This window comes from Lysinibacillus sp. NPDC098008 (assembly GCF_044760715.1).
GTDB lineage: Bacteria > Bacillota > Bacilli > Bacillales_A > Planococcaceae > Lysinibacillus.
Genome location: NZ_JBIWBA010000017.1, coordinates 1 through 88,279, shown reverse-complemented (window position 1 = coordinate 88,279; position 88,279 = coordinate 1). Strand labels below are relative to the sequence as shown.

At 37.5% G+C, this 88,279-nt stretch carries 82 protein-coding genes, 1 tRNA gene, 1 rRNA gene and 4 riboswitches; of the genes, 22 read left to right on the top strand and 62 right to left on the bottom strand.

Annotated elements, in window-relative coordinates:
• Nucleotides 1-529: 529 nt before the first annotated feature.
• Together ACIQVU_RS14450 and ACIQVU_RS14445 are read right to left on the bottom strand one after the other, a co-directional pair.
• Nucleotides 530-1,861 carry an NCS2 family permease gene (locus ACIQVU_RS14450; RefSeq protein WP_340807777.1) on the bottom strand — a complete coding sequence of 444 codons (1,332 nt, stop codon included), beginning with the start codon at nucleotides 1,859-1,861 and terminating at the stop codon, nucleotides 530-532.
• Between the two features lie 98 nt (nucleotides 1,862-1,959).
• Nucleotides 1,960-2,060: riboswitch (purine riboswitch) on the bottom strand.
• 176 nt (nucleotides 2,061-2,236) lie between these two features.
• Complete coding sequence (locus ACIQVU_RS14445) at nucleotides 2,237-3,184, bottom strand: DUF1963 domain-containing protein (protein WP_402896119.1); 948 nt, start codon at nucleotides 3,182-3,184, stop codon at nucleotides 2,237-2,239.
• 158 nt (nucleotides 3,185-3,342) lie between these two features.
• Between ACIQVU_RS14445 and ACIQVU_RS14440 the strand changes: the two genes are divergently transcribed.
• A complete protein-coding gene (locus tag ACIQVU_RS14440) occupies nucleotides 3,343-3,594 on the top strand; it encodes a hypothetical protein (RefSeq protein WP_340807779.1) in 252 nt (83 codons plus the stop codon).
• 5 nt (nucleotides 3,595-3,599) lie between these two features.
• A complete protein-coding gene (locus tag ACIQVU_RS14435; protein ID WP_340807781.1) occupies nucleotides 3,600-3,959 on the top strand; it encodes a hypothetical protein in 360 nt (119 codons plus the stop codon).
• 43 nt (nucleotides 3,960-4,002) lie between these two features.
• Here ACIQVU_RS14435 and ACIQVU_RS14430 read toward each other — a convergent pair whose 3' ends face one another.
• The gene (locus ACIQVU_RS14430) at nucleotides 4,003-4,410 is read right to left on the bottom strand and encodes an SMI1/KNR4 family protein (protein ID WP_402896117.1); all 408 of its coding nucleotides are present in this window, start codon (nucleotides 4,408-4,410) and stop codon (nucleotides 4,003-4,005) included.
• 113 nt (nucleotides 4,411-4,523) lie between these two features.
• Here ACIQVU_RS14430 and ACIQVU_RS14425 point away from each other — a divergent pair, with 113 nt between their 5' ends.
• Entirely contained in the window at nucleotides 4,524-5,015 is a 492-nt protein-coding gene (locus tag ACIQVU_RS14425; RefSeq protein WP_402896108.1) for an RNA polymerase sigma factor, read from the top strand.
• Nucleotides 5,005-5,634: an anti-sigma factor family protein gene (locus ACIQVU_RS14420; RefSeq protein ID WP_340807785.1), complete on the top strand. Its 630-nt coding sequence runs from the start codon at nucleotides 5,005-5,007 to the stop codon at nucleotides 5,632-5,634. The genes ACIQVU_RS14425 and ACIQVU_RS14420 overlap by 11 nt, the downstream gene beginning before the upstream one ends.
• A gap of 46 nt (nucleotides 5,635-5,680) precedes the next feature.
• On the opposite strand, the gene ACIQVU_RS14415 is transcribed toward ACIQVU_RS14420, so the two are convergent.
• From ACIQVU_RS14415 to ACIQVU_RS14370, 10 genes are all read right to left on the bottom strand, one after another.
• On the bottom strand, nucleotides 5,681-6,349 hold the full coding sequence (locus ACIQVU_RS14415; RefSeq protein WP_340807786.1) for an MOSC domain-containing protein: 669 nt from the start codon (nucleotides 6,347-6,349) through the stop codon (nucleotides 5,681-5,683).
• Nucleotides 6,350-6,667: 318 nt separating this feature from the next.
• Nucleotides 6,668-6,910, bottom strand: a complete 243-nt coding sequence (locus ACIQVU_RS14410; protein WP_402896105.1) for a tyrosine-type recombinase/integrase — start codon at nucleotides 6,908-6,910, stop codon at nucleotides 6,668-6,670.
• A gap of 114 nt (nucleotides 6,911-7,024) precedes the next feature.
• The gene (locus tag ACIQVU_RS14405; protein ID WP_340807788.1) at nucleotides 7,025-7,198 is read right to left on the bottom strand and encodes a hypothetical protein; all 174 of its coding nucleotides are present in this window, start codon (nucleotides 7,196-7,198) and stop codon (nucleotides 7,025-7,027) included.
• A 165-nt stretch (nucleotides 7,199-7,363) separates the two neighbouring features.
• A complete protein-coding gene (guaA, locus tag ACIQVU_RS14400) occupies nucleotides 7,364-8,917 on the bottom strand; it encodes a glutamine-hydrolyzing GMP synthase (protein WP_340807790.1) in 1,554 nt (517 codons plus the stop codon).
• A 211-nt stretch (nucleotides 8,918-9,128) separates the two neighbouring features.
• Nucleotides 9,129-9,230: riboswitch (purine riboswitch) on the bottom strand.
• Nucleotides 9,231-9,262: 32 nt separating this feature from the next.
• Complete coding sequence (locus tag ACIQVU_RS14395; protein WP_340807791.1) at nucleotides 9,263-11,443, bottom strand: DUF4129 domain-containing transglutaminase family protein; 2,181 nt, start codon at nucleotides 11,441-11,443, stop codon at nucleotides 9,263-9,265.
• Nucleotides 11,440-12,621 (bottom strand): DUF58 domain-containing protein, encoded by a 1,182-nt coding sequence (locus ACIQVU_RS14390; protein WP_340807792.1) that lies wholly within the window; start codon nucleotides 12,619-12,621, stop codon nucleotides 11,440-11,442. The genes ACIQVU_RS14395 and ACIQVU_RS14390 overlap by 4 nt, the downstream gene beginning before the upstream one ends.
• On the bottom strand, nucleotides 12,618-13,562 hold the full coding sequence (locus ACIQVU_RS14385) for an AAA family ATPase (RefSeq protein ID WP_402896102.1): 945 nt from the start codon (nucleotides 13,560-13,562) through the stop codon (nucleotides 12,618-12,620). Before ACIQVU_RS14385 ends, ACIQVU_RS14390 begins: the two co-directional genes overlap by 4 nt.
• Before the next feature lie 297 nt (nucleotides 13,563-13,859).
• The gene (locus ACIQVU_RS14380; protein ID WP_402896100.1) at nucleotides 13,860-14,180 is read right to left on the bottom strand and encodes an NAD synthetase; all 321 of its coding nucleotides are present in this window, start codon (nucleotides 14,178-14,180) and stop codon (nucleotides 13,860-13,862) included.
• 144 nt (nucleotides 14,181-14,324) lie between these two features.
• Nucleotides 14,325-15,149: an ammonia-dependent NAD(+) synthetase gene (gene nadE, locus ACIQVU_RS14375; protein WP_340807795.1), complete on the bottom strand. Its 825-nt coding sequence runs from the start codon at nucleotides 15,147-15,149 to the stop codon at nucleotides 14,325-14,327.
• Nucleotides 15,150-15,167: 18 nt separating this feature from the next.
• Complete coding sequence (locus ACIQVU_RS14370; RefSeq protein ID WP_340807797.1) at nucleotides 15,168-16,628, bottom strand: nicotinate phosphoribosyltransferase; 1,461 nt, start codon at nucleotides 16,626-16,628, stop codon at nucleotides 15,168-15,170.
• Nucleotides 16,629-16,939: 311 nt separating this feature from the next.
• Here ACIQVU_RS14370 and ACIQVU_RS14365 point away from each other — a divergent pair, with 311 nt between their 5' ends.
• Nucleotides 16,940-17,281, top strand: a complete 342-nt coding sequence (locus ACIQVU_RS14365) for a P-II family nitrogen regulator (protein ID WP_340807798.1) — start codon at nucleotides 16,940-16,942, stop codon at nucleotides 17,279-17,281.
• Nucleotides 17,282-17,294: 13 nt separating this feature from the next.
• Entirely contained in the window at nucleotides 17,295-18,593 is a 1,299-nt protein-coding gene (locus ACIQVU_RS14360) for an ammonium transporter (RefSeq protein ID WP_340807799.1), read from the top strand.
• A 58-nt stretch (nucleotides 18,594-18,651) separates the two neighbouring features.
• On the opposite strand, the gene ACIQVU_RS14355 is transcribed toward ACIQVU_RS14360, so the two are convergent.
• Nucleotides 18,652-19,155, bottom strand: a complete 504-nt coding sequence (locus ACIQVU_RS14355; protein ID WP_340807801.1) for a methylated-DNA--[protein]-cysteine S-methyltransferase — start codon at nucleotides 19,153-19,155, stop codon at nucleotides 18,652-18,654.
• A 104-nt stretch (nucleotides 19,156-19,259) separates the two neighbouring features.
• Here ACIQVU_RS14355 and ACIQVU_RS14350 point away from each other — a divergent pair, with 104 nt between their 5' ends.
• The 3 genes from ACIQVU_RS14350 to ACIQVU_RS14340 are packed head-to-tail and all read left to right on the top strand — an operon-like array spanning nucleotide 19,260 to nucleotide 21,772.
• Nucleotides 19,260-19,991 (top strand): ABC transporter ATP-binding protein, encoded by a 732-nt coding sequence (locus ACIQVU_RS14350; RefSeq protein ID WP_402896096.1) that lies wholly within the window; start codon nucleotides 19,260-19,262, stop codon nucleotides 19,989-19,991.
• Entirely contained in the window at nucleotides 19,988-20,740 is a 753-nt protein-coding gene (locus ACIQVU_RS14345; RefSeq protein WP_340807804.1) for an ABC transporter permease, read from the top strand. Before ACIQVU_RS14350 ends, ACIQVU_RS14345 begins: the two co-directional genes overlap by 4 nt.
• A 57-nt stretch (nucleotides 20,741-20,797) precedes the next feature.
• Nucleotides 20,798-21,772 carry a proline dehydrogenase family protein gene (locus ACIQVU_RS14340; RefSeq protein WP_340807805.1) on the top strand — a complete coding sequence of 325 codons (975 nt, stop codon included), beginning with the start codon at nucleotides 20,798-20,800 and terminating at the stop codon, nucleotides 21,770-21,772.
• 53 nt (nucleotides 21,773-21,825) lie between these two features.
• Here the strand turns inward: ACIQVU_RS14340 and ACIQVU_RS14335 are convergent, their stop codons facing one another.
• The 9 genes from ACIQVU_RS14335 to ACIQVU_RS14295 all read right to left on the bottom strand — a co-directional run bounded on the left by ACIQVU_RS14335 (nucleotide 21,826) and on the right by ACIQVU_RS14295 (nucleotide 36,266).
• Complete coding sequence (locus ACIQVU_RS14335; protein ID WP_340807806.1) at nucleotides 21,826-22,437, bottom strand: response regulator; 612 nt, start codon at nucleotides 22,435-22,437, stop codon at nucleotides 21,826-21,828.
• Between the two features lie 16 nt (nucleotides 22,438-22,453).
• Entirely contained in the window at nucleotides 22,454-23,602 is a 1,149-nt protein-coding gene (locus tag ACIQVU_RS14330) for a sensor histidine kinase (protein ID WP_445299984.1), read from the bottom strand.
• A gap of 135 nt (nucleotides 23,603-23,737) precedes the next feature.
• Nucleotides 23,738-24,769 carry a Delta(5) desaturase DesA gene (desA, locus tag ACIQVU_RS14325; protein ID WP_340807810.1) on the bottom strand — a complete coding sequence of 344 codons (1,032 nt, stop codon included), beginning with the start codon at nucleotides 24,767-24,769 and terminating at the stop codon, nucleotides 23,738-23,740.
• A gap of 403 nt (nucleotides 24,770-25,172) precedes the next feature.
• Nucleotides 25,173-25,673, bottom strand: a complete 501-nt coding sequence (locus ACIQVU_RS14320) for a GNAT family N-acetyltransferase (protein ID WP_340808632.1) — start codon at nucleotides 25,671-25,673, stop codon at nucleotides 25,173-25,175.
• 73 nt (nucleotides 25,674-25,746) lie between these two features.
• Nucleotides 25,747-29,178: a methionine synthase gene (gene metH / locus ACIQVU_RS14315; RefSeq protein ID WP_402896092.1), complete on the bottom strand. Its 3,432-nt coding sequence runs from the start codon at nucleotides 29,176-29,178 to the stop codon at nucleotides 25,747-25,749.
• A complete protein-coding gene (locus ACIQVU_RS14310) occupies nucleotides 29,171-31,018 on the bottom strand; it encodes a bifunctional homocysteine S-methyltransferase/methylenetetrahydrofolate reductase (protein WP_402896090.1) in 1,848 nt (615 codons plus the stop codon). The genes metH and ACIQVU_RS14310 overlap by 8 nt, the downstream gene beginning before the upstream one ends.
• 134 nt (nucleotides 31,019-31,152) lie before the next feature.
• Nucleotides 31,153-31,253: riboswitch (SAM riboswitch) on the bottom strand.
• A 99-nt stretch (nucleotides 31,254-31,352) separates the two neighbouring features.
• On the bottom strand, nucleotides 31,353-32,747 hold the full coding sequence (hemG, locus tag ACIQVU_RS14305) for a protoporphyrinogen oxidase (RefSeq protein WP_340808633.1): 1,395 nt from the start codon (nucleotides 32,745-32,747) through the stop codon (nucleotides 31,353-31,355).
• Nucleotides 32,748-33,134: 387 nt separating this feature from the next.
• Nucleotides 33,135-34,427, bottom strand: coding sequence for a protoglobin domain-containing protein (locus tag ACIQVU_RS14300; protein WP_340807815.1), 1,293 nt, complete (start codon nucleotides 34,425-34,427; stop codon nucleotides 33,135-33,137).
• Nucleotides 34,428-34,985: 558 nt separating this feature from the next.
• Nucleotides 34,986-36,266: an SEL1-like repeat protein gene (locus tag ACIQVU_RS14295; protein ID WP_340807816.1), complete on the bottom strand. Its 1,281-nt coding sequence runs from the start codon at nucleotides 36,264-36,266 to the stop codon at nucleotides 34,986-34,988.
• 277 nt (nucleotides 36,267-36,543) lie between these two features.
• Here ACIQVU_RS14295 and ACIQVU_RS14290 point away from each other — a divergent pair, with 277 nt between their 5' ends.
• Together ACIQVU_RS14290 and ACIQVU_RS14285 are read left to right on the top strand one after the other, a co-directional pair.
• Nucleotides 36,544-37,008, top strand: coding sequence for a hypothetical protein (locus ACIQVU_RS14290; protein WP_340807817.1), 465 nt, complete (start codon nucleotides 36,544-36,546; stop codon nucleotides 37,006-37,008).
• Entirely contained in the window at nucleotides 36,996-37,283 is a 288-nt protein-coding gene (locus tag ACIQVU_RS14285) for a DUF2653 family protein (protein WP_340807818.1), read from the top strand. Before ACIQVU_RS14290 ends, ACIQVU_RS14285 begins: the two co-directional genes overlap by 13 nt.
• A gap of 49 nt (nucleotides 37,284-37,332) precedes the next feature.
• Here the strand turns inward: ACIQVU_RS14285 and ACIQVU_RS14280 are convergent, their stop codons facing one another.
• The 6 genes from ACIQVU_RS14280 to ACIQVU_RS14255 form a co-directional block, all read right to left on the bottom strand.
• On the bottom strand, nucleotides 37,333-37,692 hold the full coding sequence (locus ACIQVU_RS14280) for an ion channel (protein WP_340807819.1): 360 nt from the start codon (nucleotides 37,690-37,692) through the stop codon (nucleotides 37,333-37,335).
• A gap of 136 nt (nucleotides 37,693-37,828) precedes the next feature.
• Nucleotides 37,829-39,457, bottom strand: a complete 1,629-nt coding sequence (locus ACIQVU_RS14275) for an S-layer homology domain-containing protein (RefSeq protein WP_340807820.1) — start codon at nucleotides 39,455-39,457, stop codon at nucleotides 37,829-37,831.
• 105 nt (nucleotides 39,458-39,562) lie between these two features.
• Nucleotides 39,563-40,729 (bottom strand): endonuclease Q family protein, encoded by a 1,167-nt coding sequence (locus ACIQVU_RS14270; protein ID WP_340807821.1) that lies wholly within the window; start codon nucleotides 40,727-40,729, stop codon nucleotides 39,563-39,565.
• Nucleotides 40,730-40,789: 60 nt separating this feature from the next.
• Nucleotides 40,790-40,960, bottom strand: a complete 171-nt coding sequence (locus ACIQVU_RS14265; protein ID WP_340807823.1) for a hypothetical protein — start codon at nucleotides 40,958-40,960, stop codon at nucleotides 40,790-40,792.
• 115 nt (nucleotides 40,961-41,075) lie between these two features.
• Nucleotides 41,076-41,879, bottom strand: coding sequence for a heme ABC transporter ATP-binding protein (locus ACIQVU_RS14260; protein ID WP_340807825.1), 804 nt, complete (start codon nucleotides 41,877-41,879; stop codon nucleotides 41,076-41,078).
• Between the two features lie 4 nt (nucleotides 41,880-41,883).
• On the bottom strand, nucleotides 41,884-42,930 hold the full coding sequence (locus tag ACIQVU_RS14255; protein ID WP_340807826.1) for a FecCD family ABC transporter permease: 1,047 nt from the start codon (nucleotides 42,928-42,930) through the stop codon (nucleotides 41,884-41,886).
• A 202-nt stretch (nucleotides 42,931-43,132) separates the two neighbouring features.
• Nucleotides 43,133-43,320, bottom strand: a riboswitch (cobalamin riboswitch).
• Nucleotides 43,321-43,485: 165 nt separating this feature from the next.
• Here ACIQVU_RS14255 and ACIQVU_RS14250 point away from each other — a divergent pair.
• Nucleotides 43,486-44,082: a biotin transporter BioY gene (locus ACIQVU_RS14250; RefSeq protein WP_340807827.1), complete on the top strand. Its 597-nt coding sequence runs from the start codon at nucleotides 43,486-43,488 to the stop codon at nucleotides 44,080-44,082.
• A gap of 59 nt (nucleotides 44,083-44,141) precedes the next feature.
• Here the strand turns inward: ACIQVU_RS14250 and ACIQVU_RS14245 are convergent, their stop codons facing one another.
• The 10 genes from ACIQVU_RS14245 to ACIQVU_RS14200 all read right to left on the bottom strand — a co-directional run bounded on the left by ACIQVU_RS14245 (nucleotide 44,142) and on the right by ACIQVU_RS14200 (nucleotide 52,836).
• On the bottom strand, nucleotides 44,142-44,684 hold the full coding sequence (locus ACIQVU_RS14245; RefSeq protein ID WP_340807829.1) for an NADPH-dependent FMN reductase: 543 nt from the start codon (nucleotides 44,682-44,684) through the stop codon (nucleotides 44,142-44,144).
• A 63-nt stretch (nucleotides 44,685-44,747) separates the two neighbouring features.
• A complete protein-coding gene (locus tag ACIQVU_RS14240) occupies nucleotides 44,748-45,365 on the bottom strand; it encodes a nitroreductase family protein (protein WP_402896084.1) in 618 nt (205 codons plus the stop codon).
• Between the two features lie 81 nt (nucleotides 45,366-45,446).
• Nucleotides 45,447-46,430, bottom strand: coding sequence for a ring-cleaving dioxygenase (locus ACIQVU_RS14235; RefSeq protein ID WP_340807831.1), 984 nt, complete (start codon nucleotides 46,428-46,430; stop codon nucleotides 45,447-45,449).
• A 50-nt stretch (nucleotides 46,431-46,480) separates the two neighbouring features.
• Nucleotides 46,481-46,915, bottom strand: coding sequence for a MarR family winged helix-turn-helix transcriptional regulator (locus tag ACIQVU_RS14230; RefSeq protein WP_340807832.1), 435 nt, complete (start codon nucleotides 46,913-46,915; stop codon nucleotides 46,481-46,483).
• Nucleotides 46,916-47,073: 158 nt separating this feature from the next.
• A complete protein-coding gene (locus tag ACIQVU_RS14225) occupies nucleotides 47,074-47,544 on the bottom strand; it encodes a YusW family protein (RefSeq protein ID WP_402896081.1) in 471 nt (156 codons plus the stop codon).
• Between the two features lie 96 nt (nucleotides 47,545-47,640).
• Nucleotides 47,641-49,854, bottom strand: a complete 2,214-nt coding sequence (locus ACIQVU_RS14220; protein WP_340807834.1) for a YcdB/YcdC domain-containing protein — start codon at nucleotides 49,852-49,854, stop codon at nucleotides 47,641-47,643.
• 70 nt (nucleotides 49,855-49,924) lie between these two features.
• The gene (locus tag ACIQVU_RS14215) at nucleotides 49,925-51,097 is read right to left on the bottom strand and encodes a glycoside hydrolase family 18 protein (RefSeq protein WP_445299994.1); all 1,173 of its coding nucleotides are present in this window, start codon (nucleotides 51,095-51,097) and stop codon (nucleotides 49,925-49,927) included.
• Nucleotides 51,098-51,305: 208 nt separating this feature from the next.
• Nucleotides 51,306-51,851, bottom strand: coding sequence for a hypothetical protein (locus tag ACIQVU_RS14210; protein ID WP_340807837.1), 546 nt, complete (start codon nucleotides 51,849-51,851; stop codon nucleotides 51,306-51,308).
• Nucleotides 51,848-52,327, bottom strand: coding sequence for a hypothetical protein (locus ACIQVU_RS14205; protein WP_340807839.1), 480 nt, complete (start codon nucleotides 52,325-52,327; stop codon nucleotides 51,848-51,850). The genes ACIQVU_RS14210 and ACIQVU_RS14205 overlap by 4 nt, the downstream gene beginning before the upstream one ends.
• Entirely contained in the window at nucleotides 52,324-52,836 is a 513-nt protein-coding gene (locus ACIQVU_RS14200) for an RNA polymerase sigma factor (protein ID WP_340807840.1), read from the bottom strand. The genes ACIQVU_RS14205 and ACIQVU_RS14200 overlap by 4 nt, the downstream gene beginning before the upstream one ends.
• 154 nt (nucleotides 52,837-52,990) lie before the next feature.
• Here ACIQVU_RS14200 and ACIQVU_RS14195 point away from each other — a divergent pair, with 154 nt between their 5' ends.
• Both ACIQVU_RS14195 and ACIQVU_RS14190 read left to right on the top strand, forming a co-directional pair.
• Nucleotides 52,991-53,410 (top strand): hypothetical protein, encoded by a 420-nt coding sequence (locus ACIQVU_RS14195; RefSeq protein ID WP_340807841.1) that lies wholly within the window; start codon nucleotides 52,991-52,993, stop codon nucleotides 53,408-53,410.
• Nucleotides 53,411-53,422: 12 nt separating this feature from the next.
• Nucleotides 53,423-58,513: a DUF4132 domain-containing protein gene (locus tag ACIQVU_RS14190; protein ID WP_402896077.1), complete on the top strand. Its 5,091-nt coding sequence runs from the start codon at nucleotides 53,423-53,425 to the stop codon at nucleotides 58,511-58,513.
• A gap of 45 nt (nucleotides 58,514-58,558) precedes the next feature.
• Here the strand turns inward: ACIQVU_RS14190 and ACIQVU_RS14185 are convergent, their stop codons facing one another.
• Nucleotides 58,559-59,290: a hypothetical protein gene (locus ACIQVU_RS14185; RefSeq protein WP_340807846.1), complete on the bottom strand. Its 732-nt coding sequence runs from the start codon at nucleotides 59,288-59,290 to the stop codon at nucleotides 58,559-58,561.
• Complete coding sequence (locus tag ACIQVU_RS14180) at nucleotides 59,283-60,611, bottom strand: AAA family ATPase (RefSeq protein WP_402896075.1); 1,329 nt, start codon at nucleotides 60,609-60,611, stop codon at nucleotides 59,283-59,285. The genes ACIQVU_RS14185 and ACIQVU_RS14180 overlap by 8 nt, the downstream gene beginning before the upstream one ends.
• Nucleotides 60,612-60,744: 133 nt before the next feature.
• On the opposite strand from ACIQVU_RS14180, the gene ACIQVU_RS14175 reads away from it, so the two are divergent.
• The 4 genes from ACIQVU_RS14175 to ACIQVU_RS14160 all read left to right on the top strand — a co-directional run bounded on the left by ACIQVU_RS14175 (nucleotide 60,745) and on the right by ACIQVU_RS14160 (nucleotide 67,300).
• The gene (locus ACIQVU_RS14175; protein WP_402896073.1) at nucleotides 60,745-61,158 is read left to right on the top strand and encodes a hypothetical protein; all 414 of its coding nucleotides are present in this window, start codon (nucleotides 60,745-60,747) and stop codon (nucleotides 61,156-61,158) included.
• Between the two features lie 495 nt (nucleotides 61,159-61,653).
• Nucleotides 61,654-63,402 carry a methyl-accepting chemotaxis protein gene (locus ACIQVU_RS14170; protein ID WP_402896071.1) on the top strand — a complete coding sequence of 583 codons (1,749 nt, stop codon included), beginning with the start codon at nucleotides 61,654-61,656 and terminating at the stop codon, nucleotides 63,400-63,402.
• A gap of 83 nt (nucleotides 63,403-63,485) precedes the next feature.
• Nucleotides 63,486-66,641, top strand: a complete 3,156-nt coding sequence (locus ACIQVU_RS14165) for an amino acid adenylation domain-containing protein (protein ID WP_402896069.1) — start codon at nucleotides 63,486-63,488, stop codon at nucleotides 66,639-66,641.
• Nucleotides 66,638-67,300 (top strand): 4'-phosphopantetheinyl transferase family protein, encoded by a 663-nt coding sequence (locus tag ACIQVU_RS14160; RefSeq protein WP_340807854.1) that lies wholly within the window; start codon nucleotides 66,638-66,640, stop codon nucleotides 67,298-67,300. The genes ACIQVU_RS14165 and ACIQVU_RS14160 overlap by 4 nt, the downstream gene beginning before the upstream one ends.
• Nucleotides 67,301-67,326: 26 nt before the next feature.
• Here the strand turns inward: ACIQVU_RS14160 and ACIQVU_RS14155 are convergent, their stop codons facing one another.
• From ACIQVU_RS14155 to groES, 10 genes are all read right to left on the bottom strand, one after another.
• Complete coding sequence (locus ACIQVU_RS14155) at nucleotides 67,327-68,337, bottom strand: ABC transporter substrate-binding protein (RefSeq protein ID WP_402896066.1); 1,011 nt, start codon at nucleotides 68,335-68,337, stop codon at nucleotides 67,327-67,329.
• 10 nt (nucleotides 68,338-68,347) lie between these two features.
• Nucleotides 68,348-69,109, bottom strand: coding sequence for an ABC transporter ATP-binding protein (locus tag ACIQVU_RS14150; RefSeq protein ID WP_340807857.1), 762 nt, complete (start codon nucleotides 69,107-69,109; stop codon nucleotides 68,348-68,350).
• A gap of 4 nt (nucleotides 69,110-69,113) precedes the next feature.
• Nucleotides 69,114-70,163 carry a FecCD family ABC transporter permease gene (locus tag ACIQVU_RS14145; RefSeq protein WP_402896114.1) on the bottom strand — a complete coding sequence of 350 codons (1,050 nt, stop codon included), beginning with the start codon at nucleotides 70,161-70,163 and terminating at the stop codon, nucleotides 69,114-69,116.
• A gap of 226 nt (nucleotides 70,164-70,389) precedes the next feature.
• A complete protein-coding gene (locus ACIQVU_RS14140) occupies nucleotides 70,390-70,860 on the bottom strand; it encodes a hypothetical protein (protein WP_340807860.1) in 471 nt (156 codons plus the stop codon).
• Nucleotides 70,861-71,103: 243 nt separating this feature from the next.
• Complete coding sequence (locus tag ACIQVU_RS14135; RefSeq protein WP_340807861.1) at nucleotides 71,104-72,054, bottom strand: tripartite tricarboxylate transporter substrate-binding protein; 951 nt, start codon at nucleotides 72,052-72,054, stop codon at nucleotides 71,104-71,106.
• Nucleotides 72,055-72,081: 27 nt separating this feature from the next.
• Nucleotides 72,082-72,756, bottom strand: a complete 675-nt coding sequence (locus ACIQVU_RS14130) for a response regulator (protein WP_340807862.1) — start codon at nucleotides 72,754-72,756, stop codon at nucleotides 72,082-72,084.
• A gap of 1 nt (nucleotide 72,757) precedes the next feature.
• Nucleotides 72,758-74,026, bottom strand: a complete 1,269-nt coding sequence (locus ACIQVU_RS14125) for a sensor histidine kinase (protein ID WP_402896063.1) — start codon at nucleotides 74,024-74,026, stop codon at nucleotides 72,758-72,760.
• Nucleotides 74,027-74,125: 99 nt separating this feature from the next.
• Nucleotides 74,126-75,451 (bottom strand): CitMHS family transporter, encoded by a 1,326-nt coding sequence (locus tag ACIQVU_RS14120; RefSeq protein WP_340807865.1) that lies wholly within the window; start codon nucleotides 75,449-75,451, stop codon nucleotides 74,126-74,128.
• 370 nt (nucleotides 75,452-75,821) lie between these two features.
• Nucleotides 75,822-77,456, bottom strand: a complete 1,635-nt coding sequence (groL, locus tag ACIQVU_RS14115; RefSeq protein ID WP_340807866.1) for a chaperonin GroEL — start codon at nucleotides 77,454-77,456, stop codon at nucleotides 75,822-75,824.
• Between the two features lie 139 nt (nucleotides 77,457-77,595).
• Nucleotides 77,596-77,880 carry a co-chaperone GroES gene (groES, locus tag ACIQVU_RS14110; protein WP_340807868.1) on the bottom strand — a complete coding sequence of 95 codons (285 nt, stop codon included), beginning with the start codon at nucleotides 77,878-77,880 and terminating at the stop codon, nucleotides 77,596-77,598.
• A 172-nt stretch (nucleotides 77,881-78,052) separates the two neighbouring features.
• On the opposite strand from groES, the gene ACIQVU_RS14105 reads away from it, so the two are divergent.
• The gene (locus tag ACIQVU_RS14105) at nucleotides 78,053-78,817 is read left to right on the top strand and encodes a CPBP family intramembrane glutamic endopeptidase (protein ID WP_402896060.1); all 765 of its coding nucleotides are present in this window, start codon (nucleotides 78,053-78,055) and stop codon (nucleotides 78,815-78,817) included.
• 68 nt (nucleotides 78,818-78,885) lie between these two features.
• Here ACIQVU_RS14105 and tatC read toward each other — a convergent pair whose 3' ends face one another.
• The 3 genes from tatC to ACIQVU_RS14090 form a co-directional block, all read right to left on the bottom strand.
• Complete coding sequence (gene tatC, locus ACIQVU_RS14100; RefSeq protein WP_340807871.1) at nucleotides 78,886-79,710, bottom strand: twin-arginine translocase subunit TatC; 825 nt, start codon at nucleotides 79,708-79,710, stop codon at nucleotides 78,886-78,888.
• A 17-nt stretch (nucleotides 79,711-79,727) separates the two neighbouring features.
• Nucleotides 79,728-79,913: a twin-arginine translocase TatA/TatE family subunit gene (locus ACIQVU_RS14095; RefSeq protein ID WP_008176991.1), complete on the bottom strand. Its 186-nt coding sequence runs from the start codon at nucleotides 79,911-79,913 to the stop codon at nucleotides 79,728-79,730.
• 119 nt (nucleotides 79,914-80,032) lie between these two features.
• A complete protein-coding gene (locus ACIQVU_RS14090) occupies nucleotides 80,033-80,668 on the bottom strand; it encodes a redox-sensing transcriptional repressor Rex (protein ID WP_402896058.1) in 636 nt (211 codons plus the stop codon).
• Nucleotides 80,669-80,898: 230 nt separating this feature from the next.
• Here ACIQVU_RS14090 and ACIQVU_RS14085 point away from each other — a divergent pair, with 230 nt between their 5' ends.
• Complete coding sequence (locus tag ACIQVU_RS14085) at nucleotides 80,899-82,842, top strand: ABC transporter ATP-binding protein (protein WP_402896112.1); 1,944 nt, start codon at nucleotides 80,899-80,901, stop codon at nucleotides 82,840-82,842.
• Between the two features lie 433 nt (nucleotides 82,843-83,275).
• Here ACIQVU_RS14085 and tsaD read toward each other — a convergent pair whose 3' ends face one another.
• The 7 genes from tsaD to ACIQVU_RS14050 form a co-directional block, all read right to left on the bottom strand.
• Nucleotides 83,276-84,292 (bottom strand): tRNA (adenosine(37)-N6)-threonylcarbamoyltransferase complex transferase subunit TsaD, encoded by a 1,017-nt coding sequence (gene tsaD / locus ACIQVU_RS14080; RefSeq protein ID WP_402896110.1) that lies wholly within the window; start codon nucleotides 84,290-84,292, stop codon nucleotides 83,276-83,278.
• Nucleotides 84,292-84,744, bottom strand: a complete 453-nt coding sequence (gene rimI, locus ACIQVU_RS14075; RefSeq protein WP_340807881.1) for a ribosomal protein S18-alanine N-acetyltransferase — start codon at nucleotides 84,742-84,744, stop codon at nucleotides 84,292-84,294. The genes tsaD and rimI overlap by 1 nt, the downstream gene beginning before the upstream one ends.
• Nucleotides 84,737-85,444, bottom strand: a complete 708-nt coding sequence (gene tsaB / locus ACIQVU_RS14070; protein WP_340807883.1) for a tRNA (adenosine(37)-N6)-threonylcarbamoyltransferase complex dimerization subunit type 1 TsaB — start codon at nucleotides 85,442-85,444, stop codon at nucleotides 84,737-84,739. Before tsaB ends, rimI begins: the two co-directional genes overlap by 8 nt.
• Nucleotides 85,441-85,890: a tRNA (adenosine(37)-N6)-threonylcarbamoyltransferase complex ATPase subunit type 1 TsaE gene (gene tsaE / locus ACIQVU_RS14065; protein ID WP_340807884.1), complete on the bottom strand. Its 450-nt coding sequence runs from the start codon at nucleotides 85,888-85,890 to the stop codon at nucleotides 85,441-85,443. Before tsaE ends, tsaB begins: the two co-directional genes overlap by 4 nt.
• Nucleotides 85,891-86,002: 112 nt before the next feature.
• A complete protein-coding gene (locus ACIQVU_RS14060; protein WP_402896055.1) occupies nucleotides 86,003-86,176 on the bottom strand; it encodes a hypothetical protein in 174 nt (57 codons plus the stop codon).
• Nucleotides 86,173-86,343, bottom strand: a complete 171-nt coding sequence (locus ACIQVU_RS14055) for a hypothetical protein (RefSeq protein WP_402896053.1) — start codon at nucleotides 86,341-86,343, stop codon at nucleotides 86,173-86,175. The genes ACIQVU_RS14060 and ACIQVU_RS14055 overlap by 4 nt, the downstream gene beginning before the upstream one ends.
• Nucleotides 86,344-87,007: 664 nt before the next feature.
• Nucleotides 87,008-87,083 (bottom strand) — tRNA-Asp (locus ACIQVU_RS14050).
• A gap of 150 nt (nucleotides 87,084-87,233) precedes the next feature.
• On the opposite strand from ACIQVU_RS14050, the gene ACIQVU_RS14045 reads away from it, so the two are divergent.
• Both ACIQVU_RS14045 and ACIQVU_RS14040 read left to right on the top strand, forming a co-directional pair.
• A complete protein-coding gene (locus ACIQVU_RS14045) occupies nucleotides 87,234-87,863 on the top strand; it encodes a TetR/AcrR family transcriptional regulator (RefSeq protein ID WP_340807887.1) in 630 nt (209 codons plus the stop codon).
• 25 nt (nucleotides 87,864-87,888) lie between these two features.
• Complete coding sequence (locus tag ACIQVU_RS14040; RefSeq protein ID WP_340807888.1) at nucleotides 87,889-88,062, top strand: DUF2197 domain-containing protein; 174 nt, start codon at nucleotides 87,889-87,891, stop codon at nucleotides 88,060-88,062.
• 112 nt (nucleotides 88,063-88,174) lie between these two features.
• On the opposite strand, the gene rrf is transcribed toward ACIQVU_RS14040, so the two are convergent.
• A 5S ribosomal RNA gene (rrf, locus tag ACIQVU_RS14035) occupies nucleotides 88,175-88,279 on the bottom strand; the annotation flags it as partial.

Sequence of the window (88,279 nt, the reverse complement as noted above, 5' to 3'; positions counted from 1 at the left end):
GCGTTCGTCCTGAGCCAGGATCAAACTCTCCATAAAAAGAAATTTGATTTGCTCAAATTGTTTTGCTGGCATCTCATCTTCATTCGATGTCCAAAATTATTTCGTTCACTTACTAAAGTAAGCTACTAAAATTTATTGATTACGTTTTGCTTGTTCAGTTTTCAAGGTTCATAGTGCTATTTTCTTTAGCGATTGTTTTAAATTATAAAATAGTCATTTTAGTTTGTCAATAACTTTTCATTCTTTTTTTGTGTGTTTCGCAACAACGTTTATTACTATACACCTATCACACTATAAAGTGCAAGCATTTATTGAAAGAAAAAATATTCAGATTTTAATTCTAGCTATAAAAATGAATTTCTTCCTATTAAATGTCGCAATAAATATTCTGTTTATCAAACTAAATCAATTCTTGCTACTAAAATCTTCAATCTATCTACTTTCATCCAGCTTCCGATACGACTATGTTAAATCCTCAAAAAAGCTATTCAAACGATTGCTCACTTGAATAGCTTTTATATACTACGATTTAATGTGTTGCTGTTGCAAGATATAATAAGAAAATTAAACCAAATACATACATGATTGGATGAACATCTTTTGCACGGCCTTTAACAACCATTGTTAATGGGTAAAATACAAAACCGATTGCGACACCAGTTGCGATTGAAAATGTTAATGGCATCATTAGCATCGTGAAGAATGCGGGTACAGCCACCTCAAATTTCTCCCAATCAATTTTACCTAGTGAGGCAACCATTAATACACCTACAACAATTAATGCTGGAGCTGTTACTGCTGATGTAACGACACTTAATAACGGTAAAAAGAATAAAGATAATAAGAACAATATACCTGTTACAATTGAAGCAAAGCCTGTACGAGCTCCAGCTGCTACACCTGATGAAGACTCCACAAATGAAGTAATTGTTGATGTACCAAAAATAGAACCTACGATTGTTGCAATTGAATCGGAAATCAATGCTCTCCCTGCACGCGGTAATTTATTATCTTTTACAAAGCCTGCTTGGTTCGCTACAGCCATTAATGTACCTGCGTTATCAAAGAAATCAACAAATAAGAACGTTAAAATAACTGATAGCATTGATAGCGTGTAAAATTCTGCATCACCAAATGCCGAGAATAGTGCGCCAAATGTTGGCTCAATTGAAGGTGGTACGGCAAAAACCTTCTCTGGTAAATCAACTAAACCAAAAATCATACCTGCTATTGCCGTGATTGCCATCCCTAAAAATACACCAGCTTTTACACCACGAACTAAGAAAATAACTGTAATAATAATACCGAAAATTGCTAATAACACTTCTGGGTCTGTTAAATTACCAACCCCTACAAATGTTGCTGGATTTGCGATAACAATACCTGCATTTTTTAAACCAATAAATGCGATAAATAAACCAATACCCGCACCAACAGCTAATTTTAACTCCATTGGAATAGCGTTAATTAATTTTTCACGTAATCCTGTTAACGTTAAGATGAGGAAAAACACACCTGATACAAAAACTGCAGCTAACGCATGTTGCCATGGGCTACCATTCGTTAAAACAACCGTATAAGCGAAAAATGCATTTAAACCAAGCCCTGGGGCTAACGCTAATGGATATTTCGCCAATATTCCCATAATAAACGAACCGATTGCTGCTGCAACTGCTGTCGCTACGAATACAGCCCCATAGTTCATGCGAAGTGCCTCTGGTAAATCTGCAACATTTGCCAGCGTTAATGTTAATGGGTTAACGACAAGGATATAAGCCATTGCTAAAAATGTTGTGAATCCCCCAAGAATCTCTCTTCGATAATTCGTTCCAAGTTTATCAAACTCGAAATACTTTTTCATTGTGAATTGTTCCTCCGTGTAATCGTCTATAGAAAAGCAATAAAAAAAGACATGCCCCCAATTGACATGCCTACGACTAAAGTATTATGTATAGTACAATACAAATTCACTTACATCGTAGTCAAATCATTTACGGTGATTTGGTAGAAACTTGCGAGCCTATTCCCGCTACTATACGACGACTTTATTTAATTTACATTCAATAATATATCACCTCATTTTTTACTTTTCAACTCATTTCCGAACATTTTTTTATTTTAACAACACAAAGTTCGTAAAAAATCATTTTTATCCAAAGAAAAACGCCACCTCTTCAGTAGCATTTTTAAATCTCCATCCATTATTTAGTACAACTTTCTCACTACATCTTACCCTTTAACTTGTTGCTAAATTCAAATACGTATTATCAAAGCGAGCTTCCTTTAAATCTTTAAAATGAATTAAAAACTCCAAATAGCCAGCATCCCACCAGCACATATTTACTTCATCTAACGATGATAAAGAAAATAGCACTTGCCACTTTTTCGCAGCCTGCTTATGCTGCTCTTCTTGTGCCTTATATTGCTTTAAAAGAGGTAATACCTTCTTTTCAAGATGATTCGCATATTGTATACGACCATCTATTATGGCGTCCTCCATATCTTGTAGCACGCGTTCAGGTGTTTTATACGTATTAAATAGTAGCTCTTCCATGTTATTTCGGCATAAATAAGCATCGAGCTGTGTATCTCCAGCCCATGTTTGCAGGTTTCCGCCAAGCGTATCACTAACGTCACATACTTCCATATACACATCCTCATGCTCCTCTAACAGCACATCTAAATCCTCTCCCAAATCAGGCAATGATAAATGCGGCTGCCATGTTATACGGTGTGCAATAAAATCACGCTCATCTGCATTCACTTCTTCTATTCCTTCAGGTATATTTGCTAAAGCAAGCTCTGTTAAATCTCCATTATAATAAATAACCTGATGATCGATATGATAAGCTGGCTCATCTATACCTAAAAAGAAATATAGCATCCCCGTTGTTGGCCAATGCTCTGAAGGTAAAAATGGCAATTCACTTAGATTAATTTGTGTAAGAAAAGTATAGGCCTCCCCATCTTCAGTACATGGCCACTCAATAGATGATGGTAAATCAGGACGTCCAGCTATACGGCTATTGCCAATCTGCTGATAATTTTCCTTCTCTGTAATGGTAAACTGTAGGGAAACTTGAGCATGCTCCATTAATAATGATGCCAGTTCCTTCTCCCCTACCAATCCGAACTTCTTCAATATATCTACAATCGCTTGTTTACGCCAGCCTTCTCGCATCATTACCACTCCTTTTCATCCTGTAAAAACCCGATTGGTGAACCTTCAATCAGTGGAGATCAGGAAAATACCACTGATTGAAGGTTCACTTTATGTTAACGCTTTTTATATAATTTCAGTTTAACATATATGCTAAAATCAAATGAAAGGAGGCGTGGACAATGAAAGAAATTGCAGAATGTTTCAATCTACTATTTGAGGATATACAGGAAATTGCCTACGAATCATTGCCACCTATGTATGATGATACAGGGCAATGTTTTTTCAAAGGTACAGCTTATTTTGTTGCCTATACAGTATATGGTGCGAGAATTGAAATTGCCGAACAGGAGAGCCGCTTTCTTCAAATCAAGGAGCTATTCAACATTGATCTGCCTTTACATGAAAATAAAACGCTTTATGTAAGGAGTTGAACTGTATGAGTATCGTACAAATTAAAATCGACCACGATAAAAATATCGTAAAATATATTACCCTTATTCGAAAATTTAACCGTGAACTGTCGATTAACACTATTAAAAGTAATATTGAAAACAAATATTATATTATCAGTCATAATTTGTATGCCTATGATGTTGTAGATGATTTGCTTGGAATTGACCATACCGCCCGCTTTAGACAGCTCTTAACAGACTTAATGGCTGAAGGTGCAAACCTGCATATATATTGTGATGAAGAACAATGTACATTAGAATATTTAGATAACAGAATAACAGTCATGCATGAAATTGAAAAAGAGATGCAATTGGAAATGGATAGGGCTTTAGCGGAAGAATAAAAGGCTATAGAGTAATATTGCTTATCTATAGCCTTTCCATCAACTATTCATTTTGCCAAGGGTTGCCTTGATCACTATTCAGCCATGAAAGAAAATGATCTGTTATATCACTTGCCTCTGGAACGCCATAGCTATCACTGACTAATTGAAAGTTAGCTGCACCCTGCTCAGCCTTCATTAAAAGATGATAGCCACCATTGTCATTCCCAATCGAAACATAGCCAGGGGCATAATCTTGCACTTCATATGTTTTATTCATCTCGATTAACCCCTCTGTTGAATACAATGTTGCTAAATTGCCAAGCATACCATTTGATACACATAAAAACTCCTTATATACGCTTGGTAGCACAATCTGCAACTCTTGTTCAACCTGTTGAATATCCTCAGTTGTTGCTGGCTCATATAGCTCCAAAACCCATTCCCTACACTGAAAATCTGCCCTATCCATCAATTTCCACAAGTTCTCCTCACCATATCTATTCACCTCTTACTTAAAAATAAAAAAACTTGTAACGAAATGCAAACTTTTATGACTTATCATTATAGAGGGTGGTGAAGAACGTGGAATTTAATGAAATATATCAAGAATACGGAACGCTTGTTTATCGGTTTTTAATGAGCTTGACGCAGCATGAACAATTAGCCGAGGAGCTGACTCAGGAAACCTTTTATCAGGCAATCAAGTCTGCGGATAAATTTAAAGGCAATTCAAAAGTGTCCACTTGGCTTTGTCAAATCGCCAAGCATTTATGGTTTCAAGAATTAGCAAAGAGAAAGCGTCAAGAGGGACAAAGCGAATTACTTGATGACCATGATGATCCTTCACCTACGCCTGACCAAATTTTATTTTCCTCTGAGAATAAGGTTGAGTTATTCCGTCTTATTCACAAGCTAAGCGAAACAAACAAAGAGGTTATGCTATTGAGAATAAATGGAGATTTTTCTTTCAAAGAAATTGGCGAGGTCTTTGGCAAATCAGAAAATTGGGCACGTGTCACCTTCTATCGAGCTAAACAGAAAATTATAGAGAGGATGAGTACCTATGAATCATGATATTATCAAAGATTTGATTCCAAGCTATATCGATGGGATGACAAGTGAAGAAAGTAATCGTTTAATTGAGGAACATGTAGCGAATTGCCCTGCCTGCAAAAAATATCTGGAGGATATGAAAAAAACATTAGCTATTAATACTGTAGAAGAAACAAAAAAAGTAGATATTCTCAAAAAGGTAAAAAAATCGAACCGAAAAAAAGTAATTTATAGCATCCTATCAACACTCGGTATTATAACCCTTATACTGGGTGGTCTATATTGGTATTATGGGCGTATGTGGACTACTTCGTCAGATGATATAACGCAATCCATTCAACAGATTGATAGTACTGTGGAGATCACTTATACACCTAAAAAGAAAAATCAAGTGCTGCTGTACACTGATATTTCTTCTCAAAATCAGCTTACTTATATTATCTATGCAACGAGAAAAACACCCTTTGATCCCCCACTTCCAGAAAAGCTAACATTTTCAATAGAATTTTTAGACGCTGATACAATCTATCTACCAGATGGACAAACCCAGCATATTATGGATGATGATGTAATCGAAATCCAATTCGCTGATAAAATGGAGCGAATTAATTTAAAGGAACTTTATAACCAAACATACTAAAAACCAAAGGGGATGCCTGACACATCCCCCTTTGTACACAATTCTTCTACTTCACTGTACGACTTTGTAGCACTTGGATTCTTTTTGCTAATTTCTGCTTCCATTCATCTGCAAGTGCTTCAACCTCTAAAATACGCTGCATTGCGTCTGCATTTTTATTTTGAAAATACACTTCATTGCAATGCAAGACCGAAATACGAGCAGGGTCTTGTTCAAGGAGCTCAATTGGTGAATCTGCATAAATTGTCCCTTCCTCTAACACACGTGCAAGGAAGCCCGTATAGCCTGTTTCAATTAAACGCTTCATCAAGGTACTTGCCTCGGTATATTTATCAATGGTGCTACATGGCACACGTCCCTGTGTAATTTGAATAACTGTATCACCAATTTTATAAATATCGCCAATACAAACATTCGCTTCTGTCATATTTGTGACAGTTAAGTTCTCACCAAACGCCGCTACTGGCAATGGTTTCCCAAGCTCCTGCTCCCACTGTAGGTAATGCTCTACTGGGTATAAACAAACAGCACGATCAGGGCCACCATGATGCTTTTTATCTGCAACATCATCTCCCTTAAAGCCTTGAGCGGCTAAATAAACTTCAGGTACAGCTTGCTTTTTAATGCCTGTTATTACTGAGCGCCCATTGCCGTAATGTAGCTCCTGCGGCATACCAACAGCAAGCGTATGAATTGTTGCTTGATTTTTTTCCATATGTATCCCCCTCATATAAGCCTTGTAGCTTGCATTTAGTTTACTATATTTCGCACTTGGCGAGCCATTTTTTATACAATAAATCATGCTATACTGTGAAAAAATATGGTACTCATCATAAGTAAATTTGCATACAATTATCACCATATCATTAAATTAAACGAGCTTAAATCCTATAATTTTATATATTATAAACAGGAGGGGTTCACAGTGAAATATGTTATATCTATTATTTCTTGAAATACACCATAATGATGAGCTTTATTTAGCGATACTAAATAAACAGCTTTCTTTATTTTTAGGAAAAATAAACGAACCCTATATTCTTTGCGGCTTATCGCTGGGATGCTTATTAGTAACACCTTGTACTTTAATATCGCACAGTTCACTAACACGAATGCCTGTATCGAATAAAATGATTAGAATCAACTTGTCACGGACGTTTGAATACGTATACTCCTTTACATCACGTAAAATCCGTTTCACTTCTTCGTCATTAAAAGTATGCATGACTTTGCGTTCCTCTTTTAAGTTCTTAATCCTCCTCATTGGATTGTCCATTTCATCAAGAAACTCCTCTGCTACTAGATCATTAAAAAACACCCTTAGCGTGGCTATACTCCCGTTAATTGTAATTGCCTTCTCTTTACCTAACTCCTGACAAAAACGAATGTATCACTTAATATGAATAGTTTTAACACCTTCAATTTCAGTGATGTTAAACTGTTCTTCCATGTAGTCTTTCCAGCGGTTTAAACGATAGCTACAAAGTGCAATATATTCTTTCTTCCGTTCCTGAACCTGTTGACTCAATTCAAAATCATCTATCTGTTCCGTAATTTTTACCAATAAAAAAACTCCCCTCTATTTTAGTCGCTGAAACTAAATAGAAGAGAGTTTAAATTTACATATAAATAGTTGTACGTTAGCAGTGATTTCACTAACTAAGAACACACGATAAACATTGATACATCAACATTTAAAGCGTATCAACAACCTTGTATTTCACAAGGTCTATTCCCACTCAATCGTTGCAGGGGGCTTAGATGTAATATCGTACAGCACACGGTTGACGTGTTTTACTTCGTTGACTAGGCGTACAGAGATTTTTTCTAGTACATCCCAAGGAATACGTGCCCAGTCAGAAGTCATGCCGTCGATAGATGTTACGGCACGGATACCGATTGCATAGTCATACGTACGAGCATCGCCCATTACGCCTACTGAACGGATATCAGGTAATACCGTGAAGTATTGCCAAATGTCGCGATCAAGACCAGCCTTAGCGATTTCCTCACGTAAAATATAGTCTGATTCGCGTACAATTTCTAGCTTTTCTTCTGTTACCTCACCAAGCACACGGATACCTAATCCTGGACCTGGGAATGGTTGACGCCAAACGATTTTCTCGTCAAGACCAAGCTCTAAGCCTAACGCACGAACTTCATCTTTGAATAATGTTTTTAGTGGCTCGATTAACTGGAATTGCATATCTTCTGGCAGACCACCAACATTATGGTGTGATTTAATTGTTTGTGCAGTCGATGTACCAGACTCAATAATATCTGTGTACAGTGTACCTTGTGCTAAGAAATCCATGCCTTCAAGCTTCGCTGCTTCTTCATCGAACACATAAATAAATTCATTACCAATGATTTTACGCTTTTGCTCTGGGTCAGATACGCCAGCAAGTTTGTCCATAAAACGTTTACGAGCATCGATTTTGATTAAATTCATATCAAAGTCCTCTGTGAATGTTTTCATAACTTGCTCTACTTCGCCTTTACGGTTTAAGTTATGGTCAACAAACATACATGTTAGTTGGTCACCAATTGCTTTATGGATTAATACGGCTACAACTGATGAGTCTACACCACCAGAAAGGGCGCATAATACTTTTTTATCGCCCACTGTTTCACGGATTTTCGCGATTTCAAGCTCAATAAAGTTTGCCATTGACCAATCGCCTTTTGCTTCACAGATGTCGAATACGAATTGACGTAATAAGTCATTACCATAAACAGAGTGACGTACTTCTGGATGGAACTGTACGGCATATAGTTTACGCTCTACGTTTGCCATTGCAGCAATCGAACAAGATGCACTAGTTGCGATAACTTCAAATCCGGCTGGGACTTCTGTTACATGGTCACCATGACTCATCCAAACAATTTGTTCAGTTGGTAGCTCACCAAATAATTTATTGGAAGTTGTTACTTGAATTTCAGCTTTACCGTATTCACGCGTTTCAGCACCTTCAACTTTCCCGCCATTTGTATGTGCCATTAATTGCATACCATAGCAAATACCTAAAATTGGTAAATCTAGTTCAAAGATAGCTGGATCAATATGGAAAGCATTTTCATCATAAACAGAGTTTGGACCACCTGAAAAAATAATACCAACTGCATTCATTTCTTTAATTTCTTCTGCTGTTACTGTATGTGGATGCAGTTCACTGAAAACACCAAATTCACGGATACGACGCGTAATTAATTGGTTAAATTGGCTACCAAAGTCCAGTACAACGATTTTTTCTTGCTCTTTTAATAAAGGGCTAGCTGACAAGATTTCCACCTCTTCTACTATTTTTAAAGGATATGTTCATCTGTTCAAAGAAAAACGCGAAGAAAGTACACAACTCTCTACGCGCTCATAAGTTCATAATTATTATAAAGGTGAATGCGCAGCAAAGATATATCTGTTTAAGATACACTCCTTGCAATGAAGATGGTGGTATTTTGATCTAGAACTTTAGGCAAAGAGCCTCTTTTCACCTAAACAAAACATCCACCCTCATAGAGAAATCATTTATGGTGATTTCGTAGAAACATCCGAACCCTATTATCGAACTTATATGAAAGCAATCCTTGCATTTTATTTTTTTCATTTTACTCTTTGTTTCAGTTAAAATCAACTGATTGTGCGATTGATTAAATATTCCCAACTTTCTTTCAGCTCTACAAAATCAACCTTTTGTGCCTCATTTCCGTAAACATGTTGTTCATATACAGCTGTAAGCTTTTGCATTTCATCTGTTTCTAATGCAGTATCCACCCTTTCTGCAAATGCACGTAATGTTTCTCCATCTTTTCTGCGTAAATCAATGCGAGCTAGCTGCTTTAATAAAACATGATAAGAAGAGTCAAACGTAGACCAATCCGCTGCCTTTTTACGGTATGCACGTACATGCATTTTCGGAATCCATTTTTTGCGCTGGAAGAATAACGTAACGGCTGCGACAACTAGTAAAATCATTAGCCCAATCCATACATATGTTAGCTTTTTCAGCCATGTCCATACAGCATTGAAGCTAAACGTTGAACGATTTTGTGCTTGCTGAGCCTCCTGCTGTTGCTGTGGCTGCTCTCGTTGTTGTTCAGGCTCAATAATCTCATCCTGTTCAGGTGTATCTAATTGTAAATCATAATCAATATTCACATTTCCCGTGAAGCCGATTGTAGGCTCAAATTCCATCCAGCCTGCTCCAGGTACATATGCCTCTACCCATGAATGGGCATTGTCATTTGTCACCTGATATTCACGCATACCATCTGACATTGGTCCTGCTTGCCCTGATGCAAAGCCCTTCACCCAGCGAGCTGGTATACCTACTGAACGCAAAAGCACAACCATAGAAGTTGAGAAATTATCACAATACCCTACTTTTGTGTCAAATAAAAATTGATCGACATAATCCTGATCTTCAGCAGGAATGGCTGCTTCTGTTTTATCATATCTAAAGCCACTTGTTTTAAAATAATTTTCTACAGCCTTAATTTGATCGTATACAGTAGGTTCATCTTGTACAATATCAATCGCCAAATCTCTTACGCGTATTGGCAGTCTATCTGGCAATTGTAAAAAACGATCAAAAGATGTATCCAATGTTTCAAGTGTAGAAGGATAGGATAATTGAAGCTGCTCCATACTATAGACAGGCTCACTATAGGATAATGAATAATTTGCTAGTGTTGTTGATTCACCGCTATCCTGCTTAATCATCATTTTTTCGGTCTGCTCATTCTGAATAAATAAAGCAAAATCTTGAGCTGACACACTAATTAAACCATATGTTTGAATTACAAACGGCATTGGTACAGCCATTTCTAGCTGAGCCTGACGCTCATCCTCAGACAATCCTACTTGTAAAGATGTTCTAATTGGCATGCCTGACTCGTATGCTACTTCATTCGCGTCTTCTTCTGACACAATCCAGCCCTTTGTTGTATACGTATCCTTTGTTTCAATACGCCAATAATGCCGATCACGAGAAGTAGCAGTGAAAACTAATGTATCATCTCCCTGAAACGGTCCGCCTAACTGACTATCATCCTCACCATAGCCAACCTTTTTTTGACCTATACCACTTCCATCTTGACCTGTAACGCTTTTGATAAATGGTACTGGGTCTGCCCAAGTCGGCCCTGTTTTTGGTAAAAAGAATGCCACTGTACTTACAAGCAGAACAGATACAAGCATTGGAATAATAACCTTCCATTTGTCCACAATATTATTTGTTGCATCCGCCTGTAGCCATAACCGTTTCACAAATAGCATACCTGTCATCATTAAGCCCAATACAACAACCTTTACAATAGCCCCTTTGCCATCGTAATCACTAAACGTATCTAATGTGGCAATAAAGAATACCGTCATTGCGAAAAAATAAAATATATTTTTTTTCACTGAAACCCAATGATGAATTAAATAAATTAACATCCAAATAAGAACAAGGAACAACACAGTTCTAAAGGCATCTGATACTTGTCCAAAATCACCCGATAAAATGGTTGTCATATTCCATTTCCATTCAGCGAGTAAAAACGGTAGTGTCTTGCTTGATAATACAGGGCTATCATTATAAATATAAGCGATAAACCAAGTAATATAGCCAAGCTTCACTAATCCTGATAATAGTGGATGCACACGCAATAAGCTTAGCGCTAACGATAAACCAATAAAGACAAGGAAAAATTGAAATCCTCCAGTATTCGTTAGTTGCATAATTGGAACAAGCCATTCACGCAAAATAAAAAATATAATAATATAAGCAACAGCTAATTCTAAAAATTCCGCTACAGATTGTTTCACGGCTTCATCACCTCCGTGAATAGATGATAAAAGTCTGCTGGGTTTACATAAATAATTGTCATATGTTTATAACGCGTCATAAGCTCTGATTGTACAGGTGGCTCTTTTGCCACTACAAAGCAAATACAGCTTTTCACTATATTTGCAAGAGTATGTAGTAATTCATCTGATACATCGCTTGTTACATAAAACAATGTGGCAACTTGCTTAAAGGCTTGTTGGTCATGGAAACGAAATTTTACATGCTCTGTAGGTTTAATGGCTGCTAAATGATGCATAACCTGCTCTAACTGCTTATGTCCTTGAATAACGGGAAAGACTTTTGTTGTTTTTCCTGCTGCAATAAAGGATATATCTCCACGCTCTTGTACAATCATTTGTAGCATGGATGCGGCTAGCTCAATTTTTTCTTCAAACAGCGGTGAGCTTTTGGCATCAAGCACAAGCATTAGCTCAGAAGATTGCCGATCCTCAAACTCTTTTGATTGCAAGGTTTGCGTTTTTGCAAAGGACTTCCAATGTATCCATGAGAAACGATCACCTGGTACATACTCACGTAAGCCGACAGCCATTGATGTATCCTTCACAATCGAATAAGGTGATAGCATTGTACCAACATCATATTTTGTTTGAAGGGGAGCATATTTCATCTCTCGTATTCTTGGATAAACTAAAATTGTTTGTTCCTTTTCTGCAATGATAAGCTTTTTAGCCCAGCCAAAAAAGTCATAGAAAATAATTGTAACACCTAAATAGCGATGCTCGCCGCGGGGCATATTATCCAATTCATAATGCCAGCTAAATCTTTTTCGAAAGCCAACAAATTTCACCGCATTTACACTTTGCTTTTTAGCTTGTACAAGCCCTTCGCTATCTACTTGTTCCTCCATCATCATATAAGCAAAAGGGAAGCGTGTTTTTCTTTCTACCGTAATCATCACTTTTGCTGATTGTCCTCGCTCCACATGTGCAGGTTCAATTTTTCGCTCTACTAGTAAAATATGTTCCTTCACAATAAAAAACAATAGCGCATACACTAAAAATGGACTTACTGTAAAAAATACAAACCAGCTAACAAATCCACCTTGAAACATAGCATAGGAGAACGTTAATACCATTAATAACAGAACTAATAGGAAATGTTTTGTTTTATCAAGGAACACTTTCCATTGCTTCATTGTTCTGCAAACCTTTTTGTTGGTACTGGCGTTTGAGTAATAATACGCTCAAGAATTTCATCTGCTGTTACATTATCATAACGTGCATCTGGCTTTAACACTAAGCGATGGCTAAAGACAAATGGCACGAGGTATTGAACATCATCAGGTGTTACATAGCTGCGCCCTTTCAAAAATGCATAAGCTTGAGATGCTTTCATTAGTGCCAGTGTTGCCCTTGGACTTACCCCTAAATGGATATAATTATTTTCCCTTGTCTGGTTTGCAAGCTCCACCATATAGTTTTTAACTGAATCTTCCACATAAACACCTTGTACAAGGTCCTGTAATTCATTTAATTGAGCAACAGATAGCACAGCCTTAATATTTTCAATAGGCTTACTATTTTCAGCTCTACGCAAAATTTCTACTTCTTGCCCTCTAGTTGGATAGCCCATCTTTATTTTCAGCAAAAACCGATCAAGCTGTGCTTCTGGCAATGGATATGTCCCTTCATGTTCAATCGGATTTTGTGTAGCCATTACAAAAAATGGCTGATGTATTGCAAGAGTATTCCCATCAATCGTCACAGAGGACTCTTCCATAGCCTCCAGTAATGCGGACTGTGTTTTAGGAGAGGTACGATTAATTTCATCCGCTAATACAACGTCACCCATAATCGGACCTGGGCGAAATTCAAATTCCATTGTTTTTGGATTGTAAATCGAAATACCTACAACATCAGATGGCAATAAATCTGGTGTAAATTGAATACGTTTAAATTGAGCATCAAAAGATTTTGCAAGGGAGCGTACCATCATTGTTTTTCCAACACCAGGTACATCCTCTAGTAGCACATGCCCTCTTGCTAACAAAGCAACAATGCTAAGCTCAGCTACCTCTCTTTTGCCAATAATCACTTTTTCAATATTTTCCAAAACAGCTTTTAACTGTGAATTCATAAGTCAAAATAACCTCCCATTTCTATAGAAAAATTATGTGAATTGCTCGATAACTTATCATAAGCATATCGAAATCTACTGTGTAACACAATTATCTGAAACCGCTATAAATAATTTAGTCTACTAAAGAGGAGCTGTTAGGAAAGAATAAATCTTCCTGACAGCCCCTCATTATTATATAACGTTATTATTCTTTAGGATGTTACGAAATTAATGTTTTTAATCCTATTTTTTCTAATAAAAATTGGAGGGCTAGGAGAAGTTAGTTGCTGCTTAACTTCTCTTAGCCTTTGTTATTTAGATGGACGAACGGTAACTATGGAGTCGCTTCTTTTGTTTGCTTATACGACTTAATTTTAATGCAGTTTCATTTAGCTCATGACGAATTTGCAAATTGCTATCGCTTTCCATATGTGTTACTGGTATCGAACGAGGTTGTCGTTGTTGCTTTGACACACTATTAGCATTAGTCTTTTTAACTTTATTTTTTTGCAAGTTGTTTTTAAATGGCTGCTGTTGATTTTGCCCAAAATTATGGCTAATATCCCCTGCATGTAAATATTGATTTTCCTGCCGAAAAACACTACTTGTCGTTTCATTTACTCTAGAAGTCCTCATAAAAAGTTACCCTCCCTTACATTTTATCTCTTTTGTAGGTATTTATATCGACATTTTACGCTAGATATTAACACTTTAGAACTATAATATAAAAAAGAGTTGGCAAAGGTGCTTTCGCCTTTACCAACTCTTTCCTTTTAAATATTATTTCCAAAAATCATCAAATATTGTAATTGGCAAATGGCGTTTATGCTGTGAACGCAAATAATAGCCCTCTAATGTTTTGCGAGCTGCCTCTGGAATTTCTTTTCCCTCTAAATAATCATCAATTTGATCGTACGACACACCAAGCGCTACCTCATCTGGCAACGCTGGACGATTTTCTTCTAAATCCGCAGTTGGTATTTTCGTATAAAGGTGCTTTGGACATTGAAGTTCCGCTAATAATTGCTTACCTTGTCGTTTATTTAAACGAAAGATTGGCACTAAGTCTGCGCCACCATCACCAAATTTTGTATAAAAGCCTGTAACAGCCTCCGCGGCATGATCAGTTCCTAATACAACTGCCCCATTCATGGCAGCAATTGAATATTGCACCTTCATACGCTCACGTGCTTTTTCATTCCCTTTGACAAAATCATTTAGCTCAACACCTGCATTTACTAAAGCTTCAACGCTTGCATCAACAGCATTTTTAATATTCACTGTATAGACTTTCGTTGGCTTTATATAATCAATGGCATCTTGGCAATCCTGTTCATCCGCCTGTACACCATATGGTAAACGAACAGCCCAAAATGAATACTTTGCTTCACCCACTTCTGCATTTAGCTCATCAACGGCAAGCTGTGCTAGCTTCCCTGTTAATGTTGAATCTTGACCGCCAGAAATACCAAGAACAAAGCCCTTTACAAAGCTATATCGCTTTGCATATTCCTTTAAAAAATCAATGGATTTTCGTATTTCCTGCTGTACATCTATTGTCGGTAATACATGTAATTCCTTAATAATTTGTTGCTGTAAGGTCATTGTTCTTATCTCTCCCTTTTACATTCGATTCACCATATTGTGCACTTCTTCAATATTACGCATTTTATTATCCCAGCATTTTTGGCTTAAATCGACTGGATATTCCTCTGGGTTCATTGCACGTTTATATTCATCCCATAGCAATTCTAAATTCTCTGCAGCATAATCACGCATTTGCACTAAGGTTGGATTTTGATAGTTGATTGCTCCATTTTTAATGACATGCTGATGTAAATTTTTTGCTTCGAAATTTGTGACAAACTTTGATACAAATGTATGGACTGGATGGAACATTTTAATGCGTTCCTCCGCCTGAGGGTTTTCATCGTGCATTGTAATATAGTCGCCCTCTGCCTTGCCATTCTTTTTATGAATAATACGATAAACATTTTTTAAGCCCGGTGTTGATACCTTTTCAGCATTTGCTGAGATTTTAATTGTATCCTCTAGCTGACCTTCACTGTTTTCGATAGCTACCATTTTATAAACAGCACCTAAAGCAGGCTGGTCATAGGCTGTAATCAACTTTGTACCAATCCCCCAAATATCAACTTTGGCACCTTGCGCTTTTAAATTTAAAATCGTGTATTCATCTAAGTCATTTGAAACAATAATTTTAGCATCATGGAAGCCTGCATCATCCAGCATACGGCGCGCTTCTTTTGATAGAAAGGCAATATCTCCACTATCTAAACGAATACCGATAAAATTAATTTTATCACCTAGCTCTTGTGCTACTTTGATAGCAGTTGGCACACCTGATTTCAGCGTATTATACGTGTCAACAAGAAAGACGCAATCTTGATGACGTTTAGCATAGGCATGGAATGCATCATAATCATTTTTATAAGCCTGTACTAATGCATGTGCATGTGTACCAGATACCGGAATGTTAAATAGCTTGCCTGCTCGAACATTGCTAGTGGAGGAAAAGCCACCAATAAATGCAGCACGTGTTCCCCAAATAGCAGCATCCATTTCATGTGCACGTCGCGTACCAAATTCCATAGCTACTTCGTTTTTAATAATTTGCTTAATACGGCTAGCCTTTGTGGCAATTAATGTTTGGTAATTCACAATGTTTAGCAGTGCTGTTTCAATAAGCTGTGCCTCTACTAATGGTGCTTCGATACGCACAATTGGCTCATTCGCAAAAACAAGCTCACCTTCCACCATGGAATACATGTCCCCTGTAAATCGAATATTTTGCAAATAATCAAGAAAGTCCTCTTGATAGCCTACTTCCTCACGTAAATATGCAATATCTGATTCACTAAAGCGGAAATCACGCAAGTAGTCCAACATTCTCTCTAGCCCAGCAAATATGGCATAGCCATTGCCAAACGGTAATTTCCTAAAATATAATTCAAAAACAGCATTTTTATTATGTATGCCGTCAGCCCAATAGGATTCTGCCATATTGATTTGATATAAGTCTGTGTGTAGCGCTAAGCTATCATCTGTATAGTTTGAACTCACAAAAACCCCTTCTTCCGCTTTGATAATTAGTCCTAGTATACACTATATACCCAAATTCTTGCGTTTTATATCCTTATGATTAGATGTTAGATTTCCTAACATTAATAGTCAGAAAATTTAGAACCGTACACATTTTAGACACATTTTTTAGCACCGCTTACATTCCCTTTATAAAAACCTTTTGTCTAAAATACTTCGAGAACAGAAATATAACACGTAATAAAACATTACATAAGTTTCAAAATAATAATTGCACTAATGTCCACATCGCTTTAACATGTAAATTAAAATTACCCAAGGAGCTGGTAGTGATGAAAAAAATTGAAGCAATCATTCGTCCTGAAGTTTTTGGAGCCGTAAGGGACGCACTTGCACAGGAAGGAATTGCAGGTCTAAGTGTTTCTGAAATTGCTGGCTGCGGCCGTCAATTAGGAAGAACAGGTCTATTTCGTGGCAATACGTACGAAATTGAGTTTTTACCTAAATTAAAATTAGAAATGGTTGTCGATGACGGCAAAGTTGATGCGACAGTTGAAGTTTTATTGCGCGAAGCAGCGACTGGTCAAGTTGGCGATGGGAAAATTTTTATTTATCCAGTAGAGCAAGCAATTCGTATCCGTACAAAAGAAGTCGGATCAATTGCAGTAGAATAAGGAGGCGATATAGATGGATGAGGTTCTATTATCTGTTAATTTAGTTTGGGTGATGCTTGGAACAATTTTAGTGTTCTTTATGCATGCAGGATTTGCCATGGTTGAAGCAGGATTTACACGCTCAAAAAATGCAGTCAATATTATTATGAAAAATTTCCTTACCATTTCACTTGGGGGTATTATCTATTTTTTATGTGGCTATGCCATTATGTTTGGGGACACAGCAGGCGGCATTATCGGCACAAGCGGCTTTGCATTAAAGGGGGTGGATGATCTTTCATTCTTTATCTTCCAAACAATGTTTGCTGCAACAGGTGCAACGATTTTATCAGGTGCAGTTGCAGAACGTACAAATATTTTTGCTTATGTTGCTATTATTATACTTATGACTTTAGTAGTTTATCCTGTTGTTGGTCACTGGGTTTGGAGTGGTCAGGGCTGGTTAACAGACTTAGGCTTTATCGATTTTGCTGGCTCAACGGTTGTGCACTTAACAGGCGCTATTGCAGCATTCATTGCAGCGGTTATGGTTGGACCGCGACTAGGTAAATACGATGAGAATGGTCGTGTTAATGTTATTACAGGGCATAGTATTCCATTAGGTGCTTTAGGTGTGTTTCTACTATGGTTCGGTTGGTTTGGCTTTAATGGTGCATCCACTTTAGCAGCTGACCCTGAGCTAGTGCCGAATGTTATTGCTAATACATTTTTTGCAGCAGCCGCTGGTGTTGTAGCAACTGCCTTCTATACAAATTTTCGTTATGGACATATTGATGGCTCCCTAACATTAAACGGTGCTTTAGCAGGACTTGTAGGAATTACAGCAGGTGCCGCAAATGTTAGCATTGTTGGTGCTATTATCATCGGAATCATTGCGGCTCCATTGCTTGTCGAAGGTGTACGCTTCATTGAATGGAAGCTAAAGGTGGACGATCCAGTAGGCGCAATTGCAGTTCATGGTATTTGCGGTATTTGGGGAACATTAGCTGTTGGATTATTTGATATCGGTGGTCAAGGCTTATTCTATGGAGGCGGCTTCGCGCTACTAGGTATTCAAGCAATCGGCGTTATTGCTACAATTGCTTGGGTTAGCATATCTGTAACAGCAGGTCTATTCATTATTAAAGCCTTTATCCCATTACGTGTAACCGTAGAGGAGGAAGTTGCAGGCCTTGATGTGATGGAGCATGGAACGCCAGCTTACGAATTCCAAGATATCTTTAAAAGCTCCGCTGTACGAGGAGAAACGTTCGCTCATCGTTTAACGCATTTTGGTAAAACACCAAACAATGTACACGAGGAGCACGTATAGTCAGGCGTTAAATCTGCGCTGTCATCTCAGTGATGGCAGGCAGATTTTTTTAAGCTTATCAGTTTATGCCCTCTAACTCTAATAAAAATTGCTTCATAGCAAGACCACTTCGAAAGCCTGTTAACTGACCATTTTTACCAATCACACGATGACATGGAATAATGGCTAATATCGGGTTTGCGCCAATTGCTCCACCTACAGCTCTTACTGCCTTTGGATTTCCAATACGTTGTGCAATATCTGCGTACGATACAGTTGTGCCATATGGTAGTTCTTTCAATGCATCCCATACAGCTAATTGAAAGGGCGTTCCCTTCACATGGATAGGCACATCAAATTCAGTAAGCTCCTTTTTAAAATAGGCTGTTAATTGTTCTTTATAGGGCTGTAGCTTTTCTTTATTGTCCTCAAAGCGATATCCTTTAAACGGCTTTCGTGCCCACACTTCAACCTCATCAAATGGCATATTTGGTGTGCCAATATAAACAATGCCCTTATCTGAAGCCACAATATACATATCTCCTTGCTCATATGTAAATTGATCAACATATAATACTGTCATTGCCTCTGCTCCTTATTTTGCTTATTTTCATCGGTTCATCTGCATCTTTTTCGCATTTCATGCTACAGTTAGTTTACTTAATTATTACAAAGGAGTATCCACCCATGAATATGCTATACGAACCTGCTATTCACTTTCAACAAGTTCATTTCTCAGTAAATGCTAAAACAATATTAAAGTCAATTACAGGATCATTTCCAAAAGGTCAAATTACTACATTAGTTGGCCCTTCTGGTGCAGGTAAAACAACCTTACTGAAATTGTGTAATGGTCTGCTTTCAGCAACAGCAGGACATATACTTATTGATAATCATCCTATTTCTACCTATGAACCAACAGCCTTACGAAGAAATGTTGGTATTGCTCTACAGGCAGCACCAATGATAACAGGTACTGTTTGGGAAAACCTTGCCCTTCCTCGCACACTGCAAGGGAAAAAACTCTCACAGCAAGAAGCAATCCAATATTTAGAGGATGTCGGATTAGATAAAAGCTTTTTACATCACTCAATCGATGAATTATCAGGAGGACAGCGGCAAAAGGTCTCCATCGCAAGAACACTTATTAATCAGTCCTCCATTTTATTATTAGATGAAATTACATCCGCACTTGACCGTCAATCTGTTCAAGAAATTGAAAAGCTAATTGTAACCATTAATCAAAAATACAATGTCACAATGATTTGGATTACACATAATTTACAGCAAGCATTAACAATTGGTCATTATACATGGGTTATGATGGATGGTGAGCTAATTGAGGCTGGCAAAAGCACCTTACTCAATGCACCAACAAACCCACGTGTAGCAGAATTTATTCAGGGGGTGAATTTATGACATATACAGCACTATCACTCACATTAATATTTGTCTGCATTCCCCTTCTACTATCCAAAACATTAAAGCTAGGGCTTGAAAAAGATACACTTATCGCAACAGTGCGCTCTATCATCCAATTACTTGCAGTAGGCTATATTTTAAAATTTGTCTTTGATACCAACAGTTATAGCTATATTTTTCTAATGGTCGCATTAATGATTATTGTTGCTACATTAAATGCACGTAAAAAAGGAGCAGGTATCAAAGGCATAACGTGGAAAATAGCACTTACTCTTGTTGCGGTAGAAATGGTTACACAAGGTGTCTTGCTTGGCTTTCACATTGTGCCAGCAACTGCTCAATATATCATTCCTATTAGCGGTATGTTAATCGGCAATTCCATGGTATTATCCATTTTATTTTTAAATCGTTTTACAGCGGAAATTACCAGCCATAAAGATGAAATGGAGCTTATTTTATCACTAGGTGGAACACCGAAGCAGGCTATCCATCGACAGCTTATTAATGCGGTAAAGGCTAGTATGATTCCTACTATTGAAAGCCAAAAAACAATCGGCTTAGTACAGCTACCAGGTATGATGAGCGGGCAAATTATCGGTGGCGCTGACCCGATACAGGCTGTGCAATTTCAGCTCCTCATTATTTTTGCATTATTAACAACAGCAACATTATCAAGCATCATGATTGGCTTTTTAAGCTATCCTGCATTATTTAATGAGCGCATGCAAATACTTAGTACGAAATAATTATAGTTTTAAAATTTTATGTTATACTAAAAAGAAAATGCAGTTAGGAGAATGACCATGTTATTACGCGATTTTTTCATCCATTTATCTGAAAACCAACTATTAAATAGTGCTGCAAAGAAATACGGTCTAAAATTGGGCGCACAAAGTGTAGTAGCTGGTACAAATGTTGAAGAAACAATTGCAAGCATTAAAGAACTGAATGCGCATAATATTTCTTGTACAGTAGACAACCTAGGTGAATTCGTTTCAAGTAAAGAAGAAGCAACAAAAGCAAAAGAGCAAATCCTTACTGTTATTGAAGCTATTCATGAAAACAGTGTTGATGCACATATTTCATTAAAGCCTTCTCAACTGGGCTTAGATATTGATGTTGATTTTTGCTACGACAATCTATATGAAATTGTAGAAAAAGCCGCTGCCTATGATATATTTGTTAACTTCGATATGGAGGACTATGGTCGTCTTCAAATCTCCTTTGATATGGTGGAAGAGCTATCAAAAACATTTGATAATGTTGGAACAGTGATTCAATCATACTTTTATCGTGCCAAAGAAGATATTGAAAAATTCAAGGACTACCGTCTTCGCATTGTAAAAGGTGCTTATAAAGAACCTATCGAGGTCGCATACCAAGATAAATTAGATATTGATTTAAACTTTATTGAGTTAATTGAGTATCACCTACTACATGGTAAGTTTACATCGATTGCAACACATGACCATAATATCATTGCACATGTAAAACGCTTTGTAGCAGAGCATAATATTCCGCTTGATAAATTTGAATTCCAAATGCTCTATGGCTTCCGTACAGATATGCAAAAGGAGCTTGCAAAAGAAGGCTATAACTTCTGTGTCTATGTGCCGTTTGGCGAAGATTGGTACGGCTACTTTATGCGTCGCCTAGCTGAACGTCCACAAAACCTTAACCTTGTGACAAAGCAAGTATTTACGAAAAAAACAAACACAGTGCTTGCAGTAGCAGCAGGTGCATTTGTACTTGGACGTTTAACAAAGCGCAAAAAATAAAGCTCTAAAAAAGAACCTTGCCGCATTTCATTTACTGCGATAAGGTTCTTTTTTTATTTATTCCAGCCCTTCTCTTTAAAGCGTGCAATGGCTTCAATGCGATTGCCGACATTTAATTTTTCTAAAATCGTGGAAATATAGTTGCGCACCGTTCCTGCTGAAAGAAATAGCTCTGCCGCAATTTCCTTTGTTGTTTTGCCCTCTGCTACCAGTGTGAGCACCTGACTTTCACGCTCCGTTAAAGGATTTTCACTATCATCCTCATAAACAAAATCAACAAGCTCTGGTGCATAAATACGTTTACCATCCATAATTGTACGAATAGCACTTACTAACTCCTCAATAGGGCTATCTTTTAATAAATATCCCCGTACACTTGCTTTGCGAGCACGCTCAAAATAACCAGGTCTTGCAAATGTTGTTAAGATAATAACCTTACATGCAGAGCCAGCACTGTGCAACTCCTCTGCAGCATCTAAACCTGTTTTCACTGGCATTTCAATATCCATAATACAAATATCAGGCTGATGCTCATCAACAAGCATCAATGCTTCCTCACCATTTTTTGCTAAGCCAACGACCTCCATATCTTCCTCCATACTCAATAAAGAACGAAGAGCGCCTAATAGCATCCCTTGATCTTCAGCAATCACAATTCGTATCATGTCATCAGCCTCTTTTCTATATGTTCTTTAGATTTTCTTGGACACTTTGATGTGTAATCGTTACTGGAATGGTTACGGTTAATGTCGTTCCTTCATCACTTTCAATTTTAAAGGAGCCATTGATAAACTCTAAACGTTCCTGCATCCCCTTTAAGCCATTCCCTGTTTTCCATGCTTGCCTTTTCTTAATGCCCTGTCCATTATCTCGAACAATCAAATAAACCTCTTTAAAATTTTGATGGAAGGCAATCTCACACTTTGTAGCACCACTATGTTTGACAACATTATTGACAGCCTCTTTTAAGCACATGGATAAAACATTCTCTACAAGCGGTGGCACATGTAATGCATGTTTATCGCCTTCAAACACAAATTCCATTTCCGCAGCCTTTAATATTTGGGAGATACGCATAAGCTCATCCTCAAATTTTGCTGTGCGCATGTCTGACACTAATTCACGTACCTCTTTTAAAGCGATACTAGCTGTTTGACGTATATCCTTAATTTCTATTAAAGCCTGCTGTGGATCACGTTCAATCAGCCTAGATGCTAAGTCACTTTTCAAGCCAATCATGGACAATTTTTGACCCAATGTATCATGAAGGTCACGCGCAATACGCTGGCGCTCCTCAAAAACAATTAATTCTGCAATACGCTCATTAGCCGTTTCTAGCTGCCCCTCTAAGTTTTCACGCTTATTTTTGGAATAAATGGTTAATGGCAACAAGACAACCGCTAAAATCGTTAACACAACAAACGGTAGCTGTGATAAAAATAATTGAAGCTCAATAAAAAAGCCAATACCTGTTGAAATAACTGTAAAGCCAATATGCAAGCCATACATAATATAGAAGCCAACAGGTCGTCGTATATTGCCAATAAAAAAGGCTGTAAAAATGGATAAATAGACATACCCATATAAAATCGTCATCACAATATTAATGACCATTTCAAAGCTAATCCACATATACACTAAGCCGCTTTTCGAATTCACAGAAAATCGATAGAAAATAAAATAAACCATTAAAAAGGTAATGCCAATAGTTATTTCTATGTAGGATGATTTCCGAAAAATAAAGAAAAACGGGAGGAAGCAAAAAATAACCCATAAATATACACTGAGCATTGGACTATTTGGAATAATACTATGCCATTTCCTCAACATAATCTCACGCTCTTTTCCTACTTTTACCTTATTATAACAAGAAAATTATATTTGTGCCCATTTCACTTTGGACATAGCTTGATTGACTACATTCAAAACAGCCATCCCCCTTTTAAAAGAGATGGCTGTTTTAAGCTAAGCAGCAATACTGCCTCTAGCCTTGCGTCTTATAATCTCATTTACTTCTTTAAATGTGACAAATTTACCTTGCTCTTCATCATATAGCTTATAACGGATTGACTCTAAACTTGTACGTAAAGTAATCGTTGTCGCCATGTGTAATGGTGGTGTTTCATTATGTGCTTTTTCAAGATTATAGTTAGGTACACGAGGAGCTAAATGATGCACATGATGGAAACCAATATTCCCTGTCACCCATTGCAAAATTTTTGGTAATTTATAATATGAACTACCTTCAACTGCCGCCTTTACATAATCCCACTCGGAGTCATGTTCAAAATAAGAATCTTCATATGTGTGTTGAATATAAAATAACCAAATACCAAGAGAACCAGCAACAAACAATGTAACGCCCTGCACTAATAAAAATGCCTGCCAGCCCATAAAGTAAATTAAAACAGCACAAATTGCTAGCATCACAATATTTGTTGAAATTGTGTTAAGACGTTCCTTCTTTTTCGCGTCTTTACGATTAAAGCGATTTAAAATAAGCACCATATATAAAGGTCCTAATCCAAACATTACAAATGGATTGCGATAAAAACGATACCATAAGCGCTGCCCTTTAGATGCTTGCATATATTCTTCCACTGTCATCATATCAATATCACCAATACCACGCTTATCTAGGTTTGAGCTTGTTGCATGGTGAATTGTATGCTCACGTTTCCATTTTTCATAGGGGAATGATGTTAACACGCCTGTAAAAAATCCAACCCAGTCGTTTGCCTTTTTACTTTTGAAAAATGAGCCGTGTGTACAATCGTGAAAGATAATAAATGTTCGTACAACAAAGCCAGCTGAAATAATGCTTAAGCCAACTGTTAACCACGGTGAAACATCTACTAATAAATAGCCAGCTACCCATAGTGCAAGTAACGGTGCAATGGTATTAATCATTTGAAATACACTTTTACGTGTATCTGATTTGGCAAATGGCGCTACATCTTGACGCAATTTTTTTGTTTTTTCTTTAATTGTTGCCATCCTTTACTCCCTCGTTTCCTTTTTCCTTATGATCTCATCATAAAACAAGAGTATAAGTCAGCAACAGACGCAAACATCATAAAAAGGATATGACATTTGTCATATCCTTTAGACTGAAGACAACGAATAGTGTTTATTGCTTTTCTAGGATAAGTGCATGTTTCCCCATCTCTTCATAACTTTTAAAAAACGCATCGAAATTATACGCTACTCGCCCCTTTAAAGGGTTCATCGCTTGGACTTTACCTTCTTTATATCCAATCAAAACAACCGCAGTAAATCGACCTTTCACCTCCGTAAAAACAGATTGATCGTGAATAATTACTATATTTCTGTAGATTTATCAGCTTTTCAGTGCTCTCTCAAACAGCCAACCACACTACTTTTCGATGAGGTGACTAGCTTACAGCTCTGGCCCTTTTAATTGTAATTGATAAAACACCAAATCCAACCACTCATCAAATTTATAGCCTGCATTCTTAATGGTGCCTGCATATTCAAAGCCTAATTTTTCATGTGCCCTCATGCTAGCAATATTTTCACCATCAATACCAGCAATTAGTGTTTTCACACCCTGCTCCTCCGCAATGGCGATTAGCTTATACATTAGCTTTGTAGCAATGCCCTTTTGATAATGCTCCTTGTGCACATAGACAGAATGCTCCATTGTATACTGATAACCTGGATATGGACGGAACTGGCTATATGTTGCAAAACCAGCTACCATGCCATTGTCCTCAAAGACAAGCAATGGATTTCCCGCTGCCTGCTGCTCTTTAAACCATTGTACTTTTTCCTCTAATGTTTGAATGTCATAACGATAAACTGCCTTGCTTGTTAAAATAATATCATTATAAATAGCCAACACCTCAGGTATATCAGCCTCTTCCATCATGCGAATCATCCAGCTCATCTCCTTTTTGTCACAAAATGACCCTCCATAAGAAAAGAGGGTCATGTTTATTATACTTTACATTTTATACATTAAAGTAGCGAGCATCAGGATGTGCAAAAACAATGGCTGATACAGATGCCTCTGGCTCCATCATAAAGCCTTCTGTTAAATGAACACCGATATCCTCAGGCTTTAACAGACCAAATAACTTCTCCTGATCCTCTAAGTTTGGACATGCAGGATAGCCGAATGAAAAGCGTTGCCCTTGATATTTCGCTGCAAAACGATCACGCATTGTGAAATCTGTTGCATCTGGGAAGCCCCATTGATCACGGATTTCCTGATGCATACGTTCCGCAAAGCCCTCTGCTAATTCTAGTGCAGTCGATTGTAGGGCATGACTTTCAAGGAATTTTCCGTCCTCTTTTAATTGACGAGCCTGTGCCATTACCCCTTGCCCAGCCGTTACTACCATTAGCGCAATATAATCCATTTCGCCACTATCAACTGTTTTTAAGAAATCAGCAAGGCATAAAAACGGTTCTACTTGCTGGCGTGGGAACGTAAAGCGTTCAATTTCTGTTTTGCTATCAGCAGGATCATAAACAATTACATCATCCCCATCTGCTTGTGCAGGGAAAAATTGATATAAACCAGATGGCTTTAACAAATCACTTCTTAAATAATCATCCACTAACTCTTTGAGCTCCGTTGCTCTTGCATCGCCAGCATCTAATAATTGCTGTACTTGCCCTTTTAAGCCTAAATGATGCCCTAGCAATGTACGCATATTTACATATGGATATAAATGCGATACAGAGTAGTCCTTCTTCACATGGCGGCGTAAATCAGCAGGTACAAATACAGCTGCTTCCTTCACTGTACGAGCAGGCTTAACCGTTACTTCTTTTGCAGGACGAGCAGCACGCTTGGCATCTGCCTCTAAGCGTTGCTGACGAGACTCTTTGATTTCCTCTAAGAAGCTTTCACGCGCTTCCTTATCCATCAAACGATTTGCTTGCTCAAGCCCCTGCATAGCATCCTTCGCATAAATAACAGGGCCGTTGTATTCATTAGCAATTTTTGTTTCTGTAAAGCGTCGAGATAATGCTGCGCCACCAACCAAAATTGGTACATCAATCCCTGCCTCTTTAAAATCTTGTGCAGTAATTACCATTTGCTGTGCTGATTTAACAAGCAAGCCTGATAAGCCGATAAAATCAGGCTTTTCCTTACGAATAGCTTCTATTAATTGGGCTGGCGTTACCTTAATACCTAAATCAACAACCTTATAGCCATTATTACTTAAAATAATATCAACAAGGTTTTTCCCAATATCGTGCACATCACCTTTTACAGTAGCGAGCACCATTTTACCTTTACCAGCGCTCTCATCATTTTTTTCCATAAATTGCTCTAAATACGCAACAGCAGCCTTCATCACACCTGCTGATTGTAAAACTTCAGCAACAATTAACTGATTGTCATTAAATAAACGACCTACCTCAGCCATACCATCCATTAAAGGTCCATTAATAATATCCAGTGGTGACTCAAAGATTTCACGAGCAGCCTCCAAATCCTCAATAAGCCCCTCTTTTGTACCTTCTAATATATAGTAAGCTAAACGTCCTTCCACCGTTTTAGGAATATCCGCTTCCGTTTTTTCTTTCTTTTTATCACGATAGAAATCAGTAAATACGGCTAATGTTTCATCATTTGTATTAAATAATAAATCATTCGCTAGCTTAATTTCCACTTCTGGAATAGACGCGTAACGCTCTAGCTTTTCCGTATTAACAATGGCATAATCTAAGCCTGCCTGTGTACAATGGTAAAGATAGACAGCATTTAACACTTCACGTCCAACAGGTGGTAAGCCAAATGAAATATTACTTACACCAAGCACCGTTAACGCTCGTGGCATTTTTTCTTTAATTAGACGAATCCCTTCAACTGTTTCCAGTGCAGAGCCAATATATTGCTCATCACCCGTACCTACTGGGAACATTAACGGATCAAAAATAATATCCTCTGGTGCAAGTCCCCATTTTTCGGTTAACAACTTGTAGGAACGTTCAGCAATTTCCAGCTTGCGATGACGATCAACTGCCATCCCCTGCTCATCAATTGTACCGACAACAACAGCAGCACCATATTTCTTCACAAGTGGCATAACAGCATCAAAGCGTTCTTCCCCATCCTCTAAGTTAATGGAGTTAATAATAGCTTTACCTTGTGAAAACTTCAGTGCTTCCTCAATGACTTTTTCATCAGTTGAGTCAATCACAAGAGGAACCTTCACCTTTTTGACAACCTCTTGCATAAAGCCACGCATATCTGCTAACTCATCACGGTCAGGGTTCGCTAAGCAAATATCAATAACATGTGCGCCATTTTTCACTTGTGCACGTGCAATTTCTGCTGCTTCCTCAAATTTCCCATCAATAATTAAATTTTTAAACTTACGGGAGCCAATGACATTTGTTCGTTCACCAATAAATAATGGACGCATTGAATCGTCATATAATAATGGCTCGATTCCTGAAACAGCATGACCATGTGTTGCTTCAGGTAATTGGCGTGGTTTTGCATCCTTTAACACTTCACGAATAGCTGCAATATGGGCTGGCGTTGTACCACAGCACCCTCCTACAATATTCAGCCAGCCTTTTTCTGCAAAGCCCTTTAGCTTTTGCGATAACGATTCTGGCGACTCATGATAACAGCCTTCCTCATCAGGTAAGCCTGCATTTGGATAACAGCTAATATAGCCTGTTGACAGCTCTGCTAATGAACGAATATGATCCGTCATAAACTCTGGCCCTGTTGCACAGTTTAAGCCCACTGATAATGGTTGAATATGCTCAATGGAAATATAAAAGGCATCAATAGTTTGCCCTGCAAGCGTTGTGCCCATTGGCTCAATTGTTCCTGAAATCATCACAGGTAGTTCTTTTCCAGTTGCCTCAAAAGCACGCGCTACACCTAGTGTACCTGCCTTGACATTTAACATATCCTGACTTGTTTCAAGCAACAATACATCTGCGCCTGCCTCAATTAATGCCTTTGCCTGCACATAAAAATTTTCCTCTAGCTCATCAAATGTAATACCACCTGTTACGGATAATGTTTTTGTTGTTGGTCCCATAGCTCCCGCAACAAAGCGTGGCCAATCAGATGTGGAAAAGCTATCCACTGCTTGGCGAGCAATTTCTACTGCACGCTTATTAATTTCCTCTGCTTTTGCACCAAGATTATACTCATTTAACACAATCGGCGTTCCACCAAATGTATTGGTACAAATAATATCTGCGCCTGCCTCCAAATATTTGCAGTGAACTTTCTCAATAATATCTGGTCTAGTGAGCACAAGATTTTCATTACAGCCATCGAGCTCCTCACCACCAAAATCCTCAGCTGATAAGTTTTCATTTTGCAACATTGTACCCATTGCGCCATCAAGGATTAAAATACGTTTCTCTAGTTGCTCTTCAATCAAGTGCTTAACCATCTATGCTTACTCCTTTTTTCTGTTCGTCCAATTGTTTGATATATTTCATTAACTCTAGTGTGACATCATAGCGTAAAAACGGTGTAATTAGGTAAATTCCATTGAAGTATTGTGCAGCCACTTCCACTAATTCCTTAGCAATGGCAATACCCTCCTGTGTTGCACGTTCCTTATCATCACCACAAGCTTTCATTCTTGCTAGAGCATCCTCTGATAATTTTATACCGGGAACCTCATGATGTAAAAACTCTGCGCTTTTATAGCTTGTGACTGGCATAATTCCAAGATAAATAGGTGCTTGTAAATGCTTTGTTGCCTCATAAATTTCCACAATTTTTTCTTTTGTATAAACAGGCTGTGAAATAAAGTAGTCAGCACCGTGCTCGATTTTTTTCTCTAAACGAGCTACTGCACGATCTAATACGCGCACATTTGGGTTAAAGGCAGCAGCAACTGAAAAGCTCGCTTTTTTACGAAGGGGCTTGCCTGAGAACGAAACACCTTCATTTAACTGCTTAATTAATTGGATTAATTCCATTGAAGATACATCATAAACACTTGTTGCTCCTGGGAAATCGCCTACTTTTGTAGGGTCACCTGTCACAGCTAGCACATCATGAATACCTAAAGCATTAAGCCCCATTAAATGTGACTGAAGACCAATTAAATTACGGTCTCGACATGTAATATGTGTAAGGGGACGTACACCATATGTTTCCTTTAATAATGCACCCATCGCAATATTACTAATGCGTGGAGAGGCTAGTGAGTTGTCTGCCATCATCACAACATCAGCACCAGCATTATATAATTGCTGCGCTCCCTCAATAAAGCCATCAATCTCTAAATGCCTTGGTGTATCTAGCTCTACAATTACAGAACGTTCACGCTTGACCTTTTCATAAAGAGATTCATGCTTAGCTGGTTCTGCTTCACGAACAACCTCAATTTTCACTGGCTTTGCATGCTTTTCACTAACTGGTGATAGCTCCTCTAAGTATTTCTTAGCTGCTGCAATATGTTTTGGCGTTGTACCACAGCACCCTCCAATTAAACGCACGCCTTGATCACGCAACGCTACAGCTGCTCGACCAAAATAATCAGCCTCTGATTCATAAACAACACGCCCATCCTCTAAATCAAGAAGCGAAGCATTTGGGTAAGCTGACATAAATGCCTTTTTAGGAAGCTCAACGCCTTCAAATGCTTGAATTGTATGATGCGGACCTAAACGGCAGTTTACACCAACCACATCTGCACCCAATGCCTCTAGATCATGCAATGCCTCATTTAAAGAAAGCCCATTTTGCAGCACACCTGGCTCATGCATTGACACTTGTGCAATAATCGGTAAAGCTGTTTTTGCTCGTAGCATTGTTAATGTCGCTGTTAACTCTTCAAAATCATAATACGTTTCAAGTAAAAGACCATCTGGATTCCCTGCCAGTAACACTGTTGCCTGCTCTTCGACAGCTGCTAGTATTTCCTCTAATGTTGCATCACTTTTACGAATGCCACGAATACCACCAATTGTTCCTAGCACAAATTGACCGCCATCCGCCGCTGCTCGTTTTGCAATTGTGATGGCCGCTTCATTAAATTGCTGAACACGTGACTCTAATCCATAACGAGCTAATTTAATAGCATTTGCTCCATACGTATTTGTTTGAATCACATCAGCACCCGCTGCAATATATTCTCTATGAATCTTTTCAATTAATTCAGGCTTCTGTATATTCATTTCCTCATGGCAATATTCTAAGCCGTAGCCATAGAGTACCGTCCCTATTGCACCATCTGCCGTCAATACATGTGTTTTTAATCTTTCAAGTAATCCCATAAAATTGCCTCTCTTCCTTCTTAACTCTATCATTATCAACTATGCTTCAACATAATTGGAAGTTTTCGATCATCTCAAAAGAAAAAGCCCTCTTTCATAAAAAGAAGGCTTTAACGATTTGTCAATGTTGTTCCTTCTCATCTTCGACTACAAGAGTCTTCTGGATTTAGCACCTGACATAATGTTGGTTGCTGAAGCTTCATTGGGCCAGTCCCTCAGCTTCTCTTGATAAGAATTAAGTATGAATTTTTTAAATAATTAAAAGAATCATATCGTTTACAGGCGATTGAGTCAAGACTATTTCACAGAACAAAGTAATTTTTCGCTTAAAGTCTTAGAATTTAACTAATTTCTCTGCAAGCTCCTCGCCAATCTTTTTCCCATTTTGAATACAGGCACCAATGCCTACACCAAAATAAGAGCAGCCTGCAATCGCTAAATTCGGATAATTTTTATCTAGCTCCTGTTGCAGCCCTTGCAATGCCTCACGATGTGCTAAATCATATTTAGGCATTTGATCGATCCATTTTGTTACATTGACAACAGTAGGCTGCTCCTCAATCCCCAAGCTTTTGCGAATATCCTCCAAAGCAATGGCTGCCAATTCCTTATCTGTCATTAAACGTAGCTGTTCATACGCTGGATTAATGCTTTTATAAAAAAGTCGTACAAGTAATCTACTATCCTTCGATGTATGCTTCCATTTACGGCTTGTCCAAGTCGCTGCATTACATACAACATCCGAATTATGTGACACAATATAGCCTGTTCCATCTGCTGGCAATCGAGCATCTGGTATATTAAAGCCTAAATAAATCGTAATGGCTGACGCAGTTGTAAATTGATCAAAATAGTAATCTAAAGCTTTATCCTGTAAGATACTTTGTACGGCTTCATTTGGCAGCGCTAAAACAGCATAGTCCGCTACAATGCTTGCATTATTCGCTAGGGAAATTAGATAGTCACTTTCCTTTTTTTGAATACTTATCGTTTCCACGCCTTTTATAATTTCTACATCCGTTAACGTTTGCTCTAACTGGTTAATAAAGGAGGACAAGCCATTTTGGAACGATATAAATTTTTTGTTAGCTGCTTGCATAAATTGCTCACGATTTGCATCAAAGCCTTTAATAATACTGCCATAATTATCTTTATAATCAATTAGGTATGGCAAAGTAGAGGCAATTGAAAGCTGGTATAGATCGCCAGAATAAACACCAGCAAGCACAGGCGCAATTTGGTTTTGCACAAGCTCCTCTCCTAAATAATACGTTAAAAACTCTCCAATGGAGCTTTCCTTTGTAAAGCCCCTATTTGGTAATGCTAAGTCCTTTAATGCCTCTTGTTTACCTTGTTCTGAAATTAATGTACTTTGCTCAAGGGATTCGATACTCATTGGTATACCAAATGTAGAATCTGCTGGAATAGCATGAAGCTCATTGTTTGTATAAATATAGGAAATGCCTGTTTCGTTGTAAACTAATTGCTCTTCAAAATCAAGCTCCTGCACAAGCTCCATTACCCCTTTATGACGGGCTACAATGGAATCAGCACCTGTTTCCATAATAAAGCCTTGCTCATACGCTGAGTGTAATTTACCACCTAAATATGTATTTTTCTCAACAAGCACTAGTCGAACATCTAACTGTTTCTCCTTCACCTGACGTTGCAAATAATGCATTGTACATAATCCTGTAATACCGCCGCCTAATACAACAACTGTTTTCATCATTAACCGCCCCTATTTTTAGTTCTTCCTCTCTACAGTATAAACCTTTTTGCATCAAAATTAAGCTCAACCCTTTACAAAATTAGCAAAAGAGGTATGTTTCAAATGATTTTGAAACATACCTCTTTCTGTTGTGAAAGCGCAGTGCAACGCAGCAGCAGCACAAAACGATTTTCTGTGCGAAAGTGTAGCATCAGGTATAGCCTGTAAAAACTCAATTAAGAAAACTAACAATCAGTGAGTGTGTGCAAGCACCACTGATTGTTAGTTTCACTTTATTAGCCATTAATATTTCATTTAGAAAATTTTTTGATCGCCCTTTAAGTATGTAGCTTCACTCTCCGTTCGTGTACTTCTCATACATATATAGGGGATCGCTACCTTTGTTTAGTCATTTAAGTTTTGTGCAAAGCTTGCTAACTTTTCTGCTGAATTTGCTACCTCACTAAAAGAAGTACTTAGCTCATTTAATATTTCTACAATAACTTGTATTTTGTCTGCCATACAATTATTTTGATCCTTTGCCTCTGTCATTGCTCCTAGTATATTCGTAAATTGACCTTCCGTCTGTGACATATTTTCCTCACCAGACGCAACCTCATCTTGAATATTTGTTAGTGAGTCCTCTAGCTTCTCCATCCGCTCACTTGTTTTTTGCAGTAATAATGCAACAGCTGTCACAGATTCTTTTGTTTGAATAGATAATTTCCGCACCTCATCAGCTACTACACTAAAGCCTTTACCCGCTTCTCCAGCACGGGCAGCTTCAATGGCAGCATTCAAAGCTAATAGATTCGTTTGATTCGCAATATTCGTCACTACGCTCATAATCGATTCCATTTCCTTTGACATACCAGCTAAATGCTCTATATTTTCTTCGATATCACGCAATGAATGGATAATATTAAGCATATTTTGTGACTGATTTTTTAAGCGCTCACGACCTTCAAGCGCTTGACCTTCAGCTAACATCGATACATCAAGTGATTTTTTTGCTAGCTGTTTAAGCTCTTCCGATTGCGTACTTAAAAGACCAAAGGAGGTGTTTGTTTCCTCTGATATTGTTGCTAGTGCCTCTGAAGATGCTACAATTTGCTGCTCTATTGATTCTCTCTCTTGCTCAATAGTATCTTTTAGTTCTTCAACAGTATTCTCAAATGCCTCTAACACAAGCTGCTGCTCAAAATTACATATTTTTAGGATTGCCCTAATCGTATTAAATTGATCATAAGGATACTCTATATTTCCCTCCACTAAATCAATAAATGATGTAGATAGATCTTGAAATGCACAAATATACCATTGTGTTCGAAGACCAATATGAACATGCACCTTCGCAATTTTTACACGCCTTTGGTAGAACTCCTCATCAATTGTTCCGTTAAACATTTCAATAATATGCTGACGCAATGTTATTTTCAGCCTTTCTACAGAACTATGATGGTTAATAATATCTACTAATTGCTGCTCTCTCCCTACCACTTCGTAAAAACGGTTAACGATGTGATCTATACTGTTCATTACATATGGCTGAAATGCTTTTAAATATTGTAAATCTTGCTTTGTTAAATTTAGCATCTCCATTTGTTTTATCATGGATGGGCGATTAGACAAATCCATTTTCACAATATATTGCTGTAAGTCTAATGATTTTATCTTTCTCCTTTTTTGAAAAACCACATATTTTCCCTCTTTCATTCTGTTTACTTTCATTATGTTAAGAAACATCTAATATAATTTATCGATTACTACAAGAAGGGGCTTTTCACAATAATTTGTGGTTGACTTTCACTCTGCAAGTTTTGTTTCTTTCACAACGGATTAATCGCTCTTCCCCAACTACATAAATATCATTACTTTGAGCCAACAAACCTTTTCAATAGCGGGTTTTGTCTATTTTTTCTTATCAAAATCTCTCATAATACCTTAATCATTTTACAAATGGCTGTCAATCTTATAAATTACAATATTTTACACAAAATAGGTTGAAAGCCCTTCCTATTGATCTTTTTAATATGAAGAATAAAAAGTTATTATAATATTATTATGCAGTCTTTTCATTAATTATCATGACTAAAACCTTACTTTGTTCACATTCAATTTAACTATTCTAATATTTTCGCGTACCCCTAAAAATAGGTTTATAAACCTAAATGATTGTATAATTAAAGTATATTTTACCTATTATAAAAACGCAGATAAATAGATATAAATACTTAAATGTTTTTCATACAAAATTCATAATTTTTTAAGTTCCAGCAGTAATTTGGCAGCCTCTTCAACACCAGCATCAGCCGCAAGACGGTACCATTTCATCGCTTCTTTTATATTTCGGGCAATTCCTTCCCCTTTATTGTAAATATGCCCAAGCTGTAGCTTTGCAGCTGCATCACCTTGAAGTGCTGCTTGCTTATACCAATGAATTCCTTTTTCAATATTACGTATCCCTGTTAAACCATTGCTCCAGATAAAGCCTAAATCATAAAAAGCATCAACATGGTATTGCTCTGCCGCTTTTTCATACCAAAATAGACCACGATTTACATCTTTCGCTTGAGCTAGGCGTCCTTCCAAATAAATGCCACCAAGACGATACTGTGCCTCCACATAACCTGCCTCAGCAGATTTTTTATAAGCACGAAAGGCTGTTTCCTTATCAGCCGTCACGCCTAATCCTTGTTCATAAATAATTCCTAAAGTAAACATTGCTTCGGCAACATGATGCTTTGCTGCATAGTCAAACCATTTTTTTGCTAGTAGGTAATTTTGCGGTACACCCTCTCCATTAAAATACATATCCGCTAAATTATTAGCTGCATCCGCATGGCCCTGTAAAGCCGCTTTTTCATAAAATGAAAATGCAAGGGAGTAATTTTCTTCAACACCAATTCCTTCAAAGTAAAAATTTCCTAGTAGATATTGTGCATCTATATTACCCTGAACAGCTGCACGTTCAAACCATTTTAGCGATTTTTCTGGCTGAAAATATTCACCTTCTATAGCATTATAATATTGCCCTAGGCGATACTGTGCCTCTGCATCCTGCTCCTCGACCGCCTCTTTGTATAAATCGATCATTTCCTCATAGTCTAATTCGTCTTCACTTAATATCTTGATTTGTTTAGCGTGATGCTGACAATACCACTCCAGCACATCCAATACATCGTCCACTACTTCAGCACTACAAGCTAGCTTCTCTAGCGAAGAAATTTGCCAAATAAGAATATAAACAGGATGTGGAATAGCATCACGCAGCACGTCATCATACTCTGCTAACAGTGTTAATACATTCTCCTGTACAGATTGCCCTGTATAGACAATTTGTAAATAACGCTGCTGCTGCTCTTTTAATAGTCCTTGAACTATCTGATACAATATTTTTTGCAAGGCTGTTATATGCACTTCAGTAAATGCTAATAAGTTCATATTTTGAGCAAACCATGTATTGTCTGCTTGTATACGCTTCTGTAGGGAATCAATTCTTTCTTTATTGCGCTTTATTAATAATTGCTCGTACATTATTTTCCCTCCCTGCACATTATGTAAAAAAAGTGATTTGCCTTCTTTATTCTAGAGATAACTACCCATTCAACTTTTGTCGATGAACTAAAAAACTGCCTTGCCACTATTATATGGAAGACAGTTGAATTTGGGTTACACATATGCTCTTACATAGTAACTGTACGCATCATTTTACCATAGCGCCTATGGATTGAAGGCATTTATTTTATTTTTACCAAAAATTCATGTACTATTATTATAGTACGATGAAATTATAATTGGAGGAATGTACGTAATGAAAAAAATTCTTGCCGCTCTTTTTGCAGCGACACTCATCTTTTCGACTGTAGGTGCAACATTGTTAATCTCAGATACACCAACAGCTGAAGCAAAAAAATCTTATAAATCAGGAAAAAAGGGCTTCACAAACAATAATAATAGCTCAAATATCCAAAAATCACAGGATAATTCTAAAGACAATAATGCAACAACAAATAAAAATAATACAAACTCAACAAATAAAGCGGATACAACTAAAAAAGGCGGCTTTTTCTCAGGCGGTCTTATGAAAGGCTTAATGCTTGGTGGATTAGCAGGTTTATTATTCGGTAGCCTATTTAGTGGTATGGGGATACTTGGTAATATTTTAGGGTTATTAATCAATGTAGCAGCCATTGCTGTTATTGTTATATTAGTGATGAAAATTGTGAATATGTTGAAAGATAAAAAGCGTAAAGAGGAAACACAATGGCACAAATAATTAGTGAGCAAGATATTATTAATGCCATTTGTTTATCCCAAGCGTATTATAAAAAAATTCGCCCAGAAGCTGTTCTTGTTGAGCTAACATACGATGATGATGCTGGCTTTGGTGCAGAAGTTGATGTCAATGGCCAAATCGAAATGCTCAATACAGCAGCAATGATTGGCGCTTTACGTGTTTGGATAAAGGATGTTTTACATGGCGATCCATTCTCAACAGGTATTGAACTTGTGTTAGATGATGAACAGGGTATTATTGCCATACTATCTTAAAAAAATAGCAGTACAATGAGTCCCCTACAAGGTTCATTGTACTGCTATTTTATTTGTTCACTTTCCTATCCTCCTCTTCCTCATGAAGAGAAATATCAACGATGGATCGTCCAAGCATCAATAACATAATAAACATCACACCTGTACCAACAATTAAATAAATCATTGTAAAAACTTTAGAATAATTAGAAGTTGGATATAGTCCTGTTTCTACACCTGTTGGAATTAAGCTAACGACCGCAAAATACATAGCATCCAACCAATACCACCCTTCAGTTCCTTTGTAAAACAATGTTCCTGATAAAATAATTAACACTAATGTTGTAAATAGCGATAAAAAATATGGTCGTTGAAAGGAGCGCCACAATCCTATTAACAATCTTTTAGCAGATAATATAAATGATATCATACCTTTCTCCTCTCTAGTAATGACTGTCTATGTACGTTATCTACAACCTGCACATACTATAGTCAGACTATACTGTGCTTTTTCACAAAACATCAAAAGGTAGGAGCATCTTGTTATCGCTCCTACCCTCTCCTTATTATTGAGTGGTTAGTTGACTAAGGTTGACAAATATTTTGGCTGCCTCGCTTCGTTTTGTTGGAGCCTTTGGTAAGTATTGCTTGCCATCTCCTACTACAATCCCTAGCTCATACAGCATTGTAATTGCCTGCTGTGTTTCTACATCATATGAAGCAATATCTGTAAATGGTAGTTGATTACCTGTCACTACAGAAGGCTGATTAAATTGCTGTTCATAAGCTCGATAAAGCATTAATGCTAATTGAGCACGTGTTACCGGCTGTCCTGGATTGAATTTTCCATCTGCTGTACCTTTAATGAGTCCGTGTGCATAGGCTGCTGCAATTTCTGACTTTGTTTTAGCATCATAATTCGCAATATCTGTAAATGGTGCTTGCTCCTGTGTTGTTAATCCTAGACTTCTTACAAGTATTGCTGCAGCTTGGACACGTGTTATATTATGATTCGGTCTAAATGTACCATCTGGATAGCCATTCATAATGCCTGTTGCTGCAGCTTTTTGAATATACTCTTTTGCCCAATGACTTTCTATATCCGTAAAGCTAATAGCTCCCTTTGTGGTAAATGTAATGGCTGGATTTTGAACACTTTCATTACCAGCCGCATCCACTGCTTTTACTACAATATGATAGGCTGTATTTTCTGTTAGCTGATCAAGTGTAATCGCAGTTGTATTGGCATCAACTGTTGATATTTGCTGGTCATTGACAAAGATACGATAATTCGTTACACCTACATTATCTGTTGCCTTGTGCCAGCTTACCTCTACAGTAGTAGAATTCTTTACATTTACAGCAATTGCCTTCGATACATCCCATAAAGAGCTTGTCTTCATGATTGGTAAAAATGCTTCATTTGCTACTGCTAAATAGCCAGCCTCACTTAAATGAATATTTTCTGGATTTGGTAAATAGCTTGGAACATCCTTTGCCACAACATCATATGTTGGCACAAACGTTGCACCTGCTTTTTCAACCGCTGCTTTTAATGTTGTATTAAGTGTAGCTAGTAGCACTTTAAACTGTGCTTGTAGTTTTTCCTCATAATATGGGAACGAATTATAATAGCCCATTACATATACTTCTGCTTGTGGATTTAATTTTTTTATTTCTCCTAAAATAGCTCCAACATTGGCTACTGTTTCCTTTGTCGCCTTAATAATGGCAGCCGTATTAATGCCCGTTTGCTGTGATTCTTTTAAAATAGGCAATAAATCATTGGCTCCAGCAGTTAATGTAATAATTTCAGCATTTTTAATAGCATCACGTAGCTTTACTTGCTCACTTGTATAGCCAAAGCCCGTCACTGCCTTTTCTACATTATTTTGGATATCTGTTAAAATATTTGTTGTTGTATAGCCTGACATCGCAAAGCCTTTGTTATAGGAAGCTAAAAAGCCCTCTTGTTGCAATGCTTGTGCTACAAAATCTGTGTAGCTTAGCCCAATAAGACCTAGCTCATTCATACCATGAGCTAATGAATCACCCAGTGCCACATAATCTGCCTGAACAGCCCAGCTCGGTGCTATATTGTCGGTTTGCTCCTCTGCATTGGCTGCTACAGGGGCAACTAACTGTAAAGCAAGTATACTTGTAGCTAAAAAACGAAATTTCTTTGATAATTGCATACACTTTCGCCTCCATCTATAAAATAGTACATGTAACCACCATTTTACTAGAGAAAGGTTAAAAATAGGTTAAATAATAATATTTTTTTAATTTCTATTCCTTATTTAGTCAGCTTGTATTTTTCCATAAATTCCACCACCCCCAACAGCAATCGCTAATTGACCTGTTCTTGCTTGATCAATGAATGTAGCAATTTTAGAGGGGACAATTTGTTCAAGCTGCTCTAGTGTTACATTGTGTAAAATATTCATCTCTGTTCCAAATGCTTGCAGTAATCGTTCCAGCATCTTAGGTCCAATTCCAGGAATAAAATCTAACGGCACCTGATGAATATAAGGGGGTCTATATCGAGTATTCAGTAAATCCTCCGATAGCTCCTGAATGCGTGTAGCCACACCTTTTATAATTTGTGTACTTCCACAATTTGTACAGTGAGTTGCTAGATTATCAAGCTGTTCACCACATTTTGCACAGACGGTTTGATGGTATTTACCAAGTAAAGGATTTAATCCATAATTTGCAAGGACTGCACGACCCTGCTGTTCATGAAGAGCCTTTTTTAGCTCTGTAAAATTGGCTGCTGCTAATCGTAGCTTTTGATATTCACGTGCTATTTTTCCAAGGGAATGAGCATCAGAGTTACTAACAAATGTATATGCCTGAAGCTCTTTTATTTGATTGACCATCATTGTATCAGAGCTTAACCCTAATTCAATAGCGTCTATCATCTTCGGATCAAATACCTCTGTTAAACTGCGCTGAACACCTTTGCCAAACAGGCTTTTAAAGGGGGTAAAAACATGTGCAGGAATAAAAAGCCCACCCAATTCATACACCTTTTGCTGTAATGTTCGTCCATCACAATAGATTCGCTGTGAGCTTAAATGGATATTTTTCATATGCTGAGCCATCCAATTTGAAAATTGCTTCATTAGCAAAAGTGTAGGGAAGTATGCAAGCACATGAATAGGGCCATGGCAAAATTGATCATAAATTTCAATTTCTGAACCTGGAATTAGTGTTGTTTCCTGAAAACGTAGCCCCCCTCCTTCTAGCTCCTTTAGTTCACCTTGCGCTAATAGCTCACTCATTTCCTCTATAACCTCTGGTGAATGACAATCGATAATACCAATAATATCTAACCCCTTTCTTGCACTGGCTGTTTCTAAGATGCGTGCTAATGTTAATGTTTTACTGCCTGTAATTTTCACAGCACGTCCACTAGCAGTACGACCAATATGAATATGTAAATCTGCATAAAACTCTTTCATTTATAGCACTTCCTTTTGTGTATGTTAAAAGAAAAGTACCTTACATTACTGCAAGGCATTTTATTGTTTATGATGACCTGCCATGTTAGGGTTCGCTTCATAGGCAGTTGATCCTTGAGCTGGTATTTCGGATGAATCATATGCTACTAATGTAACACCTATATCCTTCTCTAGCTTATTAATTTTATCAAGTTGCTGTTGATTGAGGTTGGCTAATTTTATTTCTTCCATTGTTTATCATTCCTTTCAACCATAAAGTTCCCTAAAATTAAGCTATCTATACAAGGAAATAGGCTATCAAGAAAGTGGAAATTTTCTTAATAGCCCATTGATATAGTATGCTCAATTATGTTGCTGCTACTGCCTTTATTTTATTGCTTGTAAATTGTTCAGGAATATAGGTTAGATATGGCTTGCCTGTCAATGCATGTGTCTGAATATCCGCGTAGACACCAAATACCTTTTGCAATAATGCAGGCGTTAGCACTTCCTCTGGTGTACCATAGCATACAATCCGTCCATGCTGTAGCACATATATTTGATCACAGTACATAGCCGCAATATTTAAGTCATGCAAAGCTGCGACTACTGTTAAATGTAAGGTTTGAATTAAATCCATCACCTGAAGCTGATGTTGAATATCTAAATGATTTGTTGGCTCATCTAGAATAAGCACCTGTGCTTGTTGTGCAAGTGCCCGCGCAACCATAACACGCTTTTTCTCGCCTCCTGAAAGGGAGCTAAAGCTGCGTTTTGCTAGATGCTCAATACCTGTTTGCTTCAGCGCATCTTTCACAATTCGAAAATCCTGCTCTTTGTCTAGCTCTAATAACTTTTTATGTGGTGTTCTACCCATACTAACTAAATCATGTACAGTAAAATCAAATAATACAGGTGTTTCTTGACTAACAACAGCTAAATTTTTGGCAATAGCTTTACTCGATTGCTTTAAAATATCGTGCTCGTTTAATAAAATTGTACCATTTTCAGGCTTTAATAAACGATACATATTTTTTAACAACGTTGATTTACCGCTACCATTAGGACCAATTAGCCCAACAAATTGCTTTTCCTTTATGTGAATACTCACTTCATGTAATATGCGCTGATCGTTAATGGAGAATGATACTTGCTTTGCTTCTAATGTCATCTTTTTAATCTCCTTCACCAAAAGAATAATTGTTACGACGGAGTAGCCAAATAAAGAATGGTCCGCCACAAAAGGCAGTAATAATACCAATTGGCATTTCCTGAGGAGCAATAATAATTCGAGCCACTGCATCTGCCCAAACTAAGAAAATCCCGCCCAATAAGGCACTAATGGGTATAACATATTTATAATTAGACCCGACAATTAATCGGACAATATGTGGAATGATTAATCCTACAAAGCCAATAGCACCGCTTACAGCAACAAGTACCCCTGTTAATAACGAAACAAGTAAGACAAGCTGTATACGAAATTGCTGAAGGTTGACACCTAATGTGACAGCAGCCTCTTCGCCCAATAATAGTAAATTTAAGTTTCGATAATGGAGCCAAAGTAAAGCAAATACTACTAAAAGGACGATAGCTGGAATGATAATATTTGTCCATTTGGCACCAGCTAAACTACCAAGCATCCAAAACATCACTGCCTTTAATGCACCCTCTTGCTTTGCCATCATTAAAATAAAATTCGAAACGGCTGTTAAAATAAAGGACACCGCCATGCCTGCTAATAGTAGACGAAAGATAGAAACACGCCCTCCAACACGCGATAAAAAAAATACAAGCACAATAGCAAATAATGACCCTAAAAAGGCGGATACGGAAAGAGCATACATACCTAAAAACGAAAAAGCACCTAAAATAATAACAGAGGTTGCTCCCACCGCTGCGCCTGAAGAAATACCTAAAATATAAGGATCAGCAATAGAATTTCGCACAAGCGCCTGAATAGCAGCACCTGCAATTGCTAAGCCTGCTCCAACAATAGCCGCCAGTATGACACGTGGCACTCGTATTTGCCAAATAATAATTTCCTGTGAGCGGCTCCAATCAGACTCTATAAAGTTATGTATAAAAGGTAGCTTCGAAAGAATCACCTTCCAAACATATAATGGCGTTACAGATACAGACCCAACCATTACAGCAAAGGTCATAGAAACGATTAATATGAAAACAAGTAGTACAGAAAATAATATAAACTTTTTATTCATTCAGTAAACTCCTACAAATTTGATGGATAAAGCAATTAGCTAATGCCTTTCAGAGCCTATGATTATTTATCTCAACAACAATAAAGTTGAAGCAAAATAAAAAAAGGCATTCTATACAAAAATATGCATAGAAATACCCTCGATTAAACAAAGTCAGAAAATAACCAGCTATTGTCCGTAATTGCTTGCATCCTCGTGGGCATTACAGGTATTACTAATTGGCAGGTCTCCTGGCTTCGATTCTGCGTCCTCTGATAGCCTTCCCATTTTTCAACAGTGGCATAAAAATCATAGAACTCGTCGTTACAGTTGCGGGACAGCGTCGGACTTTCACCGACTTCCCTTTTAAGTGACATAAAAAGATGTCACACCAATAGTAGCAAATAATATTAAATGATAACGACTCTATCATACAGTTTTATAGGTTGTTCGTCCATATGGAACTATTATTTAACAGCTCTATATTTTAGTTAACTAAATGAAATTTTTATGTTGACACAAATATATCCATTCTTTACACTAGCATTAATAACTATAAAAATTAGAGGTGAGAGCATGGCAACAGTTACAGAACACCGTCATCATAAATTAAGAACCGTAGATATCGCTTATATTGGCTTATTCTCTACACTAATGATGGTAGGTGCTAATATTACTTCCTTTATACCATTTTTAGTAGTGGGTGGTGTCCCAATCACACTGCAAACTTTCTTTGCCATTTTATCAGGTCTTATTCTTGGTAGTCGAAAAGGCGCGCTCGCTTGTACTGTCTATATGTGTATCGGATTAGCAGGAGCGCCTGTCTTTTCTCGCTTTGGTGGAGGCTTTGGGCAAATTTTAAGCCCTACTTTTGGTTTTATTGTGTCATATATTTTATTGGCATTTATTGCTGGTCTTATTGTCGAACGCAGTGGCACAAAAATGAGCTATATAGTGGCTGCGTTAATCGCCTTTATCTTTAATTATGTATTCGGCACAAATTGGATGTATTTTGCGTATAAGCTTTGGGCAAGCGCACCAGAAGGCTTTACATATAAATTAGCGTGGCTTTGGATGGTTCCACCACTACCAAAGGATGTTATCTTATCTGTCTTTGCAGGTATCTTTGCTTACCGATTACAAAAAACATTAAAAATTATTCCAATCAAATAAGCAAAAGAGCTGTGAGAAAGCCAATAAAACGTCAGCTTTCTCAACAGCCCTTCTATACATTAAATATATTTTTTTGCCCAGTCAATAAAGTTATCCATCACAACATCAAGGAATTTTACAGTTCCTTCATCCGTTAAATTTCCTTCTGCATCAAATTTCGTATGCACAGCACCAATATAAACATCGTTACCACTTAGTAATGGTGAATTGACACCAGGAGAGAATAAAATATCACGTAAATGTAATTGAGCTTTAACTGTACCTAAGTTCCCCATAGAAGCACCCATTATAATAGATGGTTTACCGATCATTACTTTATCCACACGAGATAACCAGTCAATAGCATTGACCATGACACCTGGAACTGTTCCATTATATTCTGGTGTTACCCATAACACAGCATCTGCCGCTTTTACTTTTGCTTTAAAATCAAGCACTGTTTGTGGTGGATCATTTTCGTTATCTTGATTATACATTGGTAAATCTTTTAAACTTAAAACTTCAAGATCGAATTTTTCTGCATAACGTTTTTGAATAAATTGAGCTAACTGCATATTATAAGATTCTTTACGGATACTACCTACGATGGCTACTACTTTCACGATGTTTCCTCCTAAATGAATATTAGTCATAGTATTTGTATAGCTATTCTATTTTATACCACATTAATAATACGTGACAAATTCTTCGACAGGCTTTCGATAGCCACGTAAACGACGGCTGCTTTCCTTTTCTTTGCCAATCGTAATCATCAGGACAATCTCATGCGTTTCTGGCACATTAAATAATGCACGCATTTGTTGCTGATCAAAGCCAATCATTGGGCAAGTATCCCAGCCACGATTTTTCGCTGTAAGCATAAATAGCATTGCAGATAGAGAGGCATTGCGAATTGCCTCTTCCTTCATAAATGCCTTGCCACGATCCTCATAAAATTTTGCATTTTCAGCTACAAGCTCATCTAGTTCACAGGCTGTAATAATGCCTAAATCTACCATACCTTGACTTAATTCAGCAGTATGTTTATATGCCTCTTTATCGCCTAATACAAGGACTACACCTGAAGCTGAATGTACCTTGTATTGCCCATATGCCGCCTCTCGTACCTTTTCTTTCATTTCCTCATCTAATACGACAATATAATTGGCATGCTGTAAGTTAAAGGCTGATGGTGCTAATTTGACATCCTCTAGAATAGGACGTATATCTGCCTCAGTCATCTTCACACCCTCTACAAAATTATTCGCAGAACGGCGCTTATCTAATAGCTTTGAAAATTCCATTTATGAATCCCTCACTACTTCTATTATCTTTAGCTTTATTAACAATAATTAAGGCGTTAATTACTAAAAAATCAAATTCCATTACTCATATTCTTTCTCAAATGTTTCAGAGCTTCGAACCGTATCAATCGGACGAACAAGCTTTTCAATCTGCTCACGCTTGGGCTCTAAAAATGGTGGTAATGATAGCTTCTCGCCTAATGTTTCATATGGCTCATCCCCCATAAATCCAGGGCCGTCTGTTGCAAGCTCAAATAAAATTTGTGGTGCTACTCGTGTATATAAAGATTCAAAGAAATGGCGATTCACATAGCCTGATGTATGGAAGCCAAAGCTTTCAAATCGAGTTGTCCATTCATCTAATACAGCACGATCCTCTACACGAAAGGCAGCATGGTGAACTGTGCCGAAGCCTTGACGAGCTGCTGGTAAAACTGTGTTATACTCTACAATAATTTGTGCGCCATTGCCCCCTTCACCTACTTCAAATAGATGGAAGTCGCCTTCTTCAGCAATTTCTGTAAAGAGCATTACCCTCTCTAGCATTTCTTTAAAATATTGAAAATTAGCTACACGAACAAATATAGGGCCTAATCCAGTAATCGCATACTCCAATGGAATTGGTCCATCTTGCCACGGTGTGCCTGATGCAACGCCTGTATTATGCTCGTCTGAAATAAGCTGATAGTGCTGATCGTCAAAATCCACAAAGGATAATGTTTTCTTACCAAACTGCTCTTTAATACCAGTATGTTTAACATCTAAACGGTCAAAACGTTTTACCCAGTAGTCGAGTGCTGCATCTGTTGGTACACGGAAGGAAGTTTTCGAAATTTCATTTGTACCATGTACACCCTTTGGAATATTGGGGAAATCGAAGAATGTCATATCTGTCCCTGCACTACCTTTATCGTCTGCAAAGAATAGATGATACGTTTGAATATCATCCTGATTCACCGTTTTTTTCACTAAACGCATACCTAAAACATATGTAAAAAATTTATAATTTTCTTCTGCACTACTTGTAATAGCTGTTACATGGTGTACACCTTTTAAATGATTCATTGTATGTTCCTCCTAATTATCTTTAATTCGAGATATTTGTATAAAAAATTTTATTGTTTGATAGCATTTTTGCCAACCTTTTTTAACGACAAAATCATCGTGTCCAGTTCTTGAGGTTCCAATACTTTAAAAATCTCATTGATCTTTTGTTCATGCTTAGGAAATGTTTCTTCCATTAAAGTGTATCCCTCCGGTGTTAGTAATATATACGTAACACGTCGATCTTTTGGACATGCTTTGCGCAAGACATAACCCTTGTGCTCAAGCTTATCAATTACATAGGTAATACTGCTACTAGCAATTAATATTTTTTTACCAATTACTTGAACAGGTTGTTCTCCATGATGATACAAAAATTCAAGAACAGAAAATTCTGTTGGGTTTAAATCGTATTGTAATAAATCTTTTTTCGTTGCATCCTGAATTGCTTGATATGCTCGAAACAGAACTGTGAACGCTTTTAAGTTACGATTATCTTCCTTCATGCAACTCCCTCATTTATTTCGAAGTTATTTATCTCTAATTCGAGATAATAATATCATAGCTGCTAGCAAAGAGCAAATAGATTGTTTATATTTCAGACTTATGACTGAAAAACCTTCATAAAACTAGCTATCACACTGATAGCGATAGCTAGTTATAATTATTTGATGCGTTTAAATTCTTTTTCTGTGCCATCCATAAATTCTACCTCTACCTCAATGCTTTGGTAATCATCAGCAATATTAAACACTTTGATTACTTGGTCAATAACCTCGTCATTGGATGTTGTCGATTCAAATGTGAGCTGTTTAAATAATGGCTCTAATTTTGTGTATGCCTCATCGCCCTGTAGTCTTTCGTTGTTACGGTCATCCTCTAGCTTTGCCTCTATGCCAGACCTTTTATTTTCATACTCTACCTCATATGATTCGGTAGCAGAGTAATCCACATCTAATGAAAACTCTACAAAATTATAGTCTGCTTGGTCTGTCACATTATCGCCAGCCTGCTGTGTTGTATTTTGCTCGACAGGGGCGTTTGTAGGAACGTCCTCCACCTTTTCTTTATCATTATTACAGCCAGCTAAAAGAATCGCTATCATAGGAATTGTTAATAAATATTTTATACGCAACCTCATCACTCCTTTCATTCCTATTCTTTCCTCTATTCATTAAAAATAACCCCAACAAGAGCATCTCCCAATATAGAAGATGCTCTTGTTGTTTGACTAATAATTGATATTAATATTATTTTCTTGAATGGCACGTGCTAGGCGAAGTGTTGATACGGCTAAATCCGCATATGAAACCTTTGCTGTAGCATTAAATTTATTTTGCTGTGCATCCATTAAGCCCATTGCATTTGCTATAGCAATATAGCCTGCATATTCAGGACTAATCGAGTCTGCGTCCGCAAAATTCAATTTATAAATATCGCTATGCTTTGCGGCATACTCTAGCTTTAGTAATTTAATATACCATTCAGCAAGCTCCTGACGACTTAGCTGTTCATTTGCTGCAAATTCGTTAGCAGGCTTTAAAATACCGCTTCGTACAGCTTGTTCAACTACATAATATAAAGGATGCTTTTTATCAATATTACCAAAGGATTGCACATCCTCGCCCTCGCTAAAATAATGACCATATGTTAAAGAATTTAGTAAAATTTTTAATGCTTCACCCTTTGTAATAGCTTGGTCAGCATTAAAGCTTGCAGGGTCCTTTACTACTAAAATATTTTGCTGTAACAAATAATTCAATTCCTTCGCAGCTGTTGGATGGGAAATAACAGCGGCTTCCGTTGAATTATCTTCTGTTATTAACCATTCACCTGTTGTCGCATCAATGAAATTATAGGAGCTACCCTCAAAAGTTGGTGTATATACTAAATCATAATGCTGCTTATTATCATTTGTATTTTGCTCTATATATTGCAACTGTAGCTCCAATGCTTGACTATACAATTCCTTTGCTTGTTCAGCAGGAATTGCCTTGCTGATAGATGGCCAGTTTTGAATATCATGGTTGATCGTATAAATTGAGCTGAATGAACCATCATGACCGATTGTTACTAAAATCTCTTCACCTATTACTGGTAGTCCATTGACAATACGTGGGAATGTAAACATGTATTCCTTACTATCATGATTGATAGTTGCTTCATCAATTGGCTTTGAATATTCATGTAAACGTGAAGGAGCGTATTCTTTTAAATAATCAATTGCTTTTGATAATGCCACATCGCTTCCAATCATCGTTGTTTTGTCATCTAATTCTAAAAACTCTCTGCTAAGGTCTTGATAATGAAGAAGCTCTCCTGTCGCCTTATCAATTTCTATATTTGTGCCAACGCTATTATTCCCTTGTGTATAGGAATATTGAATAGAGTAAATCGTTCTTCCATTTTCGAGTTCTCTTTCATCAATCATTTCAATGTTTAGCTCTGTCTTATCTGTGCTTTCTTTTAAGATCGTTTTGGCAAATGCCTCTACCTCTGCAACGGTCATATCTTTTTTCCGTGGTGCTAATGGCTGAGCAGAAATCCTTTCCAATTCTTTCACCTTTGGAAGTCCAGCTGTGAAGCCATTTGCTGTTTGCCATTGACCTGATAAAGCATGTACGCCATTAGAGCCTGATGCTGGTGCATAAACAAGCTTTACACTTGGTTCGCCTGTTTGATAGTCATAATCAATTGTATAACGCAACACTACTGAAAGGTTGTCACGCAGCTGTGCAAGTATATCAGCTTCATCCTTTTTCTGATCAACACGATCAAATGTAGCTTGACTAATTGGCTTTGCATAGCGATAGAAGCTAGTAACCTCCCCATTTGCAAGCACCTGGATAGAGATTTGCTGGTCCATAATCGGTACATTATTATGTGTTGGCGCATACGTAAATGCATAAGTAATTGGCTCCGATAATGGTCTAGACATATTATAATAGTGGCTCAATCCATCTGGTTGAAGCTGGTATCCTTCTGTATTTGGTAGCTTTTTTAGGAAGTCATATGCAAGCTGCTGTGCCTCTGCTTCAGAATACTTTGCTGGATAGATCGCATCTGCAATGTTAGCAGGCTGATAGTAAAAACTTTCAAGCTCTAAATCATTGTCCGTGAAGGTAAAGCTTCCATAGACATCTTTACCATTAACGGTTTTATGGAAGCTAAGCTCATAACGAATCGTTTTATCATCTCTAAAATAATGACCACTGCCTAGATGAAATTCATCATCCGATACAAAGCTAAATTTTCCTTGGAATAGTTCATGAACTTTCTTAATCAGTGTACTTTTTGTCACATTTGTTTCTGTTGAAGCAACTAGAATTTCAATTTTTTCTGATGGCTCCTTTACATTGGCAGAAGCCTGAGAGATTGGTGAAAGTAAACCTACAGTAAATGCTGTAGATGTTAAAATGATTCCTAAGTTTTTAAATTTACCCAAAATACCCCTCCTACAAAAATGTTTACCATAATTATAATATAATTACCTAGATTTAAAAATATTTATTTCACTACTTTTTTACTATGTTGAAATTTGAGCCTAGTAATAACCAGTTTTGCGGGAATGGCAGCCCTAGTTTCCAATAGCCAATACCTCGAAGCTGATATTGCTTAATAAGATTAAATTTGGCTTGAATCGACCTAGCATCTTCAAACCATACCATATGTGCTCTGCCCTGCTCATCATAATATTCAAAGAACGGCGCTTGAGCTCGCCAATCATATTGAATAGCAGCATGATAACGTTTTGCTACCTCAATCGCTCTTTGTGGACTAAGTGCCTCTGCATAAGGTCCTCCCTGTACAAAGGGTAATGTCCAATCATAGCCATATAAATTTTGCCCAAGCATAATTTTATGTGCGGGTATCTCACTAACCGCATATTTCACAACTGCCTCCACTTCAGGCAATGGAGAAACAGCCATTGGTGGTCCTGCAGAATATCCCCATTCATAGGTCATTAGTAATGCAAAATCTACAATTTCTCCATGTGCTCGATAATCATGTGCCCCTGTCCACTGTCCTGTGGTGTCATCTCTTGTTTTAGGTGCTAATGCTGTAGATACGGTATAGCCTTGCGCATGAAATTTTTCAACGGCTCTTCTTAAAAAGTTATTATAGGCTTGTCGTTGGTCAGTAGGTAGGCTTTCAAAATCAAAATGAATATCTTTCACATCTCCTAAGCGCTTTGCCTCTACAAGAATATTGTCAAAGAGTATATCCTGCACGGCGGTACTTTGAAAAATATCTCGTGCCAGCTCACCACTAAAAGCAAAATCCTCCAGATTGGAAATAACCATTGCAAGAGAGGCTCCTGTGTCATTTATGATTTGTGTAACACCTTGACTTGGTGGTTTCTGTAAGCTACCATCTCGTTTTACCTCATAGCTAAACAATGCTAAATATGTTAAATACGGTCCCGCTTCTCTAGCCTGCTCTAACAGTGTTTCGCTAACGGCTGTTCCTCTTGGCTCTAAATATGCCAATGTTTCTGCTGTTGTTTTGGGTGGTTGTGGAATATAGAGCCTTAGCCCAATAGATAATATTTGATTGGGATGAATGCCATTTACTTGAGCAAGCGTTAGATAGTTTATACCGAAGCGCTGTCCAATTGACCATAAGCTATCGCCCGGCTGTACATAATAAAAGCTCCCAACAATCGGAATGACAAGAGCTTGCCCCACCACTAATTGGTCTGGCTCTGGAATTTGATTGGCATCTACAATACTTTGAACCGTAGTCCCATATGCCTGTGCAATACCCCATAAAGACTCACCAGCTTGTACAACATGTATTTGAATGATATTGCCTCCTTCTAACATGATACAATCACACTTATAAACCTTATGATAGCTATATGGAAAAGATGTCTTACAAAAAAATCCATCGCCACTAAAAGCGAATGGATTTTTCTTGCTCAATATTTTTATAACAGACTCTGTAATAATAATTAACTACTACAAATGCACTAAGCTGTGCCAGAGAGCCTAGGAAGCTAATTATATCTCGTATACTCGCCTCTATATTGATAGCAAAAGCTTGAACAACAAAGCCTCCTAGCATACATATCATAAAAATTTGATAGGCTTTAAAGGTTTTCGCTTCTAATGGCTCATTTCGATACATATATAGCAATAATTGAAACACATAGTACATAAAAACAATAAACAAAAACTGTATAAACTGTGTGCTAATCCCTTGAAATATTTCCAGTCCAAACCATTGAGCAATCTCTACAATAAAGGACAATACCATTAAAATAATAGCAAAGTTCTTTGTCCAGCGTTTTAAATTATGGAAGGCTGGTAACAAATGAATACCAACTATAAAAAATAAATAGCCAAGAAAATCTGGTAAAATATCTGGTATCCAAAAAAAGTGTAAATCCAAAAAGATAAAGGCGAAACCATTCGATAAATATACATATGGATTTTTCATTGCTCCCCCTCCTTATATGTTTGCCCCTTCAGCAATGTGCTTTCTTGTTGATCCTTAATTGTGGCAGGCTGTTCGATTTGCTCCTCCTTATATTGCTCTGCATAAATGATATTTCCTAACCATGCGATCAATGATAATGAAAACGTCATATAAACAAGCTTGCCCTTTGTTAATCCCTTGTAATAAACCAAGACGATAAACAATAATAGTCCAAGCATTGCAACAATAAGCATAACGTTTCCAAATAAATTTCCCTCTCCATACAAAACTTTAGCAGCTTGCTTTCGTTCCAATGATTGCCCTGTTATAACGAGTACTAAAAAGGCGAGCGTTGCGAATGTTACTGCAAGTGTAAGCATGGCTGGTAGCGAAAATCGTTTCCTTTTTTGTCGCTGGTTGCTTATTAAGGCTTGTCGTAATTGTTTTGAAAACTGCTTATTTGGCTCTAAATCGGGGCGCTTTATTTTATATTTCATAAATCATCCCTCCCCACCCTTTTTCGAAGCCTTGTCATTGCTCGGTGAAAGTCGACACGTACCTTTACCTCTGAAATCCCCAATATCGCTGCTGTTTCCTGAATGGTGTAGTCCTTTAACATACGACAAATAATAATTGTGCGATCATGCGATTTTAATGTCATTAATGCCTCCTGAATGAATTGCCATTGCTCACGCTGCTCAACGACCTCCAAGGGCTTTGGCACGTCCTTTATAGATGGCTGCCAGCTAAGCTTCTCAAGTAAAAGACGCTTTATTTTTTGCTTTCTATGTATATCCATCGCTGTATTGCGAGCAATGGATAAAATCCATGTTTTAACCTTTTCTTTGTTCCTCAACTTATCTAATTGCTTTAGCACCTTGAAAAATGTTTCCTGTGTAATATCCTCTGCTTCCTCTCGGCTATTCGTATAATAAAGCGCAAAATGATACACATCTCGATGATATAAGTCGTACAAACGTTCTATTTTAAGCGTATTCTTCGGCAAAGCTTCACCCCCTTTTTACCTTACAAATAAGTCGTAGCATAGCCTTTTTTGTTACACATTTCCCACAAAATTTTTGTAGAACTAGCATCATATGCCTTATTCTTTTTGCAGTTATCGCTCTTGTATAATGAAGCTATGATAAGGAGGTGTTAGGTTGCGTTTATTTTACCAACAAAAAGTCATCGGTAAGAAATCACGTAAGCTTCAACAAATCCCATTTTTTATCGAGGAGCCTGTCACAACATTACAAGATTTGCTTATTCAGCTTGTCACACAAGAGGTACAGCGATATAACGAAAAAATAGTTGATACACCGCTTTACCTCGATTTAACAAACCAGCAATTGGAAGAGGCAGCCCAATATGGCAAAGTACATTTTGGAGAGAAGAAAAACAGCACTATACAACAGGTTGACCAAGCCATCTCCACAATGCTACAAGCTTTTGAGGATGAGTTATTTTTAGTGCTTCATCATGAGGAAGCCATGCAATCACTCGCTACACCATTAACCATACAGGAAGACGATGTTTTTACATTTATTAAACTATCAATGCTTGCAGGACGCATTTGGTAAGGAGGGGCTTTTATGACATTATCACATGAACAAAAAACGCATTTTCAACATATAGTCGATACCGCACCTACAGCTATACAGCCACTAGCAACAGCCTTATTCAAATATATGGACAACCGTGACGATGATATTGAACGGTTAATTGCCACACAGCACTACCAAACACTTCAGGAACTCTTTAATGGACCATTCTTTGATGTGCTTACCCTTTTTTCTTCACAGGAACGCGCAAATACAATTAAAACGCTAGCACTACGGTTTGACACAACTATGTTTCAAACAGGTATTTTGCGTCGATCATTCCGCTCAGCTCAGCCTGTACAAGATCACCTTTTTCAATGCCTTCAACTAATAGAAGAAATGCTAACGTTTGAGGAAATTAGTTTGCAGGAGCTGTTGACTAAGCATCAGCAATATGAACATGGAACATATCCAAACTATCATGCCTATGTTTTGAAAAAAGACAAGATAAAGGTAATTGATTTTACAGTTTTTGAGCAATTGCTTGCTGAAGAGCTATCCTTACAAAATACTTTGATTGAAGAGGCAGTTGAGAGTATTTTATTTGATGAGCATCGCAGTAGCTTTTTTGGTTATCCACTTATTCGTGGCATTTTTAAATCAACGAATACACGCATGCACGAGGCACTTGGTAAACTACTTGTAGCGGCAGCACGTCAAGAAGGGCTACGACAAGCTATTGTGGAAAATATCGACCATGGTAATCTTGAGGCACAGTTGAAAATGATGAAGCTTATTCAAGAGCATAAGCTTACACGCTTCTCCTCTGTTATTCGTGCAATCGATACATGGATGGGGCTTGGCTATAATAGCTTTGATAATCAAAAGATAACAGAGGAAGTATTATCTTTAGCTATTCAGGCAATCGAGGAGGATAGCTTTACTGAAGAATTATTACAAAGCGAGCGTACAATTGATATTTTCGTTGCACTTTGGGCAATCTCCACAAAAGATTATACAAAGCTTGATGCTGTGCTGCCTGAGCTATTGAAGCGCGACAAACATATTCAGCTTACAGCACTTGCCTTTTTAAAAAATCTATCTAAGATTCCCTTTACAGCACCATATGTAAAGGAACTGATTTTAACGACAAAGGATATTGAGTTGTTTGCTTTTGCATGGGGCAATTTTATTTATGCCAATCACTATATTAATAGTGAGTATGCTCAAGATAATGATTGGGATAAAACGTTGCAAAGCTTTATGCAGGAAAATGTTCAGCTACAAGGGATTGAATATCCATTTTTTGAGCAGATTGAATGGGCAAAAAGTGAAATCTCTAAAGAAGGACTTACAATTACAGGGAAGCCATTACCCTTTGTCTTTGTACATCTATTATTAGAGGACTTAGTTTCCATCCAAATTATTTTGGCACATCATGTACAGGATGAAGCATTGTTCCAACGAATTATTGCACAGGCAGATTCCTATTCACCAACGAGCAGAATTGGTTTACTAAATATTTACTGTCTGCACCCAACAACACAGGGACAGCGTGAATTTCTCTTTAGCTCTCTACGCGATCGAAGCTCCATTAATCGCTCCATCGCACTTAAGAAAATACACGAGCTAACACCAACGACAGATGAAATATTAAAAATTGAAGATTTATTAGCTAATAAATCAGGGGCTCTACGTAAAGAAGCAATTTCACTCCTAAAGGTACAGCCGCAGGACAGTGTTTTACAAAGCGCTGAAAGATTGATTAAAGATCGTAAGCAATTAAAGCGTCTTGGAGGGCTTGAATTATTGCTAGAGGCCTCCAAAAAATCTGCTATAGCAAATGAGCAAATTATTGCTCTTTGTGCATTATTGCCAAAAGTAACAAAGAACGAGCAAGTGCTATTAGATCAGCTAGTGACACAGGATGTACCAGAATATAATGAGCATAATGGCTATGGCTTATATACGCCACACCCTCCTGTTCAATATGACAGCATTACTAGCGGAGCGATTAATATGAATGCTGGCGAACCTTGGCAGCAGCTTGTTCCATTATATGTACAATCACCAACACCATTAGAGAAATTCTTTCAATACGATGTTACAAAGCTACTGCATAAACTTGAGCAGCTTATTCACATCCTTGATGAAAATGCTGATTATGAGTATGAAACCTATCAATGGAATGACACAACAATTACGACAACATTAGGTCAAAGATATAGTTTGATAGCTACTAAAACAACTAATCAGCACCAAGCAAATCTTGATGTGCATCCAATACCAGAGAAAATTGTGCAATGGATTCAAACATCTATGTTTAGCTGTGAAGATTTAGCCTATTTTAACTTTTACAATGACCTATACGAATATCCTACTGCTCAAGATCTTACAGAGGAAGCTCATACGCTAATTGCTCCCTTCTTCCATTATGAAGAAATCAAAAAGAATATCGCCAAATTTAATGCTTTAAAGCATAAATATACGCTTGAACAAATCTTTGCTGTGCTTATGCAGGATAACAAACATATTGAGGAAGAATCCGTGTTGCATAAGGAAGCAATCACTTTATTAGAACAGCACTCGCCAGCATTTAACAGCTTTGAGCAGGCAGTTGGTATTATGCTACAGCTCTTACAGCAACTTTCTGCTGAGCAATGGCAAATTAATATACGAGATAACAGCTATTATTACTACCGTGCTACATTGACAATTATTGATTTAGATGTGATTCAACTATTTGTAGATCGTTGCCTAGCTGACTACTCAACTTATGGAGAATATATTAAAATGCTAGCCATTAATGAGGAACTCACAAAGCGCCTACCAAAAGAGCATTATCGTCCAAATCTATATAATTTAACACTTTTCCAATACTTAGATGGTCTGCAAGTTGGTCTGTTTACACAGGATCATTTATATGAGGCAATCTTTACAAATACGCTAGCTTCTGACATATTGATTGAGCCAAGTAGACTATTAGAGCGTTATGAAAAATCATTTGAAGATTTATCAATGCTATTAACCATTCGTGAACAAGCGATTGACCGTATTTTGTCTATAGAGCTTAAACGTGGTGATACACCTACAGCCGTTACTAAGCTTGTTAGTAGTATTGCCTATATAGAAGGTATTGATTATTTCTTAAAAATTTTACAGGCTCTTGATGGTGAAAAGCTTGCACGAGGCTATATTTGGCAGGCTGAAACGAAAAAGGATGTATTTTCTCAATTACTAACAAGCTGTTATCCTCACAAAGAGGATACGGCACAGCAATTAAAAGTAGCATGGCAGCAAACAGATATTTCCACCGAGCGCTTAATTGAGGCAATGATGTATAACCAGCATTGGATAGACCTTGTTAGCGAAGTAATTGGCTGGGAAGGATTAAAGGAATCTGCTTGGTACTTCATCGCCCATACAACGGATTCTTTAACAGATTTCGCTAAAGATCAAATCGCCCTGTTCTCAAGCATCCCTGCTGAGGATTTTAGTGATGGTGCGTTTGATTTAGCTTGGTTCCAAAATGCCTACCAAACACTTGGGGCAAAAAAATTCCAGCTCGTTTATGATGCAGCGAAATATGCATCAGAGGGAGCTAACCATCGTCGTGCACAGCTCTATGCAGACACAGCCATTGGTAAGCTGCGTCCAAAGCCATTAATGGAGGAAATTCAGGATAAGCGCAATAAAGATAAGCTACGTGCGCTTGGACTAATTCCATTAAACAAATCAGATAAAAAAGACGCTCTTACACGCTATCAATTTATCCAGCAGTTTTTAAAGGAAAGTAAGCAATTTGGCGCGCAACGCCGTGCAAGTGAGGCACGTGCCGCAAGTATTGCGTTAGAAAACTTAGCACGTAATGCGGGAGATGGCGAAACAACACGCTTTATATGGCGTATGGAGCTATTTGCCTTTAACGATATTAAGCATTTATTGACAGCACAGTCTATTGAACAAATTACTGCTTATTTACAAATTGAGGAGGATGCCTCTGTTACAATTATTGTTGAAAAGAATGGCAAGCGTTTAAAAAATATTCCTGCCGCACTTAAAAAACATGCGGATGTTGTTGCCTTGCAGGAAGCACGCAAGGAATTACAAGAACAATATAAACGAGCACGTCCAGCACTTGAGCAAGCAATGGAAATAGAAACGGTATTCCCTGCTGAGGAGCTTCTCCATTTATTAGATCATCCAATTTTAGCACCTCTTTTACAAAAGCTAGTCTTTAAATGTAATGAGCATCTTGGCATGCTTACTTCAGAGGGCTTGCAATTAGTATCAGCAGATATTATGCCACTTGCACCAACAGCAACTTTAAAAATCGCGCATCCCTACCACCTGCTTGAAAGTGGGCAATGGCGACAATGGCAAGCCTATCTATTTGAACATAAAATACAGCAACCATTTAAGCAAGTATTCCGTGAGCTGTATATCATTAATGCTGATGAAAAGGGGCAAAAGCAATCATCACGCTATGCAGGACATCAGGTAAATCCATCACAAGCAGTAGCGTTGTTAAAAACACGAGGCTGGCAAATTAGCTATGAAAGTGGACCGCGTAAAGTTTATTATAAGGAAAATATTGTGGCATCTCTCTATGCACAGGCAGATTGGTTTACACCAGCAGAAATTGAAGCACCTACGATTGAAGGCGTTTATTTCTATGATCGCTTAACAGGCAAAAATATCGCTTTAGATACTATTCCTGCAACGATATTCTCTGAGGTTATGCGTGATATTGATCTTGTTGTAAGTGTTGCGCATATTGGTGGTGTAGACCCTGAGGCAAGTCATTCTACCATTGAAATGCGCAGTGTTATTGTTGAGGAATTAGTGAAATTACTAAAGCTAAGCAATGTAGAAGTGAAAAAGCAGCATGCGCTTATTACAGGAAAACTTGCCAGCTATTCCTTACATCTAGGCAGTGGCGTCGTACACCAAGTGGGCGGCTCAATGATTCCCATTATCGCTGTGCCAGCTCAGCATCGCGGACGTATTTTCCTGCCAATGGTAGATGATGACCCACGCACGGCTGAAATTATGTCAAAGCTGTTATTACTAAGTGAAGATACAAAAATAAAAGACCCAGCCATACTAGGTCATATTCGTAGCTATGAACAAATGAGTTAAAAATATGTATAGCAAAAACAGGTGATTATGAAAGATCACCTGTTTTTATTGTTCATCCGTTTTAATCATATCAAATAATAGTGGTACATTCGTTCCTCGCTGTAATGAATGACAGCCTTCCATTAAATGTCCCCAGCTTTTGCGCATTTTTTCCTTGTAAGGTAGCATCGCATCTACTGGCACATATGCTTTTAAATAGTCCTCAATCGTACCTGATAGATTTTCGATAAAGGCATCCGCTTTTTGAATTTTCTCTGTTGCAATTTCATTGCGTTCATCCCATAATACATGCTCTAAGTTTGTAGAAAAATAAAAAAGCTGATAAGGCACTTGCAAACGTTGAATGCTAAAATGGTCATGGGCAATTAAAATCTTGGCATTCTTGGCCTTCATTTCATTGCGCTGTTCAATTTGCTCCTTGCGCTTAGCTGACTTTACTAAGATCGCATCCTCTGTATAAAATAGATTTTGCTTAATACTCTCATCTACCTTGACATATTCAGGCGCAATAAAACAACCATCTGCATCTGTAATATGGACAACGGCTGTTAAATCCTTTGCTAAAAACTTATATTTTTCTAAATAACTTTGAATCGCTTGTACAACACTATTTTTAATATTGGGCACACGCTTATGCTTATCCCATTTTGTTAACATATCCTCACGCTGCACATCAAAGCGTATGGTCGAATTTGCAAAATGGGCATCTAAATAATCCTCTAAAATAACTTGCTCTGTCTGCCCTTCAACAATAATTAATAGCACCTTTTTAGTCATGCTGTACACCCGCTTTACGAAAGGCACGCTTTATTTTAAATGTTTTTGTTTCCTTATAAAGCTCCTCATCCTGCCCACCAAGCTGAATGGCACGAAGATATGCATCTCTTGCGTTATTTGCTTCTTTCATACCTTTTAACTGTATATAACGATGATTATCATTTGTTGTTGTAAACCATAGATTGTTAATTGCTAACACCTCTAACACACGTAGATTATGGGATGTAAAAATAAGCTGCCCTTTTCCATCCTCATCTATCACTGTTAACAGCTCCCCTAGCAAATATTCAAAAATACCTGAATCTAACTCATCAATAACAACACAAGCATTAGGGTTATTGTAAACAGCAATCAGCACGCTAAGAATGGCGATAATTTTTAAAATCCCCTCTGACTCTGTGCGTAAGGGCAATGCTTGCTCACCACGCTGGGATAAAAATTCAAAGCGCATACCCTGCTCACCACTATCCAGCGTCTGCTTTGTAATCACATTAATCTTGATGGTTAGCTCTGGAATAATCGCCGATAGCACACGATTGCTTTGCTCAATTACCTCGCAGAGCGCGTAAAAGGCATCCTCTGGCAATAAGGCTGGTCCCTTTAAATCATAAGGAATAAGACCTCTTGTTTTTTCTAGATGAATACTAAAGGGCATCATTCGTTCTTCAAATAATGGCGCGATATTTTGCGTATTCACAACATGTAAATCACGATTAAAATCAATAGCAATATTGTGCAATAGCTGTATTTCCTGTTCAGAAAGTCGTGCTTGTACGAAAGGCTGTAAATCTTTATGGAATAAAAAAGATTGATATTGCTTTCTTGCTAACTGTTGAAGGACAAGTAATTGAATGCGTACTTCCTCATTAATATTCGCTAGACTTGATTTTCGAATATGCACATCCTGCTCTGTGACAGCCATTAAAACTTTAGCACGCTTGCCTTTAATATTTTCTTTATAAGAAAGACGTTCTACTATTGGATAGAGTCGATGCTGATCCTCCTGTAGCTCCACATAATAGAAGACAAAAAATGTGCCAAATTCATTCTCCACTAAAAATTCGAAATCAAGGCTTGCTGTTTGCTCCCCAGCCATAATTAAGCGTTTGTTCTGTGCAGGTAGCTTGCTATCACCTGAAAGCAGCGTTTTTAATAACGCAAATGCGTCTACAATGGTCGTTTTGCCTGAGCCATTTTGTCCATACAAGCCAACAACATTTGCCTGTAGAAATGTATCAAAACTCACCGTAAGTACAAGTTCACCATGCCCTACATTTCGTAAATTTTGCATAGTTATTTTTTTCACTTTGATGATTGCCATTTGCTAAACATCCTTTAGCTTTTTTCACCTAGTATAAGGAAAATTATGCTGTTTTATAACCATGTTAGTTTTTAGCCTATGACAATCATCCGTATAGGCATATAGTAGAAAAAATAAAGAAAGGTGTGTTTTATTGGTTTATCCTCGATTAGCTCCCGAAGATTTTAACAAACAATTTCATCCGGGCATGAAAATATGGGTTTCACTTCCAACTGGTACGTATTCAGGTACATTGATTCGAACATTTGGTTCAAGAGGTAGAACGGCTGAAATCCAGCTAGATAATGGACAATTGGTGACAGTTGATGTTAGTCAAATTACAGCGGCAGGTACAGGAACACCACAACATGGCGGCTCTTATCCTCCTTCATATCCACCACGCCCATATCCGCCGCATTCCTATCCACCACAGCCTTATCCACCGTACCCATATCCATCACCATTCCCACCAGCTCCATATCCAGGAGGACACTATCCTAATTATCCACCACCTTTAATCCCCGGTTTGCCAAATATATTGCCAGGAATCTTTGGTAACTCACGGTAATAAAAGAAGGCTTTCCTCTCGTTCTTGTAAAGAACGGTGGAAGCTTTTTTTCATGGAATAATCAAATTGTATCTTCTCATCTTTTTATTATTCCAAAAAAATAAAATTATTCCATTTTCTAATTTATTCACGCCGACAACACAAGTCGAAATACCTATAAATAAAACCGTAATTCACTTTTATCCAATAGCTGATTTTAGGTGTAATTAAATCGAGCTTCGCTTTTATACTATTAATTATTTACTTTTTGCATATATAATGCATAAATCATAAAAATAAAGGACTAAAGAATCAAATTATTCTATTTATTTTTGCTATTGCAAGCTTTAAATAGTAAGTTTTTGGGGTTGTGAATCATTTTTTTTGGCAGTATAGTTGTTTAATATATAGAGATAAATATCTTATTTTACATTTATAAACTATGGGACATGTGAACTTCTATTAATGTAACATCAAATATTTTTAGATTTATTTAATGATATAAGGAGGAGCAGTATGACAAAAGGGAAGAAGCGCAATATGTCCATTAGTACAAAGTTAACCGCTATTATGGTAAGTATTTTATTATTATTCGGTTTAGTTACTTTAGGTCTTTCTTATTATATAGTAAGAAATAGTAACCTAGCAGACATGGATCAATCACTTTATGATAAAGGGATGATCTTAGCCAAAACGGTTGATACCGAAACATTGAAATCCATTTTAGAAAATCCGACAGCTAATAATGCTGATGCTATTCGTTTAACAAAGGAAATGGACACGATTAATGAGCACTCTGAAAGCATTACAAACCTTTATATCATTACGGTTGATGGCGAAAAGATCAATGCACCTGTACTATCAACTAGCATTTTAGAGTTAGGGGCAGAATATAACCAAGATATGCTTGCTATGGGTATCTCTGCTGATTTTCTAGCAAGAATTAAAGAGGTTTTTAACGCACAAGAAGCAACTGCTACAGATATATATAAAGATGAATTTGGTAGCTTTAAAACAGGTCTTACACCTATTTTAGATGAAGATGGCTCTATGTTAGCTGCCTATGCTATTGACTATGATGTATCAATGGTCACTGGCAAAGCGATGACTGAGGCACTTTGGATATTGGTTGTAACTGTTATTTTCTTAGTTGGTTCATCCATTGCTGTCTACACACTATTAAGAAAAAAATTAACACCTATTCAGCAGCTTTCTCTACAATCTAAAAAAGTAGCAGAGGGTAACTTAGAGCTTGAGCCATTACCAGTTACTTCAACGGATGAAGTAGGAACACTGACACAAAACTTTAACTCGATGATTGATAATTTAAAAACAGTTATCAAAAGTACAACAAATGTTTCCGCTCGTGTTTCCAATACAGCCAGTGTTTTATCAACAAATATGCAGGAAGCCTCAGACTCCTATAATCACGTAGCCTCTGCTATGCAGAAGATTGCTAGTAGTGCTGACCTACAAGTTCAAAAGGCAAAAGAAAGTACAATTACTATTGAGGAAATGAGTATTGGTATCCAGCGCATTGCGGAAACATCGAATGAAATTTCGGAATCATCCATCCAAGCTTCTGAGGAAGCTGAAAAAGGCAATGAATCCACAACTAAATCTGTTACACAAATGAATGCTATTAGTGAGGCAGTTAATCAATCTGCCGCTTCAGTTAAATTGCTTGGTGAGCATTCTACCAAAATCGAAGAGATTGTTGGCATTATTACAGGCATTGCCTCTCAAACAAATTTACTTGCATTAAATGCAGCTATTGAAGCTGCTCGTGCTGGTGAAGCTGGCAGTGGCTTTGCAGTAGTAGCTGATGAAGTCCGTAAGCTCGCTGAACAATCAGAGGCATCTGCAAGAGAGATTTCAACACTTATTTCTCGCATTCAGCAAGATACAAATGAATCGGTTAATATTATGGTTCGCGCTGTAGAAGAGGTCGATAATGGTATTATCATGATTAACAATTCCGAAAAATCATTTAGCCAAATATTAACATCCATTCACCATGTGACAGGACAAATTCAAGAGCTTTCTGCCACAATCGAGGAAATGGCTGCTGGTATGCAAGAAGTAACATCAGCTGTTAAAGATATGGAAAGCTTCTCTATTGATTCAAAAGAACATACAAGTGCAGTAGCGGAAACTTCTGCTTCTCAGCTAAATACAGTTCAACGTGTTTCAGAAGAAGCTCAAGTATTATCCGAGTTATCTGATGAATTATTAAATGTTGTCAATACATTTGTAGTGAAATAAAAAAGAAAGGGCTGCCATTATAAGGAGTGCTTCAGTGCCCCTTTATAAGTGACTGCCCTTTTCTAAACTAGGAGTTGTCATGATTGAATATAAAACAAGAATTTGATTTATTTACATCACAGCTTTCTGAGCAACGGGCTCTACCATCCAATCGTACACAACTATTGCATCAAGAAGATTTACTAGCTTATCAACTATTAAATCAAACAAATGCCGATTATGATAAAACAGCATCCATCCCTAAAGTATTTTATCAAGCAGCACAGCAATTTGCCGATCGTATCGCATTATCCTTTGAAGATGGGATGATAACTTATCGCCAGCTAAATGAACAATCCAATCAAATTGCTCATATGTTAGTTGCCAATGGACTACAAAAGGGAAACTATGTTGCTATTTTTATGGAACGCAGTAAGGAAACCATCGTTAGTTTATTAGCCATTTTAAAAGCTGGCGGTGTTTATGTTCCAATTGATCCAAGCTATCCAAAAGAACGTTGTCAATACCTTTTAAATGATACAGGCGCATCATTTATTATGACAAAAGGTGAGTATACTGAATTACTAAATGATTTTATACATAATGATGTCCAATCGCACACCGTATTGACCATTAATGAGATGAAAGCTGATTTTTCTAAGGAAGATTTACATATTGACATACTTCCAAGTGATTTAGCCTATATTATTTACACATCTGGTTCAACAGGTAAGCCTAAGGGTGTCATGCTAAAGCATAGTGCAGTGATTAATTTAATAACAGACAATCAAAGAATCTATCATGCTACTAAAGAAGATGTTTATTCACAGTTTATCTCTTACAGCTTCGACCCTTCTGTTACAGAAACGTTTACTGCCTTCTTTTCAGGAGCAAGACTACATATGCTAACAAGCGAAGAGCGTTTATCCATTGAGGCATTTGCGGATATGATTGCGCGCGAAAAGGTCACAACTGCTACTGTACCAAATGCTTTCTTTACACAGCTAGCTACATATTTACCTGCTGAATACCGCGAGAAATTAACAACACTTCGCTATTTATCTGTAGGTGGAGAAGCACTAATGCCTGCTATTGTACAAAAATGGCAGGATAAATTCGGGCTATCAACGGAAATTATTAATGTTTATGGGCCAACTGAATGTACGGTATTGTCCTCATACTATAAAATAACAAGCCCGCTAACAGATATACAATCAAGCATTCCTATTGGTAAGCCTATTGCCAATTATGAAATGTATGTTGTGAATACTGAAGAACAGCTCTGTCCTATTAATGAAATCGGTGAATTATATATTGCAGGTGCTGGACTAGCGGCAGGTTATTTACATCAGCCTGAAAAAACGGCTGAGGTTTTTGTGCCCCATCTATTTAAGCCAGACCAAAAAATGTATCGCACAGGTGATTTAGTCCGTTTATTGTCTAGTGGTGTGATTGAATTTGTTGGACGTAAAGATTCTCAAATTAAAGTACGAGGATTCCGTATTGAGCTTGGGGAAATTGAAACAATTTTAAGCCATCATCCTAACATTCAAGAAGCTATCATTATTGCTAAAAAAATGGCTGATGGTAATAATCATTTATTTGGCTATTACACAACAGCTAGTAGCACCCAGCTAGATGAGGCTGTGTTAAAGAACTATATAGCAGCATTTTTACCTGATTATATGGTTCCAGAACGATTAATAAAGCTGTCAGAAATGCCATTATCTCCAACTGGAAAAATTGATCGTAAGCAATTAACTACACTTGAAGTAGCATTATCTCGCAGCCAGCCATATATAGCGCCTGAAAATGATACACAGCGTATGCTCATCGCTGCATGGGAGCATGTGCTTGCCATTAAACCAATCGGCATTCACGATAATTTCTTCCATATTGGTGGTCATTCCTTAAAGATACTCGAAATTCTTGTACAGGTGAAAAAGCATATACCATTTTTAAAAATTCAAGATTTCTTCCAACACCAAACTATTGCAGAACTCGATCAATATATTTGTAGCTACCAGCCTGAAGCTGTTGACATACAGTCACAGCCAACAAATCTCACAATAAAAGAATTAATGGAGCCAAGCCCTCTCCCAATTTCGCAAACTGTAACACCACTGCCAATGCAGAGCGTTTTATTAACAGGTGCAACAGGATATTTAGGTAGCCACGTGCTATACGAACTGCTCACAACAACCAATACACATATTTATTGTTTAATTCGACCAAGCGCACATATAGCGCTTGAACTTAAGCTATTGGACAGTATGCAATTTTATTTCGGTGATACAATCACTTCACTTCTGCAAGAGCGAGTAACAGTTGTACAAGGTGATTTAGGAAAACCTAAGCTACACCTATCCAATAAAGATGAGCATATGCTTATGAAAGAAATTGATGCCATTATTCATTGTGGAGCAGATGTACGCCATTTTGGAGCAACTGCACATTTTCATGATGTCAATGTCAATGGCACTCGTTATTTGCTAGAGCTAGCCAAACAAAAACAGGGCATTCATTTCCATTATGTATCCACAATGGGTATACCAGAGGAACTTGCCGCTATTCAATGGGGAGAACATGAAGCACAAGGTAACTTTAATTATCATGGAAAGCTTGCCAATGTTTATACACAAAGTAAGCTAGAGGCAGAAAACCTTGTGCGCCTTGCTGTCAATGATGCTATCCCTGTTTCAATTTATCGTGTTGGCAATTTAAGCTGTCATTCTAAAACAGGCAAATTCCAGCGTAATATGGATGATAATGCCTTTTATCGTATGATTAAAGCTATGCTTTACCTGGGTAATGCACCTACTGCACAGTGGCATATTGACTTCACACCAATTGATTATGCTAGCCAAGCACTTGTAGCCTTAGCTAGCCAACCAGCAGCAAATGGACATATCTTCCATTTATGCAACCCTGTAGCGCTGACTTATGTAGAATTTATCGCTATTATTAAAGAGCTTGGCTATCATGTAACAATGATGCCCGCAGCAGATTATACAAACTGGCTATTGCATAGTGAGCACGCTGAAGCAATACAGGAATATTTATCATTAGCCATTGCACAGCTAGAAGGTGATGGTCCTAGTGATTCCCCATTTATCTTTAATTGCCAAAAAACAACCGAATTTCTAGCACAAACAAACATTCAATGTGCAGTGCCAAATGCTGCCTTTATTTATCAAATGATTCAATACGGTATAGATGCAGGCTACTTCCCTAGGCCAAAGCATATGTCAGTCACATGATAGCACATCCGATACAACTATTTGCACTACCTTTAGGCACACCTTTAACATCAGCAGAATGGGAAACGCTGTTTAGAGCGCTTCCCTCTGATATTCAGCAAAAAATTATGCACTATAGGCTCTGGCAGGATCGGCAAAGAGCATTGCTTGGCCATACACTAATTAAATGGGCATTACAGCCGTTCATTGATGAATCAGCATTCCATATTGTACAAAATACATATGGTCGCCCATATATTATAGACAAGCTTTGGCAAGGTGATTTTAACCTTTCTCATTCTGGTGACTGGATTGTTCTAGCCTTAGCGATGGAAGGGCGCGTAGGAATTGATGTTGAGGAGATAAAACCTATAAGCCAAGATGTAATGCAGTATGCACTAACTGAGGAAGAATGGCAGCTAATTCATCATAAGCCTCCACACGTTTTTTATGAGCTTTGGACATTAAAAGAGGCTCTTTTTAAAACAGGGCTCTTTCCTGTCCAATCACCCCATTTGCTCAGAACAATAGATATTCAAAAAACAAGAAAAGACCTTTCAACGTATTTATCGTACCTTGACCCGCAGCATCCCGTAACGATCTGCTGGAACAATAAAGCAATGACTGTTAACACCACCATCTTACATAAATATCAGCTCCTACAAAGAGCTGCTCCATAAACCTATCGGAGCAGCTCTTTTATCAATTATTTAAATAAATCTGGATACATTTCTTTTGCTAATGCTTCCATTCCATCAATTGTGTTATAGCCGTAGCCAAACATATAATTGTAATCGACAATATAGATTTGTTTATTTTTAATAGCCTTCATGCTTGAAAGCTTAGGATTTGCATAGATTTCTTCACGTACGTTTGTTAAATCAGAGCCGTCCCAATTCGGCAAAATTAATACATCTGGGTCCACTGCAATTAATGTTTCAACACTGACATCACCCGTTTCGTCTTTGAAAATATTATCTAGCTTCACCATTTTGAAAGCATCATTAAAGAATGTTTCATCGTGTGCTGGATAAACAAAAAGCTCCTTTGGATCATTTGTATGCAGATAGGCAAATGTTTTTTCTTCTTTTATACTTTCTAATTTTGAGGAAATATCTTGTTGTCGACCTTTTAATTCTTTAATAAAGCTATCTGCTTTGTCTTGAACATTAAAAATTTCACCAATATTCTTTATATCTTTATAAATAGAATCATATGTGCCGCCTGTTACGGATGACTCTAAAACATATGTTTTTACACCCATTTCATTAAGCGAATCTACTGTCCCTACTCCCCATTCAGCATTATCAAATAAGCCACCACGACCAAATACTAAATCAGGATCAGTACCTAATGTAACCTCTTTCCCAACATATTCATCACTTAAAATATTTAGCTTAGCATACTCTTCTTCAACAGCTTTATCAACTGCACCAAAGTTTGCACCAACACCAACGATTTTATCGCCTAATCCTAAATGTAATAATAATTCTGCAGCTGGGCGTGTATTTGCCATAATTCTTTCTGGTGCTTTATCAAATACTTGATCTTTCTTTTCCCATGTTGATCCACCTTCAGCCTTTGTAAAGTTCTCAATTGTCAGTGGATAATGCTCTTTTGTTTGTGATTCCTCAGCTGTATCTTTTGATGTATTACCGCAGGCTGTTAATGTTAATAAAGCTGCTAAACCAATTCCTAATAATAATTTTTTCTTCATGTTTTTCCTCCTACAGTCCATATGCAAAGCCTAATCCATTTGTCACCGGATTAGTAAACGTTTGACATTTGATATGATATAAAGCTTCTATTGTTTCTGGTGTTAAAACTTCTTGGGGTGTACCATGTGCATAGATTTCACCATCTTTTACTGCATAAAGATAATCACAGTAATGTGCTGCCATTTCTAGATCATGAAGAGCTGCTAAAACACCGATGTTTAAACTTTTTACACAGGATAGTATTTCAATTTGATAACGAATATCTAAATGATTTGTTGGTTCATCCAAAATCATAAATTTAGGCTGCTGGGCAATCGTTCTAGCTAAAATAACCCTTTGCTTTTCACCACCAGATAGTGACAGAAAACTGCGCTCTCTATAAGATTGTAAGTTCGTTCTTGTCAATGCCTCTTCTACGATGTCAAAATCCTTTTGGTTATCTGACTCTAGCATTTTTTTATGAGGTGTTCTACCTAACATCACCATTTGTTGTACCGTTAAATCAAAGTGCATTTCATTAAATTGCCCCACCACACCTAAATGCTGAGAAATCTTTTTTTCGGGGCTTTTTAAAACATCTAAATTATCTAAAAAGACCATCCCTTTTTGTGGCACTAGACTTTTATAAATACTTTTTAATAAAGTCGATTTTCCGCATCCATTTGGTCCGATTAAGCCTACAAATTGCTGCTTATTCACATGAATAGATATATTTTTTACAATTTCCTTTTTGCCAATCTTTACTTCTATTTCTTTCGCTACTAATTCCATTGTTCTACCCTCCGAAGTTGTAACCTTTTTTTACAATCATATAGATAAATAATGGTGACCCAATGACAGAAGTAATAATACCAATCGGTAATTCCACATTTTGGATTAATGTTCTAGACAGAATATCAGCCCAAATCATGAAAAGACCTCCAAGCAGTAATGTTCCTAACATTAATCGTTTGTGATCCGCCCCGAAAATACCTCTTGTGATATGTGGAATAATTAAACCAACAAAACCGATCATACCTGCATAAGCGACCATCGTTCCTGTAATAAGCGAGGTAAGAATCATATATAATTTACGATAAGCACTTAAATTAATGCCTAATGTAATCGCTGATTCATCTCCAAGTAGCATTGTGTTTAGCACACGATGCTGGAAAAGGAATAAGCCCGCTCCTAGCACAATAACAATGGTTAAAATTGGTGTTTTGTCCCAGCTTGCAGAGGCTAAGCTCCCCATAGACCAAAACGTAACAGTTTTAATTCCTTCCGCATTGTTTGCAAAAAAGATAATAAGACTTGAAAATGAACTACATAAAGCTCCAATCACAACCCCTGATAGTACAAGCTTTACCGATGTTGCTTTACCGCCAATGCTCGATAAAATAAGCACTGCCATAGAGGTAATCATCGCCCCTGCAAATGCACCAAAGGCTACCCCAAACTGCGCTAGTAATGCACTACTACCAAAGCCCACAAGAATAGCAAATGTTGCTCCTAATGAGGCTCCTGAAGAAATACCAAGTATGTATGGGTCAGCAAGAGGGTTTTGTACAACTGCCTGCATCACCGTTCCACATAGTGCAAGCCCAATACCGATAAGCAATGCAAAAACTACTCGTGGCATTCTGACCTGTAAAATAATATTCAAGTAGGATTCACTCTCTACGCTATCAAGCGAGCCAAGCTTCCCATTTGATAGAGCATGCAGCAAGATGTCCATTGATTGCTTAAATGGAATGCTAACTTGTCCTATTGATACAGAATAAACGGCAGATATTATAATGGAGCCTATTAATAGCAAAATAATAACGTAATAAATATTGCTCATCCCTATTCTGCTAACTTCCTGTTTATCCAAGATTCCACCTCTATTATATAAATATAGTTGATAACGATTATCATTATCATTTTGTATTGTAAGTGATAATCTCTTGAAAAACAATAAGAAAATTTTTTTCCATAAAAAAAGCCAGCTCTTAAATGATCTATTTAAGAACTAGCTACTATTTTATAAATATCTAAGACTATTATTCACAATCTGCCATTATTATATCTTAAATTTTTATATCTATAGCTACATTAGAAATATCCTGCTGAAGGGGCTCATTGTCACCAGCACTGGTTTCGCTGGATGAAGATGTCTGCTGATCCTCATCCTCAGATAATTGCTTATGCTCCTCTGGATTTTCTTTCGCTATACGCAATGTTAATGCTTTACCATAAAGGGCTGGATCATGCTCTAATAAAAATTTATGATCTTTTGTTGGGACTTTATCACCTGCTGTAATACGCCTCGCAATTTCCAAGCAGGTTACATAAGTTTTTAATGCATTTTTTTCGTCCTCCATCCGCTTTTTAGCAGCCTCAGTTTCTCGCTTTAGCTGCTCTGCCATCTGCTCCTGTCTTTTTAACTCCTGCTCTCGCTCCCGCTGCTTCTTTAATTGTTTGTCATCAGCCATTGCCTGCTTTAATGCCTCAACTTGATCAGCAGAAAATTTGGAATAACCGCTAGCTTCAATCCGCATCTGTCCTCCTCCTTTTCTTATAAAAGAGTATCTTAATGTATTATTCGGCTGAAATCTAAACAACTAAACTATAATTTTGGATCAATGACAAAATATGTGCTTACAATTTAACATAGTTTTGAAGTCATAGCTGTGGAAAATTAGTACCTGAACACGTTGCTGTCAATTGTAATGGAATATACAATTAAAGGGCTGTACAAAATGAAAATCTTTTGCACAGCCCTTCTTCTATTGGAAAGAAGCTTATTTTTGTTGCATGATACGGTGATATTTCCGGTATTCATTATCTAAAAATACAGCAGTTTCCTCGCTATTTTTGTAAAAGCCAGTCCAGTTATGCTTTTGCAGTTCCTGCTCCCATACAGGGGATGCTTGAACCTTTGTTAACAAATGACTCCATTGCTCTTTCTCCGTTTCACTCATATTCCCTGGCCCTACTATCCCTCGCCAATGTGGAAATACAATATCAATTCCTTCTTCCTTCCATGTTGGAACGTTAGGAAAGCGATTGAGGCGTTCAGGTGACGAAATCGCAATAATACGTATTTGCTTATTTTCGGCGAACATCTCTGATTGGGAGGAGGAAAGAGATGCCGCTACAATCTCTCCTGACTGCAGAGCTGCCAACAAATTATCAGCATTTGCATAGCGGAAAAAACGCAAGGATGCCGCTGAAATCTGTCGTGTACGAGCTGCTTGGATAAACGCAATTTGATCATCATTTCCAAACTGCGGCTCAATGCCAATTGGATAACGAGCTGGCTCATTTTTTAGCTTTTGCATTAAATCATTAATAGACGTAATGGCAGAGTGATTAGCTACAACGACTGCCTGCCATTCGCTTGCCATCGTCGCTAATGGCGTAAAATCTTCGTAATGTAGCTTGCTATGTCCAAGTAGCTCATTTGTTAGCAAAAGACTAGATGTCATCGCAATGGTGCTACTAGAAGATTCATTTAAGCGTAGCCATCCTTCCTCCCCGCCGTTCCCCTCTTCATAAACAATCTTTACGTTGCCATCTATAAGCTGCTCTTTTTCAATTACTGTTTTAATAGAAGTCGCAAGGGCATCCCAGCCACCAGCTGGAGCACCAGGAACGATAAGCGTCAACTCTCTTTCTGAAAGGGGTGGATTGGATGGAATACAACCAGCTAAAAAAACAACAAATAGGCAAATCATTAACTTTTTCAGCAATTCCCTTCCCCTTCCTATTACTAAAAACTATACTTTGAAATAACGGCGCTCTGGACGTCCAACAATACCATATTCATGCTCCACGCGACAGAAGCCTATTGTGACCAAATATTCGAGATACCGGCGAGCGGTTGTTCGAGAGGCACCCATTTTTGCACCCATTTCTTCAATAGAGATACCTGACTCAGTTGTTTTCATCAAATCCGAAACACGTGTAAGTGTGACACCATCAATCCCAGTCGGAAGTGAAGCATTGGAGAAAGTGGGTGATCCTGCTTCTGAAAAATAGGCATCAACCACCTCTTGGGTAACATGGCTCGTTTCGGACAAAAGCTGCTTTTTCTTTTTATAATTCATTAACACCGATGTGAATTTTTGAAGTGATACTGGTTTGATTAAATAGTGAAAAACACCATAACGTAGAGCTTCCTGAAGCATTTCTTTTTCAGAAGCCGCCGTAATCATAATAATATCTACCTGTGGAAATCGTTCTTTTATAATCGGCAGTAGCTCTGTCCCGAGTTGATCAGGCATATAAATATCCAAGAGCAGTATATCCACTGGCTCTTGTTCAAGTTGTGCCAGTAGCTCTGCCCCATTCAATGCTTTCCAGACAAGTGTAAATCCTTCTAGCTGCTGCAAAAAGCCTTCCTGTATATTAGCAATACGAAAATCATCCTCAGCAATAGCAACACGTATCACGTTATGATTCCCCCTTTTTAGGAATATAAATAGTGAAAATCGTTCCGTTTGGTTCATTTGCTAACACATCAATCATACCTCCAAAAGAATCAACTGCTTCTTTAACATTAAACAAGCCATAGCCACGATGCTCTCCTTTTATTGACCAACCTTTTTCAAATAACAACTGAACTGTATTTTCATCAATACCATATCCATTGTCAGCTACTTCAATAATGAGCGTTGGGCTGGCATCTGTTATTAGCAAAGAAACATAGGGGTCCTCCACATCCTTTACTGCGTCAAATGCATTGTCAATAAGATTGCTAATTACTGTCAGTAATAAATGGACATCCACATTTGATGGTATTGCTGTTAACGTACTTTCTGGTTCAATGGAAAAAGCAATTTTACGCTCAGATGCCTTTGCTGTTTTTCCAAGCAAAACCGCCTGAATAAAATCATCTTTAATCTGCTTAAAGACAATATGCTGGTGTACGGTAATGCTGTCCACTTCTTTCTGAATAAAGTCAAGTGCAGCATCATGGCGATTTAGCTGTAAAAGACCAGAGAGCACATACAATTTATTCATAAACTCATGTGTTTGAGCGCGTAACTCATCTGAATAGAGGCGCATTTCATCAATGGTCCGCTTATACATAGCAGCTATTTTCACTGGCTCAAAGCCAAGTGTATCCGCCAGAATACTTTTTGTTAGCCAGAGCCCACCAACCACTCCTGCTAAAAGAGCGACAGCAGCCGCGATTAAAATATCGCTCATTTGCGAAGCTGTTTGAACTGCAATCGACTGCTTTGAAAATTCAACGGAAACAGTACCAACTACTTCCGCTGAGTTTCCCACTGCATACAAAACAGGTGCTTTACCAATGATTGACTCCCCATCTGTCCCCTGCTCTTCAACGATATACGTTCCACCATATATCAGAGCACGACTGTCTGATGCTTGTAAAGCCAGCGCTGCTTCATGAGTCGAGAGTATAGCTCCATTTTGCCCTGCAATCGTAATTGATTGTGCGTCAGTACGTTTTCGTATTTGTTCCACAATAGACTGGAGAGTGTCTTGTTCTGAATTTCCATTTAAAAAAGCAATCGTTTCTGGCATAAAAGATAATGTTTGTGCGGTTTGCAATGACAGCTTTTCAGCCTGCTCAGACGTTTCACTTGCTTGAATTGAGTAAAAAACAACAGACATACCAGCTACAATAAAAAAAAGCAATGAAAACACGAGAATAAAAATTTTTGTCCGCAATGTAATCGTTTTTTTGCTCATGAAGACCCCTTATCTTATTTGCTTTATACTAGATTGTACGAAAAAATTTATCGAAATAAAAGAAAAATTCCCGAATATAAAAAGTTCGGGAATAATTGATTAAAGTGAAATAACACCAAATAGCACTGCGACAATCGTCATAACGATGGATGTACCAATCGTCCATAAAATCGTAAAACGCTGATACTGACCGAAATCAACTTTTGCCATACCAACAAGTAAATATGTGGATGCAACAAGTGGACTCAATAAATGCACAGGTTGTCCAAGTAAAGATGCACGCCCAAGCTCTACTGCACTAATACCATAATTAGATGCAGCCTCTGCAATAATAGGCAGTACACCAAAATAGTAAGCATCATTCGACATAAAGAATGTGAATGGCATACTTGTAATAGCTGTAATAACCGGCAAATGAGGTCCCATTGAATCAGGAATAATAGCAACAAGACTCTTGGCCATTGCGTCTACCATTTCAGTACCAGATAAAATACCTGTAAAAATTCCCGCTGCAAAAACAAGCGATACAACTGCCAAGACATTGCCAGCATGTGCGGCAATTCGCTCTTTTTGATGCATGACATTCGGATAATTGATTGTGATTGCGACAGCAAATGCAAGCATAAAAAGAATGGCTAATGGCATAACACCTAAAATAAGCAATACCATAAGAATAATAGTTAAAATAAGATTTACCCATAGTAGCTTCGGACGTTTCCATGCTGCATCTTCCTCGGATGCAGCCGTTTCACCTAAAACCTCCGCATAATTTTGTCCTCCAGCAGATACCTGAATGGCTTCTAGTGATAAAACGCCAAGGCGTTTTCGCTCCATTCTACCCATCCAGTAAGCAGCAAGCAGCACCCATATAGCACCACAAACCATAACTGGAATTAATGGATTAAACAGCTCATGCATATCAAGGCTTAAGGCACTAGCTGCTCGTGCAGTTGGTCCTCCCCATGGTGTTAAATTCGTTACGCCTACAGCCATTAACGCAACAGCTGGCAAAATAAGCGGATTCATCTTTAGACGTTGATAAAGTGGAAGCATTGCAGAAATTGTAATCATATAGGTTGTTGTTCCATCACCATCGAGAGAAACAATTGTCGCCAATACAGCTGTACCGACTACAATTTTCATCGGATCACCTTTTACTGCCTTTAAAATCTTATTGACAACCGGGTCAAATAAACCAGCATCAATCATAATACCAAAATACAAGATGGCAAACATCAGCATAACACCAGTTGGTGCTAGATTTTTAATCCCCTCAAGTGCCATTTCACCGAGATCAGACCCAAAACCAGCAAAAATAGCGAACGCTGCTGGTACAACCATAAGTGCAATTAATGCGGAAAGCCTTCCGCTCATAATTAAATACATAAATGTAGCTACCATGGCAAAACCGAGAATAGCAAGCATTGTCAAACACCCCTCTTCACTTGTTGAAAGCGCTTTATTAAAATTAATTTAGCGAATCTTGACGAAAAGTGATATAAAATGAAAAATAAAAACGTTTTATTCTTAAAGTGAATTGTGTTCATAAAAACCAAACGATTGCTATTCTTCTGAATCTTTAAAGTATAAAAAAACCACCTCTCATAATTTTTTAAAATCATGAGAAGTGGTAGTTGCTCTATATTTTAATTGCAAAGCACACTACTTCTTAAAAAGAAGTGTTGAAACGTCAAATGGCGATTCTCTAATGGCTAAAATTTAGCTATTTATAAATAGCATAAACTAATAATCAACATCTACAAACATTGATATATCAACGTTTTTTCGATATTAATTACATCATTCCTGGCATACCGCCCATGCCGCCCATATCTGGCATTGCTGGTGCTGCTGGTTCTGGAATATCTGCTACCACTGCCTCTGTTGTTAAGAACAGAGCTGCTACAGATGCTGCGTTTTGTAGTGCTGAGCGTGTTACTTTTGCTGGGTCTACTACGCCTGCTTCCATCATATTTACCCATTCGCCAGTTGCTGCATTGAAGCCTACACCGATTTCCTCACGTTTTAAACGATCTACAATGATTGAACCTTCTAGACCAGCGTTATTAGCGATTTGGCGAACTGGCTCTTCTAAAGCACGTAGAACGATTTTCACACCTGTAGCTACATCGCCTTCTACTGACTCAGCCGCTTTTTCCACTGCTGCATAGACGTTAAGAAGTGCAGTACCACCACCTGATACGATACCTTCTTCAACTGCTGCACGAGTTGAGTTCAATGCGTCCTCAATGCGAAGTTTGCGCTCTTTTAGCTCTGTTTCTGTTGCAGCACCAACTTTGATAACTGCTACACCGCCTGCTAATTTTGCAAGACGCTCTTGTAATTTTTCTTTATCGAACTCTGAAGTAGTTTCAGCAAGTTGCGCACGAATTTGACCAACACGTGCCTCGATAGCATCTGCACCGCCTACACCTTCAACAATTGTTGTGTTGTCTTTTGTGACAACAACTTTTGCTGCGCGACCAAGTGCAGAAATATCAGCTGATTTTAGGTCTAAGCCTAATTCTTCTGTAATCACTTGACCACCAGTTAGGATAGCGATATCTTCAAGCATTGCTTTACGACGATCACCAAAGCCAGGTGCTTTTACTGCTACAGCATTGAATGTACCACGAAGCTTATTCACAACAAGTGTTGCAAGTGCTTCACCTTCAACATCTTCAGCAATCATTAATAGTGGACGACCTTGTTGTACCACTTGCTCTAATAATGGTAATACTTCTTGAATGTTTGTGATTTTTTTATCTGTAATTAAAATATATGGGTTTTCAAGAACCGCTTCCATTTTATCTGTATCTGTTACCATATAGTGTGAAGCGTAGCCGCGGTCAAATTGCATCCCCTCTACTACATCAAGCTCTGTTGTAAAGCCTTTAGATTCTTCAATTGTAATAACACCATCGTTACCAACACGTTCCATCGCTTCAGCAATAAGTTGTCCAACTTCATCGTCAGCAGCAGAAATAGCAGCAACTTGTGCAATTTCTTCTTTATTGCTTACAGGGCGAGAAATGGCATGTAATTCTGTTAATGCAGCCGCAACTGCTTTATCAATACCTTTACGGATACCTACAGGGTTTGCACCAGCTGTAACATTTTTCAAACCTTCACGAATGATTGCCTGTGCTAACACTGTTGCAGTAGTTGTACCGTCACCTGCGATTTCATTTGTTTTAGAAGCAACCTCAGCTACTAATTTTGCTCCCATGTTTTCATATGGGTTTTCTAGCTCGATTTCTTTTGCAATTGTTACACCATCATTTGTAATAAGTGGTGAACCGAATTTTTTTTCTAATACAACATTGCGCCCTTTTGGCCCTAATGTTACCTTTACAGCATTTGCTAATTTATCTACACCTTGTAGCATTAATGAACGAGCGTCTTCTGAAAATTTAATATCTTTTGCCATGTGAATTTACCCTCCTGAAATGGAATATTCGTTAAGCTTCATCAATATGTTTATATTAATTTTTGCTTCTTGTACATTGTTATAAAGCGAACAATGACTGTAAGCATTCACCTTATCGAAAGGTGCATAAAATATTGGTTTATTCAATAACTGCAAGAATATCGCTTTCGCGTAAAATTAGGTATTCATTACCTTCAAATTTAACTTCTGTACCAGCGTATTTAGAGAAAATAATGCGGTCGTCAACTTTAACGTCAAGCTCTACACGTTGTCCATTCTCTAAAACACGACCTGTCCCAACTGCTACAACTTTACCTTCTTGTGGTTTTTCTTTTGCCGAGTCGGGTAGCACAATACCGAATGCAGATTTTTCTTCTACCTCGATTAGTTCAATTACAATACGATCTCCTAGTGGTCTTAACAAGTGAAACAACCTCCTATTAATTAAATAATAATTAAGTTTTTATTAGCACTCAATCTCAACGAGTGCTAACACATTTATTATAATAATCAATCACTCTTTTTTTTGCAAGTCAGAACCTCTAAAAATTTTGTTTTCTTTCTATATTCCTCTACAATAGAAATGAAGCATATGAATGGAAAGGATTTTGATTGTGACTAATTTTCAAAAAGTGAAGAAACATAAAAAAACAGGTCTGTACGTTTTACTCATCTATATCCTTATGCAAATTTCAGGTAGATGGTTGCTCTTACCGTTTCATGCACTTGTTCAAAAAATAACAGGGCTATCCCCTGAACAAGCTGCACCTATTACGCAAGGCTGGTATATTGCCCTTAGCTTTGCCATTGCGCTTATTTTAAGCTTAATTCTAACTTCTCGCGATAAAGACTTTTGGAATATTTATCAAGGAAAAAAAGAAACGATACCTCTTACAATCGTCTGGGGAATTATCGGCTTCTTCCTCGTATTCTTTGGTCAAATGATTGGCGCTGTTATTGAAATGACTGTTTTTGGTATCGAAGGAGGCTCGCAAAATACTGCGGATATTGTTGCATTAGCTAAAGGTGCTCCAATTGCTATATTAGCGATTGTTGTATTTGGCCCAATCTTAGAAGAGTTTGTCTTCCGCAGAGTAATATTTGGATCACTTGTCCAAACAACAAATTTTTGGATAGCTGCTATTGTCAGTGCTATATTCTTTGCGCTTATACACTTCGACTTTTCTCATATTCTGCTTTATACGATTTGTGGCTTAATTTTCGCCTTTTTATATCACAAAACAAAACGTATTTGGACTTCAATTATCGCACATATTATGTTGAACGGTTTTGTGACACTTATACAATTCTATGCAGAACCACTACAAAAGTTTCTTGAAGAGCTAGAAAAAATGCAATAAATTTTTGTAAAGCTATCATATGATGAAAAAGCTCGATGCCAAAAAACTTAGGCACCGAGCTTTTATCATTACTGCTGATTAAATTCTTCTATTTGGCGTCGTTGCTGCTCAAGCGCCTCTTCAACTAGGCGTTTTTGCTCAGCTTCCTGTTCCTCTTTTAGACGTAGCTCTTCTGATCTCAAGTATTTTTTATAGCCAATTCGAGAAATCATAATACTAATTTCGTAAAGAATAAATAATGGAACTGACACCATTAAATGCGACGCCAATTCAGGTGGTGCAATAATTGCAGCACATACAAATAATGCAAAATATGAATATTTACGAATACGAATTAATAAATCAGGACTTAATATTCCTATACGTGAAAAGAATAATACAACAATTGGTAATTGGAATAAAAAACCGAATGGTATTGTAAGTTTAAATAAAAATGTAAAATACTCATGTATACCAATCGTTTGCTGAATCTCTAAATCATTTGATAAATTCATCATAAACGTCATGACATAAGGAAATAGTAAAAAATATGAAAAAGATAACCCTGCTAAAAATAGTAAAAACGAATATGGTATATAGCTTAAAGTTGCTTTTCTTTCTATTTCGCTTAAGCCTGGACTAATAAATGCCCATAATTGATACATTAAAATTGGTGATGAAATAATAAACGCAATTAAAAAAATAATTTGGAAATAAATAGACAGTGGTGTTACTACATCAAAAGCATGAAGCTCTAAATTATAGGATTCCCCTGTAGATTGGATGTATTTCACAAGTGGTTTTGCAACAAAAAAACCACCAGCCATAGCGAGAACAAAGAAAACGGCAACTATAAAAAGCCGTTTTCTTAATTCTTCTATATGCTCAATGATAGTTAGATCTTTTGGATTCATTCCTCAAACATCCTAACTTATTTATCTAGTTCTTTCTTTTTCTTATCATCATCGTCTTCGTCGGCCAATCCTTTTGTAGCATTTTTGAATTCACGTAATGTTGAACCAAATGCCTTACCAAGCTCTGGTAATTTTTTAGGACCAAAAATTAGTAATGCCACAACTCCGATAATAATGAGGCTCATAGGACCAATACCACCCATTCCAGCCACCTCCTCTTATATCCATCATTTTAACGCATAATTCGTCAATTTGCTAACTAATTAAATGTGAAAGTTTTTCGTCATAGCCTTCTCTATATCACTAGTAAAGAGTAGCTTTATCAGTCTTCCTGATTACGAATTAAATAAATAAGTGCTTGCAACTCTACAGATAAATCAATGGTTAATAGTTGCATGCTATCAGGCACTGTTAAACGCTCTGGTGTAAAGTTTAAAATACCCTTTGCATTCATTCCAGCAAGGCGATCAGCCATTTTCTGTGCTGAGCGTGAAGATACCGTTAAAATAGCAAGCTCCGCTCCATATTCTGCATATTTTTCTTCTAGCAAATCTGGATGAAAAACAGGAATATTACTAATCATTTTTCCATCTTTAGGAGCTTTTGAGTCAAATGCTACAACAATATGAGTATTATGGTTTTTTTGAAAATTATATTTGAGTAATGCACTACCTAAATTCCCTACGCCAATTAATGCCACCTTTGTCGTTTCGTGCTGATCAAGCGTTTGACTAAAAAACTGTAATAGATGCTGTACATCATAACCGTAGCCCTTTTTCCCAAGAGCGCCAAAATACGAAAAATCACGGCGAATGGTTGCAGAATCTATTTTCATCGCTTCACTCAATTCCTTGGACGATATACGCTCCATACCTTCCTGTGCAAAGTTTTGAATAAATCGATAGTAAAGAGGAAGTCTTTTTGTAGTGGCCTGTGGAATTTTTAATTCTTGTTTCAAACTTTTTCCTCCTTATAGTATACCTAATCCAATTTTACTGTATTTAGCTATAACTATATACAAAATATTTGCTACCCACTAGCGTATTTCCCTTTAGTTAATGGCGCTTTTACGCAACTAACTAAAGGGAAATCGTTTCAATCTTACATGACTGCTCGGAATAAGTAAAGCACTGACATTGCATGCAAATCGTTCATCCATTACACTAAGGTAGAATTGAGGTGTCAAGAATGATTGTTTTACAGGTCAATCAACTATATAAATCCTTTCTTGCAGATGAAATTTTAAGCGGTGTTAAATTAGAGGTGCAACATCGTGATCGCGTTGCCTTAGTAGGACGCAATGGTGCAGGTAAATCTACGTTATTAAAAATCATCGCTGGTCAAATGTCTTATGATTCAGGCGATATTATTATTCCTAAAGGTATCCAAATTGGCTATTTAGAGCAGCATGCCGGATTAAATTCTACATTAACAATTTGGGATGAAATGATGACGATTTTTGCATCACTGCTTGAGCAGGAGCAAACCTTGCGCTCCCTTGAACAGCAAATGGCTGATCCAAATATCTATGAAAACCCTACTGTCTATGCAAAAATTATGGCGGGATATGATCAATTACAGCATACATTTAAGGATGCTGGTGGCTATCAATTTGAATCGGATATCCGCTCCGTGCTTCACGGTATGCAATTTTATCCTGAAGACTATGATAAACCTATCAGCTCATTATCTGGTGGACAACGCACGCGATTAGCGCTTGCCAAGCTCCTACTGAGTAAACCAGACCTTTTAATTCTCGATGAGCCGACAAACCATTTAGATATTGAAACACTATCTTGGTTGGAATCCTATTTAAAGGGCTATGAAGGCGCCATTTTAATTGTTTCGCATGACCGCTATTTCCTAGATCAGGTCGTTTCAATTGTCTATGAGGTTTCTCGTCATCGCGTCACAAAATATACCGGCAACTATAGTGCTTATTTAGATGAAAAGGCTAAAAATTATGAGCGTGATCTGAAGCTATACGAGCGTCAGCAAGATGAGAAAGCTAAGCTTGAGGACTTTATTCAAAAAAATATTGCACGTGCCTCTACAACAAAAATGGCACAGAGCCGTCGGAAAATGCTAGAGCGAACAGAATGGATGGAATCTCCAGAGGGTGATGAAAAATCAGCTAGCTTTGGCTTCACTATTGAACGTCAAAGTGGCAATGATGTATTATCTATTGACGATTTAACTATTGGTTATGGTCAACAAGCAATATCAAGTGGCATTACCCTACGTACCTTTCGTGAGGATCGTATAGCACTGGTAGGTCCAAATGGCGTTGGCAAATCAACATTACTGAAAACAATTGTAAAGGACCTAACCCCTATTTCAGGCGATATTCGTTATGGCACAAATGTGCAAATTGGCTACTATGATCAGGAGCAGGCAAAACTCTCCAGCAATAAAAGTGTTTTAAAAGAGCTTTGGGATGAATGGCCATTAATGAATGAAAAGGATATACGCACTGTCCTAGGACGTTTTTTATTTAGTGGTGAAGATGTGGATAAAGTAGTATCTTCGTTATCTGGTGGTGAAAAGGCACGACTGGCACTTGCAAAACTAATGATGCAAAAGGCAAATTTTTTAATTTTGGATGAGCCGACAAACCATCTTGACTTAGATAGTAAAGAGGTGCTGGAAAATGCGTTAATTGATTATCCAGGGACACTTCTTTTTGTGTCACATGACCGCTACTTTATTAATCGTATTGCCACAAAAGTAGTCGAGCTGTCTGGAACAGGCTCTTTTGAGTATTTAGGTGACTACGATTATTATTTGGAGAAAAAACAAGAACTACTAGAGCTTGCACAAATGAAAGCAGCCTCACAGCCACAAGGACAACAAGAAGCAACTGAAAAAACCTCTACCTCTAAAATTGATAAAGAGGCTAAAAAACGCGAACGTCAAATTAGACGTGCTATTGAGGAATTAGAAGAAAAGATGCAAGAAACCATTGCTACTATTGCACATTTAGAGGAAGCCCTTTGTGATCCTGCGATTTTCACAGACCATGAAAAAATTACAGAGCTTCAAGAGCAGCTAACAACTGCTAAAGAACAACATGAGCTATTCGAATTAGAATGGCTGGAGTTAAATGAAGAGCTTGAAAATATTCATCTATAAGGCTGTCTAAGACCGAGCTATCCACTGAACCTTTATTATGTGGACTAGTTCGGTTTTCTTTACTCGTCACCATTTTTCATATATATTGGTCAAGCGCTATTTTTCGACAAAAAATGCCCACAACTTTATACACACAATAAATCTAGTTGTATCAACATATCAACAGAGTTTTCCACATTGTCCACAATTAAAAATTATTTTATCCACATTCCTTCTTATAAAATCTACTACTATATATAGAATAATCACAAGTTATACACAAGTTATCAACATTTTGTGCATAAGTACGCCTGTTCGCTGTTTTTTTATCACTATACCTGTGGATAATTTTCTGAAAAATTTGTCAATTAAACTGCTCCCTCCTTTAGCATTTCTCTACAATTTTTTTAACATACAAAAAGAGGCGTCCTTAGAAAGACACCTCTTCTTTATGTTAAACCCATGATTTTAATTCCATGCCAGGACGTCCATTCATCAATAAATTTCCACGAACCCCCGCTTCAAACATCGGTGCTGCTGCCGCGCCAATCATTGCTGCATTATCTGTGCACAATTTAAGCGGCGGTACAAAAAATGGAATACCTTCCTTTGTGAATACTGCCTCTAATGACGCACGTAAGCCTTTATTTGCTGCGACACCGCCTGCTGCAATTACTTGTTTCACTTGATATGCCTTTGCGGCACGCAATGCTTTTGCTGTTAGTACCTCTACCACACTTTCCTGAAAGCCTTTTGCAACAGCTGTTGGCGAAATTTCCTCTCCTCGCTGATCCATATTATGCTTATAATTAATAACAGCTGATTTCAAACCACTAAAGCTAAAATCATATGAATCTTCCTCCAACCAAACCCTCGGAAAAGATACAGCCTCTTCGCCTTCATGAGCAAGCTGGTCAATACGTGGGCCACCTGGATAAGGCAAGTTTAACACACGTGCCACTTTATCATAGGCTTCACCTGCTGCATCATCTCGCGTTTCACCAATCACTTCAAATGAGCCATGCTCCTTCATATAGACAAGCTCTGTATGACCACCTGATACAACAAGTGCTAATAATGGAAACTCCATTGGCTGAACAAGTGCATTGGCATAAATATGCCCTGCAATATGATGCACACCAATAATCGGTAAATTATGTGCAAATGCAAAGGCCTTTGCTGCATTAATACCAATCAATAATGCACCTACAAGCCCCGGTCCCTCTGTCACAGCAACCGCATCTAAATCTGCTGGCTTTATATTGGCTTGTGTTAAAGCCTCCTCAATCACCACTGTAATTTGCTCAACATGATGACGTGATGCAATTTCAGGAACAACACCACCAAATCGCTTATGACTTTCTATTTGTGAAGCAACAACATTTGAAACAATTTCATTGCCATTGCGAATAATCGCCGCTGCTGTTTCATCACAGCTTGATTCTATTGCTAATATTATTGTATTTTTCACTATAACTTCGCCCACATAACAAGGGCATCCTCCCCGTTATCAGTATAATAGCCTTTTCGTATGCCGCCGTCTTGGAACTGAAGCTTGCGATAAAGATTTTGTGCAATCGTATTTGTTACACGAACCTCTAAAGACATCATCTCCATTCCATGTAAACGTGCTATTTGCATCGCCTCACGCATAAGTCCTTCACCAATGCCTCTGCCACGTGCTTGCTCCACAACAGCTACATTCGTAATTTGGGCTGCATCAATCACCATCCACATACCACAAAAGCCAATAATGCTACCATCTGCATCCTCAGCTAATACATAATGTGCATATGGGTTCTCATGTACTTCATAATAAAAGGAATCTAATGTCCATGCTACGGGAAATGAGGCAAGCTCAATTTCATAAACTGCTGGAACATCATCAGAAACCATTTTACGATAAGTGACATTACTACTCATGTGTCCTCTCCTTTTGTTCCTTCAACCAATTTGCTTCCGCCTCAGCAATGCGCTTATATTGCGGAACAAAGTGATGGGTAGCTTCTACGCTTGGAAGTGCTACCTGTGTTGCCAAATGAACAGCTTCAGTTGCACGTGGTAAATCAAGGCTAAACGGTGCACGTATTGCTGCATCTCCAAGCACATTAGTAATGCTCTCCCAAAATATATCAACATCTATGCCAACAAACAAAATAGGTGCTTCTAAAGCCTTTAAACGCTCTAATAGCTCATCGATATGTGTATGGTAATCCTCAACAATAGTTTCTAGTGCCATTCCTTGATAAATAGCCGTGTAAACATTGCCTCTACGTGCATCAAAAATTGGGCAAATTAAGCCATTGTATAAAGCAGCATTTGCTGCTAATATTTTCAAGCTAGAGATACCAACTAAAGGCTTTTGTAACGTCCATGCTAGCGTTTTAGCCAGTGTTACACCTATACGGACGCCTGTATAAGAGCCTGGGCCTTCAGATACTGCAATTGCGTCTAAATCGCTTGGCTTTAGCCCTATACGTGTTAAAACCTCTTCAATAGCAGGCATTGCACCTGCCGAGTGTGTTAATTTTATATTTTGCACCATTTCGGCAACCACTTTTCCATCCTTTACAACAGCGATAGAAAGCGGTGCATTTGCTGTTTCTATTCCTAACCAAATCATTTTATTAGCTCCTCACATAGTGCCTCATAGCGTTTCCCATGAGGTATTAATACAAAGCGTCGTTCATGCTCCTCGATTCGGTAAATCTCTATCGCTAGGCGCTCCTGTGGCAAATCCTGTTCAATTAAATGCGCCCACTCGACCACTGATACTGCATCACCATAGAATAGCTCATCCCATCCCAAATCCTCATCGCTTTCTGCTAAACGATAAACATCTAAATGGTTGAAGGGTAGACGTCCCTCATATTGCTTAATTATCGTAAATGTTGGACTGTTTACAGTTCTCGTAACACCCAGTCCCTTCGCTAATGCCTTTGTAAATGTTGTCTTGCCTGCACCAAGGTCCCCTTCTAATGTAATGGTATCCTGAGCTTCTAATAACGCTGCAAGTCTTACGGCAAACTGTTCTGTATCATCAACTGATTTCATGATTATTTCATACATCATCTTTTTTCCTCTCATTCACTACATTATCTCTAGTTTACCGAAACAAGCGCAAATGTTCAAAGCATCCAATATAAAAACACGCCTTCTCTCCAAAAGACGTGTCTACGTTCTATCTATTAGAATGCCCCGTTACGGCGATTACTTCCTTATCAATTAATTTATCATCTTTAAACTTCACAATATAGCCCTGTGTCATGAGTATTTCATCATCCCAACGATACTCATTTTTTTTAATTTTTTTACCTGCTCCACCTACTGTTTTTACTACTTCAATATAGGTCATATTATTTTGCTGTATTTCTCAAATTCTGTTTCATTCATATTTTTTTGCCAATGATATGTGTTGGATTCTTCAATTTCTATAATAGGATCACCGCAGCCTATCATGAACGCTATAACGCTGATAAGCATTGGTAGAGAAAGACGTTGTAAGAAATTATTACTTTTCATAGAAACACCCTCGTCATTAATCCAATTACTACTGTATTTTTACCCCTGTTCTTTATTTTAGAAACATATTTATCTAGTAATTCAATAACCTCGGTGCTGTTAAAATACTGCTAGCAACAATAGCCTGTAGACAAAGCTAAGTAATTTCAAGGTAATACAAGATGATGTCAAAAAACTAAATATATGAATAACTTGAAATAATAACGAAAAGTGTATACAAAATTGTCCATGCAGGCACTAGTTTTACTTCAGTGAAGCTGCACCCTTAAAGAATATGCTTAATTAGACAGGTTTCCATGTATTCATGGTAGAAGACTTCGATGGAGCTACCTCAACTTCAATAAGCACAAGAGTGAGCTAAATAAATTACAGCTTTCAAGCATTCAAAATTTATATAATGGTAAGATTACCCCTTATTCAATTGTTAAGTCCAGGGTACAGCTTTCATGTTGCCTACATTAGCCCATATAGAGCGTCTGTCTGAGGATTGTACATTTATAGAGGCATCGATTTCAACTCTACGCTTACCTTTTATCTACAGTTTAGCTTTCAAAATCACTAGCTCATTTCTTGCTAAATATTCTATAGGTCAACAATTCCAGCAAATAAAAAAGCTCTTATGATTTAAACTATCATAAGAACTATATTATCAGTTTTATTAAAATGGCGGTCCCGACCGGGATCGAACCGGCGATCTCCTGCGTGACAGGCAGGCATGTTAACCGCTACACCACGGGACCTCTTAAAGACATTGATAAATATATCATAAAAAAAGAAGAGAAGCAATAGATTTTTAATTTTTTTTATGTAAGTTGAACTTAGTAAAGTAGATAACCTTTATCTAAATAATTTTATTTGAATGATTTGTACGATTGTACTAAAATAAATACATGAGTAAAAAAAGTAAACCGCTTAATCAAAAAGAGATGTCGTTTATCGAAAAAGCCCGTAGAACTCAAATTGTAGAATGTGCGATTGAAACCATTGCAGAAATAGGTTATGCCCAAGCATCTTTAGGACAAATTGCCAAGCGCGCAAAAATCAGTAAGGGAGTTATTTCTTATCACTTTGCAAATAAAGGAGAATTATTAGAGCAAGTAATTTATGATTACTATACAGCTTGCCAAGCCTATATTGCTCCACTAATAGGAAGTCAAAAATCACCTAAAGAGATGCTTAGCATATACATTGAATCTAATCTTAGATTCATAGATGAGCATCGACGACATATGTTCGCTGTTATAGAAATTGTTTCTAATGAAAGAACCGCTGATGGTAAACTTCGGTTTGCGGCAGACCATGATGACACCATTTTTCTTCCAATTGAAAATATACTCAAGCTGGGGATGCAAGAAGGGATTTTCCGAGAGTTCACCAAACTCTCAGCAAGAGTGATGGCGTTGACAATAAGAAATGCCATTGATGGGTTTACCATTGAATTAATGAGAAATCCTCAGTTAAATGTGCAGGAGTATACTAACGAGCTAATTACAATCTTTGATAAATCAACTAAAAAGTAATGTGTCACAACTTAGGAGGATAACAATGTTTTACTATGAGGTAATTTGTTCTAGCTGTAAAAATAAATTCAGAGTATATGAGGGGTCACTAAGATATAGACAGTTAAAGGAAGGAAGCAACAAAATTTTTCGTTGTGAAGATTGCAATCATAAAATACGTATGGATGCAATCAAAAATTTCTTTAGAGATAGATTATAAAATATTGAGGAAAGCTTCAAAGAGCCTTATTACATACAATAAACGTAATAAGGCTCTTATTCTTTGATAAAAAAGCAGCCAGCTAAATGCTGACTGCTTTTCTATATAGATTGCCTAGCGATGTCCTACTCTCACAGGGGGAAGCCCCCAACTACCATCGGCGCGAAAGAGCTTAACTTCCGTGTTCGGGATGGGAACGGGTGTGACCTCTTTGCCA

Coding starts and splice junctions, on each gene's coding strand:
- ACIQVU_RS14355 (WP_340807801.1), bottom strand. CDS start 19,155: ATGACAGTATTATATGTTGATCAATTTACATATGAGCAAGGAGATATG.
- ACIQVU_RS14260 (WP_340807825.1), bottom strand. CDS start 41,879: ATGACATTAGAAGCAAAGCAAGTATCATTCTCCATTAACGATCAGCGC.
- groL (WP_340807866.1), bottom strand. CDS start 77,456: ATGGCAAAAGATATTAAATTTTCAGAAGACGCTCGTTCATTAATGCTA.
- ACIQVU_RS14310 (WP_402896090.1), bottom strand. CDS start 31,018: ATGGGATTACTTGAAAGATTAAAAACACATGTATTGACGGCAGATGGT.
- ACIQVU_RS14340 (WP_340807805.1), top strand. CDS start 20,798: ATGTTATTACGCGATTTTTTCATCCATTTATCTGAAAACCAACTATTA.
- nadE (WP_340807795.1), bottom strand. CDS start 15,149: ATGACCTTACAGCAACAAATTATTAAGGAATTACATGTATTACCGACA.
- tsaE (WP_340807884.1), bottom strand. CDS start 85,890: ATGTATGAAATAATCATGAAATCAGTTGATGATACAGAACAGTTTGCC.
- ACIQVU_RS14045 (WP_340807887.1), top strand. CDS start 87,234: ATGAGTAAAAAAAGTAAACCGCTTAATCAAAAAGAGATGTCGTTTATC.
- ACIQVU_RS14330 (WP_445299984.1), bottom strand. CDS start 23,602: ATGTTGAGGAAATGGCATAGTATTATTCCAAATAGTCCAATGCTCAGT.
- ACIQVU_RS14205 (WP_340807839.1), bottom strand. CDS start 52,327: ATGAAATATAAAATAAAGCGCCCCGATTTAGAGCCAAATAAGCAGTTT.
- ACIQVU_RS14125 (WP_402896063.1), bottom strand. CDS start 74,026: ATGAGCAAAAAAACGATTACATTGCGGACAAAAATTTTTATTCTCGTG.
- ACIQVU_RS14170 (WP_402896071.1), top strand. CDS start 61,654: ATGACAAAAGGGAAGAAGCGCAATATGTCCATTAGTACAAAGTTAACC.
- ACIQVU_RS14320 (WP_340808632.1), bottom strand. CDS start 25,673: ATGATTCGCATGATGGAAGAGGCTGATATACCTGAGGTGTTGGCTATT.
- hemG (WP_340808633.1), bottom strand. CDS start 32,747: ATGAAAACAGTTGTTGTATTAGGCGGCGGTATTACAGGATTATGTACA.
- ACIQVU_RS14255 (WP_340807826.1), bottom strand. CDS start 42,930: ATGAATAAAAAGTTTATATTATTTTCTGTACTACTTGTTTTCATATTA.
- ACIQVU_RS14385 (WP_402896102.1), bottom strand. CDS start 13,562: ATGAATTCACAGTTAAAAGCTGTTTTGGAAAATATTGAAAAAGTGATT.
- ACIQVU_RS14095 (WP_008176991.1), bottom strand. CDS start 79,913: ATGGGTGGTATTGGTCCTATGAGCCTCATTATTATCGGAGTTGTGGCA.
- ACIQVU_RS14345 (WP_340807804.1), top strand. CDS start 19,988: ATGACATATACAGCACTATCACTCACATTAATATTTGTCTGCATTCCC.
- ACIQVU_RS14275 (WP_340807820.1), bottom strand. CDS start 39,457: ATGCAATTATCAAAGAAATTTCGTTTTTTAGCTACAAGTATACTTGCT.
- ACIQVU_RS14420 (WP_340807785.1), top strand. CDS start 5,005: ATGAATCATGATATTATCAAAGATTTGATTCCAAGCTATATCGATGGG.
- ACIQVU_RS14390 (WP_340807792.1), bottom strand. CDS start 12,621: ATGAAGCAATGGAAAGTGTTCCTTGATAAAACAAAACATTTCCTATTA.
- ACIQVU_RS14410 (WP_402896105.1), bottom strand. CDS start 6,910: ATGGACAATCCAATGAGGAGGATTAAGAACTTAAAAGAGGAACGCAAA.
- metH (WP_402896092.1), bottom strand. CDS start 29,178: ATGGTTAAGCACTTGATTGAAGAGCAACTAGAGAAACGTATTTTAATC.
- ACIQVU_RS14210 (WP_340807837.1), bottom strand. CDS start 51,851: ATGAAAAATCCATATGTATATTTATCGAATGGTTTCGCCTTTATCTTT.
- tatC (WP_340807871.1), bottom strand. CDS start 79,710: ATGAATCCAAAAGATCTAACTATCATTGAGCATATAGAAGAATTAAGA.
- ACIQVU_RS14445 (WP_402896119.1), bottom strand. CDS start 3,184: ATGATGCGAGAAGGCTGGCGTAAACAAGCGATTGTAGATATATTGAAG.
- desA (WP_340807810.1), bottom strand. CDS start 24,769: ATGGCAACAATTAAAGAAAAAACAAAAAAATTGCGTCAAGATGTAGCG.
- tsaB (WP_340807883.1), bottom strand. CDS start 85,444: ATGATTTGGTTAGGAATAGAAACAGCAAATGCACCGCTTTCTATCGCT.
- ACIQVU_RS14295 (WP_340807816.1), bottom strand. CDS start 36,266: ATGTACGAGCAATTATTAATAAAGCGCAATAAAGAAAGAATTGATTCC.
- ACIQVU_RS14250 (WP_340807827.1), top strand. CDS start 43,486: ATGGCAACAGTTACAGAACACCGTCATCATAAATTAAGAACCGTAGAT.
- ACIQVU_RS14365 (WP_340807798.1), top strand. CDS start 16,940: ATGAAAAAAATTGAAGCAATCATTCGTCCTGAAGTTTTTGGAGCCGTA.
- ACIQVU_RS14290 (WP_340807817.1), top strand. CDS start 36,544: ATGAAAAAAATTCTTGCCGCTCTTTTTGCAGCGACACTCATCTTTTCG.
- ACIQVU_RS14040 (WP_340807888.1), top strand. CDS start 87,889: ATGTTTTACTATGAGGTAATTTGTTCTAGCTGTAAAAATAAATTCAGA.
- ACIQVU_RS14105 (WP_402896060.1), top strand. CDS start 78,053: ATGGAAAGGATTTTGATTGTGACTAATTTTCAAAAAGTGAAGAAACAT.
- ACIQVU_RS14160 (WP_340807854.1), top strand. CDS start 66,638: ATGATAGCACATCCGATACAACTATTTGCACTACCTTTAGGCACACCT.
- ACIQVU_RS14430 (WP_402896117.1), bottom strand. CDS start 4,410: ATGGATAGGGCAGATTTTCAGTGTAGGGAATGGGTTTTGGAGCTATAT.
- ACIQVU_RS14140 (WP_340807860.1), bottom strand. CDS start 70,860: ATGCGGATTGAAGCTAGCGGTTATTCCAAATTTTCTGCTGATCAAGTT.
- ACIQVU_RS14180 (WP_402896075.1), bottom strand. CDS start 60,611: ATGGCAATCATCAAAGTGAAAAAAATAACTATGCAAAATTTACGAAAT.
- ACIQVU_RS14230 (WP_340807832.1), bottom strand. CDS start 46,915: ATGAAGGAAGATAATCGTAACTTAAAAGCGTTCACAGTTCTGTTTCGA.
- rimI (WP_340807881.1), bottom strand. CDS start 84,744: ATGAGTAGTAATGTCACTTATCGTAAAATGGTTTCTGATGATGTTCCA.
- ACIQVU_RS14280 (WP_340807819.1), bottom strand. CDS start 37,692: ATGATATCATTTATATTATCTGCTAAAAGATTGTTAATAGGATTGTGG.
- ACIQVU_RS14350 (WP_402896096.1), top strand. CDS start 19,260: ATGAATATGCTATACGAACCTGCTATTCACTTTCAACAAGTTCATTTC.
- ACIQVU_RS14150 (WP_340807857.1), bottom strand. CDS start 69,109: ATGGAATTAGTAGCGAAAGAAATAGAAGTAAAGATTGGCAAAAAGGAA.
- ACIQVU_RS14185 (WP_340807846.1), bottom strand. CDS start 59,290: ATGACTAAAAAGGTGCTATTAATTATTGTTGAAGGGCAGACAGAGCAA.
- ACIQVU_RS14285 (WP_340807818.1), top strand. CDS start 36,996: ATGGCACAAATAATTAGTGAGCAAGATATTATTAATGCCATTTGTTTA.
- ACIQVU_RS14335 (WP_340807806.1), bottom strand. CDS start 22,437: ATGATACGAATTGTGATTGCTGAAGATCAAGGGATGCTATTAGGCGCT.
- ACIQVU_RS14450 (WP_340807777.1), bottom strand. CDS start 1,861: ATGAAAAAGTATTTCGAGTTTGATAAACTTGGAACGAATTATCGAAGA.
- ACIQVU_RS14235 (WP_340807831.1), bottom strand. CDS start 46,430: ATGAATCATTTAAAAGGTGTACACCATGTAACAGCTATTACAAGTAGT.
- ACIQVU_RS14060 (WP_402896055.1), bottom strand. CDS start 86,176: ATGACCTATATTGAAGTAGTAAAAACAGTAGGTGGAGCAGGTAAAAAA.
- ACIQVU_RS14120 (WP_340807865.1), bottom strand. CDS start 75,451: ATGCTTGCTATTCTCGGTTTTGCCATGGTAGCTACATTTATGTATTTA.
- ACIQVU_RS14155 (WP_402896066.1), bottom strand. CDS start 68,337: ATGAAGAAAAAATTATTATTAGGAATTGGTTTAGCAGCTTTATTAACA.
- ACIQVU_RS14415 (WP_340807786.1), bottom strand. CDS start 6,349: ATGGAAAAAAATCAAGCAACAATTCATACGCTTGCTGTTGGTATGCCG.
- ACIQVU_RS14190 (WP_402896077.1), top strand. CDS start 53,423: ATGACATTATCACATGAACAAAAAACGCATTTTCAACATATAGTCGAT.
- ACIQVU_RS14055 (WP_402896053.1), bottom strand. CDS start 86,343: ATGAAAAGTAATAATTTCTTACAACGTCTTTCTCTACCAATGCTTATC.
- ACIQVU_RS14380 (WP_402896100.1), bottom strand. CDS start 14,180: ATGAGGACTTCTAGAGTAAATGAAACGACAAGTAGTGTTTTTCGGCAG.
- ACIQVU_RS14440 (WP_340807779.1), top strand. CDS start 3,343: ATGAAAGAAATTGCAGAATGTTTCAATCTACTATTTGAGGATATACAG.
- ACIQVU_RS14085 (WP_402896112.1), top strand. CDS start 80,899: ATGATTGTTTTACAGGTCAATCAACTATATAAATCCTTTCTTGCAGAT.
- ACIQVU_RS14270 (WP_340807821.1), bottom strand. CDS start 40,729: ATGAAAGAGTTTTATGCAGATTTACATATTCATATTGGTCGTACTGCT.
- ACIQVU_RS14145 (WP_402896114.1), bottom strand. CDS start 70,163: ATGAGCAATATTTATTACGTTATTATTTTGCTATTAATAGGCTCCATT.
- ACIQVU_RS14360 (WP_340807799.1), top strand. CDS start 17,295: ATGGATGAGGTTCTATTATCTGTTAATTTAGTTTGGGTGATGCTTGGA.
- ACIQVU_RS14240 (WP_402896084.1), bottom strand. CDS start 45,365: ATGGAATTTTCAAAGCTATTAGATAAGCGCCGTTCTGCGAATAATTTT.
- ACIQVU_RS14265 (WP_340807823.1), bottom strand. CDS start 40,960: ATGGAAGAAATAAAATTAGCCAACCTCAATCAACAGCAACTTGATAAA.
- ACIQVU_RS14435 (WP_340807781.1), top strand. CDS start 3,600: ATGAGTATCGTACAAATTAAAATCGACCACGATAAAAATATCGTAAAA.